The sequence below is a fragment of the Limnobaculum zhutongyuii genome, assembly GCF_004295645.1.
Classification (GTDB): domain Bacteria; phylum Pseudomonadota; class Gammaproteobacteria; order Enterobacterales; family Enterobacteriaceae; genus Limnobaculum; species Limnobaculum zhutongyuii.
The window spans coordinates 1384115-1497402 of record NZ_CP034752.1 but is presented as its reverse complement, the minus strand read 5'-3'; the positions used below and the strand labels follow the sequence as shown (position 1 = coordinate 1497402).

Below are 113288 nucleotides of genomic sequence, written 5' to 3'. Positions count from 1 at the left end.
GGGCGCTACGTTGAGTTACTTAATTATCTACAGGATTCAGACGATGGACGACATTGATCGCGCTAGTGAGCTGGAAACTCAGCAACGGGAACGCGCACTAATAGCACGTAATCAGCAGCCAAAAGGCATTGGCAGCCTAACATGCCTAGCTTGTGGTGACGCTATACCAGAAAAGCGCCGCCAGTTACTGCCAAGCACAACCCTCTGTGTTGACTGCCAGCAGATGGAAGAAAAAAGGATGAGACGATGAACTTCACTGATATGAATTTTAGCTTCAGTGCCATGCAATGGTTAGTCACAGCGGCCATCGGTATCTATTCATGGCTGATGAGTCGGCAATCTGCCAGCGGTAAGGAACTGTTAGAACTCCGAACCCGGATTATTGCCCTGGAAGAGCAGATCCGCCATACCCCGTCACAGAATCTGGTAAATGATTTACATGGGGATATGAAAGCCATCCGGGCAGAAATGCAAGGTATGCGTGAAACCATGCAACCGCTAGTAAAAGGGCTTGATCGCGTTAATGACTACCTGATGAGGAGCAAGCAATCATGAGTTATGCCGAGTTTTTAAGAGAAGACCAACGGTTAGTGATGTTGCGATTACTGGCAGAACTGCCCGCATACAGCGCTAACAGTTCAGTTTTATACAGCGCTTTAAGCCAGTATGGCCATTATCCCAGCCGTGATGCTATCAAAAGTGAATTGTACTGGCTTCAGGAACAAGGTCTGGTGTCATTGAATGATATTGGTACGGTTGTTGTAGCAACTCTCACACCAAGAGGTCTTGATGTCTCTTCAGGCCGTGCCATTGTGCCTGGCGTGAAGCGTCCGGGGGCTTAATCATGGGACGTAAATCCACCATCCACAAACTTGATCCTTCTGTTCGTAGTCATATTGAACAGTTGCTACGCGATGACCGACTAACGCTGGATGAAATGTTGGAGAATATCAGGGCTAAATACCCACAAACTGATGCACCAAGCCGTTCTAGTCTCTACCGCTACCGTGCTGGCTTTGAGGAAATGACTCAAAGCCTAAGGGAAATAGAGACCGCATCCCGCGTTCTGGTTGATGAACTGGGGGATGGTATTGGTGATAAAGCCGGTGCGCTATTAGCTCAGGCAGTAACAACTTTGGCCACCCGAGCAGCCTTCAATGCCCACGAGCGCGATGATATTTCAATTAAAGAAGTGGGTGAGCTATCTCGTGCAGCTAGAGCAGCCATGCAGGCCCGAACCATGAGCCTCAAAGAGCGTCAGGAAATTGAGAAAGTCACTCGAGATAAGCTCTTGCGTGAGCAAGAGTCAAACCTTCAAAAAGAAGCGAAAGCTCAAGGGCTGGATGAGAATGCCGTTCAATTCTGGCGTGAGAAAATCTTGGGGATCAAGTGATGAAGCCGCTAGCCTCAACCTTACGTGTTATTGAATGGGACGAATTACCGTCCCGTGCGCGTGATATTCCCAATAACTTTAACCCAACGGCTGAGGGTGTGCTGATGGCGCACCAGATTGAGGTTTTGAAGATTAAAACCTCTATTCTCGCCGTACCTAAAGGGAGACGTACCGGTATTACCTTTGCCTTTGGCTTTGAGGCGGTACTGACAGCGGCATCACAGAAAGCGATTGGGGGTATGGATGTCTTCTATATCGGTGATACCAAGGAAAAAGGCTTAGAGTTCATTGGGTACTGTGCCAAATTCTCCCGTGTTATTGCGGAACAGCAAAGTGCTTCAGTTTCCAGCATCGAAGAGTTCTTATTTGAAGATCAGGATGAGAACGGTAAAACCCGCCATATAACCGCTTACCGTATCCGCTATTCATCCGGTTATCAGGTTGTCGCACTCTCATCCCGCCCAGCGAATATCCGAGGTTTACAAGGGTTGGTTATTATTGATGAAGCGGCATTCCATCAAGATGTTCAAGGGGTACTGGATGCAGCTACTGCCCTGCTAATTTGGGGTGGGCGCATTATCGTTATCTCTTCCCACAAGGGTAAAAGTAATCCATTCAATCAGTTTGTTAATGATATTGAAAATGGTCTTTATGGGCCTGATGCCTCTGTATATCGGGTGACGTTTGATGATGCTGTGGCGAACGGACTCTTTGAGCGCGTTTGTTTCATGAAAGGTGAAGTCCCAACAGTCGAAAGCAAAAAAGCCTGGTATACCCGGATTCGTAACGCGTATGGCCCCCGTAAAGCGGCAATGCGTGAGGAACTTGATGCTATTCCGCGTGATGGTAATGGTGTGTGTATTCCGGGTGTCTGGATTGAAAACGCCATGCCACCCAGTCCCGATCGCGTGGTGCTACGTCTGGTTCTGGATGATGACTTTGCTAAAAAGCCCATGTTTGAGCGAACCGCTTTTGCTGAAGACTGGATCAAGCGTTATCTAGATCCGGTTATCGCTAGGTTAGATAAAAACTTACGTTATTCCTTTGGTGATGACTTTGCCCGGCATCGTGACTTTTCATCCATTTTACTGATGGCCACCTTGCCAAACCTTTACCGTGATGTGCCCCTAATTATCGAAATGCACAAGGTGCCCACTCGCCAGCAGGAGCAAATCCTCTGGCATTTACTCCGGGCTATTCAACGCTTCTCTGGTGCGATGGATGCTACCGGCCCCGGCCAGACATTGGCTGAATATACCGCTGACGAATTTGGTCATGACCGCATTGCTCAGGTCAGTTTAAGCCGCTCATGGTATGGCACGTGGATGCCTAAGATGATCCAGGGATTTGAGGACGGCATTATCACCTTACCCGCTGACGATAACGTCAAACAGGATATTCACTCCATAGAAGAGATTGACGGTATTCCTATGCTGTCGTCTGTTCGCAAAGAAGATTTGAAAGAACCAGAGCTCTATCGCCATGGTGACACGGCCATTGCACTGGTTTTAGCCTGGTATGCCTCCATTGAAATGAGTAAAGGCCCGGTCAAGGCCCATTCACGTGGTAAACGGGCAACCACACAACTGTTAAAAGGATACAAATAATGAGTCAGGGTATTTGGGTTAGTCCGAATGAGTTTGTCTCTTTCTCCGAGCTAAACAGACCATCCAAAGAGGCTGTAGCGACCCGTTCACGCGTTAATGGCTCATTAGGGATTAGTGGAAAATTACAAAATCCCGATCTTGTCCTGCGTAAAATGGGCAAAAGTATCGAGGTTTATCGTGATTTGACGGCTGATGCTCACGTAGGTGGTTGCGTTCGTCGCCGTAAGTCAGCCGTTCTTGCCCTTGAATACGGTTTTGACCGGGAACAGTCACAAACGCAGGTCGCAGACTTTGTTGAAAAGGTCTTTTCTAAGCTAAAAATGAGAACCGTCATCAGTGATGCATTAGATGCACCACTCTATGGCTACACTCCGCTTGAGGTGATGTGGTCTGATGTTGATGACAAGATTGTGCCGGTGGACGTAGTGGCCAAGCCTGCGGAGTGGTTTTTCTTTGATGATGAAAACCGTCTGCGTATGCGTACCAAAGAGGATAAAGACGGTATTTTATTACCTGAGCGTAAGTTTATCTTAGTTCGCCAAGATGCTACCTATGAGAACCCTTACGGCATTGCTGACCTGAGCCGTTGTTTCTGGCCAACCACATTTAAGCGTGGTGGATTCGAGTTCTGGCTCAAGTTTACCGAGAAGTACGGTAGCCCATTCCTGGTCGGTAAACACCCACGCAATACCCATAATACAGAGGTGGATGCGTTACTGGATAGCCTTGAAGCAATGGTTCAGGATGCCGTTGCCGCTATTCCTGACGACAGTTCTATTGAAATCCTAGAAGCCGCAGGTAAAGGCAGCAGCGCCGATATCTATGAACGCCTTATGATGTTCTGCCGTTCTGAAGTCAGTATTGCCCTGACAGGAACGAATCAGACAACGGAAGCCGATACCACCAATGCGAGTGCTCAGGCAGGACTAACAGTGACTGAAGATATCAGGGATGCTGATGCCGAACTGGTGACAGAAGCCATGAACACCTTAACCCGCTGGACCGTTGAGCTCAATTTCTCTGAGGAAGAAGAGCCTCCAGTCTGGTCTATGTGGTCGCCGGAAACGATTGATAAAACTCAAGCCGAACGCGATCAAATCCTTAAAACGGCTGGCGCTAATTTTACCAACGAATACTTCATTCGCGAATATAACTTAAAAGAAGGCGATCTAGGTGAACAGCTTCCACCATCAGCCGGTATGGGCTATCCCTCATTTGCTGAAAAACCGAAAAAGCCCAACGATACCGTGGCAGCTGTCGCAGACCAATTAAGCCGGGAGACTCAACCCATTATTGATGGCTGGATTGAGCGTATTCGCAGTTTTGCAGAGAAAGCCAAGAATATGGAAGAGCTTCAGGAACGGCTATTGGCTGAGTTTGATAATCTGTCTGAAGATGAGCTAGCCCAAGCGATGGCCAGCGCATTTACCGTGATTAACTTACAAGGTCGTGATGAGGTGAATAATGGCCGTTAAAGGTGTTTTCGGGCAAAAGTTTAACCAGCAGAGTGATTACTTCAAACAGAAGCTAGCTATCCCCAGTGAGCGCTGGGATGATATTTCCAGAGAACAGCATGACCATGGTTTTATTGTAGCCGGTGCGATGAAAGCTGATTTGGTTAATGACCTGAAGAAGGCGATGCAAAGTGTTATTGATGAAGGTAAGAGCATCCAGTGGTTCCGTCAGAACTTTGATCAGGTAGTAGAGAAACAAGGTTGGAAAGGCTGGACGGGTGAAGGCAGTAAAGCCGGTAAAGCCTGGCGCACCGAGGTTATCTATACTCAAAACCTGAAATCATCCCATGCAGCGGGTCGTTATGCTCAGCTTACCGACCCAGATGTTTTAGCAGAACGCCCTTACTGGCGTTATCTTCACCGTTCAGTGATTAACCCCAGAGAAGAGCACGCCAAATGGCATAATTTGGTGCTTCCTGCCGATGATCCCTTCTGGGATGAACATTATCCCCCGAACGGTTTCGGGTGTAACTGTATTGTCGAATCCTGTAGTGAGCGGGATTTGAAAAAACTGGGTAAAACCGGCCCGGATACAGCCCCAGCCCGAAAAACTCAGCTTTATACCGATACCAATACCGGTGAACAACGTCTGGTTCCTGAAGGTGTGATGCCCGGATTTGACTATACCCCCGGTAAGAGCGCCACCCAAAATGCCCTGGCAGCCAATAAGCAGAAACTCAATACTCTGGATTCAGCCATTGCCAGAAAGAACGTCGAAAAACTCATTAATTCTGATGTGTTTCTGTCATTTTACAATGGTCGTCTGAAGGGGGAATGGCCTGTGGCTGTGATGAACAGTAAGCAAATGGTCGAAATGGCGGTTAAGAGCCCGGTGCTGACCTTAAGCCGACAATCTATCATGAAGCTACGGACTCAATACCCTGATTTAAGTCCATCTGACTTTCGCCAGCTCCAAACCCAGCTAGATAACGCCCAGTGGCAGCAGAACAGTCAGGGTGAGAGGCAAACCGTTGTGAATATTTCAGGTAAATCGTGGAACGTTCGAGCGAAGCCAACCGCCTCCGGTACCTATATTGAAATGGATCAAGCATAGTTATGGCCAAAATTACCGTACAACTCGACAGTGCGCCGGTTAACCAACTACTGAGCCAGATTGAACAGGCGGGTTTAGACCTGACACCGGTATTTAAAAACATCGGTGAAATCCTGCTTAACAGTACCCGCCGCCGTTTTGAAGTGGGTATGGGGCCATTAGGTGAACAATGGGCCGCAAACAGTGACGTGACGCTGGCCAATAAGCGGGATACCAGGCCACTGATTGGTGATACTCGGAGCCTGTCTACTCAGATTAACTACCAGTCTGATGCTAATCACGTGCTGCTTGGTTCGCTAATGGAGTACGGCGGCACCCAACATTTTGGGGCGAAAAAAGGCCAATATGGTCAAACTCGGTATGGTGTACCTCTGCCCTGGGGGGATATTGAAGCACGGCCCTACATCGGTCTGTCGTCTGAAGATGAGGAAGATATTATTGATCTGCTGTCTAACCATTTAGCCAGAGCAGCGGGAACATCAGATTAATCGCCAATTTAAGGCGGGCTAAGCTGTTTTCACCTGTTTAACCAGCCTTTATCTGTCTTTGCTCGTTTACATCGCTAAAAGGCTATTATAAATCGATATAGGCCCACTTCAGCCGCCATTCTTATCTACCCTTTACGGATTCGTTAAATCTCTATCTCTCAGTCTCTTATTTAACCCCGATTAAAATCACCAAACCGGATAATTTGACATGGTAGCCATGACTAACAACAGCATGGTGAATATTAATGTCCAAACTTATCCATATCTTTAAGCCTGGTACCCATCAGCCGATGGAAGGCGAACCTATCTCTTTCACCCTGAAAGACTTTGAAGCCACCGTTCGCGCCTACAATATGGATCTGCATGAAGCACCGCTGGTTGTTGGCCACCCGAAACACAATAACCCTGCCTATGGTTGGGTAAAGCAAATGATTGCCACACCTGAAGGGCTCTTCATTGAACCCCATCAGGTTGATGAGGCATTTGCTGAACTCGTCCGTTCTGCCCGATTTAAAAAGATATCACCTTCCTTTTACGAACCGGATGAACCTAGTAATCCAGTACCTGGCGTTTATTACCTGCGCCACGTTGGTTTTCTGGGGCTATGCCACCTGCCGTAAAGGGGTTGAAGGCGATTGAATTTGCGGATGGTGGACAAGGTATTGTGTGTTTTAACGAAAATCTTAATGAGGATACCAATATGGCTGATGCAGCTAATCCAACCGATAAAAAAGGTTTGCTGGCGCGACTAGTCGCTTTTCTGACTAAAGAGCTGGGTGAAGAAAAGGCCGCTGAAATCATTACCGAAGAAGGTGCTGCCGCTATTCAGGATGCCGGTGCGGATGAAATTTTACCGGAAGTCGCCGCTCAGTTAGTGGCTGTGTCGGAAGAAAATCAGCGATTAAAAGCAGAAAACGAAGAGCTACTGGAACAAGCGGAAGAGCTGGAAATTGATGGTGAGAGTGCTGATTTTGCCGAAGTGATTCGTCGCAAGGTTAAGCCTAGCCACCGTGCAGCCGTTAGAGCCATGCTTAAAGCCGCATCTAAAAAGCGCGGTACCAGTAAGTTGGAATTTAGTGAAGGTGGTAAGAACAAACCGCTTACGCCAGCTCTTCAGGCGTTTATTCGTTCTTTACCTGATGTAGTGGATTTTAGCGAAGTGGCCCGGAAAAGCTCAGCGCCGAAAAACACCTCTGTTAACCCACTATTAGCTGATGCAGAACGCCGCGCCAGCCGTAATAAGTAGGAGCACCTTAAATTATGACTACCTATAACGAACCGAAAGTATTAAGTGATGTTCTGTTGGTTGAAGTGAAACCGGGTTGGACAAAAGACCGGGGCATGATTGTAGCGGATAAAAAATATGAGCTGGGAACCGTTCTGGCCAAAGTCTCCGGTAAATATTATGCCATTGATTTAGCGGGCACAGGTGCTGCAAAAAAAGCCGCTGCCGTATTGGCACAGCATATCGATACCACGACTGGTGAACGTCTTGGTGCAGTGATTGCACGTGGTGCCGTGGTGGCCATTGATGGTCTGGTGTGGCCTGAAGGTGTTACTGATGCACAAAAGACCACGGCATACACCGAGTTGGAAGCGCTGGGCATTATTGCCAGAGAGCAGCTTTAACCCCTGTTTAGCCACTTAAGGCATAAAGGAAAAAGAGAATGAATTTAGCAGATATGTTTACCGTTACTACGCTAACGGCAGCCATCAATAAAATCCCAGCCATCCCGACCCGTGCGGGTGAATTGGGTATTTTTGAAGAAGAAGGGATTGCCACCACGTCCGTTCTGATTGAAAGCCGTGATGGTCGTTTATTCCTGGTCAAGAATATTGGCCGTGATGAAGATCCAACGCAGGTTAAAAACAGTAAGGCCAAACGCCGTACTTTTGAAACTACCCACTTACCCGCTTCAGCTCAATTGTTACCGTCTGACTTGCAAAACTTTAATTCCTTTGGCGACAACGATGCAACTGACTATCAGGCACAAACCATCAACAATAAGCTGGAAACGATGAAAAACAGCCTGGAAGTCACCCGTGAATTCCAACGTGTTGGTGCCTTGTGTGGCCGTATTTTGGATTCTGATGGCTCCGTTATCTATGACCTGTATAAAGAGTTTGGCGTAACACAAAAAAGCATTGATGTACCTTTCAGCGTAGAAGATACCGATGTCCGTAAGCTTCTAACGGATGCTAAACGCCATAGTGAGTCAAAGCTGACCGGCGCACTGGTGACAGGTTATAAGGCGTTCTGTGGCAAGGACTGGTTTGATGCCTTTGTTGCTCACCCTAATGTACAAAAAGCCTATGCCAACTATCAGGAAGCGGCCGATCGCCTTGGTGGTGATATGCGTAAAGGCTTTACGTTCGGTGGTATCGAATTTGAAGAGTATAACGCCACGGTATCCAATCAAAACTTCCTTTCGGACAAGGTTGCGCGAGTCTTTCCTATCGCCAAAGGCGGTGTCTATAAGATGTACAACGCCCCGGCGAACTACAACGAGACGGTCAACACCATTGGTTTAGCGTTATATGCCAAAGCGGAAGAACGCAGCATGGGTAAAGGCTGGGATTTAGAAGCCCAGGCTAACCCGCTGGCCATTTGTACTTACCCTGAAGCCCTTGTTGAACTGAAGATGAGCTAAGGAAACGGCCATGCGCTACTGCACACTGAGTGATTTGGAACGGGCAGTTCCCAAACAAACGCTAATCTGGCTATCCCACGATGATCCAGCGTCGGAAAATTATGATGCAGCCGTTTTGGAGGATGCGATCAACTATGCAGAAGAGCTGGCAGACGGTTATTTAGTCTCTCGTTACCCTCTGCCATTGTCATCCGTTCCGACCATCATTCGTGATGCAGTAGTGTATCTGGCCCGTTACTGGCTTTATCAGCGCCGTCCTGAAGGGGCTATGCCGGAAGTGGTCAAAGATGGCAAAAAGGATGCCCTGGATACCTTAAGCCAGATCCAGAAAGGTGCCATCTCCCTGAATGTCAAAATAGACGATACCGTGGTTGAAACCAATGCGCCTAGCGTATTTAGAGTTTCGGCATCTAAACGCCTATGGGGAAAGAGCACGCTGGAGAAATGGCGATGAGTATCACGATTGACATCTTAGATGGCATTTTAAACCGATTGAAAGAGGTTCATGGCCGGGAGCTGGCGATCGAGTATTTTCCTGAGCAACCCGCTAACTATCGTCTTAATCATCCTGTTGGAGCAGTACTTATCAGTTATTCCCGCAGCAGCTTTGCGACCAATGAGGCGATAGACAGTACCTGGATGAATCGTGAGATGACCATTCCCCTCACGCTGATGTTTCGCCAGTTACACGGTAAAGCCGGCGTTATCGCTTATCTGGATAAACTGCGATTAACCCTAACCGGCTGGATACCCCCTCACTGTGATGTATCGCTTAAACCTGTCAGTGAGTCCTTTTTGGCTCAGAACGCTGGGGTGTGGCAATACGCTCTGGATTTTACGACCAAGACTAATCAGATACAGGCCGATATGGGCATTTCACCCCATTTGGCTTATGAGGATATTCCATGAAATTTACACCCTATGTGTATCACGGGCCGCAAAGTAGCGTCACTGTACGCTTTATTGACTCTAATGGTACAGAGCAAGAAAAGGACATCATGCTCTATCCGGGCCTTTCTGTAGAGTTACCCAGTGAGCATGAATATACCCAAACGTTAATAGCCCAAAAGCTGTTAACACCACTGGCACCTGTCGCTAAAACCGTCAAAGGTGAGGCGAAAACCAAGGAGCAAAAAGACGATGGCCGCTAACTTCTTACACGGCGTTGAAACCCTTGAAATTGAAAATGGGCCTCGCGCCATCCGTGTGGTTAAATCCGCTGTTATTGGGCTAATTGGTACAGCGCCTTGTGGGCCAGTTAATGATTTAACTCTGTGTTTGTCTGAAAGCGCCGGTGCTGAATTCGGCCCTCGGTTAAGCAATTTCTCTATCCCGTATGCCCTGAAAGCCATTTACGATCATGGTGCCGGTACCGTTTTTATCATTAACGTCCTTGACCCGGATAAACACCGTAATGAGGCCACTGGCCATTCAATAACCTTTGGTGTGAATAATCGGGCCTCTCTACCTCATGCCGCCATTATTTCTGCTGTCGTAAAAGCCGATAACGTCACTCATGTGGTAGATACGGATTACACCATCAATCTGGTCACTGGTGAGTTGATCCGAATGACCACTGGCAGTATTCCGGCAAAAGGCACCGTCATGGTTGACTATACCTATGCCGATCCAAGTAAAGTGACACCGGCTGAGATTATTGGTGCAGTTAATGCGGCTGGAAATCGCACCGGCTTAAATGCGCTGGAAGATGCCTATAACCGATATGGTTTCTTTGCCAAACTCATTATTGCACCGGGCTTTAGTACCTTAAACAGTGTCAGTACTGAGCTGATTGCCGCTGCTGATAAATATGGTGCTATGGCATTAATCGATGCACCGATTGGTACCACGCCTAATCAGGCTATCAGTGGTCGTGGCCCGATGGGTACTATCAACTTTGCGACCTCCAGCGATCGGGCTATTCTCTGTTACCCACATCTGAAGGTCTATGATTCAGCGACCAATAGTAACTTTTTAGAACCAATGTCACAGCGCCAAGCCGGGCTTATGGCCGCAAAAGACCTTGAGCGCGGCTACTGGTGGAGTCCATCCAATACGGAGTTTAAAGGTATTGTCGGTGCTGAACGTTCACTGTCTGCCCGTATTGATGACCCGAATAGTGAAGTCAATCTTCTGAATGAAAATGGCATCGTGACTGTCTTCAACAGTTTTGGTACCGGTTTACGTTCCTGGGGAAACCGCTCCGCAGCCTGGCCATCGACGACCCATATGAAGAACTTCATCTCCGTTCGTCGGGTTAAAGACATCATTGATGAGAGTATCCGCTATTCATCCCTACAGTTTGTGGATATGCCCATCACACAGGCCGTCATTGATGCCATCGTTGAATCGGTCAATCAGTTCTTTAGAAAGCTGATTGGTGATGGCGCACTATTGGGTGGCGAGTGCTGGTATGACGCAGAACGCAACCCTCAAACTCAATTAGAACTGGGAAATGTCCTGTTTCAGTACAAGATGACACCGCCACCACCCATGGAGCGCATCACGTATGAGTCAGAGATTACCGGTGAATATCTTGCAGCCCTGAAAGGAGGTAACTGATTATGGCGGGTTTTCAAGCGCACAGAATTAATAATGCGGCGGTTTATCTTGACGGTAACAGCTATCTGGCAAAAGCATCTGAAGTTGATTTAGGCAGTGTCAAAACGGTCATGTCCGACTTTAACGGCCTTGGACTTGTTGGTGTGATTGAACTGCCCGATGGTTTAGATAAGGTGGAGGGAAAGATAGTCTGGAACTCCCTTTATCAAGATGCCGTCAGTAAAATTGCTACGCCGTTTACAACAGTTTCTCTGCAATGCCGTAGCAATATTGACGTGCATACAAGCCAGGGGTGAGTTGATCAGTTGCCCCTCGTTACACTCATGACGGTAGCATTCAAAGAATACCAACTCGGTAGTTATAAACCCCGAGAGGCGACAACGTTTGAAACACCCTTTAGCGTGACATCAATCAGACAGCTCGTGAATGGGAAAGAGACTTTGATGTTAGATTACCTCACCAATATTTATCGGGTGGATGGTAAAGACCAACTTGCTAAATATCGAGCTAATATTGGCCAATAGTCAGTATTCACATTACTGCTCAAATACCCGGACATGTTCCGGGTGTTTTTTTAAACCCCGCTAAAATAACTGTCAATCAATAAGCTACAGAATCAGGGCTCAATAGTTTTTCCTTTTAGTTCTCTTCTGGAGCCTGAATATGAGCAAGAAAGCTGATTTTCTCACTGATACCAAAATCCCTTTATTACGTTCTCTTACCCTCGGTACCGGCGAAACCCTAAGTGAACTGGTTATGCGTGTACCTACCCGTGGTGACATGCGTAAAGCCCAGCGCCATAGCAAAGAACAGGCTGATTCGGAAACCTTTCTATTTGCTCTTTTGACTGGTCTGACGATGGAAGATATTGATGCACTAACGCTGGCTGATAGCGCTTAGGTATCAAAAACCTTTCGCAACTTATGTGGAGAATCTACCGACGAGTCCTGAAAACTTACAGTCTATCGATGAATGGCTGGTACTCGAATTTCGATTGTCACCGGCTGAGATAGATAACCTGAGTTTTGTTGACGAATACTGGCGGTGGTTTGAACTGGCTCAAGAGCGGAATAACCAGCGCATTGAAGCGATGAATCAATAATATAGAGGCGTTATGAGTAATACTATCTCTGTAGGTCTACGCCTGGGAGCGGTGCTTGATAACGCCTTTAGCTCTGTTTTTGGTAATGCCAATACTACCGTTAACCGGCTAGGCCGAACCACTGAAGCCTTATCCCAGCGCCAGCAGCGCCTAGGCCAGATTATGAGCCGGGCTCTGAGCCACCCCACCCGTAATATTCAAGCACTGCGTACCCAATATGAGCGCCTGGGCCAATCCCTTGACCGATTAAGAACCAAACAAACCAAGCTCAATGCCGCCATGGCCAAACAAAAGGCGTTAGCCGATCAGCGCCAGGCTATGGGCGGGGAAATGATAGGTACCGCCGCTGCGGCCTGGGGGAATGCCACCATGCTCAGGGAGAGCGTTGGCCGTAGTGCCGAACTTAAAGATAGCTTGAGGGATGCACGGATCAAAGGCAGCTTAAGCGCTGAAGATGAAGCCCAACTGGGTAAAGTCGTTCGAGATGCGGTAAAAGGCACGAACCAAGGCCATATGGAACTCTCGGTGGGTGTCGGCCAGTTGGTGGAAGGCGGCAGTAGCATGGAGGAGATCCAGGCTTATACCCCATTACTCGGAAAGGCCGTCACCGGGCTACGCGTCAGCATGGATCAAGGTGCCGAGTCGTTTCTGGCATTACGAGATATGGGCGTTGGCAGTGAAGAGCAAATGCGCCAGGCGCTTGATCAACTGATTTGGTCGGGTAAGCAAGGCGGTTATGGCATGGCTAATATGTTTAATGCCATTGGCCAGCTTGGTGATGAAATTAAGAAAAATAAGCTAGGCATGAATTCCTTGGGTGATATTGCCGCCACCTTACAAATTGGTGATGGCACGATGGGAGCCGAAAATGCCATGGCCGGTCTAAAAGGCTGGTTGACAGAAATGAACAGCGATAAACGAGCACAAGCGTTCTCAAGTGCCTACAAAACTATCGACCCCAACAAAGAGTTTGATTATCAGGCTTCGATGCAAAAAGCCGTGGCTGATGGATATAGCGAGTTTGAAGCCAGTATGCATATCGCTAGCGGCTTCTTAGAGAAAAGACTCGGCGAAGCGGGTATGGCTGAGATGAGCAAGTACAAGGGAAATGCGGAAAAACAAGCTGAGCTAATGGAGAAATTTGGCCTATCTGAAATTTTCAAGGATAACAATCAGGTCAATATGGTGCTGGGGTACCGGCAGAATAAAGAAGAGTATGACCGTATTCGCGATGGTGGAAAGTCTAGTGGTGAGTCAGCCGGTACATTACAACAAACCGCTGATTTACGTATGGACTCACCCATGGAGAAGTTTAAAGCCTTTGGTAACACCCTAAAAGAGCTCTCCATTACTGTGGGTGATGCATTGTTACCACCAGTCATCCAGTTGGTGGATACGCTGTTGCCAATTATTGGAAATTTATCCGAGTGGATAGCCGCAAACCCTAAGTTGGTTGCTGGTCTAGTTGGAGCCGCTACGGCTGTCGTGGCTCTTAAAGTGGCCACATTGGGTGCATCCTGGGGCATGAACTTTTTTGTCAAATCTCCGATGGCCATGTTGAACGTTGCGCTGGCTAATAGCAGTGCCAAGTTAGAGCTATTCCGGGCTCGTATGTTACTAGGGTCTGCCACCGGCACAAGATTCAGCAGTGTATTCCCTGGTATAGCGGCATCAGTGACCACACTCGGTAAAACCTTTGCCAGCGTTGGGCGAATGATGTTCTTAAGCCCTATAGGGTTGGTGATTGGGGCTATTGCCGTGGCCGCATTGCTGATTTACAAGTACTGGCAACCCATCAAAGCCTTTTTTAGCGGTGTATTTGAGGGTATTGCCGAAGCCGTTGAGCCTATCGGTGCCGCCTTTACTGAAGTCTTTGGCCCTGTCGGCGAGCTGTTTAAGCCGCTGGTTGAATGGGTATCCAAAGCCTGGGATTGGGTTACTAAGTTATTTGAGCCCGTCAACTCTACGGCTCAGGAACTGACGAACGCCAAGGACGCTGGGCGGTCATTTGGTCAGGTGTTAGGCCAAGCCATCAATATTGTTTTACTCCCCTTGAAGCTTATGTTCAAAGCAGTCGGTTTAGTCTCAGAAGGGATTAAAGCCGCGTTCGCCTGGTCACCGATGGAAACTATCAGAACGGTCTGGGGAAGTATCTCCGACTGGTTCAGTAATACTTGGGACACTATCACCGGTTCGGTCAGCAGTGGTATTCAGAGCGCTTCAGATAAAATCACCAGTTGGTCTCCACTGAGTATGTTCAAGGGCCTATTCAGCAGCGTCTTAAGCTGGTTTGGCGTTGAACTACCTGGTTCATTTGCCGATGCAGGGAAAGCGCTGCTAGATGGTTTAATCAGCGGTATTACCAGCAAGATGGCCGCTGTTAAAGATTCTATTACCAGTGTCGGTAGCTCTGTCAGTGGGTGGTTTAAAGAGCAGTTAGGTATTAATTCCCCCAGCAAAGTGTTCATTGGCTTTGGGGAAAACATTTCTGAAGGTGCTGCTATTGGTATCGACAATCAATCTGGGATGGTTGGTAAAGCGGCTCTCGATTTAGCTTCAGCCACGAACATCCCTCTGGCCAGCCCAACCTTATCAGCCCCCAACTTACTCAATAATAATGTACCAGGTATTCAGTCTCCGGGTGCCGATGCTATTCGCAGTCAACAGTTCGCCAGTTCATCATCAGGAATGAGCATCACGTTTGCCCCTCAGATTACCGTTCAGGGTAATAGTGATGTTAGGTCACAGGTTAACGATGCATTAAAGATGAGCTTCAGCGAGTTTGAGAGGCTGATGAAAGAGTATGAACATCGTACTAATCGCAGTGCTTATAAAGGAATTAACGGATGAAACGCTGGGCCATTTTAGGTGATTTTTCATTTGATATTCTGAGCAGCCCCCATGCCTATGGCCATCGTTCGTCGGTGACGTGGGCCGAACACGCCCTTATTCAAGGTAAGCCAAAACTGGAGTATGTCGGCGACGAACTGGATGAGATTACCTTTGAAGTTCTGTTCCATTCCCATCTGGTAAAGACCGAAACTCAGTTACGTTTACTCAGGGAAGCAAAAGAAAAACATGAACCCATGGCGCTGGTTATGGGGGATGGTGATTATAAAGTGCCGTATGTCATCGCCAACGTTGATACCAACGCCAACACCACCACTCCGGGTGGCCGTATTCGCTCTGCCACGGTCAGTCTGACATTAAGAGAATATACCGGTGAATTTACCCGTGCGGCACCGGGTGAAGGATTGCTGGGTTCTCTTCTGACCTATGTTGATGCTAAGACCGGAACTGACCTGAAGAATATGGCTCAGGAAGCGATCGGCTATGCCAAGACCGCCATGAATGTGATTAATGCGGGTATCGATGCTTATCACGAGATTAAAGAAAATCCACTATCAGTGCTAGGCGCGCTCTCCGAACTGTCATCAATTACCGGTGGCGCTATCGGGCCACTGGAACAGTTATCAGGTTTAGCGGATGTGTTCAGAGATGGCCAAGAGCTCGTCGATGCCGGTAAACAGGCATTGGATGATGTACGCCAGGCTGTAGATTATCTGAAAGATGACAGTTTATCGATTTGGGATCGTCTCGATAGTGCGGCAGATAGCATGGGTAATGCCTCAAGTTCATTGGAAAACGCCAGTTCCAACGCGCTGGCGCTGAGCGTCGGCGTGGCCACCCGGAGACTATTATCATGACCCAGCAATACCGGTTTCATATCACGACTGAGGGTGAACGTTGGGATCAACTCGCCTGGCGCTATTATGGCGATGCTTATCTTTATCCTCAAATCATTGCCGCTAATCGCCATGTGGCCATCACACCCACATTTAAGGCTGGAATAACCATTGCTATCCCGCTGTTGGAAAGCAAACCATCTTCAGTAGGAATGCCGCCATGGAAGTCATAAAAAATAACGTGCCGGTGTCTGATTTTCGGCTTTTATATGAAAAGAAAGACATCAGCAGTGAATTGGCTGCTTACCTGATATCGATTACTTATACCGATTTTCTTAGTGGTCAGGCTGATGAGTTGTCTATTGCGTTAGAAAATATTGACGGCCGTTGGTATGGCGAATGGTATCCCGGCCAGGGTGATGAACTGACCTTTGAGCTGGGGTGGTTGGGAGAGGAACGCCGCCAGATTGGCGTTTTCGAGATTAACGATATCGATTTTCAGTTCTCACCCAGCACGGTGACCATTACCGCTCAGGCGGTAGGTATCAAGAATTCAGTCAGAACGAAAACTGCCCGTGCCTATGAAAAAATGACGCTGGATAAAATCGCTAAACAAATAGCAGATCGTCAGGGTCTAACCTTAGTTGGCGCTATTGAACCTATCGCTTTAGACCGGTTGACGCAGCAAGAGTCTGATATTGAGTTTCTTAAAAAACTGGCTGATGAATATGACTATGCTTTCAAAATTGAAGGCAGTAAGCTAATTTTTCATGCCATTTCTGAGCTTTTACGCCTTTCCTCTGTGGCCACCTTCAAGTTAACAGATATTTCCGGTGGCCATATTCGTGACCAGATTAAACAGGTACCCAAAGCGGTGGAGGTTAAGTCACACGATCCCGCTAAGAACAAGACCGTTACTTATGATGTTAAGAACGGTGAAATGACGGCGAAAGACTCTAGCGTTAGCAAGTCAACAACCAGCGCCGACACCATCAAAACCTCAACCCGTTCGACTTCTCCTGAAGTGGCCACGGCTAAGGCTCAGGCAGAACTGGCAAAAGCTAACCGAGAGCGTACTGGCGGCAATATTGATTTAATGGGTAATCCTAATTATCTCAGTGGTAATTCAATCACACTGGAAGCCGGTGGTGAACTGAATGGTGACTACCTTATCCAATCTGCACAGCACCAATTAGACCGTTCCGGGGGATGGAATACCGCCCTGGATATCTGCCGCATCCGAGAGGCCGATATTGTCACTGTCAAAGCGGATAAATCTAAGTCCACATCATCTACATCCACACCTAAAAAGAAAGTCGTTATCTATGATGTGAAGAATGGACAAATGGGGAAAAAATGAATCTTGAATATGGCACTGTCTCCGCATGGAACGCTAAAACCTGTCGTATCCGGGTTGACCTTCATGAAAATGGGCTGACCTCTTATTGGTTACAAGTCCCACAGGGATACTCCAAAAAATCAAAGCGCCGTTGTCCTGTCGAACTGGGTACGCCGGTTGCTATCCTTCTTAAAGATGATGGTGTAGGTGGTGTATTACTTGGCGCTGTTTATTCTGAGGCGGAACCGCCACCTATCGAGGATGATGATACTGATTATATGGAATATAAGGATGGTACAAAATTTTCTTATTCCCCCTCAGAGCATAAGCTGGATCTCAGTATCTCAGAAGGCACTGTGAATATAACCGCTCCGGCAGGCGTAACGATTAACGCCGCTGCTGGTGTCACAATCAATGCCGCATCAGGTGTAGCCATTAATGCAGGAGCTGGCGGTACAACGGTTATTGGTGTTGTTAATGTGACGGGTGATGTTATCGCCGATGGTATCTCATTAAAAAACCATACTCATCCCGGCATTCAAACAGGTTCATCATCAACGGGCCAGCCGCAATAAGTCTTTTTAACCTTCATTAAAATCAGTATTCCCCCATCCAGCTATCATAGCCGTATGAAAATACTGAACTCCATCACATCAGCGCATTGGCAACCAGAACTGGGAATTCCCGGTTCTGTCGTTGAAGGCTTGTCGGATTTAAACCAGGCGATTCGGGTCATTCTATTAACACCTAAAGGGAGTGACCCACATCGGCCTGAGTTTGGTTCTGATATCAATAAGTACATCGACTGGCCAGCCAATCTCATCACACCTTACCTTGTCCGTGAGTCTGTGGAGGCTATTAAGCGCTGGGAGCCGAGAGTAACAGTTATTCAGGTTATTGTTGATATAGACAGTTCCAAGGTCACCTTACGCGTTAAATGGAAAGTGGCAGACGGTATAGAAGAAAGTGAGGTCGCTTATGAGCGAACTAGCACCACCTGAGTTTGTCAGCATTGACCCCAAAGCTATTGAGCTGGATTTGATTACCCGATATGAAGAGATATCAGGTAAAAAATTGTACCCGGCTCAGATTGAGCATCTGTTTATTAATCTACTGGCTTATGCCAAAACCCGTACATTAGCCAGAATTCAACACACTGGGGAACAAATGCTACCCCGCTTCAGTGAAGCCCCCATTATTGATTACCTGGCGGAGTTGGTTGGTGTTATCCGTTTGCCCGCACAACCAGCACGCTGTACGTTACGTTGGCAATTCGATGCAGCCATTACTCAGGATATTTTCATTCCTATGTTTACTGTCGTCGGTAATGAAGATGGTAGCGTTTCCTTCAGTACGGATTTGGATGTTGTTATTCCTGCTGGCTCATTGTCGGCGGATGTTAGCGCAACCTGCCAGGTTGTTGGCCAACAGGGTAATGGATATCTCCCCGGCAAAATCAACAAATCAGAACGTTTTCTGGATGCGGGTTTATTGGTCAGTAATATCAGTACTACCGCTGGCGGTGATGATGAGGAAACCACGCCGGCATTACGTGAGCGGATGATGTTGGCACCTGAAGGTTATACCAGCGCCGGGAGTTATGGCGCTTATAAGTTTCACGCCTTATCCGTTCACCAATCCATTATTGATGTGGTCGTTCTTGGCCCTGATTTGGATAACCGCATACCGCCAGGGCAAGTTTGGATATACCCATTAACCAAAGATGGGCTTCCAACAGTGGAGCTCATTCAGCTTATTGAAACCAAGCTCAGTTCTGAGAAAAAACGTCCTATCAATGACCGTGTTTTAGTCAAGGTGCCTGAGATAGTTGAATACGATATTAACGCTGAATTGACGTTGTACCGCTCCGCTGATGTCACCACAACAATCAGCCTTGCTGAAAAAGCGATAACAGCATGGGAAACGGCAAGAGCGCTGAGGCTTGGGATTGATATTGTTCCTCATCAGGTAAGCAAAACGCTTTCTGTTTCTGGCATATATGACATCACATTGAATAGCCCGACTAAACGTGTCGTTAAACCTTATGAATGGGCAGTCTGTACTGGCATTCAGGTTCTTCCCGTAGGTATCAGTGATGAATAGCAGCCATATATCGCCCCCATTAGCCGGTGATATTCGTTTTGCAGCTCTCAGTCAGATGGCTGAAGAGATATTTGATGAACTGGAGCTGGAAGTTGTTCTGGTTTACTTGATTGACCTTGTTAACTCTGCCGTTTTCCCTTTTTTAGCCGAACAGTTCAGCCTGTTAGGTGATGGATGGGAGTTAGTTGAATCTGACGATGCAAAACGTAGCCTGATTAAAGGTGCTATCGAGCTTCACCGCTATAAAGGCACCCCTTGGGCAGTTCGTGAGGTCATAAGACGGTTTGGGTTCGGTGAAGTTGAGCTGATAGAAAACATCTATGACTGGACGTTGGACGGCTCCGTTCTGCTCGATGGTTCTCATGTGCTGGGTGATGGTTCAGCTTGGGCCAGATACCGGATAATCCTAAAAGAGGCCATTACCAACGATCAGGCCGACAACTTACGCAAAGCTATTATCGCTTTTACACCTGCCCGAAGCTACTTAGAAAGTCTCGACTACCAGGAGGCGGCATTCCGTCTTGATGGTACCAAATACCTTGATGGCCAATATAACTTAGGGAGCATATCCAATGGCTGATTTACCAGAGCAAGAAGCATGGGAAGGAGTTAGACAGCTAGAAACGTCTGACCGGGCATTAGGTGGCCCCGGTGGAGTTATGAATGCACCGTTACGCAACCTGACTAACCGGACTGCTTATTTAAAAAAGGCGCTAGATGGTAAAACTGGGGCGGCCTCAACGACAACGGCGGGTATTGTTAAATTAAGCTCAGCAACGAACAGTGACTCAAGTACTGATGCAGCTACTGCCAGTGCCGTAAAGAAGGCATATGATTTAGCTGATAGTAAATTGAGTAGTATTCCTTTTGCGACAGTAAGTGAGGTACTTGACGGGGGAAGTACAGAGAAAGTTGTTAACCCCAAAACTCTACAGAGCAAAGGTAATTTTTATAGTAATGTAAGTCTGTTAACTACTAGCAAGATAACCACAGCACAATTTGGAGCTCGTTTTTGGGTGGACTATAGCTCACCATCAGCCTACACATTACCTGATATAAGTAATATCGTGGGTTGTGGTCAAACAATAACTATCTGGAATGTGAAAGATACCAATATCACCATTTCCGTTGGAAACTCATCCAACAGTATATCCATCCCTATGTCAACAGTAACAACTCTCACGTTAAAACCTACTGAGAGCGCGACCTTCATTGTTGAACAAGTTAAAGTGTGGCACGCAACCGGTGATGCCGTGTTAAGACTAGCTCCCAGTTGGTCTTTTAATCCTGCGTTTAATGGAGGTTGGCAAAAACTGCCGTCTGGGTTAATTATTCAATGGGGCGGTGTTAGTACAATCAGTGGCGATACTACAACTATGCTGCCCGTGACGTTTCCCACCGCATTTCTACATGCTGCTGTAACGATGGATTACACCCCCGCATCAGGTGCTGTTACATATATTGCGGCTTGCCCCGGCTCACGATCCACTATTGTTTCACGGACAGCATCACCCGGACTGGGTGGTCGATACATAGCGATAGGATACTAATAAGCGATAGGATACTAATATGACTATATTTTTTTCACCCGACCCAATTGGTTTCTATGATTCAGTGTTAAATACAGATATTCCCAATAACGCTGTTGAAGTCAGTGTAGAAAAACATGCGGAATTAATTAACGGGCAGGCTGACGGGAAAATTATTTCAATCGAAAATGGCCAGCCTGTCCTTATTGATAGACCAGCTCCATCAAAAGACGAGCTTATAGCTGAAGCTAATTTGAAGAAAACAACATTACTTTCAACAGCAACATTAATTATTAACCCATTATCAGATGCTATTGAGCTCGATATAGCCTCGACTGAAGAAGTGGCAACGTTGAAAGCTTGGAAGGTCTACCGAGTGTTATTAACTCGAATTGATACCAGTACAGCACCAGATATTGAATGGCCGATACAACCAGATGCATAATACTGTAATTCAATTGCACCATTGGAAAATGAAAGCGCGGCGATTTATCACAGTAAATACCTGTCATTTATCGCGCGCGGCTTCATAATCTGAATTAATAATCCTATTGATATTACTAGTAAATATATTATTACTGGCAATGTTATCAGCTATCGCTATCCTGTTTTTCTGTCACGCTGGTGCTGGCATACTGCATGTCCATTAGAAATAGTGAAGTCTTATGAAATTGAATAAAAAATTTTTAGTTATATTGAGTATCGCATTGCTGATTATTTTCTATTTTAGTCGATTGGCTCCGACGATTTATTTACATAATAATACTAATAAAGATTTATACATCTATTCGATGCAGCATACAGGCAGTATGGAGCCAACATTAGAAGAGTTACAACAATTAAAACGAATCAATGTTATTAGGCCAAATGAACAAATATCACTGCCTGTTTCAATCTCTTATTCTGAGGATTCTGAGTTATTTTCAAAATGGAAGATCGGTTCTCAATCAGGCAATGGTGGGAGTATCATTGCACTAATTAATGATTCAAAAGGGGTTTGCGCTCTTGAGGTCTTCATACAAGAGAATTCAATAGAGGTAATAGATAAAGAGGCTATTTACTGTGCTCAAAAAGTATTGATTTCTCAAAAAACGATCGGGGATCAAATCGTAGAATAGTTAAACCAATATCAAAATTGTCAGGACGATGATGAAAAGATTAAATGTAATTGCGAGCGTTTTGAAATTTCTTATCAATATGATAATAAATGTTTTTATTATAGGCTTCAGAGCACCTGTAATTCAGGTGCTCTAAAGTTATTCTATGCTTTTAGTCACTTCAGATGGCTCTTTCCTGATGGATTTATAATCCAACCAGCAGCCTATCAATATCCCCATCAGGCACAGCAGGCCACCAATATTTAGTAGTGCTTCTTTTATATAATAGAGAGAACTGAATTCAGTTGCGGACTCAAACAGCAATACCAGCCATGCCCCCAGCATAATTGCACCGGCGATAACGAATTGGATAGCCAACTGGTACTGACGGGAAAAATGTATTCTAGGCATAAAGCTATCTGTCTGTTGGGTATGTTCCAGAGTCTGACGGCATACCGCCAGCAACAGCAATCCGGGAACTGCCATTACAATGGTAAACAGATAGAATAGAGGCCAGTTGTAATGCTCAACGAACCAACCGGCAACCGGGCCAACATAAACCCGACCAACAGCGGACAACGCTGAGAGTAGGGCAAACTGAGTGGCAGAGAATGATTTATTACACAGGGTCATCAGCAGAGCAACAAAGGCTGCGGTACCCATTCCCCCACACAGATTCTCAAAGAAAATTGCGCTGCCCATGGTGATAATGTTTTTATCGGTCACCGCCAGAATCCAATAACCAAAATTGGATACCGCCTGCAAAATACCGAACAGCATCAGCGAACGAAACAGCGTTAATCTCTGCATCAGAATGCCGCCAATCAGCACGCCAATGATGGTGGCAAACAGGCCCAGCGTTTTATTGACCAGACCCACCTCACCGGCGTTAAAACCTACGCCGCGAATCAGGAACGTGGTACTCAGACTGCCGGCAAAGGCATCACCCATCTTATACAGCACGATCAGTAACAGAATCAGCCAGGCATTATTGCGACCAAAGAAATCTTTTAGCGGTTCAACTACCGCCTGCTCAATGGTTTTAGGAGTTGAGGTTATGGTTTCTGGCTCTTTTGCCCATAAGGTGGCGATAATGCCGATAACCATCAATAACGCCATCAACCAGTAAGTAGCACGCCATCCCAGATAATAATGGGCAATCCACAGTGCCAGACCACCGGAAACTAACATGGCTAAACGATAGCCTAATACTGAAATAGCCGCTCCGTTTCCCCGCTGTTCTGCCGGCAACACGTCGGTTTTGTAGGCATCAAACACAATGTCCTGAGAGGCGGAGAAAAAGGCAATCATTACCGCCAGCGCAGCCATTAACCATAAATCGTGCTGAGGATCCAGGCAGCCAATGGCAAAAATCAGAATAACCAGTGCAACCTGAGTTAGCAGCATCCAGCCACGGCGGCGACCAAGGAATGGCAGGCTGTAGCGGTCCATCAACGGTGACCAGAGAAACTTGAAAACGTAGGCCTGTCCAACTAAAGAGAAGAAACCAATGGTGGTTAAATCCAGACCAGCCACCGTCATCCAGGCCTGCAGAGTACCGGAGGTTAAGGCCAGAGGCAGACCCGATGCAAAACCAAGCAGTAGCAATACCGCGGTATTACGCTGAGTAAACGCTTTAAAATAATAATTAGTCATAGAATCAGAAACCCCTGCCGGTTTGAGCAGGGGTGAGTACTGGATTAACTGCGCGCATTTTGACGGATAAAGTCGCTGATGCTGGTATCCTGCGCCATTTCATTGATCATATCGGTTAACGCCTCATTAATAACATTCTCGATGTTTTTATTGCTGGCGGTAAAGGCACCCTTGGTGTTGTGGGTAGTGCGGAAGTTTTTAGTCTGCTGCTGGCCATTTTTTGCCTGGCTGACAATTGAGATATCTACTTTGGTGACGATGTTATAGCGTAAGTCACCTTCCTGCACGTCGGCGTACAGATTATTGATAATGATCTGTACATTAACGCTACCTTCCGGACCTACCATATAACCACGGGCGCGCAGCTGCTTCTCTAACGCTTCCTGCAGCAGAAAACGCATATCTCTTGAAGGCGTTAACGTTAACAGTTGACCTTCACGATTCACTTTAGCTAAAGCGCTATCCTGACGCTGGTCCGCACTGGTGATACTGATGGTTGCCCCCATCAGCGATGGATCTTGCTGAGGAAGGTTCATGGTTGGGTTGATATTTAATGTAGTATCCGGACGGGCACAGCCGGCCAGAATAAATAGCGCCATTAATGGAAACAGAATACGCTGTGGCAGAGTCATTTTTTTCACGGTAAACCTTTTAAATTCAATTTATTATCCATATACCGCTTCGATGATGGCATCATCAGCTAATACCTGAGCCTAATCAGAGGTCAGAGCGGCTTGTGAGTTGGTTTAGTCACCTGCATTGTTAATCATACTGCCGAGATAAACCGTGGTACAAATAAGACCGACGCTTATCATATCATTGCTCTGGTGATGGGGAAGAGGGGAAATGATAATATCCGACAGGTTAATGTGTTTTTATTGATTCTCGGAGTAAATAGGGTACTGAGGTGGGCCGATCGTTTGTCCAGATGTCAGTAAGCCATATGTTGACATATAGCGTCAAAATAAACGGATGAGTAATTATGTCTAAATGGATGAGTAAAATAGTGGTGAAAGGTTATCGATATTTAAACTGGCTACCATTCATCGTTGCGTTATGTGGCATCATCTTTTGCTTTTCTTTTGTTGGCATAATTCTTTCTTTGATTGCGGCAGTTGGTACATCGTTATTACTGCAAAAGTTCTATGCGCTGCCTGAAATAAAGGAAGCGTTATCACTTAACCATACGACCCGGCGTTTAGCCTCTGATTTCAATCCGGACATGAACAGTCAAAACAGAATCGTCGAGGATGACAGACAAGTATCCTGGGGTGAAATTGCTATGGGTGGGCCTGAGTATTTCACTTATTTGCTGCGTGATGGGGCATTAATTCAGGATATTTCTTCTGAGTGGATAGATTTGGCTGAGGGTCAGTATCGTATCGCAATGATGGACGCCCGCGAAAATCAACGTTGGGTCATTTATAGTGAATCGGATAAATGTTTATATTTTTTTGATGCGCCGGAATTAACTAAACGTTATTTGCAACTGGTTAATTCCCCTAAATCAATGCCTTTATTGCTTGAATCTTTAACGCTGGGTACAAAGGTTATGTTACGTGAATTCAGAGGAATATGGTTACTACCCGAATTAGTGCCTGCCTCAATTCCGGAAAAGCTAAGCTACCAATTAAACAGTGGCGCTATTTTAGAAGCCAGACTGGCGTTGCCAGCAAATTTACGTACCCTTTGTTCTCCCGAACGGGTATTGAACAGTTGTTGTTATGCACTCTATCTTGATGGTAACAACACAGGAAAGTATGTTTTAGATCTTGATAATGTGGTGGAAAGTGAAAGTGGTCATATTTATGCAATTGAAGGTATTAGTTTAAATCGTGATATGACAGTTAAAGATGGTCAGTGGTCTATTTTCAGCTCTGGCCAATGTAGAACCTTGTTGGGTTATGCTGTTCATCAAGGCCATCATGTTTCCAGGCAGGTATTTTTTATACAGATTACCCATATTGATGATGGTGGTGTGGCGACATGTTATTTGCGTAATTGGGAGCCGCTACAGCCTTATGATAACGGCTCCGACTTTGAGCTAACGGTAGACTGGCAAGTCAACCCTATTGTTGCAACGGTTGAGGAAAAGAGCATTATGCTGGTTTTTCCTGTTACCGGATAAAATCAGAGAAAGTACAGCGTATGACAGGCAAAATTGCTAATGATGTACTTTAATTGCACTGATGATAAAAAGGCAAAACTCAAAAACAGCTATAAATCAACAAGAGATAAGTTGGATGACCAGATGATACAAGAAGTTATTAAACAAAAATTAGCCGTATTGAAGCCGCTGTTTATTGAAGTGGTCAATGAAAGTTATCAACATAATGTGCCTGCGGGTTCAGAGAGCCATTTTAAAGTGGTGATTGTTTCTGATAGCTTTGCTGGTCAGCGTCTGTTGGCTCGTCACCGTATGATTTATCAGCTGTTAGAACAAGAGATGCAACAGCCGATTCATGCGCTGGCTTTACATACCTATACGCCTGACGAATGGCAAAAACAGCAGGATTCCGTGCCAGATTCACCCGAATGTCGTGGCGGTAGTCGTTTTTCATCGTGATGAATCAGGATGAAAATCGGGTCTGATATCCATAAAAATAGGGTAATAACCATCAGTTGGGTAAAGTTTCGGGAACTGAATCACGATTTATCTGGTACTAACTCCCTCTCTTTTCTCGACTCATCATCAATGCGCGGCTATAATGCTGCGTCTAATTTTCCGGACTTTATTCGGGATGCTTCCGACAATAAGGGATAGGGTACCGTAAGCGCGGCCGTCCCGGTCTTAAGAAACGTTTTCAAATTTGCCTGGTGCAAGATTGAAAATCGCTTCTGGAGTTGACCGAGCACTGTGATTTTTTGAGGTAACAAGATGCAAGTTTCCGTTGAAACAACTCAAGGCCTAGGGCGCCGTCTATCAATCGCTGTTGCGGCTGACGTGATTGAAGAAGCAGTAAAAAAAGAGCTGGTAGATATTGCCAAGAAAGTACGTATCGACGGCTTCCGTAAAGGAAAAGTACCAATGAACATTATCGCTCAGCGTTATGGTGCTTCTGCGCGCCAGGACGTGCTGGGTGAACTGATGCAGCGTCATTTCATTGATGCCATCATCAAAGAAAAAATCAATCCGGCTGGCGCACCGAAATATGTACCGGGCGAATACAAGCTGGGTGAAGACTTCAACTATGCAGTAGAGTTTGAAGTATATCCGGAAGTAGAACTGAAAGATTTAAACACCATCGAAGTTGAAAAACCAGTGGTTAACGTGGGCGACGCTGACGTTGAGACTATGCTGGATACTTTACGCAAGCAGCAAGCTACCTGGAAAGAGATTGACGACCAGGCTAAAGCTGAAGATCGCGTAACGGTTGATTTCACCGGTTCTATTGACGGTGAAGAGTTCGAAGGTGGTAAAGCATCTGATTTCGTTCTGGCCATGGGCCAGGGCCGTATGATCCCAGGCTTTGAAGAAGGCATCGTGGGTCATAAGAAAGGTGAAGAGTTTACTATCGACGTTAACTTCCCTGACGACTACCATGCAGAAAACCTGAAAGGTAAAGCGGCTAAGTTTGCTATCGTTCTGAAGAAAGTGGAAGAACGTGAACTGCCAGAATTTACCCCAGAGTTTATTTCTCGCTTTGGCGTTGCTGACGGTACGCTGGACGGCTTAAAAGCGGAAGTTCGTAAGAATATGGAACGTGAGCTGAAAGGCGCTATCCGTAACCGCGTTAAGACTCAGGTTATCGACGGTCTGATCAAAACTAATGAAGTTGATGTTCCTGCTTCACTGGTTGATGGTGAAATCGACGTACTGCGTCAACAGGCTGCACAACGTTTTGGTGGCAACCAACAGCAAGCAATGGAATTACCTCGCGAACTGTTCGAAGAGCAAGCTAAACGTCGCGTTGTCGTGGGTTTACTGTTAGGTGAAGTGATTCGTAAGAATGAACTGAAAGCTGACCAGACTCGCGTTAATGCACTGATTGAAGAAATGGCTTCTGCGTATGAAGATCCACAAGAAGTAATTGAGTTCTATAATAAGAACAGCGAACTGATGAACAACATGCGCAACGTTGCTATGGAAGAAGAAGCAGTAGAAACACTGCTGGCTAACGCTAAAGTAACTGAGAAAGCCATGTCATTCAGCGAGCTAATGAATCAGACTCCAGCTGCATGATAATGCTTTGAGAGCAGACAGAAAGTTGACTTAGTCGCTATTCTTCTGCAAATATGGCTCGGAGGCTCTGTTTCCGGGCCATTTTTCTATCAGGAGACCCCAATGTCCTACAGTGGCAAGTTAGATAATTTTTCATCAGATATGGAACAGCCTATGGCACCTCACATGGCGTTAGTACCAATGGTGGTTGAGCAGACTTCCCGGGGAGAGCGTTCTTACGATATTTTCTCTCGTCTGTTAAAGGAGCGTATTGTTTTCCTTAACGGTCAGATTGAAGACCATATGGCTAATCTGATTGTGGCTCAGTTACTGTTTCTGGAAGCTGAAAACCCGGAAAAAGATATTTTCATGTATATCAACTCACCGGGTGGCGTAATTACTTCTGGTATGTCTATTTATGACACCATGCAGTTTATTAAGCCGGATGTTAGCACCATGTGTTTAGGTCAGGCTTGTTCAATGGGTGCATTCCTGTTGACGGCTGGCGCAGCAGGCAAACGTTTATGTTTACCAAATGCTCGCGTGATGATTCACCAACCGTTAGGTGGCTACAGAGGGCAGGCTTCAGACATTCAGATTCACGCAGAAGAGATCCTGAAGATCAAAGCTAAAATGAATCAGCTGATGTCCCATCATAGCGGAAAGCCACTTGAAGATATCGAACGTGATACCGATCGTGACAGATTCCTGTCCGCTCAGGAAGCGTTAGAATACGGTTTGATCGATGAGATCGTTACCTCAAGGGTATAATCATTATCCCTGACATTGAGTCTATTTAGCGCCTACACTTATACAAACAGGTAGGCGGCAATAGCTGCCGAATACCGGCATGCGTCAGGGAAAGTGAAGCAGGATGCACCAAGAAAGTTTAAATTTATGAGGTTTACTGATGACAGATAAGGGCAAAGACGGTTCAGGAAAGCTGCTGTACTGCACCTTCTGTGGTAAAAGCCAGCACGAAGTTCGCAAGTTAATCGCTGGTCCGTCAGTGTATATCTGCGATGAATGTGTCGACTTATGTAACGATATTATTCGCGAAGAGATTAAAGAATTAATCCCACACAGAGAGCGCAATGCACTGCCTACACCACACGAAATTCGTCAGCATCTTGACGATTATGTGATTGGGCAAGAGCAGGCTAAAAAGGTTCTGGCAGTTGCGGTTTACAATCACTATAAGCGTTTACGCAATAGCGATAGCAGCCAGGAAGTTGAATTAGGTAAAAGTAATATTTTGCTGATTGGCCCAACGGGCAGCGGTAAAACATTACTGGCGGAAACGCTGGCACGTTTTCTGGATGTGCCATTCACCATGGCGGATGCAACCACATTAACGGAAGCGGGCTATGTGGGTGAAGATGTTGAAAACATCATTCAAAAGCTGCTGCAAAAATGTGATTACGATGTTGAGAAAGCTCAACGTGGTATCGTTTATATCGATGAAATCGATAAGATTTCCCGTAAATCAGACAACCCGTCTATTACCCGTGATGTTTCCGGTGAAGGCGTACAGCAAGCGCTGTTGAAACTGATTGAAGGTACCATTGCGGCTGTTCCTCCACAGGGTGGACGTAAGCATCCACAGCAAGAGTTCTTACAGGTAGATACCTCTAAGATTCTGTTTATCTGCGGCGGTGCATTTGCCGGGCTGGATAAAGTTATCGGCATGCGTATTGAAACCGGCACCGGTATTGGCTTTGGTGCAACGGTGAAAAAAGCGTCTGATAAAGCAACTGAAGGCGAACTGTTTAAACAGGTTGAACCGGGCGATTTGATCAAATACGGTTTGATTCCTGAGTTTATCGGTCGTCTGCCGGTAGTGGCTACGCTAGGTGAGCTGGATGAGCAAGCGCTGATTCAGATTCTGAAAGAGCCTAAAAATGCGTTAACCAAGCAGTATCAGGCGTTATTCCACCTTGAGAACGTTGAGCTGGAATTCCGTGATGAAGCGCTGGAAGCTATTGCTAAAAAAGCCATGTCACGCAAAACCGGTGCTCGTGGTCTGCGTTCAATTGTGGAAGCGGCATTGCTTAACACCATGTACGATATTCCTTCCATGGAAAACGTTGATAAAGTGGTGATTGATGCTTCGGTTATTGAAAATAATACCGATCCACTCCTGATCTACAGCCAGGCTGAAGCTCAGGCGTCAGGTGAGTAACCGATAAAACCACCGCCAGTGATCAATAAAATAAGATTGAAAATGGCGTTGTAAGCAGCAAAAAAAGCAGGGGGATAATATCCTCCTGTTTTTTTATCTTTATCTACCGTTGAATGTAATTGAATAGTCCCCATATACTCTTTCATGTACTACGTTAATAACGTATCCCCCCATTTCCGTTAATGTTTTCAGTTGGCGGAAAACGAACAAAGAGAGAGCTCTATGAATGCTGAGCGTTCCGAACGCATTGAAATCCCTGCGCTGCCCTTAAGAGACGTAGTGGTTTATCCACACATGGTTATTCCACTGTTTGTTGGAAGGGAGAAGTCTATTCGTTGCCTTGAGGCGGCGATGGATCAGGATAAAAAGGTTCTGATGGTCGCGCAGAAAGACGCCACCATGGATGATCCTGGTGTTAACGATCTGTTTTCGGTGGGAACCGTTGCCTCTATTTTACAAATGCTGAAACTGCCTGACGGTACAGTAAAAGTACTGGTCGAGGGATTACAGCGTGCTCGTATTACTATGCTGGCCGATAACGGTGAGCATTTCTCTGCACAGGCAGAATATATGCCGAGTGCCAGTATTGATGAGCAGGAGCAGGAAGTTCTTATCCGCACCGCTATCAATCAGTTTGATGGTTACATTAAGTTAAACAAAAAGATTCCACCGGAAGTACTGACTTCTCTGAACGGAATCGAAGATCCTGCTCGTCTGGCGGATACCATCGCTGCACATATGTCTCTGAAGCTGAGTGACAAGCAAACCGTGCTGGAAATGGTGGATGTTGGTGAACGTCTGGAATTCCTGATGGCGATGATGGAGTCTGAAATCGACCTGTTACAGGTTGAGAAACGTATCCGTAATCGCGTTAAAAAGCAGATGGAAAAAAGCCAGCGTGAGTACTATCTGAATGAGCAAATGAAAGCCATTCAGAAAGAGCTGGGCGAAATGGACGATGCGCCAGATGAGATAGAAACGCTTAAGCGCAAAATTGAAGCAGCGAAAATGCCAAAAGATGCGCGAGAGAAAACCGAAGCTGAATTGCAGAAGCTGAAGATGATGTCTCCGATGTCTGCTGAAGCCACGGTGGTACGCGGTTATATCGAGTGGATGCTTCAGGTTCCATGGAATTCCCGCAGCAAAGTGAAAAAAGATCTGAACAAAGCGCAAGAGATTCTGGATACCGATCACTACGGTCTTGATCGGGTGAAAGATCGTATCCTTGAGTATTTAGCGGTTCAGAGCCGGGTCAGCAAAATTAAAGGGCCAATCCTTTGCTTAGTTGGACCACCGGGCGTGGGTAAAACCTCACTGGGCCAGTCCATCGCCAATGCGACAGGGCGTAAATATGTGCGTATGGCACTGGGTGGCGTGCGTGATGAGGCTGAGATTCGTGGCCACCGTCGTACCTATATTGGTTCAATGCCGGGCAAACTGATTCAAAAAATGGCCAAGGTTGGGGTGAAAAACCCGCTGTTCCTGTTGGACGAGATCGACAAGATGTCTTCCGACATGCGCGGCGACCCGGCTTCAGCGCTGTTAGAGGTTCTGGATCCGGAGCAAAACGTGGCGTTTAACGATCACTATCTGGAAGTGGATTATGATCTGTCTGACGTTATGTTTGTTGCGACATCTAACTCCATGAACATTCCTGCGCCACTGTTGGACCGTATGGAAGTGATTCGTCTGTCGGGTTATACCGAAGATGAAAAGTTAAATATCGCTAAACAGCATCTGTTACCGAAACAGCTTGAGCGTAATGCGCTGAAGAAAGGTGAGTTAACGCTAGATGATTCAGCGATTGTTTCGATGATTCGCTATTACACCCGTGAGGCTGGCGTTCGTAGCTTAGAGCGTGAAATCTCTAAAGTTTGTCGTAAGGCAGTTAAAACCTTGCTGATGAATAAGAGCGTGAAACACATTACGGTGAATGCGGATAATCTGAAAGAGTTTCTGGGCGTTCAGCGTTTTGACTATGGTCGTGCGGATAATGAAAACCGCGTAGGTCAGGTAACCGGACTGGCATGGACCGAAGTAGGCGGTGACTTACTGACGATTGAAACTGCCTGCGTTCCGGGTAAAGGTAAGCTGACTTACACCGGTTCATTAGGTGAAGTTATGCAAGAGTCTATTCAGGCTGCGCTTACGGTAGTACGTGCTCGTGCCGAGAAACTGGGTATTAACGGTGATTTTTACGAAAAACGTGATATCCACGTTCACGTACCGGAAGGCGCTACACCAAAAGATGGCCCAAGCGCCGGTACCGCTATGTGTACTGCGTTGGTTTCTTGCTTAACCGGGAATCCGGTGCGTGCAGATGTTGCCATGACCGGTGAGATTACATTGCGCGGTCAGGTTCTGCCAATTGGTGGCCTGAAAGAGAAGTTACTGGCTGCTCACCGTGGTGGAATTAAGACTGTGCTGATCCCGGCAGAAAATAAACGCGATCTGGAAGATATTCCTGAAAACGTGATTGCCGATCTGGACATTCATCCGGTAGAACGCATCGAAGAAGTGCTGACGCTTGCGCTACAGAATCCACCGTTTGGCGCTGCGCCAGTGGCGGTAAAGAAGCCAGCGGCGACGGCAAAAGCATCAAAAAAGTGATGTAGAGCAAATATTCTTGATAAAACTAGGGCTGGCAAGGGATTTCTCTCTTGCCACTTTTTTTATGTACCGTTAAATTAGTGCGCAGGCTGACTTGCTATCGCTTGTTTTGCTTGATATAACAGCAGTGGCGTCGTATCCCTATCGATGATCAGGGACGACAATTTATCGTAAAGGGGATTTTATAGTGAACAAATCACAACTGATCGACCAAATTGCTGCGGGAGCAGATATTTCCAAGGCTGCAGCTGGCCGCTCATTAGACGCAATCATTGATGCAGTAACTGACGCGCTGAAAAATGGCGATCAAGTTTCTCTGGTTGGTTTTGGTTCATTTGTTGTTCGTGAGCGTGCTGCCCGTACTGGCCGTAACCCACAAACTGGCAAAGAAATCAAAATTGCAGCAGCAAAAGTTCCGGCATTCCGCGCAGGTAAAGCGCTGAAAGACGCCGTTAACTAAGATTTTTTGGGTTTTTGCCATGTAAGGTATTACCTTAAGGCAATGAACTGATAGAATAGAGGCGCATCAAATGATGCGCTTTTTTTACGCCTTTTTTTGAAGGTTAATATAAACTTATAGCCATCTGTCAGATAAGCAGCAATTCTGGCATTAAACATATAGACCCGTTGGTAAATCGTCAGATGGCGGTCAACCATATCTATGTTTCATGGTTTAGCCCTATTACAGCGGAGAGTTGTCACCCTATGATGGACAATCTACGCGCGGCCTCGAATAGTGTCGTGCTTAAAGTTATCCTTGCTTTGATTATGCTATCGTTTGTTTTAACCGGCGTGGGTAGTTACCTGGTTGGCGGTTCAAACTCTTACGTTGCCGAAGTAAACGGACAAGAAATTGATCGCGCCCGGTTTGAGCAGTCGGTCATGAATGAACGTGCTCGTTTACAACAACAGCTTGGCGAACAGTTCTCTCAACTGGCTGGCAATGAAGCATACGTGAAGCAAATGCGTCAGCAGGTGCTTAACCGCATGATTAACGATCTGTTACTTGACCAATACGCAGCCAAAATTGGTATGGCGATTGGTGACGATCAGGTTAAAGTTTCTATTCAGACATCTCCTGAATTTGCTACTGATGGTAAGTTTGATAACAGTAAGTATCGTGACTTATTAAATCGTTTCCAGATTGCCCCTGAACAATATGCAGAAATGACGCGTAAGCAATTGCTAAGTCAGCAACTGTTAGCGGCATTTGCCGGAACTAATTTCTCTCTGCCGGCTGAAACTGAATCTGTTGTGGCATTGATTCAACAACAGCGTGATATTCGTGTTGCCAGTATCGATATGAAAGCGCTGGAAGCCAAGCCTGAAGTTACCCCGACAGCGGAGCAAGTTAAAGCATTCTACGATCAGAATAAGAGTCGCTTTACTGCACCAGAAATGGCTCGGGTTAAATATATTGAAGTAGATGCGGCGAAACTGACAGACGATATCAAAGTCAGCGATCAGGAAGTTGCCGATTTCTATGCCAAGAACAAGCCGTTATATATTCAGGCACCGCGCTCCAGTTACAGCATTATCGTGCTGTCTAAAGAGAGTGATGCGAAAGATGTATTAGCACAGCTGAAAAATGGCGGTGATTTTGCCGCATTAGCCAAAGAGAAATCACTGGAAAAAGATTCCGGAGCTAAAGGCGGTGAATTAGGCTGGTTAGCAGCCGCTGCTGTGCCTGATGATATTGCTAAAGCAAAATTAACTGAAAAAGGCCAACTGTCGGATGTCATTCACTCTGATATGGGCTATCTGATTGTTCGTCTGAACGATATTCAGGCTGCAAAAGAGAAACCTCTGGAAGAAGTGAAAGCTGAAATTACTAAAAACCTGTTACAGGATAAGTCTTATAACAAGTTTGAAGATATTCAGACCAAGATAATGGATGGCGCAACCAGCAATAATTTGTCTCTGGATGCAGCAGAAAAAGCATCGGGTTTGAAAGCGGTAGAAAGCGGTTGGTTGTCTCGCGACAACATGCCGAAAGAGCTGGCTTATCCTGAAGTGGTTCAGGAGATATTCAGTGGCGATCTGTTTGGTGTGAAAGGTGCTCCGGGCCCTAACTCTGATTTGATCACGGTAGAAGGGGACCGCGCATTTGTTCTGCGTATTGTTGAACATCGTCCGGAAGCCGTACAGCCGTTTGAAGAAGTCTCTGCGGATATTACCGAGTTGCTGAAACGTCAGAACGTCATCAAAATGGCGCGTGAGCAAGCAGACCAACTGGTTGCCGCGCTGAAAACCGACAAAGGCGATGAAGCACTTCAGGCTGCCAAAGTTAAGTTTGGCGACAAGAAAGTGATTACCCGTATGTCTGATGATGCCCAACTGGCCGAGAGCGTATTTGCGCTACCGTTGCCGAAAGAGGGTAAACCATCCTACGGCGTATCCAGCGACAAGAATGACAACATTGTTTTAGTTGCACTGGATGCGGTTCACCCAGGTCAGATGGATGCGGCATCATTAAAAGCATTTAGTGCTCAAATGGCTAATCAGGATAGCAGTGTGGTACTGGATGCTCTGATCAGCAACCTGCGCCAACAGGCAAAAATCAAAATGGGTGATTTAGCCAACATACAGTAATCGGTGCGGCATGCATCGCATTTATATGTAACGTCTCATCATAATTAAAGGCCGCTTTCGCGGCCTTTTGCATATCTGAAAACCCCGGATTTAACTAGATCATCGGGTCGTGCAATCTGTTGTGGCTGTGACCATAAGGCGCAGTTTAATAACCAAAGGATATGCATATGAAAGAATCCGTTCTGACCTTACGCCACTGCCTGTTTCTCGGTGCATTGTTGCTACCATTTAGCGGTTCGGTCTTTGCCGATAAAGCACCAGTGAAAGAGAGCACTCCCCCCACATCGGTAGTAACCGCACCAATGCCGGAGGCGGTAACGCCCGGTAAAGGGAAGAAAGCATCAGAAAATACTCAGGTCAGTATTAATCAGGCAACGGCGGAGCAGTTGGCAGAAGTGATGTTAGGCATAGGGTTGAAAAAAGCGCAGAGTATTGTGAACTATCGGGAGCAGCATGGACCTTTTGCCAGCATTGAACAGCTTCAGGAAGTGCCCGGTATTGGTGCTGCAACCATTGAACGTAACTTAACGCGTCTGAAGCTCTGAGTTCTGATAAACGACGATGAAGTAACATAATGACACCACGCCAGAATGGCGTGGTGTTTATCAAAAAACTTAACTTAACGTCAGTTTGCCTTTCAGCTGTGCCATGACCTGCTGGCGATTATCCTGATAAGTTTTTAAGCCATTTGCACGTAAATGGCAGGCCGGGCATTCACCACAGCCATCCCCCTGAATACCGTTGTAGCAGGTCAGGGTTTGGTGGCGGATTAGCGCCAGTTTGCCGTAATAATCGGCCAATGCCCAGGTTTCAGCTTTATCCAGCCACATCAATGGCGTTTCAAATTTCACCGGAGAGTCCATGCCTAACGCAACCGCATGATTTAATGCTTTAACAAACTCATCACGACAGTCTGGGTAGCCGGAAAAATCAGTTTCGCATACGCCAGTTATCACGGTCTGCGCTTTGATTTGATAGGCATAAATGGCTGCAAGCGTCAGAAACAGGATATTTCTACCGGGGACAAAGGTATTAGGAACACCATCATCCACACTGGTAGGAACAGGAATATTGTCACGGGTTAAGCTACTGATAGCCAATTGATTTAATAAGCCTGTATCCAGCACTTTATGGGCGGTAGCGCCGAGCTGTTTGGCCAGCGTTCTGGCAACATCAATTTCAGCCTGATGACGTTGACCGTAATCGAAGGTGACGCAATGAACTTCGTCGTATTGTGTCAGTGCCTGAATCAGGCAGGTTGTAGAGTCCTGACCACCACTAAAAACAACCACTGCACGTTTCATAATCACTCCATCACTGTTTCTATCTGATATCCCTGCAATCGGGGAAATAGCATATACATTCAGGGTATTCTTCATTACATTGTTCTGGATTGTCTGACTGACAATATGGCAAATATAGTGATATCAGGGATACCCATAACCGGCAAAGCAGCTAATAATAGTGATTCCCAGGGGATGTTGCCATGTTTTATTATGGATAGCCTTCAATCCAAACCAACGATTTCTGCTCATGTGGAACAGATAAGAGAAAATAACGTGAAAATTTTGGCTGATGAAAATATGCCTTATGCTCGTGAACTTTTCGGGCAGTTGGGAGAGGTAAGTTTGGTTGCCGGACGGCAGTTAAACACGGAGCGCTTAGCGGATGCCGATGTGCTGATGGTGCGTTCCGTTACCAAAGTTAATGGTGAGCTGCTAAGTGGTTCTCAGATTCGCTTTGTGGGTACAGCAACAGCGGGTACTGACCATGTTGATGATATCTGGCTTAAACAACATGGCATTGGCTTCTCGGGGGCGCCGGGGTGCAATGCGATTGCGGTGGTTGAATACGTTTTCTCTTCCTTGTTAATGCTGGCTGAACGTGATGGTTTTCAACTCAGAGATAAAACCGTTGGTATTGTTGGCGTTGGTAACGTTGGCTCACGATTAAATAATCGTTTAAAAGCGTTAGGGATCCGAACGCTGTTATGCGATCCACCACGCGCTCGTAAAGAAAAAAACACGGATTTTTTACCGCTGGAAACGCTGGTGCAACAGGCGGATATTTTAACTTTCCACACCCCTTTGCATAAAGATGGTGAGGATAAAACCTTCCATATGGTGGATGAGTCAGTGCTGGCCGCCATGGCTCCCGGACGTATTTTGATTAATGCCAGCCGCGGTGCCGTGGTGGATAATATTGCTTTACTGCGAGCGCTGGAAAAAGGAAAGCAGTTGAGTACCATTCTTGACGTCTGGGAACCTGAACCTGATTTATTGCTGCCATTATTGGCACAAGTAGATATTGGTACTCCACACATAGCGGGTTATTCACTGGAAGGTAAGGCTCGCGGTACGACTCAAATTTATCATGCATTGAGTGAATATATGGGGCAGCCGAAAAGTATTGAGCTCTCTTCACTATTACCTCAGGCAGAATTCAACCATATCACTTTTAATGGTGAATTAGACGAACACAGGCTAAAACGATTAGTGCATCTGGTGTATGATGTGCGCCGTGATGATGCGCCACTGAGAAAAGTGGCAGGCCAGCGCGGTGAGTTTGACCGTTTACGTAAAGAGTATGTCGAACGCAGAGAGTGGTCCTCTCTGACCGTTGAGTGTGACAATGTTGATACTGCCACTCAGCTTCAGCAGCTTGGTTTTAGCGTCAGATATCGATAACACCTGATTTAAAATGATTTCATGACATGCGCTTTCTTCTCAAAGAGAAGACGGGGCGTGTTGTGATGTGCATACATGTAACGATTTGGAGAATTCAGCATGACTGATGGTTGGCAAGTTGCGGTACTTGGGGCGACAGGAGCAGTAGGTGAAGCCCTGCTTGAGCTGTTACAGGAACGCAATTTCCCCGTAGGAGAACTGTATCTTTTAGCCAGTGAACGTACAGCCGGTGAAACGCTGCGCTTTAATGGTAAAAGTATTGTGGTACAGAATGCAGCTGAATTTGACTGGTCACAGGCTCAATTGGCTTTCTTTGTTGCCGGTGCTGAAGCGGCGGTGCGCTATGCGGATGAGGCGGCAAACAGTGGATGCCTGGTGATTGATAACAGCGGCGTGTTTTCTCTTGAGCCAGAAGTGCCTTTAGTGGTGCCTGGGGTAAATAATCATGCGCTGGCGGAGTATCGTAATCGTAATATTGTTGCCGTAGCGGATAGTTTAACCAGTCAGTTACTGACGGCTATCAAACCGCTTTCTGAAGCTGCCGGGCTTTCCCGACTTCAGGTTACTACCATGCTATCAGCTTCTGCACACGGTAAAGCGGCAGTTGACGATCTGGCTGGTCAGAGTGCGCGTCTGCTAAACGGTTTGCCGGTAGAAGAGGGATTCTTTAACAAGCAGTTGGCGTTTAACCTGCTGCCGTTATTACCTGATTCAGAGGGAAGCGTCCGAGAAGAGCGTCGTATGGTGGATGAAACCCGTAAGGTATTGCAGGATGAGGGACTGGCGATTTCCATTTCTTGTATTCAATCTCCGGTATTCTACGGTAATGCGCAAGTGGTACATATGGAAGGATTACGTCCGGTATCCGCTGAAGAAGCTTACGATGAACTCTCTAATGCTGAAGATATTCAACTGAGCGAGAATGATGATTACCCGACGCAGGTTGGTGATGCGACAGGCAATCCACACTTGAGCGTTGGTTGTTTGCGTAACGACTATGGCATTCCTGAACAGATCCAGTTCTGGTCAGTGGCTGACAATATCCGTTTTGGCGGTGCATTGATGATGGTTAAAACGGCGGAGAGCCTGACTCAGGAGTATTTTTACTGATGTCAGAGGCGGGCAAAACCAAGGTTGCATTAGGCATAGAATATGATGGTAGTGCCTATTACGGTTGGCAGCGTCAACAGGAAGTTGCCAGCGTACAGGGGCATTTGGAACAGGCATTAACTCAAGTGGCTAACCAGCCAATATCCGTTTTTTGTGCTGGTCGTACCGATGCTGGCGTACATGCGACCGGGCAGGTTGTTCATTTTGAAACTGATGTCCAACGTCAGGATGTTGCCTGGACCATGGGAGTGAATGCCAACCTACCAAAGAATATTGCTGTACGTTGGGTTAAACGGGTTGATGAGGATTTTCATGCTCGTTTCAGTGCAACGGCGCGACGTTACCGCTATATTATTTATAACCATCGTTTTCGTCCCGCCATTTTAAGCAGTGGTGTTACCCATTTTCATTTACCGCTGGACGAAACGCGTATGCATCGTGCCGGTCAGTATCTGTTAGGGGAAAATGACTTTACTTCCTTTCGGGCAGTACAGTGCCAGTCACGGACTCCCTGGCGAAATGTAAATCATTTAAATGTTACACGACAGGGGGCTTATGTAGTGGTAGATATAAAGGCCAATGCGTTTGTGCATCATATGGTGAGAAATATTGTTGGCAGCCTGTTGGAAGTGGGTTGTGGCAATCAGGATGAACACTGGATAGCTGAATTACTGGCAGCCAAAGATCGTACGTTGGCCGCCGCAACGGCAAAAGCGGAAGGTCTGTATTTAGTGGCCGTGGATTACCCGGAACGCTTTGAATTACCCGACTTACCCTTAGGCCCGCTTTTTTTAGATAACAACCTTTGTGGATGATTAACACCTGCTATGGATTACATTACTTATTTAATTGATTTCATTCTCCATATCGATGTGCATTTAGCACAGATTTTTGAAAATTACGGTATGTGGGTGTATGGCATCCTGTTTTTGATTCTGTTTTGCGAGACCGGTTTAGTGGTAACACCGTTCTTGCCAGGGGATTCGCTGCTATTTGTCGCTGGTGCGCTATCGGCGTTGCCGGGAAATGATATTAATGTTCATGCCATGGTGGCATTGATGATTACCGCCGCTATTTTAGGTGATGCGGTAAACTACACCATTGGTAAACTGTTTGGTGAACAACTATTTAGAAACCCTGACTCTAAAATATTTCGCAGAAGCTATCTGGTGAAAACCCACGAGTTTTATGAGCGTCACGGTGGAAAAACCATTATCCTGGCTCGATTTGTTCCGATCGTCAGGACATTTGCGCCGTTCGTTGCCGGTATGGGGCATATGAGCTATCGTCATTTTGCCGCTTATAATATTATTGGTGCAGTGGTCTGGGTTGTGCTGTTCACCTATGCAGGATATATTTTTGGCGATTTAAAGATTGTGCAAGATAATTTAAAATTATTAATCGTAGCGATTATTATTATTTCCGTAATGCCGGGGGTGATCGAAGTTATTCGTCATCGCCGCGCGGCAGCAAAAAATAAAAACATCCAATAATTCATGTTGTTATGATTTTTGCTATACAGAATAAAGGGTTCCGATAAGTTTTTAGTCCACTCTATCGGAGCGTTATGGTTTAATGGGCGATTATTTGTGTCATATACCTGTGTCAGACAGTGACTGTCATTATCACGGGAAGATATCCGTCTGAATAACAGACCAGCACTATGCTCGGTTTAAACAGAAAGGTCATCAATGAGCTGGATTGAAAGAATTCTAAGTAAGAGCAGCGCTCCGACGCGCAAAGCTAGCATCCCTGAAGGGGTTTGGACCAAGTGTGACAGCTGTGGTCAGGTGCTTTACCGCGCTGAACTGGATCGTAATCTGGATGTTTGTCCTAAGTGCGATCACCATATGCGTATGGGTGCTCGGGTACGTTTGCATAGCTTCCTGGATAAAGGCAGCGAAGTTGAGCTCGGCAGTGAACTTGAACCTAAAGATCTGCTGAAATTTAAAGACTCTAAAAAGTATAAAGATCGTTTGTCCGCAGCTCAGAAAGAGACAGATGAAAAAGATGCGCTTATCGTAATGAAAGGCACCCTGTACGGGATGCCGGTTGTGGTTGCATCATTTGAATTCTCTTTTATGGGCGGTTCAATGGCATCAGTGGTTGGCGCCCGTTTTGTTCGCGGTGTTGAGCAGGCACTGGAAGATAATTGCCCACTGATCTGTTTCTCTGCCAGCGGCGGTGCCCGTATGCAGGAAGCACTGTTTTCTCTGATGCAGATGGCAAAAACCAGCGCAGCATTAGCAAAAATGCAAGAGCGCGGTTTACCTTATATTTCAGTATTAACTGACCCAACGATGGGCGGTGTTTCTGCCAGTCTGGCAATGCTGGGCGATATCAACGTAGCAGAGCCAAAAGCATTGATTGGTTTTGCCGGCCCGCGGGTTATTGAACAAACCGTACGTGAAAAGTTACCACCGGGCTTCCAGCGTAGTGAGTTCCTGATTGAGAAAGGGGCAATTGATATGATTGTCCGTCGTCCTGAAATGCGTCAGCGTTTAGCTGGCCTGCTGGCAAAAATGACCGGTAAGCCTCTGCCTCATGAAGGTGAAACTCAGGGCGAACCTTCAGAGCCCGCGCAAGACGCGGAAGAGTAACTCTGAACGGCGATTTACTAATGATATTGCACAATCCGGCCTTTTGGCCGGTTTGTGCAAAACAATACCGTAGCTAAGTGAACGGGAATCATGAAAGATCTGGAAATACCACAAGCCACGTCGCCTCTTGCCTCGTGGCTTTATTATCTCGAGCACTTGCATAGCAAGGCTATCGAATTAGGGCTGGAACGGGTTCGTTCTGTAGCCGAGCGTCTTGACCTGCTTAAGCCTGCCCCCTATGTGTTTACCGTTGCCGGAACTAACGGCAAAGGTACGACTTGCCGAATGTTGGAAATGATTTTGATGGCCGAAGGCTATCGCGTAGGCGTTTACAGTTCCCCCCATTTGATTCGTTATACTGAACGAGTACGAATTCAGGGACAGGAACTGACGGAAAATGACCACACTCAGGCTTTTTCCCTGATTGAACAGGGAAGGGGTGAAACTTCGCTGACCTATTTTGAGTTTGGCACGCTTTCAGCGTTTCAGCTGTTTAAGCAAGCCAAACTGGATGTGGTTATTCTGGAAGTTGGGCTGGGTGGTCGTCTTGATGCAACAAACATTGTTGATGCTGACGTGGCTGTTGTTACCAGTATTGCTCTGGACCATACTGACTGGTTGGGTTTCGATCGTGAAAGTATTGGTCGTGAAAAAGCCGGCATTTTCCGCTCAGAACATCCGGCTGTAGTTGGCGAACCTGAGATGCCACAAAGCATTGCTGATGTGGCTCATCAGCTTAATGCACCTCTCTACCGACGTGGTCATGAGTGGTCATTCAGTGTGAATCCTGCGGGAGATAGCTGGAGCTGGCAGGCGAATGGGGAACAACTCAGTTCGTTACCATTACCCAATATACCATTAGCGAATGCGGCTACTGCATTAGCGGCCCTGCATTACTCTTCGCTGAATCTGGGAGAGGATGCAATTCATCAGGCGCTACAGCAAGCGACACTGCCGGGCCGTTTCCAGACGATTGGTCAGTCACCGCTAAGAATTCTTGATGTGGCCCATAACCCTCATGCTGCAAGCTATTTAGCCGAGCGTTTGGCGGCATTGCCTGAGCGGGGTGGAAAGGTATACGCAGTCGTTGGCATGTTGTCGGATAAAGATATTGAAGGCACTCTGGCATTACTAAAACCTCAAGTGGATATATGGTATTGCGCTCCTCTGGAAGGGCCGCGTGGCGCAACAGCAGAACAGCTGGCGCAATATTTACCGCAACCACGTATCTTTTCTGATGTTAAGCAGGCCTGGAATCAGGCGCTGCAGGATGCTGGTAGTCAGGACACCATTATTGTCTGTGGTTCCTTCCACACGGTTGCACACGTGATGGAAGCGCTGGAGTCATGCACAGGAGAACAGGATGGCTAGTCAATTTCAGAACCGGCTGGTGGGGGCAGTGATTATTGTCGCCATTGGGGTCATTGTTATTCCCAGCCTGTTTGATGGTAAGAAAAAACATTATGAAGATGAGTTTGCTTCGATTCCTCTGGTACCTAAAGAGGGAGACGATCAAAACACAGAGATTCTGCCTTCGGTAAATCACAATTTACCTCCGGTGAATACCGGGGCTACCGCACCAGACACGACCAGTGGTTCTGAACCGGGTGTTATAACGCCGCCACCACAGGCGACAGATAATGGTGGGGCAACGTTACCTCCGGAAGTCGTACCACCGACTCAAAAGCCAGAAGTGAAACCCGAGCCGAAGCCTGAACCAAAACCAGAGCCTAAGCCGGAGCCAAAACCGACGGTGAAGCCAGCAGATCCTAAACCGGAAGCTAAACCAACGGTTAAACCGACGGAGCCAGCTAAACCAGTAGAAAAGCCACCGGTTGGTCAGGCCTATATCGTTCAGCTTGGCGCATTTAAAAATGCCGATAAGGTGAATGAGTTAGTTGCTACTTTGCGTTTATCTGGTTACCGAGTGTATACGATCCCGGCCACGCCGGTTCAGGGGCAGATTACCCGTTTAGTGGTGGGGCCCGATCCTTCAAAACAGAAGCTTGAAGCATCACTATCAGATTTACATCGACTGACGGGTCTTAGCGGACAAGTTAAAGCATATAGTACCGGACGATAACGTTTGCTTAAGTGGAAAAACGATACGCAAACGTTTTCTTTTTCTGTTAGAATGCGCTGCAAATCAGACGGCGTAGCATTTACATAGGCTGATTTTATGAAGTACCACATTATGAATACATGGATGTACATATGTTGAACTGGGTTGACTATGCCATTATCGGCATCATTGTTTTTTCAGTGCTGGTTAGCCTGATTCGGGGATTCGTTCGTGAAGCGTTGTCATTGGTAACCTGGGTAGCGGCATTTTTTGTAGCCAGCCAATTTTACCCTTACCTGACAGTCTATTTTACGCAGTTTCAGGATGAGTTGGTACGTAATGGAATTGCTATCGCCGCGCTATTTATTGCGACATTGATTGTGGGTGCTATTGTTAACTATGTAATAGGTTCCCTGGTTAAACATACCGGACTTTCCGGCACGGACCGCGTTTTGGGCATCTGTTTTGGTGCTTTAAGAGGCGTGCTAATTGTGGCGGCGTTACTGTTTTTCCTTGATTCATTTACATCGTTTTCTCAAAGTACAGACTGGGTACAGTCCCAGTTGATCCCGCAATTTAGTCATATTATCAAGTGGTTCTTTGACTACTTGCAAAGTTCGTCGAGTTTCTTGCCTCACGTTACGCAATAGACATTTTCGTCAGGGTGGACGTGGGGTGATACTGATGAGGAAAAGACAGCATGTGCGGTATTGTCGGTATTGTTGGTTTTACACCAGTCAACCAATCCATCTATGATGCGCTCACGGTGCTTCAGCACCGTGGGCAGGATGCAGCGGGTATTGTTACTATTGATGAAAATAACAATTTTCGCTTAAGAAAAGCCAACGGTCTGGTAAAAGACGTGTTTGAGATGCGGCATATGCATCGCCTGCAGGGGAATATGGGTATCGGACATGTTCGTTATCCCACCGCCGGTGGTTCCAGTGCTTCCGAAGCTCAACCGTTTTACGTTAACTCTCCTTATGGTATCTCTCTGGCGCACAATGGTAATTTGACCAATGCCCATGAATTGAAGCATAAGATGTTTGAAGTGGCGCGTCGCCACATTAACACCACCTCCGATTCTGAAGTGCTGTTGAATATTCTGGCCAGCGAGCTGGATAACTTCCGCCACTATCCGTTAACGCCTGAAGATATTTTTACTTCGGTTCGTAATACCCATAAATTAATCCGCGGCGCTTACGCCTGTGTGGCAATGATTATTGGTCACGGCATGCTGGCATTTCGCGATCCTAATGGCATTCGACCATTAGTGATTGGCAAACGTAAACTGACAGACGGCCGTATCGAGTATATGGTTGCTTCTGAGAGCGTGGCGTTAGATACCCTGGGCTTTGAGTTCCTGCGTGATGTAGAGCCGGGAGAGGCTATCTACGTGTCGGAACAGGGGCAAATGTTTACTCAACAGTGCGCCGATAATCCGCAAAGTCATCCTTGCCTGTTTGAATATGTTTATTTTGCCCGTCCGGACTCTTTTATCGACAAGATTTCCGTATACAGCGCTCGTGTTCGTATGGGTAAAAAGCTGGGTGAGAAAATTGCTCGTGAGTGGGACGATTTGGATATCGATGTCGTGATTCCTATTCCGGAAACCTCTTGTGATATCGCTCTGGAAATTGCCCGTATTCTTGATAAGCCTTACCGTCAGGGTTTTGTGAAAAATCGCTATGTGGGCCGGACATTTATTATGCCGGGTCAGCAGGCACGTAAACAGTCGGTTCGCCGTAAGCTTAACGCAAACCGCGCCGAGTTTCGTGATAAGAATGTGCTGTTGGTGGATGATTCCATTGTGCGCGGTACCACCTCAGAACAGATTGTGGAAATGGCCCGTGAAGCTGGCGCTAAAAAGGTCTATCTGGCGTCGGCAGCACCTGAAGTACGTTTCCCTAACGTTTATGGTATTGATATGCCAACTGCCAATGAGTTAATCGCTCACGGCCGGGAAGTGGCAGAAATTAATCAAATCATCGGTGCGGATGCGTTAATTTTCCAGAATCTGGACGATCTGGTTGAAGCTGTGCGTGAAGATAATCATGATATTGAGAAATTTGAGAGCTCAGTATTCGATGGTATATATGTCACACGGGATATCGACCAAAACTACCTCGATTATCTGGATACTCTGCGTAATGATGATGCTAAGGCTGACGTCGACCATCATAATGCCGAGAATCTGGAGATGTATAACGAAGGGTAGATTGGCAGCTATTAGTGATTGAACGTCGAAAATGCCGTGCTGATGTTTCAGTGCGGCATTTGAGGCTGCTGGCAAACCTAATAATCAGTATCTGTGAATATTCCGACCGTAAAAACGATATTGCTCAAATCACTTTCGTGCTCGGTCGGAAGACCATCTGTACTTAGCTGTAGAGCGTGTCGGGCCTAGATTCCCTAGGGGCGCTCCGGCAGCTAAAGCTGCTACGACCCCAACGGCAATCTCTCCCTCCGATTGGCTATGCTAAAAAACAAAACTAATATAAAACTGAATCATATGACTTTGTTATCAGTCTGAAATGCTGTGCTGATGTTTCAGTGCGGCATTTTTTATTCATCAGGGTTATTACCCAATAGGATTCTGATTGATAAAGTATCCTGATTACGGCAAAGTCCTGTCATTATTCAGCGAATGCGAAGAGTTTTCTTATGAAACGTTTGATTGTTGGTATTTCCGGCGCCAGTGGTGCAATCTATGGTGTCCGCCTGCTACAGGTTCTGCAAAGTTGTGCGGAAGTTGAAACCCATTTGATTGTCAGTAATGCTGCCCGTCAGACGTTGGCGATGGAAACGGATTATAGTTTGCGTGATGTTACCTCATTGGCCTCTGTGGTTCATGATGTGCGGGATATTGCCGCTTCGGTTTCTTCCGGTTCGTTTCGCTGTCACGGTATGGTGATTTTGCCATGTTCGATGAAAACCCTGTCGGCTATCGTAAATAGTTACACCGATGATTTATTAAGCCGGGCTGCGGATGTGACGCTAAAAGAGCGTAAACCGCTGGTATTGTGCGTGCGGGAAACGCCATTGCATCTTGGACATTTGCGTTTAATGACGCAGGCTGCGGAACTGGGTGCAGTGATTATGCCTCCGGCCCCGGCATTTTATCATCGGCCTCAAAGCGTGCAGGATATCGTTGATCAAACGGTAAACCGGGTGTTGGACCAGCTTGATATTCAGTTAGAACAGGATCTGTTTGAGCGTTGGCAGGGCAGTAAACCATAAGACAACCAATGACTTTTTCCAATATTGATGGTTATTTCAGAACGCTGAAATAACCATCAACCTTTTACTCATCATACAACCCGTTGTTACGTACTTCCGTATGGCTTTTATTTGGACGAATGCGGCGTACCGATTCACGAATGACCAGCGTGCCGTTTAGCAATAAGTTACCGACAGGAGCCTGTGGGCGAATCAGACGCTGTTGAAGAATATGTACTGCTTCTTCGCCCAGCTGATCGCGCGGAACGTGAACAGAGGTCAATGGAACATCATGGATGGCAGCAAGGTTGAAGCCATCAATACTCATCACCGAAATGTCATTAGGAACCCGCAATCCTGCTTTTTGCAGCGCACTAACGGCGCCTGCCGCCATAAAATCCCCTCCCACCAGTAACGCGCTGGGTAATTTATCCCGTGGCGTCACAGCAAGAAAATCACTGATTAGCTGTTCGCTTTCTTTGGCGCTAAAGCTTTGTGCGGTTATCAGATGCCGATCGTCATCAAAAGCAAGATTATGGGCTTCCCAGGCATCCCGAATTCCGGCAAGGCGCAACTCCATGGTATGACGTCGCAGGCACAGCAGATTAACCACCGATTTATGACCCAGTTCGAACAGGTAGCTTGCGGCATACTCACCAATAAGCTGATTGTCAGGGGAAACGCCTGGCAGGCGCATTTTGCGGTCGCGGCAGTTTATCAAAACGCATGGCTTAGCTAAGTCCACCGCCAAATCATGAATATGGGGATCGTCAATACCCAGCAGAATCACCGCTTCGGTATCAGGTTCATTCATTTTTGTCAGAAACAGGTTGGTATCGCTATCCAGCTCTTCCAGTGCGCAATAGCGTAACCGTACTTCATGGGCACTCAACGCTTTGCTGATGCCCTGAATTACACGGTAATAGAAAACATCCAGACGCTCATCAAAGGCCCTCTGAGGGGCAAATACCATCAGATTATTGAGTAATAAGCGTCCTGCAGCCATTCCTTGCAGTACACCATTCTGCTGCGCGCAAGCCAGAATCCGTTGTTTTGCCGCTTCACTGGTATTGGCTTTGCCTGCTAATACTCTTGAAACCGTACTGATAGACAACCCGGTTTGAGCAGCAATTTCGCTTATTTTTAGCTTTTTACTCATTCTGTGATCTATGCCCATTTTGTAAATGAAAAAATTTTCATCTGTTAGCGTTCGCCATTCTCAATGCTGTTTAACTAAATGTTTATTCGATTATTTCAGTCTGATGAAAATAATTGCAGCAAATCTGCTATTGGTTGATTTATAACTCATTTAGGCTCGATTTGTCGATTTGTCGATTTGTCGATTTGTCGATTTGTCGAATTGCTTTTAGCTTTTCTACGTAAAAAATTTAAATAAAAAATCATTAATCAGATGGTTAAAGAGAGTGACCGCCGGAGGGTTGTCATACCAGCGCTGATTATTATCTCGGCAAGGAGAAGATCAACATGAGTTCTGAAATAAATCAGGATGTGACCACAGTGAAGGCCACGCGAACTATCCGCAACCTGCGTTGGTGGGTATTGGTACTGTTTTTGATGGGAGTCACTGTTAACTACATTACCCGTAACTCACTTGGTATTTTGGCGCCGGAGTTAAAAAACAGTTTGGGTATTACCACTGAGCAATACTCATGGATTGTTGGTGCATTTCAGTTAGCTTACACGGTTTTCCAGCCAATATGCGGCTGGTTAATTGATGTGATAGGCCTGAAGTTGGGCTTCCTGGTATGTGCGATTGTCTGGTCAATTGTTTGTATGATGCATGCCGGAGCGGGAAGCTGGCTACAATTAGCTATTTTACGTTTTATGATGGGCGGTGCTGAAGCGGCAGCCACGCCAGCTAACGCCAAAACCATTGGAGAGTGGTTTCCTAAAAAGGAGCGTCCGGTTGCAGCCGGTTGGGCCGGGGTCGGCTTCTCTATTGGTGCAATGCTGGCTCCGCCTATTATCTATTTTGCACATGCCTCTTTTGGCTGGCAGGGTGCATTTATGTTTACCGGTATTCTGGCGATGGTGTGGGTTATTCTTTGGTGGTTGTTCTATCACAACCCTGAGCAACATCCGAATTTGAGTAAAGAAGAGCTGGCATTCATCAAACAAGATAACGAAGCGCCAGCGGTGAAATTACCGTTCTTTACTGCGTTGAAGACCGTGTCAAAAAACAAGCGTTTTTATGGTATTGCCATACCGGCATTTATGGCAGAACCAGCCTGGGCAGTACTAAGCTTTTGGGTTCCTCTGTATCTTGCTAATGAGCGGGGGTATGGACTTAAAACAGATTGCTATGTTTGCCTGGCTGCCATTTTTAGCGGCGGATCTGGGCAGTGTCGCCAGTGGTTATCTGACTAAGCTGTATGCTCGCTGGTTTGGCTGCTCACGTACCAACTCCGTAGTGGCCAGTTCTGTTACTGGTGCCTTTATGATGCTTTCTCTGGCTTTGGTGGCGGTAACGAAAGATCCCTACATCGCTATTGTATTGATCTCTATCGGTGGTTTTGGTCACCAAATCATTTCTTGTATGTTGAGTGCGCTGGTGGTGGACTCTTTTGATAAAGGCCAGATGGCAACGGTTAATGGTATGCGGGGTTCAGCCGCATGGATCGCCAGTTTTCTGTTCTCATTATTAATCGGTGTTACCGCCGATAAGATAGGCTTTAATCCACTGTTTATTGCGATGGGGTTCTTTGACCTGATTGGTGCAATATTCCTGGTGTCTTTTATTGCCGAGCGTCGCACTAAAAGCGCCTGAGATGAATAACCAATACCCATAAACTAAACACCAGACCCGAACACCTATAAGCGCCAGAACAGGCTTATAGGTGTTGGTTAACCTCTGGGGATGAACGATATTTATTCCTCGATGATTAATCCTTTGGAAACAAATTCTCAAACGCCTTTTCTAAGTCAGTAAACTCAAAACGATATCCCGCTTCTTCCAGCCGTTTTGGCAATGCATGTTGACCACCCAGTACCAATACTGCCGATTCCCCCATCAGTAAGCGAATAACAAATGCCGGAGTGCGGAAGAAATGCGGCCTGTCGATGGCTGAAGCCAGAAGGTCGGTAAATAGTTCATTATGTACCGGATAAGGAGAAACCATATTATATGGGCCTTCCAGCTTAGGAGTAGTCAGTAAAAACAGGATGGCATTCACCATATCGTTAATGTGAATCCAGGGCATATATTGCAGACCTGATCCTAATGGACCACCGAGACCTATTTTAAATATGGGTAACATTTTGGCCAGCGCTCCGCCTTCGGTTGATAACACTATACCAGTGCGCAGCAGACAAACCCGGGTGCGATCGCTTTTTGCCAACAGGGCTTCCTCTTCCCAACGCTGACAGAGAGTATGAGTAAATTCCGGATGAGGCATTTCGTCTTCGGTGACTACGCTTTGGCCCTGATCGCCGTAATAACCAACGGCAGAGCCGGAAATAAACACCGATGGAGGCGTATGACTATCGATAAATAGCTTGCTGAGATGGGCGGTTAATTGCCAGCGACTGTTGCACAGTCGTCTTTTCTGTACCGTTGTCCAGCGTTTATCTGCAATGGGTTCACCTGCCAGATTGATTACCGCATCGAAATCATCGAGATTTTTCAGACTATCCAGCCCATTGATATAGCGGGCACTATCGCCAAACAGCAATCTGGCTTTTTCAATGCTGCGGCTAACCACAGTAATGGTGTGGGACTGCAATAACAGGCTTTTGGTCAAATGACGACCGATAAGTCCGGTAGCACCTGTAATAAGTATATGCATGGGCGATCTCCTGAAGCAGTCGTAAGGAATAAAACCGTCTAGCATCTACTTATCATAGCGGATAGTTGACACAAAATATTATGATCGCTCACAACTTTGTGTTTTTACTCTCTTTTGCCTTTTAATTGCCATTCGGTATCTATCCTTTTAGCAATAACAACTGCCTGTCGTTTACTTATGCGTTGATACCAGTTATTGACGGCCGGGTAATTTTGTAAATCAATACGTTGCTTTTGATAAGCATCAACCAAAGGATAAAGGGCAATGTCTGCAATACTGTAGCTGTCTCCGGCAATATACATATTCTTGGTCAAATTTTGATTAAGCGACTGATAGACCGCAATGGTTTCATTTTGATACAGCTCGATGGTTGAGGGAATGATGCGTTTAGAGTGGTGGCTGAAATACTCCATATTTTCCAGCGTTGACATTAATTTGTTTTCTACCCAAAATAGCCATTGCAGCACATCATAGCGATGACGAAGTCCAAAAGAAGCCAGATGGCCGCTTTTTTCAGCCAGATACACCAGAATGGTGCTTGCTCCATATAACGTTAAAGGCGGTTCACCGGTATGCGGCTTGGGATCAATAATTATCGGACCTCTCTCTTCAGGGGATAAGGTCGTCAGCGTTTGCAGCGGATAATCGACATTGCTGAGCTTGAAAGGATGTATGCTGTAAGACAGCTCAAGCTCTTCAAGAAAGATAGCGATCTTTTTTCCATCAGGAATTGGGGTGTAATAAAATTTAATCATAGTTCCCTCCATGTCATAAATTTTACTGGCTTAATAATGTTATTGGTTTTTTCCCTGTAACCAATGGGTATATTATGCCGGGAGAAGCCTTTTTTATTCAGTAAAATGTGCGGTAATCTTAAGATAATATTTTTTAATGCAGTGCCAGTGGTCAAAATCCCACTTTGACTGATTTTATATTCAGGATATTCACTGATGAAATTGATGTTTGCATCTGATTTACATGGTTCTTTATCAGCAACTCAATTGGTATTAGAACGCTTTGAGCATTCCGGTGCTGACTGGTTAATTTTACTGGGTGATTTGTTATATCACGGCCCTCGTAACCCATTGCCGGATCGGTATAATCCTGCAGAAGTAGCGCTGTATCTTAACCGCTTTGCTGATAGAATCATGGCTGTGCGTGGGAATTGTGATAGTGAAGTAGACCAAATGCTATTACACTTTCCAATAGAGGCAACCTGGCAACAGGTATTACTTGAACAACGCCGGTTGTTTTTAACTCATGGGCACCATTATCATCCTGATAAACTCCCTGCGTTACGTACCGGGGATGTGTTTGTTTATGGTCATACGCACATACCTCAGGCTGAAAAGCGTGAGAATATTTACTTATTAAATCCGGGATCTGCCAGTCTGCCTAAAGGTGGATACCCGGCTAGTTTTGGTATGCTGAGCGATGGTGTGTTACAGGTGCTAAGCTTGCAACAACAAGAGCCCATCATTCAGGTATCTTTAGAGAAAAGGTTTTAACAGATGGAAGAACAAGAGCAGGCCGAACAGGTTGAGTGGGTCGATGTTGTTGATGAGAATAACAATGTGATGGCTCAGGTAACTCGCCAGCAAATGCGGCAGAAGAATTTACGCCATCGGGCAACCTATATTGTGGTTCATAACGGTATGGGAAAAATTTTAGTACAGCGCCGTACTGAGATTAAGGATTTCTACCCGGGTTGGCTTGATGCCACGGCAGGTGGTGTCGTTCAGCAAGGGGAAGACATGCTGACTTCAGCCCGCCGCGAAGCGGAAGAGGAACTGGGTATTGCCGATGTGCCATTTGCCGATCACGGTACCTTTTACTATGAATCGGATAACTGCATGGTCTGGGGAGCGCTGTTTAGCTGTATTACCCATGGCCCATTCGCCCTGCAGGAAGAAGAGATTGAGAGCGTACATTGGTTGACGCTGGAAGAGATCAATCAGCGAGCCGATGAGTTTACTCCGGATTCTGTCAAAGCGCTTAATCTATGGGTGACGCGTAATCCTGAGCAGCAAGAAATTGCGGAAAGCATCGAACATCAAGCCTGATATCAGACGATTTTCATTAGCATTAACCGATTTCAGCCAATAAAAATGCCGGGTATTAAGCCCGGCATTTTTTTCACCAATAAACGAAAGAATTAACCTTCGTTTTGCGCAGCCTGAATAGCTGTCAATGCAATGGTGTACACGATATCGTCTACTAATGCACCGCGAGACAGGTCGTTAACTGGCTTACGCATGCCCTGTAACATTGGACCGATAGAAACCAGGTCAGCTGAACGCTGAACTGCTTTATAAGTGGTGTTACCGGTGTTCAGGTCAGGGAAGATGAATACCGTAGCTTTACCCGCAACCGGTGAATTTGGTGCTTTAGATCTTGCTACGTCTTCCATAATGGCTGCGTCATATTGCAACGGACCGTCAATGACCAGATCAGGACGTTTTTCCTGTGCCAGACGCGTTGCTTCACGTACTTTATCAACATCGCTACCGGTACCGGAATTACCGGTAGAGTAGGAGATCATAGCAACGCGAGGATCAACGCCGAAGGCTGCGGCAGAGTCAGCAGACTGAATAGCGATTTCAGCCAGTTGTTCTGCGGTTGGGTCCGGGTTAATTGCACAGTCACCGTATACCAGAACTTGTTCAGGTAACAGCATGAAGAAGATGGAAGAAACCAGAGAACTGCCCGGTGCGGTTTTGATTAACTGCAGCGGTGGACGAATCGTGTTAGCCGTGGTGTGAACCGCGCCAGATACCAGACCGTCAACTTCGTTTTGCTCCAGCATCATGGTACCCAGTACCACGTTGTCCTGTAGTTGCTCACGCGCAACCACTTCGGTCATGCCTTTGCTCTTACGCAGCTCAACCAGACGTGGAACATAGTTTTCACGCACTTCAGCCGGGTCAACAATTTCTACGCCTTTACCCAGTTCAACACCCTGAGCTTCCGCAACACGTCTGACTTCTTCCGGATTTCCCAGCAGAATACATTGTGCAATACCACGGTCAGCACAGATAGCGGCTGCTTTGATAGTACGTGGTTCGTCACCTTCCGGCAGAACAACACGCTTGCCTGCTTTACGCGCCAGCTCAGTTAACTGATAGCGGAACGCTGGAGGAGACATGCGGCGCGAGCCTTCGCTGTTTGCCGTCAGGGTATCAATCCATTCGCTGTTGATATGGTTAGCAATATAGTTTTGTGCCTGTTCAATACGCTGATGGTCATCCGCCGGAGCTTCCAGGCTGAGGCTTTGTAGCGACAGCGAAGTTTGCCAGGTGTTGGTATCAACCATGAAGACCGGTAAACCAGTTTCAAACGCTTGCTCACACAGTTTGTGTACACGCTCATCAATGGCATAACCACCGGTTAGCAGTACTGCGCCGATTTCTACGCCATTCATCGCTGCCAGACAGGCAGAAACCAGAACATCCGGACGATCGGCAGAAGTCACTAACAGTGAGCCTGGACGGAAGTGCAGTAACATATTCGGAATGCTACGTGCGCAGAAAGTCACGTTCTTAATACGACGGGTACGAATGTCACCTTCGTTGATGATACGCGCTTTCAGGTGATGAGCCATATCGATCGCACGGGTAGCAATCAAGTCCAGATTCCACGGAATGCAGCCTAAAATTGGCAGTGAGGAATTGGTGAACAGCTGAGCGGTATCAACTACGCTGATTGCTGGTTTATTGGCTGAATCATCAAACATCTCTGACAGGTCAGGGCGAGTACGACCCTGCTCATCAACCGGAGCATTCAGCTTGTTGATGATAACACCGGTAATGTTCTCATTTTTGCTGCCGCCGAAGTTTGAACGGGCTAAATCAATGCGTTCTTTCAGTTGGGCAGGGGAGTCATTGCCTAATGACATTACAAAAACGATTTCTGCACCCAGCGTTTTAGCAATTTCATAGTTTAAGGCATTAACGAATTGATGGTGGGAAGTAGGAACTAACCCCTCAATCAGAACGACTTCTGCGTCCTTTGCGCACTCCTGGTAACGTTCAACAATCGTTTCCATCAGTACGTCTTGTTTATTGTTACTCAGCATGCTCTCAACCTGAGCCATGCTCAGTGGTTCAGCCGTTACGGCGTTAGAGTTAGCACGCAGAATAGTAGTAGTCTGGTCCGGCACATCAGCGCCTGAGCGGGACTGTGCAATTGGCTTAAGTACGCCTAAACGGACACCTTTGCGCTCCATAGCGCGAACGACACCAAGGCTGACGCTGGTCAACCCGACGCTGGTGCCGGTAGGAATTAACATAATTGTACGAGACACGACGAAACCTCTTTAGGTTATGCTTTGGCTAAAACAACACCGCCAGCCTGAGCTGACGGTGTTATTGTCGTTATTTACGCAGTAAGACGAGATGCGTCCTGAGCGATCACCAACTCTTCGTTGGTTGGAATGATCAGTGCGGCACGAGAGCCATCTTTTGCGATGTTGCCTGACTTACCAAAGCGGGCTGCCAGGTTGCGCTCGTGGTCGACTTCAAAGCCTAACAGAGCCAGTTTACCCAGTGCCAGTTCACGAACCATTGCAGCGTTTTCACCAATACCACCGGTGAAGATAACTGCATCTAAACGACCGTCCATCAGTGCAGTGTAAGCACCGATATATTTTGCTAAACGGTGACAGAATACATCCATCGCACGCTTGGCATCTTCTTTCTGTGCATAGTTATCTTCAACATAGCGGCAGTCGCTGGTAACTTCAGTCAGGCCTTGCAGACCAGACTCTTTGTTCAGCATCTTGTTGATTTGTTCCATGCTCATTCCCATTACATCATACAGATGGAAAATGATAGCAGGGTCGATATCACCGCTACGGGTACCCATAACCAGACCTTCCAGCGGGGTCAGACCCATAGAAGTATCTACACATTCACCGTTACGAATAGCTGCAACAGAACCGCCGTTACCTAAATGACAGGTAATCACGTTCAGCTCTTCTACTGGTTTGTTCAGCATTTTTGCAGCTTCACGGCTGACATAGTAGTGGCTGGTACCGTGGAAGCCATAACGACGAATACCGTGCTCTTTATACAGGCTGTACGGCAGAGCATACAGGTAAGATTCAGCAGGCATTGTTTGATGGAAAGCGGTATCAAAAACGGCCACGTTTTTATTTTTAAGAGATGGGAACGCTTTGAATGCTTCTTCGATGCCGATTAAGCCAGCCGGGTTATGCAGTGGTGCGAATGGAGACGCAGCCTGAATACCTTTCAGCACATCAGCATTGATCACAACTGACTGAGTAAACTGCTCGCCACCGTGAACAACACGGTGACCGATAGCGGTCAGGTTGTTTGACAGTTCTGGTTTTTTAGCCAGAATAGTATTAACGATGAATTTCAGAGCTTCGCTGTGTGCAGCACCTGCTCCAAGGGCTTCTTCGTGTTTGCTTCCGTCCATTTTCCATTTGATACGGGCTTCCGGAAGGTGGAAACACTCGGCTAAACCAGAAAGGTGTTCTTCGCCATTGGCAGCATTAATGATGGCGAATTTCAGAGAAGAACTACCGCAGTTAAGAACCAGAACCAGCTTACTCGACATGAGAAGTACCTATTTAATTTTGTGATTTGAAAAACGAAAATAGGGCAAGCGTAGCATTAACCGGTAAGGCCGAACCTCTATTACCCAGTTTGCTGCGTACCCGCGTTTTATTATTGTACACAATTGCCTGAAAACAGGTTATTGGTATTGTTTTATCCCTAACAAAAAAATTGGCCGTAAGGCCACGACCAGAATAATACCTGGCTAAGTAAAAATAAAACAGAAATGCAAATTAAATTGATATTTATTAAACTGCATCAAGTTTTTTGTGCATTTGTTTTAAAATTTACAGATTTTTTTGAATGTGCATTATAATCCGAATCGAAACATAATGCACATATCGATAGATCCGGAATCAAAGGCGGCAAATTAAATGCTACGTTCATCAGGTCCTATCCGTTGGATTCAGATATTTCAGCGTGGGCAGACTTACATGAAGACCTGGCCAAACGAAAAACGTTTGTCCGCGGTGTTCCCGGAAAACCGTATCACCACGGCAACACGCTTTGGTGTTCGCTTTATGCCGCCTGTTGCTATTTTTACGCTTGCCTGGCAAATCGCCATGAGTGGCCAACTGGGGCCAGCGGTCGCTACCGCTATTTTTGCCTGTAGTTTACCGATGCAAGGACTGTGGTGGTTAGGCCAGCGTTCTATTTCAATCTTACCGCCATCGCTGAAACAATGGTTTCTGCAACTGCGGGAGAAGCTGGCTGAAGCAGGGCAGGAGTTTGCGCCTTTAGAACAAGAGCCAACGTATCAACATTTGGCCGAACTGCTTAAGCATGCTTTTAATCAGTTGGATAAAACTTTTCTGGATGAGCTTTAGCTAAACAAGCGGGCTTCTGAGATTGCTCAGAAGCTACGCTATGGATCGATTTTCCCTCCTTTATTTATCACCCGTTCGGGTAAACAAAAAATTACACTGAATGGGTATCACTCTGTTGCGCAATATGCCATTCTCTATCCATTCGTGATGACGTTTATTCACATACAGAATTCTTTTTTGTTTTTGAATCTCAGGAGTTGTTATCGTGGAAATGACTAATGCCCAACGGCTAATCCTTTCAAACCAATATAAAATGATGACCATGCTGGACCCGGATAACGCGGAACGTTATCGTCGGTTACAGACTATTATTGAGCGTGGTTTTGGTTTGCAGATGAAGGAACTGGAGCGCGAGTTTGGTGAACTGTCAGAAGAGACCTGCCGCACTATTATTAATATTATGGAAATGCATCACGCGTTGAGAGTCTCGTTTGAGAATCTGCGTGAAAATCTGAAAGATAAAGCCGAAATCGATGAACGCCGTATCAATTTCCTTGGTTTTGATGCCGCAACTGAAGCCCGCTATCTCAGCTATGTTCGCTTCCTGGTGAATACAGAAGGGCGTTATACCCACTTTGATTCAGGAACTCATGGTTTTAACTCACAGACTAAAATGTGGGATAAATATCAGCGTATGCTGGCCATCTGGCAATCCTGCCCGCGTCAGTATCACTTATGCGCTATTGAGATTTCTCAAATCATTAATGCCTGATATTTTCTCTTCTTATACAGAGTGGCTGGTTAATACTGGCCACTAATTTTTTTGTTTTGTCAGTGAGAATATGAATTTGAATTGCAAAGGTTTTCTTTTCGATTTAGACGGTACGCTGGTCAGCTCTTTACCGGTGGTTGAACGTGCATGGTTGGGCGTTGCGGAACGTCTGAATGTCGCACCGCAGGAAATGCTCGATTTTATTCACGGTAAGCAGGCAATAACGTCACTGCGCCATTTTATGGCTGGCCAAAGTGAAGAGGCGATTAAAAAAGAGTTTGACCGACTGGAACAAATTGAAGCGACCGATACTGAAGGTGTAGAGGCGCTACCCGGAGCCATTGAGTTACTTAATCGCCTGAATGAACTGAAAGTACCTTGGGCGATCGTGACTTCAGGCACTATTCCTATTGCTCATGCTCGTAGTAAAGCTGCAGGAATACCTTTTCCCGAGGTGTTTGTTACCGCTGAACTGGTTGCCAGAGGTAAACCTGAGCCTGACGCCTATTTGCTCGGTGCAGAACGTTTAGGCTTGGCTCCGTCAGACTGTGTAGTGGTTGAAGATGCCGCAGCAGGGCTCGCTTCCGGATTAGCTGCTGGCTGTCAGGTTATTGCGGTAAACGCCCCGGCAAATACGCCTGAACTGTCCCGGGTCGATAAATCGCTAAAAACGCTGCAACAGTTACATGTCAGTTATGCAGATAACATCGCCAGAATTCAATTTGATTAATGAAATGAATGATTAGCGGCATAAAGATAAGAAAGCTCCATAATTTGGGGCTTTTTTATTAACATGTTGATGACATTTCTGGCTAATCTCCTTGTTTATGCTGAATGTTTCGGTTTTTAATTGATATAAGGTTGACGATGTGTTTTATTCTGTTTTAATCAGTTAAAGCGCATATTTTGTTCCTTTATTGAGGGAAAAATAGAGTAACTTTATAGGCAGGCTTAAAAAACATCTTAAAGCCAATGTTTTATCACGATTTGTATTCGATAATATCTTTGTATGGGGCAACAACGTTCAGATAACCAGTAAGGGAGCCGCAGTGATCGAGCGATTATTGACAACGATGGGTATGTTAGCCGATAGCCAGCTTTTCTGGGTGGTGTGCTTTTTATTTATCGCAATAATCCTGTTCATATCCAATAAAGTGCGGATGGACGTGGTTGCTCTGTTGTTAATTACCGTTTTTGTTACCAGCGGTATTCTGACCCTACCTGAAGCGATTTCTGGCTTCAGCGATCCCAACGTTATTCTGATTGCGCTACTGTTTGTGATTGGCGAAGGGCTGGTGCGTACAGGTATTGCCTATCAGGTAGGCGACTGGCTGGTTCGGGTTGCCGGCAGCAGTGAAACTAAGCTGTTAGTGTTGCTCATGTTGGCGGTAGCCGGATTGGGGTCAGTTATGAGCTCCACCGGTGTGGTGGCTATCTTTATTCCGGTAGTGATGAGCGTTTCATCGCGCATGGAGAGAGAGCCGGGTCGCCTGATGATGCCTCTGGCCTTTGCCGGATTAATCAGCGGTATGATGACGCTGGTAGCAACCCCACCAAACCTGGTGGTGAACAGTGAATTGCAGCGTTATGGTGTAGGTCAGTTTGATTTCTTTAGCGTAACGCCTATCGGTATTGTCATTCTGGCGATGGGGATTGGCTATATGCTGCTGGTGCGCCCCTGGTTGGTGAAACCGGTAAGTCAGGATAAGGCTAAATCCCGTACTCGCCGCACCATGCGCGATCTGATTCATGACTATAAGCTGAGCGGTCGTGCCCGACGTCTCTCTATTCGCCCCGGTTCCCCGTTAATTGGTCGTACGCTGGATGAACTGCATCTGCGCTCCCGCTACAGTGCTAACGTCGTGGGTATTGAGCGTTGGCGTAAATTCCGCCGGGTGATGATAGGTGCTTTTGCCGCCACTGAACTGCGAGTGCATGACATTCTGCTGGTGGATATGTTCGATCCGGAAGCGGACGTTCGCCACTTTTGTACCGAAGAGCAACTGGAACCGATGATTTTACGCGGGGAATATTTCTCTGAACAGGCGCGTGAAGTCGGTATGGCGGAAGTATCGCTGGTTCCTGAATCTGAATATATTGGTAAAACTCTGCGGCAAATGGGTTTTCGCACTCGTTATAATCTGAATGTCATTGGTATCCGACGTAACGGCAAACTGATTGAAGCCAGTCAGATTGATGAAGAACTTAAAGTCGGTGACATGATGCTGGTGATTGGTGACTGGCGTCAGATTCGTCAGTTACAGAGCAATACGCGTGATTTTCTGGTAATGAATTTGCCCGCGGAAGTGGATGAAGTCGCACCCGCTACCAGCCAGGCACCTCATGCACTTCTATGCCTGATTTTGATGATATTCCTGATGGTAACGGATATCGTGCCCAATGTGATTGCGGCACTGCTGGCCTGTTTATTAATGGGTAAATTCCGCTGTATAGATATGGAAAGCGCCTACAAATCTATTCACTGGCCAACGCTTATCCTGATTGTTGGCATGTTGCCTTTTGCCCATGCGTTACAAAAAACCGGTGGTATCGATCTGGTGGTAAAAGGATTGATGGATGCCGTTGGCGATATGGGGCCCAGAGTGGTACTGCTTAGCCTGTTTGTATTGTGCGCGGTAATTGGCCTGTTTATTTCCAATACCGCCACTGCGGTATTGATGGCGCCTATAGCTATCGGTGCTGCGAATCAGATGGGGGTTTCTGCTTTACCATTTGCCATGGTGGTCGCGATAGCCGCTTCAGCCGCCTTTATGACACCGGTATCTTCACCGGTAAACACCATGGTACTTGGGCCTGGTGGCTATAAGTTTAGCGATTTCCTGCGTATTGGCGTGCCGTTCACTTTACTGGTGATGGTGGTGAGCGTGGTCATTATTCCATTGCTGTTTCCGTTCTAAGACATAAATTGGACATATATCGTTCATAAAACTGACATTCAGCCTGAGTAACCTGCTCCTGAAAAATAAAAATCAGGAGAATGTTATGAAGGCAAGTTGGTTGATTCCTCTCACTTTTGCGTTAGTCCCTGTGGTTATTCCCGCTACGGCATCTGCCGTGAATATCTATCCTATCGATCGGGCAACGATGTTAACCGGCGGCAAGTTTGACTTTAAAGTTGAGTTTGATAAGCAGGTTGATCCGGCTCAGGTTAGCATCAAAATTAATGGCAAAGCATACCAACAGGTATGGAGCCAAAAAAGCGAGTTTATTAAAGATGAAGACGGTCTGAATGCCTCATCACTGGTAATAAAGAATGTTGATATTGCTACCCCGGGTGATTACAAAGTTGAAGTCTCGGCGGGTGATGAAAAAGGCACGGTAAGCTGGAATGTTTATCAAACGCCGGAAAAACGTCAGGCTAAAAACGTTATTCTGTTTATTGGTGATGGCCTGTCAGTTGCTCATCGAACCGCTGCCAGAGTGATGTCAAAAGGTATTACTGAAGGTAAAGCCAACGGTCGTCTGGCTATTGATGACTTAACCAATATGGCATTTATTGGAACATCAAGTACAGATTCTATTGCTGCTGACAGCGCTAATACCATGAGTGCCTACATGACCGGTCATAAATCGGGTGTGAATGCGCTGGGGGTTTACGTCAGTCGGGCTAAAGACTCGCTTAATCATCCAAAGCAAGAAACACTGGGTGAGTTGATTAAACGCACCAGCAATATGTCGGTGGGTATTGTCAGCGATGCCGAGCTGGAGGATGCCACGCCAGCGGCAGTGTTATCCCATACTCGTCGTCGTGCGGATAAAGCAGAAATTGTCAGCATGTTCTATGACGTTAAGCCGGATGTTCTGCTGGGGGGCGGTTCTGCCTATTTTCTGCCGGAAACGACTCCGGGTTCTAAACGTAAAGATAACCAAAACTACGTTGAACGCTTCCAACAGGCTGGCTATCAGCTGGTTACCAACGCAGAGGAGCTGAAAAAGCAGGGCTCCGGGGCGGATAAGCTACTCGGCCTGTTCCATACTGGTAACATGGATGATGTGCTGGACCGACGCTTCCTGAAAAATGATGTCACTAAGAAGTTTCCCGACCAGCCAGACCTGACTGAAATGACCCAAACTGCACTGGATGTACTGTCAAAAAATCAGGATGGCTTCTTCCTGATGGTTGAGTCAGCGCTAATTGATAAAGCCTCACATCCATTGGATTGGGAGCGTGCGGCATATAACACCATCATGTTGGATCAGTCAGTCGCTATCGCTAAGAAGTTTGCGGAAACCCATCCGGATACGCTGATTATTGTTACCGGCGACCATACTCACGGAATTTCAATTGTCGGAACCGTTGATGATGATAAACCGGGCAACGATATGCGCGAGAAGGTAGGTGTATATGAAACTGCAGGCTATCCAAATTATGAAGATAAAGACGGTGACGGCTATCCGGACAGGGTCGATGTCTCTAAGCGCTTAGCGGTATTCTTCAATAACTTCCCGGACCATTATGAAACCTTCAGACCTAAGCTGGATGCGCGTTTTGTGCCCGCAATTCAAAATGAGAAGGGAGAGTATATTGCCAACGCCATATACAAAGACATACCCGGAGCCGTATTAAGAACCGGTAATATCCCGCGTAACACTGATACCGGGGTGCACTCTGTAGATGACATGATTGTTCAGGCATCAGGCCCGGGTGCTGAGCGGATTCATGGCTATATGGATAACACTGAATTATTCCGCGTAATTGTTGATTCTCTGTCGTTAGGCCATGGTAAACAGGGGTGATAATGACAAGATGCTCTGTTCTTAATCGCCGGGGTTCTCCCGGCGGTTTTTCTGGCTGGCGCTATTGTCAATGGTTGCTGCTGTTACTGTTTGTGGCATTACCGCTAAAAGCCCAGCCGACTCTCACCTTCGAGCAATTTTATAGCAAAGTAAGCGTGTTGGGATTGGAGTTTTCCGATCGTGTAAAACAGCTATCAGGCCAACAGATAGAAATCACCGGCTTTATGGCTCCGCCTATCAAAGCTGAATCTCAGTTTTTTGTCTTAACCAAAATGCCAATGGCAATTTGTCCGTTTTGCTCCTCGGATGCCGACTGGCCGGAAGATATTCTAGTGGTTTATCTCACCAAGCGCCAAACCTTTGTACAAAACAACAGCATGATAAAAGTGACCGGTACGCTGGAATATGGAACCTGGCGCGATAAAGAGACGGGGTTTGTCAGCCTGCTGCGCCTGCGTGATGCACAATTTAGCGAACTTTAGTCAGGAGTTGGTATATGTCAGAACTGTTTATTAATCAGTTACAAGTCAAGTTTAACGGTAGCGCTCAGGCGGCGTTAAATATACCTCAACTGGTGGTATCTACCGGTGCTCATGTGGCGGTTACCGGCGCTTCCGGTAGTGGAAAAACCACCTTGGTTAATGCCATTAGCGGCCTTGAACGTAGCGGCAGCGGTAAAATTTTCTGGAACGGTAAAGATATTGGTCGTATGTCAGAGCGCCAACGGGATCGTTGGCGGGCAACGAATGTCGGTCTGGTGATGCAGGACTTTCATCTGTATCCCGGGTTGAGCGCTTTGGATAATGTTTTACTTCCGGCCCGTTTTCATTACTGGCGCTTGCCTTCATCATTGAAAACACGTGCCGCCGAGTTACTGGAGCAGGTGGGTATCCGGCAGCACCGGCAAGTAGTCGATACCTTATCTCGTGGTGAAAAACAGCGGGTGGCAATAGCCCGGGCGTTGCTGAGTAAACCAGAAATTGTCATTGCCGATGAGCCGACCGCCAGCCTGGATGCCAATAACGGACTGGAAGTTATCCGTTTGCTCACTCAATTTGCCAGGCTGTCAAAAGCGACCCTGATATGCATTACACATGATCCTCGTTTGAGTGATGAAATGCGCCGGCGAATTACGCTGGAGAATGGTCGTCCGGTTAAAGATATCACCACAGGAAGAACACTATGATTCCTTTTAAAATTATCTATGCCGATTTCAAACGCCTGTGGGGTGGAACATTGATTCTTACCCTGTTGATAGCCGCCGCTGTGGCTTTCAGTATGGTGGTCAATTTGCAAGAAAGAGCATTGCGGGAAGGAAGTGCCAGAGCGGCAGATCGTTTTGATTTAATCGTTGGTGCCGCAGGAAGTGAAACTCAACTGGTACTATCCAGCGTATTTTTACAGCCCTCGCTGTTACCGTTGTTACCTCATCACTATCTGGATGAACTGAAACAGAACCCATTAGTAGAGTCAGCATCGCCATTAGCCTTTGGTGACAGCTATAAAGGTATGCCCATTATCGGAACTGATGACGATCTGTTGCGTGACAGGGATATACAGTACGGTAATGACAGTCAGAACCATAAAAACTCAGTATTTGGTAGTGATTATGGCGCCGTTGTGGGGGCCGCAACCGGGCTTGTTGTGGGTGATAAAGTTACCCCTATTCATGGTCAGGTTGGCAGTGAAGGCGCTCACCAACATGAGGCAGTTAATTATATCGTTACCGGCGTATTGCCAACTTCTGGTGATGCCTGGGATAAAGCAATTCTGGTATCTATCACTGCCGTATGGGCAGTGCATGGTGCTGAAGAACATGAAAGTCATGCAGATGATGAAATACACCATCATGGAGGTGATGTTTCTGTGGTGGTAGTTAAGCCGAAAAGTATTGCAGGAGCCTATCAACTCAGATCGCAATATCGTACTGGCGAGAGCTTAGCCGTATTCCCCGGTGAAGTATTGACCCGTTTATACGGTACGTTGGGAGATGCCCGCCAGGTTCTTTCCCTGATGGCTATTGGAACTCAGATTTTGGTGTTAATTGCCATTTTAATGGTAATCGTAGTGCATCTTGAGCAGCGTCAACGGCAATTTGGCGCATTACGAGCCTTCGGTGCACCGCAACGCGGCATTGTGGCATTAATTTGGTGTGGGTTGATGTTAATGATGAGTATCGGGATTGTGCTTGGGGTAGGAATCGGTTATCTGGTGACGCTATGGATATCGCAGAGCATATCTTCATTGTATGGCATAAAACTGCCGGTCACTATTCAACCCGAAGATGGTCTGTTGATAGCGACGATATGGAGTGTTATCGGTGTGGTATTACTGCTGCCAGCGATATTGGTCTATCGGCATTCACCAGCACAGGCATTGAAGACGGTATAAACCAGTTCAGGCTTAACGGCAGGTCTTGATAATTTCTCCGTTCGATTGTTCAATTTTTTGACAATTCAGCCCATTCTCAACGGTCGGGGGTTCCTGAGTATGTAGCGCGCCGATTTTTTTTGCATAGATTTACGGAATATATTGCATAGCGAGAAGCAAATAAAAACAGCTATTTTGCATAATGCAAAATATTCCGACCATCTATAATAGTGACTATATAATTGGTTGTGTAGGCCAGTTGATTTTCGGTGCGAGTGATGTGTCAATTCTATTCAATAGTACGCTGTATTTACGCCATTCGTTATATAACCGAATTTCATTATCAGTGGCTATTCCAGTGTCCACTGCATATGAGAGCGGTTGAATAACTGAGTTAGACACAGATAATAGGTACTGTTTTTTTGATTCAGCCTCTGTAACTAGCTCATCCTTTGATAAGGCTGGAATATCAACCCAGACAGGCTGTCCATTTTTCCCCGGAGCTCTGACTTTTCCTGCCGGGGGATAAGACATAAAAAACTCCGCATAAATATTACTATCAATTTCAACACTATCAGCAGGCCACGATTTAGACTCTAAATACGCGTCCTTGAGTGCCTCGGGATAGGCGCTGTTTGTTTGCGCGCTATAGAAAAATTTCTCCATGACTAATACCCCCACACTAACCAGCTAGCCGAAATGCCTGGTGATAACGGTGAGACTGTTGCCCCTGCCGCCACTACTTTAGCAACACCCCAAACTTTCATACTGACGGTTGTTAAATCAGTATGCATAAAAAGTGCGCAAGACGGTGAAACTTCAGTCGTAGATTGAAAAACCACACCAACAACAGCCGTCGGAAACGCAACTGGAAAAGACACATTAACTGATGATCCACTACCAGCAATAGCTGGCGTTCCCCCCCACTGAAGGATCAATCCACTAGGAAGTTTTTGCCATCCAAAACCAGCACCTACCCCTTTTTGCTGGCTGCTCATATCGGGAATTTGTCCAATACCTGTTCCCACCTCTTTAATTGCGGCGGATTTCAACCCTAAATTACCCCGAGCTGTTTCAATTGCTGTAACTCCCGCATCTTTTATTTCTGATAAATTATTATTAGCTTGTAAAAACAATGCCTTTAACGCTAGTAATATTTGATTATTAACGTTATCATTGGGAAGGCTATCTGTAGCTGTTAATAATGCCTTTAATTCGGTCTGAATGTTTTGAACAGAGCCTTGGACGTCATTCATAAACGTGGCATTAACCACGGTTCCTAACGCACCAGTTAATGGGTTACCATCATGAAATAAACTGTCCGGTGTGTTAATTGGTGGCATGATATCTTTCATTTGATTACCTTAATTACCAATTAGTTATGTAAACTATTTTTTGAGCATACCGAACACCCCAATCACGAGTTGAGTGTGGTAATTGAAAAAATTCCCCTTCGGAAAATGAATATTCATCATATTCCCCATTGCTATAAAGAATTTGACAACCGGTAGCGCCGGTAGTAGGAATAAAAACATTTGCCTGTGTTCGCTTTTTAATTATTCCCGTTGTTTTAATCGGAGATGTAGCACTACCTATATTAATTTGCACATTCCACGCATCAAACACGCCAGATAAACCGGGTTGTGACGGAAGGTCAATAAAACGGTAATCACCTGATGTGTAATTAATTGAGCTAACGTAACGAATCCATTCTGTTGATAATGGAATATCTGTTGTATCAATGTCGTTTATCTGATTTCGTAGTTGATCAGATATCCCATTTTTATAGAAATAGCTGCATGATAAATGTCCCGTAACACCGCCACTTTCAATACCACACCTGGCAACAGTTGGGGATGGATCATTTGTATCACGAATGACCATAGTGACTCTGACATAATCATCAATACCAGCCGGAGTATCACCATGTATAACCTCTACTGTATATTTAGGGTCATATGCCGCACTGTTAAAGACCTGCCAGCCGCCAGAACCAACACCGTTACTCAACTCAATTAAGTTAATACTTTCTGGTTCTGGTTCATGCCGACCAATTAAGGTACCGTTCTGATACTCTACAGGCCACTCATTGGGCGCTGCATAATAAATTTTTCCATCTTGCCCATAACACGCATGTTCACTATCACATTGGTATATAACTCGAGGATCTAATCCGGGTGTTGTCAAATCGATGGGAGATAAATCATGGTACGCAAAAACACATAACGTTTCTGCTGGCTTTAAATCATTAAAGACAGTTTCAATTATATCATCACCAAATGTTAGTAAGCGTTCTCCGGCAGTTGATACACCGACCCTAAATTGATAAATAGGGGTCTTTGCATTCATTATATTTACGCGCCATACCCAGATAATATCCGCTGTATAGAGCATATCACCACAGCGATTGATTCCAGTTCTGAATGGCTGTAGTTCATCTATCGTGATGGTGTAACCCATCGTCGCGGCTAACTGGATGAAATAAGGAATAGATACGCCGCCAGTTTCAGCCATTTTTGCCAGAACGTTAGATAAACGTTCCTGATAGGTTGCTCCGGCACGAACAGGTACCGCGTACACGCGTTCCCAGTCTGCTATTAAGGAGCCGGATAAAAACGGCGTTACCGCATCAGCTACCTGCTGTGCGGACTGTTCAACAGCGTCCAGCACTGCCGACTGAGCATTAATCTCAACAGAGAGCCGTTCTCCGTTCGGCTCATAACTTACCGGCGGCAATAGTGTTTTTAACAGATTACTGGTCCTCATCGCCCATTAACCTCACGACGATATTTCCAGCCTGTATCCATTCCAGCGTCTCTGCATTCACGATAGCTTCAACGTTTCCGACCGGTTCGGTGATGTCCCGGTCAGTGACGCCAGCAACCAGTGATACCTGTGTTTCAACTTGAGACAGAATCAGAGGCTGTCCTGGTTCTATCCTGTCTGTGATGTCGCGTACCGCCTGTATAACATACGGTGTAGCCTCTGCCAGTGTCAGTCCGTCCAGACTAACTAACACAGTAAAATCGACTAGTTTAATGGAGGGGGCCAGTACCAGTGCATTTTTGGCCGTGACGTTGCGGACATCATCGATATGGGCTTGGGTGGTATTAATCAAGTCTTGTGACGGTAAGGCGTTCGATGACGTAATAGCGATATCAACCGTCCCCAGTCCGCGACGTAAGGGATAAACATACGCAGCGGTAACGCCATCCACTTCTAACGCCCAGCGTTTATAATCGTATTTATTGCCACCGGCCGGTGGCCGTCTGAGTAATTCAAGATAACGTGATAACAGACTGGCATCGGTTTCGACATCTGTGCCACCGGCTAGCGATTGCACATTAGCCGCAGAGTTAATGCCATAAGGGGGGCTCACTAATACGACACTACTGGGGGTTTCTACGTTAAATGCGGCCCCGGCTGTTGCGTCCTGAACTTTAACGGTTGCCGTACCATCATCACCAATAACCGCGTTCTCTGTCGTCGAACAGGCGATAGTTGCACCACGCATTTCTGCGCCAGCAGTCAGGGTACTACCCGGTGTACCCGTGATATCCGCTAATCCGGTTGCATATGTCGCGCTTTTACGCACAACGTTACGGGTTTTGGCGTGAAGTTCCAGGTTGTCAGAGTCGGCCGTATCCGGGAATATCTGACGGACAATATAACTCTGATTCTGATACAGGCCATCGGCAACACCGGCAACGGATGCAGCACGAACGCCATAATCTGAATCTGTTCCGGTATCCGCATCAGGTAGCTGGTTTTTAATATCACGCAGTTGCGCATCGCGGATTTGTTCAAACGTAGGTACATTAAACGGCATCAGACGACCCTCACCGAATGTTTAAACGTCTGTTTTTTCCCCCAGGCATCCACCACATCAATCAGCAATAACAGGAATCCGGAGCGGATGCGCTGGGCGGTCACTGTGATGGTTTTGGCTCGACCATCATTAAGTAAAGTTTGTAATGCCTGTTCGGCGTACTGACGCGCCAGCATATAAATACGGTTCACGTCCTTTTCCTGCGCCAGCTCATGTAATCTGGACCCTAAAAGCGGGTCGGCCCAGTAACTGCCGACAGGGGTTTTTAGTCGCAGATAAACCGGGTTCTCTAATGACTGGCTGCGTGTACCGGTGTAATCACCGGTTGATGCTGATATTAACTGGTCCATGATACTCAGTGTGGCAGGATGTCAATATAAAGAGGGGATGACAGGGTTCAGCGGCTACTTGATAGGTTCGCCGGTCGGGCTTCCGCCTTCACCATTAGGGTGCTGATGGCTGACAACTGACACGGTACCGGCTTTCACATCGCCATCGGTCAGATAATCCCCGCCATTTTGCTGAACGGTGCCGGTGAAGGTGGCAGTTGGGCCGCTACCACCGCTGCCGCTGATGGCCATGCCGCCGTTACCCGTAATTTTAGCCTGTGCAGTTACTTCCTGACTGGCCGTCACCATCGGAGTATTAAAATCGGCATTGGTTTCGGCATTCACTTCAAATGACTTGCAATTGATTCGGTAAACATCACAATCGGTTTCGATAATGCGTCCACGTTTTAATACTATCCGGGTCTCTTCATCGGTGTAAATAGCCACTTCACCACTGACTAATGATTTTAATCGGTATGTGCCGTGCTCGGTGGCCACGATGATGGAGTGTGATGTTACACCACCCAACGGAATCGCAATACCCATTGTTCCACTTGGCGGGTTAGACGTAAAACCATAATGTTGAAACAACTCACAGCTTGGAACATCTTCACCGGAAAGCCCTTTAACCTGACTTGTCTGAACTTTTGCACTACTGTTACTGGCCCCCAGTACGACTCGAAATGCCTGGCGAACGCCACTTAATGCCTGGTTAATTTTTTGGTTTACCTGATTCCACATTATCTTTTCTCCCAAACCGGAACAACAGCAATATCATCTTTACCTTTGCGTCCACCTTTGTGGCGGGTTTTCCTGCGTGGGTAGGCATCCGGAAGCCAGATACCATCCTCTTTAAAGCGCAAAGAGGTGCGCTGGCCATCCTGGCGACTCAAGCTGAACGTCCGTCCCATCAAAAAGTAAATACCATCAATACCGTGCGGCTCGCTTTTTATTCTGACCCGCTGACCGGGAACCCAAAGAACACCATCCGGTGTACGATGGCCCTTAACCTCAGCAACCAAATCCAGCCCGGACAATCTGGCGTCAGCCATTGCTTTTTTAGCCCGGTAATTAAGCTGTTCTGATGAATCGGCATCGCCCACGACAATGATTTGTGGACGGTAATACGGTATCGTCGGGTCACCGGCCACTGATTTAAAATCGTTCTGCCCGGTTTTACCGGCGGACTCATCATCCCAGATATCCACTGACTCACCGGTCGTACTGGTGACCGTTCGGGCATGGCCTTGCGCTAAAATGGTTAACTCGGAATAACACCCCCTGAATAGAGCTGCTTTCTTCCAGTGATAACAGGTTATTTCCTTCACCGTTCAGGTTCATCACTAATGTGGCCACCGGTGGCGCGTTATAATCCGGCCCCCCCACCACCAGAGTGCCGTCCGGTTCAAACCACGGCCACAGGCCACGACCGGCGGCGGCTTTCGCTAATGCATCCCAGGCGCGCTCTCCCGGATTAATGGATGCCTTATCATTACGCGATGAACTTTCTGCCTGGATGCGAATTTTTGTGATACCCAGCGGTCGGACTATCCTGGCAATGACTTCCTCCAGTGCTAACTGTGCGGCTGAAAATACCGGTGCGGCACAGTCAACCAGAATACCGGCATCGTCACGTCCGTTCAGTGCCAGCGAAAAGGCACCGCGCGATACCGTCCGGGTGACGGTATCGATACGGCCAGACAATACCGTATCATTGGCCACGCGGACAGAAACACGCGCACCACGGGCCACATTGTCAGGAAATACGCTATCCGGAAGCCCTAATGTCAGTTGCCAGGCATCCGCCGCTTTCAGAAAATCACTGTCGATACGGTAATTTGACCAGTCACTGTGAGCCTTGCCGCCAACCAATAGCGTTATTTTATCGTCACTCACCGCCGCTTCATTGGCCTGGCTGTTCTGACTATTATCGGGTGTAGGCATTAATAACATCTCCGGCATTCACCTTATTCGGGTTACGTAATTGGGGATTCAGACGCTGTAATTCGACGGCGCGGGAATGGTCGCCATACCATTGGTGCGCTAATAAACGCAGACAGCTATCGCTTATCACGGTTTTTTTAGTGAGTGGCGGACGTTTAGCAATAACCGTTAACCCTAAGTTTTGCAGGTCTAATGCTACATTCTTTAATTGAGCCACGACCGGCTGCCACAGCAGACCAATCGGCGTGGTGTCTGAGCTAATCGTTTCCTGCGCAGGTTCATATTGATGACGTATCCGGTCGATAGTGCTCTGCATACGCTCGCGAACACTGTCAACAATGGTTTCAATATCATCCGGAGATAATACCGCCGTCTGAATATCATCACTCAAAATGGCGGTTGCCGCGTTCGCCAGCTCGCCGACAGACTGAACGGCATAGAGTACGGTAACATCAACAACGTCATCCGGAGCCGATTGGGCGGGTACTGGGATGGTTGCCGGAACATCACCATTAATCAGGTCCGCCGGTAACGTCACCACCGCATCCATACTTTCCAGGATACTATTCCAGACAGGGATAACCGTGGTTGGTGTGGCAGTGATATCCGTAGGTGCAGCGGTATTCATGCCCGGACTAACCGGCCGTAAGGGTTGGTTAGCTATTGTAATTGACGTTGTGTTATTACGCAGAGCCGGGATACTACTTCCGGTTTTACTGGTGTCCATCTCTAGCAGGCGTTGGAACTCCCGGACGAACTGAGACGGATATTTAAGAAAACCCTCAAAATCATCAATACTGGTCAGGATGTCAGATTTAAAGATGAACAGCGTATTTAACAGGGTGTTAGCAATCGCCCGACCTCGTTTTAAAAGGCTTTTAACCATGTTAATCGGGGCCATTATGGCATCAAAAAAACTGGCCACCTGTTCGACTAATTCATCCAGACGATCGAAGATAGCCGCACCCAGTTGTTCCGGAAGCTGCTGATTAAATAATGTTGTACCGGTACGGTCCTCCAGGAACGTCAGATCCACAACACAACTATCAACATTATCCGCCACATGCTTAATTTCATATTCAATTGCCAGTGCGTGAGGAATAGAGCCGTAAACCGGATGGACTAACTCACCCGGCCCCGGCTCATCTAATGCGGTGGTAAAACGCTGCAATCTGGCATCATAATCATCGCCCCAAAAAAAGGCGGTGAACTTATAACGGCGCGGTTTTCGGCCTAAATCTTTCAGGTCACCACCATCAATAAAGGGATATTCATAGGTCGCATGGGCGCGGCCAATAGAATCAGTGACATCTAAAACCTCAAACCTTACCCCACGAAACGAAGCTCGCTGTAAATTCTCTGACCAGGCCATTAGTAATTTGCTCCCCCGGTAGTACGTGTACCGTCCTGCACGTTGTACTGATTAACGAGTTCAGCCACCATTTGACCATCTATCATTAGTTGCGTGGTCAGATTTAACGGTGCCGGTGGTGGTGCCTGGGTTGATGCAGCATTTGCCGATTTTTCGCCATTCAACGCGGCCACAATGGCATCGGATGAAACACTGGCGACATTGGGAGAAAGTGGAGAATCGTTATCCTGAAGGTACTGTTGAATCCATTGCTCGTTTTCAGCCGCGTAGCCACTGCCGATTTGGTACCAGGGTTGATACTTCTCACGTGCCGCATCAATCGTATTTTGACCATATTTGGCGCGGAGTTCAGCCCATTTTGCCTCACCACTTTTTAACTCGTCTTCTTCTTCATCGGTATTAAAGGTTGCCATTGAGGTGACCGCCAGTGCCAGACCACCCAGCTTCACAACACCACCTAAAACTGCGCCAGCTCCGGCCACATCCGACATATCACCAACGCTGTCGACAACGGATTCCGCACCGGCTCCTGCTGCCGCACCGGAAACCGCGCCACTAAGACCACCACCACCGGTTAAGAATTTCATCCCGGCAAAGGCGAGTGCAGCAGCCGTCATTGCCTGAATGGCTGTTGCCGCTCCGGCAGCGGCTGCGGCCAGTTCAGGATATTCCACACCCAGCTCAGTCAGGCGACTTGCCGCATTACCGAGAGCGTCTGATAGTGGCTTAATACTGTCCATTTGCGCGAAGTCAGCGACATTTTTTGCCTGTTCAACTTTGAAATCGGGAGTGTTAGCAATAAAATCGAAGTCTTTATCCCCGGCACGTTCGCCCGGTTTTAATGTCCGCTGCTCATTAATTTGTGTATCCAGTTCTTTTTTATAGTCCTGATTATATCGGTAGGCTAACAGGGCCATCAGCGCCTGACGATCAGCGACTATCTGACTGACACCCGCCCCCTCAAGAATGTCAGACATTGAATCCAGCGTAGCTTTTTTTTCATCGTTATTTTTGGTATTGGCTAAGCGCGCTTTTAGTTTTTGGAATTCTTTATCCTGGGAAACGGTCGTATCAATGATACGAGAGAAAGCCTCTATCGGGTCAATACCATGCTCACGGGCTTGCGCCAGAGTCTTAGGTAAATCAATACCTTTACCGTTAACCTTAACTTTTTTAGCCGCACGGGCAGCGTCGGCGCTGTTAATTTTAGCCAGCAGGTTAACAACATGAGGCCTGCCTCATCACTGGAACCGGCAGTGATACCGGACATTTCATTAAGCGCCAGAATCTTACCGAAGTCATCAATACCACTCATACCCGTAGCGCGGGCCGCTGCCATTTGAGGTGCCAAATGTTTGGCCATGTCTTTCAGTTCGAAGTTTCCTGCTTTACCAGCAGCTATAGCCATATTAATGGCGGTTGGAATTTCCTCATCAGATAATCCAAATGACTGTTTGGCTTTTACAGCCAATGTAGCTAAATCATTAGCTGATGCCTTGGAACCGGTGGCATTCTTCATAATATCGGGCAGCCACTTATTCGCGGTGTCATAGCCCACTGCGCCTGATGCCAGCATGGTATTCATTGCATCAGCAGCATCCTCTTTTGTTCCTCCTCCTGCGGTGACCGCCGCTCTAATCGATGCAGCTAACTTTTTACGCCCCGCGACACGGCCAGCCATATCCTCATTACTAAATGCCGTATTGGTCATATAGGAAAGAGAGCGTTCATAAGTCATCTGATTTGAGATTGGTTTGGCAATGACCGCTGCACCGGCAGCTAAACCGCCCGCTAAACTCATTGCGTTTCCACCCCAACGTTTAAGATTTCCCATCCGTTGAGCGGCACGGCCCACACCCTGCATTTCGCTTTTTAACTCACGGACGCGTTGTTTCATACTGCCGTATGCACGTTCCTGCTCGCGAGCAGACATCACACCACTTTTAGCCAGGCGATTATAACTGGCGATAGTTTGGGCGATTTCTCGTTGAATGGTTTGTTCGGAGCGGATACCAAGATTTTCGCGTGCTTTTGCAGCACGGCGAAACTCTTCAGCAGCAGTACGGGTAGAACGGACAGATTGTTCAGCAGTTTTCTTCTGGACATTACCCGCTTTCGCGGCCGCTTTTTCAGCGTCAGTGACCGCTTTCGTGGTGCCCTTAATGGCCGTGCTCAGTTGTTTTGATGCCTGGTCATCGGCCGTTAGCGTCATGGAGGCTTTAAAATCACCGGACATCTATTTATTCCTCTTCTTTTTAGGCCGCTTCTGACGCATTGATTTCAGTTTACGGACAGCGGTTTTATCCGCCGGTGGTTTCTTCCCGTTTAGTACACCCAGCACCGCGATAAAACCATCTAACTCAGTACGGGTCATATTCATGACCCGTTCCTCAGACAATCCGCAGCGACCTAATGCCAGAACCGCTATACGGAGTCCGGCGAGGCTGGATTCCCGCCGTTGCGCTTTACCTTAAGACGAGCAATCGCGGACTGAAACTCATCGTAATCGTCTTCCGTTAGCTCCTCCATGAACAAGGCCGGTGTGATATCTTCTTTCGGAATATCGCCCAGGCTAACGATAGCAGACGACAGAACCGCCTGACGGTAGAAGGTATTTGCCGTATAACCTTCAATCTGGCCATACGCCTCTTCGGTTTGTTCTAATGCACTACTGGTATCTCGCATCACCGGTAGACGGATTTCAAACTCATAATGAAGCGTATCATTATAAAGAATGCCGTTTTTCAGACGGCCACTCTCGGTTTTCTTGTTTTCGGTCATGACTCATACACCTTACGCATTGCCGACATTTTGATGTCGATCTTGGCTTCGTTATCGACGGTATACTTACGCCCGACTTCAGACGTGAAACAGTCCAGATAAGAGTACCGTTGACCACCGCTACCACTGAGTGGGGTGATAGTAATTTTCACACCTTCCAGATTTTCCCAGTCAATATCACCATCCAGCGGTACCACGGCGGAAATATCCAGATCATACGTTGCAATACCCCGCGAAAATCCCTTTGCCACGCCTTTACTGTTCATGGTTTTAACGATTTTCTTACCGGTATTAATCTGTTCGCCCAGGTCAGTTATCTCAACCTCCCGGCTATCGACGTCCATCACAATGGAGCCGATATACTCTTCAATAGCCATTTTTTATCTCCCTGGGTTACAGGTATAAATCGATGCGGGACGCAATAACATGCAGCCCGTTAACCACATCACTCGGAATAACGCAGTCGTAACGGCTGACATCCTGACCATTTTCCTGCACGATGAGGTAACCTTTATTGGCCTCCACATTTTCGATAATCTCTGCATCTTCTAATTTCAGCAGCACATCGTAGAGTTCAGACCAGACACGAGCACGCGTGCGGTTTGTCTTTTTACTGTTCGGGAACCGTAATCCCAGACGGGTATTACAGGATGTACGGACATAATCCAGCGTTCTGATAGTGGTAATATCCAGTAACGCCGGGTCTGCTATACCCGCAGGGTTAACGGTATAGGTACTGATGGCGCGAACAATCTGCACCGCGTTGCCCGGACCAACCTGAATGGGTGTCAGGCCGTTATACAGCACCATTTCTTGCTCGTTACGACTGATACGGTCTTCCAGCGCCACCACATCCATACCGACGATTTCAACGTTATCGAAGGGCTGAGCGGGGTCTTCTTCAGCGGCCAGAACGGCAGCGTAAGCCGATGCCAGGATGGCCGGTAGTTTTTCAGAACCGCGATACCAGGGCATACTGATACGGCCATCATCGACCGAACTGGCAAGGGTAATGCCGGTACCTGACGTACCTGTCCACCCGGCACAACCGACTGCACCACGCTGCTCCATCGCGCTACCGGTGGAAGTCAGATGGTCACTAAGCGCATTCAATGCCGTTTCGGTACTGAACGGACAGGCCAGAACGTGATGACCGGCAGCAAAAACGGCATCCAACGCCGGTTGAATATCCGGGTCCAGTTCGCCACCCGTCATTGCGGTCACTGTCAGCGTTAATCCGGTGGCGGTTGTGACGGCTCGCAGTTGAATATCATTACCCCATGCGCCTTTGGTTTTACACGTCAGGGTGATGGTATCGGTTGCCAGTGCGGCGGATACTAACAGGTCGGTCTTTTGCGTTAACGCGGTGACTAGGGCACTGCTAACCGTTGCTGCCGTTGATGCATTATCAATGCTGATATCCACGCGTTCGCCGGATACCCACACGCTCAGGGTACCGCTTTTCGTTGCCGTACCAGTGATTTTAAGGGTGCCGGTAGCGGCCTGGCCTGCGCCATCATTTGGCAAACCAATCACATCTAATTGCAGATAGGCATTTGCCTTGATGGCCGCTCGCGTCATGATGTGCGCCAGAGAACCGGCACCGAAGTATTTCTCTGCTTCAACGTCAGAGAATACCGGTACCGGCTTTAATGACGGGACACTACCTGAAACCAGCATGGGGGCGATAACTAACATTCGCTGAGGATTACCGGGCAGTGTATTCACCGCCGTTCGGGTATTGAACTCAGTGTATACACCCGGTTTACGAATGCTGTTTTTAATGGTATCGAAATCAATCTGGGTCATTTTGCTTTTCCTCGGTTTACCGTAGGCGTTGATTCCTCGTGAGTGGGTTCACCGGGCACTGGCTCGTTGACCGTCTTGGTAGACTCCGGCTGGCAGAGAACCAAATCACCATCTTTCACTGCCCGGCGGTAATATGCGGAACTCTCCACGGGTACCGGCTCGGTGGTGATGTACTTTTTAGGATTATGCTCCAGCGGGATTTTTAACCCGGCGCGAGCCTTAACCAGTAGCGTTGTCATCCTGCTCTCCTAATTTGATATTGCCTAACACGTCAGCACTGGTGTCTGTTCCTGGCTGATGATAGCGAGTACCAATGCTCGTTAAATCCGGGTCAGGGTCAGATAGACGACCGTGATAAGTATTAAATGGTGCATCCTGGTCGTTGGGGTCATCAGTACGTAATGGCCATTTACCATTTTCCAGCGCGTTCTCCATCCAGTAGGTGTCAAACTCACACGCATAAACGGAATAGCCCCGGTCACGGGTTGCGGTGTTAAACAAGGTTTTCACCCGACCAGGCATAAACTCCTTAACCGCAAGTCCCAAGTCCTGACCGATGAGGAGCCGACGAACAGACTGCACCAGAAGGTTACTGCCAACTTCGTTTTTATTGACTCCACCCTGACGGGTAGAGGCTTCGCTGCGGGGGTTATAATCACCCACCACCACGACAAACCGGCCATGTGTTTTATACTTCTGGTGCGATGTTCCCGACGGTTCAGTTTTTGTAATACCGCCAAACGTCACCCAGATAGCCGGGAAGACGCTGACGATACGGCCAACATCATCGTCCAGCTCACCGGCATAACTGGCGACTTCCCGGACCATCTTACCCAGACCCGCCTGTAGTCGGGCAACCAACGCTGTTTCAATATCCGTAATCAAAATGCGCCGCCCCCCGTAGAATCACGCCCAAACTGGCGAGAACCAGAGTAGATTTTCACCTGAGACGAACCCTGAATAACGGAACCCGTATCAGTACGTCCCAGGCTAATCTTGCCGCTGGCGACCTGAACCAGGAAACGGATGGCATCGTCGTATCGCAACTTAATCTCATCCGATAAAATCCGTTCCGCACTGGCAAGTTGATAACGGGCGATATCACAGCATCGCCCGACTAAAATGCGCGGTGCATCCGGCCAGGGCGTGGCGTAACGACCAACAAGATAACCATCAATTTCTGCACTGGCACGCGATAGCGCATTATCCATGACGCTCTGGTCAATCTCGCCGGTGTGACTGTGATCGGTGAGCGAAATACATTCGCGCTCACCGAACGTTGTCACCATGTCATCTCCGGTTGCGTAGCTCATTACTTCGCCTTAGCGCCCGGTTTGTCGGACTCTGGTGTTTTTAATGCTGTCAGTTCAGCATTAAGCCGTGCTATCTCAGCTTCAGCATCGGTGAGAGCTTTAGTACCGGCAACCAGTTGGGCTTGCAGGTCATTATTTTCACGCAATGCATCAGCCAGTTTTTGCGTCAGCTCATCGTTCTTAGACTGACCATCCAGAACGTCTTGATAAAGCGCCTGTACATTGGCATTCAGTTCAGCTAACTCATCGTTTTTGGCGTTGTTGGTTGGCTCGGTAATATGCACAATCAACATCGGCTCATTCTGAAGCCGTTCAAGTTCATCTTTGGTGAACCGATCTAACGGGTAGGAGGTTGTCGTCTCGCTGTGAGCAATACCACAGCGGCGGAATCCTTCACGTTTACTGGTAATTTGAATAACTTTTTCCATGACTGATTACGCCTCTGTTCCGGTTGAACCATACGCGAGCTGCCATAAGCCATAACCACCCGCCGCACGCGCTTCAACGCCAAACTTCAGCAATTTACGCATGAACACATCGTCCGAATTTTCGTCGGTCTGTTCTACGGATTGCGGCGCTTTACGCTCCTGGTAGATAAACGGCATCAGCGGTTTACTGGTATCCAGCAGGTACCAGGCGGTGTCTGATGTCAATCGCGGTTCGACAACCACTTCACAAGCACCTTTATAGATATTGGCTTTACCATCTTCTAAACGGTCGACCGTCATTAATGCTTTTGCCGTATCCTCAAGGGCCACAGGGACTAACAAAATATTAGGGCGAACGTTCAGCGCGCGGCCATCGTCATCCTTTACCTTTTGCATTTGGGTGCGAGCTGCACCAAATGATGCTTTTGCTGCGGCCAGGCTATCAATGGACAGCGCTTTCGTGCTGCGGTTGGAGAAGGTCCCGGCACCCATAGGATGGTCAGTATCAAAGAAATACTGGCCGTCGTAACACAGGCTGTTAAAGGCGGTATTCACCAAACCGAAAACGATATCATCAGGAAGCTGTGCCCCTGATTCACCGGCTGATTTGGCTTGTAGTGCATATTGGCCCGTCTGATCATCTTCGAGATCGTTACGGTCAACCTGGATGGTCGCCTCCCAGTCTTCGTTGACAACCGTGTATTTAAACGCGGCCAGCGCTTTAAGCACTTTATCGCCGACCCATTTGCGCATACCAGGGAAATTCGACAGCCAACTGTAATCATTCACCTTACCGCTGGACGGGACTTTCATGGCAATTTTTTGCCACTGGGTTGGTGCGCTCTTTAGCGCATTTTGAAACGTCGTTTTCAGATTCAAAAAGAAAACGGCGATATTTTTCTTGTTCACGATCATTTGATTGTTCCTTAAAAATTGAGCGGTTGACGCGAAGGTTTACGCAATCAGCACCCACACCCCATCGGGATTGACTTCAAAAACCTTACCGGCAACCGGGTGTCCGGTCGCGGTCGCCGTGGCAGTAACGCTATTGAGCAGATAACAGGACTTGCCGATTAATGCCCCGGTGACGGGTGCAGCACTGTCATTCGCCAGGAAAAACAATTTGCCACGCATGACCACTACAGCCCGCTCACCGGCCGTACCGGTACTGTTATCAACGGTTTCGTGTGCCATACCAATAGCGGTGGTATTAGCGTCGCCACCTTCGGTAGCAAATCCGGAGGACTTAACACACACGATATTACCGGCGTGAATGAGTGCTCCGGCATCAACAGGAACGGCGATAAGAACGCCGTCTTTAATCCAGGTATTTCTGTCGCCCATTGGTTATTCCCCCTGTAGCAACTTGGCGATTTCGGCCGGGTCATTACCGAACTGATTACAGATAGCCAGTTGCTCCGCATCCAGTTCGGTCATAATCAGGTTCTTTTTATCCACGTCCGGTTTAGTCTGGGTATCAGACTGTTGTCCGGTTAGTGCGGCAATCTTGGGCGCTTTATCTAAAAAGCTTTTCAGACTATCGACACTTTTGTTACCCAGGTCTTTTGCCCAGGCTTCCTGGACAGGCAGGAGACGGCCGTCAGACAAGGCGGCGGTAACCAGACCATCAACGATACTTTCGGTGGAGGTAATGGACACCGCCGCCAGTTTGGCTTGCAAGTCGTTAACAACTTCAATCGGCGCGTGCTTTTCCGGGTCGTAAGCTGTTGCAGTCAGCGCCACAATCTGCTCGTCTTTTTGCGTCAGCAGCGCTAACAGACCAACACTGGTCGCCGCCATACCCTGACCCGCAGAGACGGCATCAATAATTTTTTGCAGTTCCGCCACAATATCTTCGGCGGTTGCGGTTGCTGGTAAATTCAGCGTCCAGCGCAATGATTGCAGCAGGTTCGCCAGTAGTTCTTCATCCACGGTGATGTTCTCCGGTGAAGTTGATAAGGATGCCAGACGACTGGCTGCGGCTAACATCACCTCATCCATTCCATCCAGCGCGGGGGTGTTAGTTAAAGCCGCGTGCAACAGGCGCACGACTTCGCCTTTTTTGTTGTATAAAAAAGTGGGGGAGATAAAACGGTATTCACCGTTATCAATCATGGTGGCGGCTGTTTTTGTCCAGGTGACGTTAATGGCATACAAACCATCATCGCGCCATTCCAGCGCGTTATACCAACCGGCGGCCGGTGCAGGTTGTCCGTTAGTGACGGTACGTAATGTTTGATGTTCATAATCAATCACGAACGGGTTTGTTGATGAGGCCACCTGCTCAATCAGTACGGACGCCAGTTCAGCCGTTAACGTCCATTGACCACTTTCAACATTGTGGGGACGGCCGTCTACCGCTGCAAATTCACCCGCCGGAAAAAGCTGGATCTCATTCGCAGTAGCCTGATTAATTTTAAGGGTGAGTGCTGCAATACGTATTTTCATACCGCAAAAATAGCGATATTACACAGCAACGAGCGGGTGACAGGGTTCAGCGATAAGTGGAATATCAGGAGAAAATAAATAATGAATATGGGGTAATGATACAACCGCTGTTAAACCCCTTTTAAAAACGTTTAAAAGCGATTTAAACAAACGCAGTGCAACCATGATACAGAAAAAACGAAGAAACGCACCAGAGAGATTACAGCGCATTTTCACCTGCTCAGTCAACCAGCCCTCTAAAGTACCGCTGTGCCGTTTCTTTCATTTTATCTATATCACTATCAATCAACTGTAAAAATGGTCGTGCTGGCATACTGACCGTATACGCACCAACATGAGCGTTCTGCACAAAGTTAGACTGGCGTTTCGGGACAAACCGATTCCCGACTTCTCCCGACTTAGATTGTTTATAATACAGTGACGTGGTCCGGGCTTTCTGCCTAATATCGCCGCCCTGATTGTGAATCCTGGCGTACTTAACATTGGTACCCACAACAGAGCGGTCATTATCATGGATACCGCGAATACTGGCCGCCAGTCGCCCTGACTTTTGCAGTATCATTCCGCCTTCACGCTTTTTAGCATAAGCGGGAGACCATCCCAGCCAGGCCGGACGACCCTGTTGTTTAAAGTTTTCCTCTACCGCATCCAACATATCCCCGGTTAACTGACCCATCAGCTCACGGCGGTTACGGGTACCTTCCAGTAATTTAGCCAGGGATTTTTCATACAGGGAAACATCGATTTTTAAATGAAACATCGGGTTATTTCCCCGGCTCCGGACTGTTAACGCGGGTGAAATCCATCAGCAGATTATTGATGACGGTTGCAACATCCCACTGGTTTCCATTTTTCCGGTAAAACTTAACGTCGGTACCGGTGCTTATCACCTGGTCTGGTTCATCAATAACAGACTGAACCCAAATGTAATCGGCCCGTGTCATGTCCTGAGCAGCAAATTGCTGCATCTGTGGTGCTGCTACCGTAACAGTTTGCTGCTGCATACCGGTGACTTTCATTTGTTCCGGGGAGAGTACGCCGACGGGGTACTGCTGTTGTGGAGCCAGTGATGAAACGTTATTGAGTCCTCTGGCAAAATCCGGACCGGCTAACGAACGGGAAACATACTGGCGAGCGGGTTGGTAATCATACTTTTCTAAATTAGGTTGCCAGGCCACCTTACCAGGATTAAACCCAAAACCCGGATCGGGAACATACACCTTGTTACTGGTCAGTCGTAGCCCGGTTGACTGGATAGTGGTATTACCATAGGGTTGCTCGACCTCAACCAGGCGGTCATCACTGGACTGAACCGTTAGATTATACTGCGTTACATCTGCCTCTGAACGCGCTCTGACTCGGCCACGACAGCCGAAACCGCCAGGTGGGTAGAGAAAGTTCCAGACAGGATCATCATAACGCGCAGTAAACCCATGAACGGCTGTACATGAGGCGCGGGTACGATTATCCATGACCTCTACGCGTTCCCAGTATGGACGATTTGCAACATCCCCCATCTGCTGAACATAGCGACCCGCGTTATAGTTAGTGGCATTGTTGGTATCAAAAATGGTTTTCAAACGCCGAGGGGTAAGCTGCTTACCTTGCAGTTCTCCCGTCTCCGGGTCGGAGACCAGCCCTTTACCTATCCAGCCTTTTTGTTCCAGGGTAGGTAACAGGTTCTTTTTAAACTCTTCGTAGGTTTCACCGTTTTTTAACGACTCATTTAATGCTGTTTCAATATCCTCTAAAACATCCAGCTTCATGACACCAGCAACGGTGAACGCACGGGCATGTGCATCAGCTTCAACATCATGCCAGTTAAAACCAATGACATACCCCTTACTTTCAAAATACTGGATAGCCTCTTCGGGTTTTAACGTAAATGCATATCCCAGTTCAGCCGCATTAAGTGTTGGCATTGAGCCGCCCCCAGATATCAACAACAAAAAATGCCTGGCTGAGAACCTGACGTAATGTTGAATCATCCAGCGCCGGGTAGCTGGCCGCAATAATATTCATGGCTTCGTCAGCGCTTTTACCTGCACTTAACGCCTCAATCATAGGGGTGAGTAATTCGCTCATCGCCTGGTTAATCTGTTCAGCCGGTAATGGGGCGTTCTCCATCGTTATCATGGCGGGGTCGTCATTCTCTGATACCGGAGAGTTCAGCGCGGCCAGTTTTAAAATGGACTGATTCAGTGCGGTCGGGATAGGTGTCATGGTCACCCGTGGCTTTAATACCGGTTCGCCGTTTTTCGCCGCCGGGATACCGGTTTTTTTCCTCACCCATGAAACCGGAATATCGTCCATGCCAACATCATTAACCAATGTCGCCACGCTATCCGCAAAATCAGACAGGTCAATTTCTTCATGCGTATCAAATACCAGTCGAGGTAAACGGCGGTAACTGATATCACCATAACCATTTAATGCCGCCAGCATGGATATCAGGCTCTTAAACATGCCTTCTAACTGGCGAGCATCCGATGTCATCAGGTCATGGCGCACTTCGTTATGAACATTTCCTAATGCATTGGTGGAGCTTTTACCATCGGCCTGAGTCGTGAGTGTGCTACCCAATACCACTTTAGAAACCGTGCGTTCAGCCCAGTCAATCATCGCCTGGAATGGCTCACTCCCTCCGGATGCCGCGCTTTCAAACTTGATTTCATTTCCCTGCGGGAGTGCGGCTACCGCGTCATGGCCTAAACGAACCAGGGCATTTAATATCTTATCCCGGTCTTCATCACTGGTACCCTGAGCATAATACGCGATGCGAGCCGGTAGACCATAAATCTCCAGGAATTCAGCCAGGTCACGTAACGCAAAGTTTTTAAACAGGTATGGCCAGACTAATACCCGGAATAATCCGGAAGAGCCAATAAACCCGGAGCGAGCGTTATGACGATGAACCAGCCAGCCAAACGGCCATAACTCGCTACCACTCTGGCCGTTCTGGTAGGTACCATCATCCAGTACGATTTTATCCCCGTCCTCTGGTCGAGTATTGAACCAGTAATGAGGACGTAGCATGAGCGACTCAGGCACCCAGATTTTTTCCTGCATTTCCCAGGCGATTTCCTGACACGAAAATCCATAACCAATTGCGGTCATACCATTTAAAATAACGTCTTCCAGATTGGGTATGCCTTTAATCCATTCGCTGACGGCGGCCGCCAGATTCTTTTCTTCCGCTGTGGCGTTCTCCGGAGGCTCAATGGAATAATCTAACGTCAGCAGGACGTTTTTACGCTTCTCCATTTCCGCAAACAAATGGCCGTCACGCTCTTCCATATCGCCGAATAGACAGGCTTGCGCCGTTAAATTGCCTTGTTCCGCCTGTTGTAAAATACGCGGCAGCTTGCGGATATTTAATCCACGGGACGGATGATCGGGATAGACTCGCGAAATATCGGCGGTCTTCACCGTTTGTTGGGTTTTCAGCGTCTCTGATTTTAACGGACGCCCATACTGATCTACGATTTGTGGCATTGTTACCACGCTCCTCTGTCAAATCGTCCGGCATCGTTATCACGGCTACGGTTCGGTGTATGAATTTCAAATTTGGCGGCACGAGAAACGGCCAGAGACCACAGCATATGAAGCGCATCCGGACCGTCATCATGATCGGCTTTAGGAAAATGACGTAACTGGTCAATCAGCGTTTGCTGTGAAGGGTGTAATCGAATGAGACCGTTGGCCATATGAGGCTGCAATGATTCTATGCGCAACAATTTATCGGTACTGGGGATAACCGGGATTGCCGGAACCGGAATACCACGCTCGGCTGAACGCTGGACTAATACGGTTCTTAAAAATTCCTGAAACTGAACGGATTCAAATGACCAGGCCAGACAATGATATTGCCCCTGGTACCGGATAATATCTTCAATGATTTTATCCGGTAGACGGCGACGAATGTCTGCTTCAACAACATCCAGAATACCGGTGTAACGATTGAAACCACCCACAAGTAACGCGGAAGGGTCACGACTTGCACCGGCTTTACCCAGACTGGGGTCACAGGCACCATAAAATATCCACTCATTCAGACGATTAACCCAAAAATTAATACAGCCGGTAAATATGGCATCTTCACCACTTACCGGGTCGTTTTGATATTCTGAATCAAACGTAGAGTGACCATCCCGTGCCCGGATGAGCATCAGCGCCAATAGTGGTCGGGCATCCCAGGACACTACCGCACCTTCGAGCATTTCAACTTCATTATCCTGGTAATACTGCTCCGCTGCTTCCGGTTGCCGGTTACGGATCAACTCTTCCCAGGTATCCCAGAGTTTCATATTGACCGGCCAGCGAACTATCGCCTTGAATCTGGCTATCGTCCACAATGGATTATTCAGGGTACGAGAGAGGACAGAATCGTAGTGCAGAATGGTACCGATATAGACAATATCCGTTTTGCCTCCGGCTTCACCCAGTGGCATTACCGTCTTCGTTAACCAGTTTTGTAACTTATCTCGCTGGTCCGGATTACGAACTAATTCGTCATTCTCTATATCATCCAGGATAACCAGATCTGGTCGATATGGGCCGTGCCGTAATCCCCGGAGTTTCTTACCGCTACCGGCTACTGTCACCTTAATATTATTACGGGTGACAACGGTCCCCATTTGCCAGACTCGGCCCTGACCACAAATATCAGGATAATCCAGCTTTAACCGGGGGTTAAATTCCAGTTCTGCTTTGATGGCTTCCAGCATGGGGTAAGCCTGGTCAATAGAATCCATTATGATGACCGGGTAATGCTTGGACCCGATAATAATATTCCACAGCGTAAATAGCTGGCTGACCAGTGTCGATTTAGCTTCACCACGCGGTGCAGCTATCGCGTCGCTTTCGCCTTTAGCGCTTGCCACAATCTGGGGGAGACGTTTAAACAGATAGCGGTGTAATTCACTCTGCGAATCATGACGAATATAATGTGGGAAATAAGTCTGAACAAAGAAAGCAAAACCATTTTCCTTATCGATAACTCTGGCACGGCGTTCAACAGAGACCTCTGCATCAGTGTCAAAACCAATGCATTCAGCTTCGATAGTCTGACGCAGACTGGTGGCGTATTCGACCAGACCTTTTTTGAACTCCCTGATAGAGAACTTCTTGCTCATAACTTCAGACACCTACAAAATGAAACTCAAAATATCAGATACTGTTTTCATATCTAAAAAAGGATATTAAATTGGACGATAAACATTATTCATTACTCAATCTTCTGGTTGAAAAACAAACCGGTACTCTGTTAGATAACCACACCCAACGCCTCCCAATAAATGGTATGCAGGTACTGTCTTATTTATGGCCACTAAATCAATGCTTCAAAAACAGATTTCACCAAATAAAAACTGTTCGTTATCGTAAGCAGTTTGAAAGAGAAGCGGATACCGCTATTAAAAACTTTATTTTTCATGATTCTGACTGGTCAGAATATCCCCTGATTGTCTGGCGTATTCTTCTTGAGCGCCTGATTCAATCCCATATCCTCTGCATAGCGAATGAGAAGGCTAACAATACCGTTATGTATATGCCTACCGGGTTATCGCCATCAGCAAAGACAAAGTTTTCAGTTTTGTTTTTAATGTACAAAATGAAGCTCCCGTACCCAGTGAGTAATGAAACAACGTTTGATATTGATGCTGTTTTTCCGGAGACAACAGACAACCTTCATTAAATAACTTACGGTGCGTACGTTGATATATATTCATAAAAACAACCTGGTAAACCACCCTAAAAAAATGATTACTATCCCGGAGAATAGCTCCGGGCTTAATCTGCCTGAGTCTGATTAATGTCACCCAAAGGACTTCCCTATTTTTTCACCAAAAGGTTCTAACACTTCAGCAAAAGCCGAAAGATGTTGAGGGTAATTCTCTGAAATAAACGTACCCAACAGTTGAACAACTTCCAGGGCTGTTGCTAATCGGTCCGTCTCCGGTAATACACGGCGACTGGCTGCCGTAGCCTTACTGAATGCATCTGCAATACTGGTTAACAGTTCTACACTTTGTTCCGGAGGCAAGTCGGGATTGCTATTAATGCGTTCAATCACACTCTGGAACTTAATCACCAGACTGGTTAATACGGTCCGGGTAATATCTTCCAGTGTTCCACCGGCAATGGTGTGAGCTGTACGGAGCTTTTCCCAATCATCGCCCTTAGCCAACGCCTGAGCTTTCCAACGTCTAACCGTGTCAAAGGGTACGCCGCAGTCAGCCGACACTTGTTCAAGTGTTAGTTGATTAAAAATGTACTTGTGTCTTACGCTTTCCCTGATTTCCTGCGGCCATGCCATGTGTTCTATTCCTCACACTCAACCGGTAATACTACCGACCTGTCTGCGGCAGGGTCTTGCCGCTGTTTTTCAATTTGCCTGATTAATGCTCTCTCGCAATTTACCCGTGTAATAACGCCGTATAACACCACGTTTAACTCCAGCGATTCACCCCAGGTTAATGCACCCGGTTCACTTCCCGGTTGCGGTGGCAATATTGGTGCTGTCAGATTTGCAGGAAGTGGTGTGTATGGCGGCGCGGCCCCGTCCTGAGATATCCCACAACTGGCGAGCAGCATCACTATTAATATGCTCGCTGGCACATGGCTGAGTTTTAACTTTTTCTCGAATTTCAATTTTTACCCGCTCCGTTTTGATCTCGCCTGATAACGCTGATAATCCTGCCAGCGCTGAAAATTCCGCTTCCCGATTGAATTGTTTTGCCTGTGCTGTCTGTGCAGCCTTTGCCGCATCCCGTTCGCGTGTTACCTGCTGCACTTCATCCGCCAGTCGTTGTGACTGTCTGAAAAAGGTAAACGCCGCCAGCGCCAGTAAAACAAACGCGCCAATAAGCAATAAGTAGCGATACGACGACATCACGACTCCCGTGTTGAGTTCGCAGCGTTAAGCTGCGGTAATGGTCCGCCAACAGGCAACGGTTCATCCGTAGGCCATCGGTACTCTTCCACACGGTTACGTGAAAATGCCGCGATATTGACCGCATCGTTTTGATTACCGCCCAATAACAACAGATCGCCATTGCTATTCTGGCCTACAACAAACGCCACATGACCGCCTCCAGTGCGGCTAAGGACTGCAATAGCGCCTACAGCAGGTTGTTGCAGTTTAACGCCCCAGCTTAAATAGGATTTGGCCGATTCGAATCGGCTTGACTTAATACCAGAGTGTTCCAGTACGGCACCGACGAAAGCGGCGCACCAGGGCGTTTCATCATCTTTGATACCGCTACGCTTAATATCCCGCCAGAACTGGACGATTTCAGGCGCATGTTTAGTGCCTTTAATTTCACGTAACCCCAGAAATTGACGAGCCAGAGTTAACCAGCGCGGCTCAGTTTGCTTAGTCATTTCACACCTCTGCGACGTGTTTTAAATAGCTCTGAAATATTGCCTTTAGCTGAGTAAATAGCGATACACAGCACCAAATTCAGCACAGTCTCCGCCCAGTCGATATAGACATATTGTTTAAATACGATACGAACAATCACAACAAAGCAGGCAACGGCTAAAAAATAGGAAAGGTAAGCCCGTGTCGGATTATGTTTTTTATTACCACGGCGAAACGTCATTAAACGAATGATTATCAGCGCACAAATAACAACGTTAATGGCTAACAATGGGTTATCAAACATCACTCTTCTCCCTCATTATTGCTATCGCGTTTTTTAAACCAGAATCGGCTCCATATTGATTCGCCGTCTCGTGATGGCTTGCTAAATGACATTAGGACCCGAACGGCGGATGCGGACGTGATTGCTGCACCAAATGATTGAGGTATGGTCACATCGCGCAAAGGTACACTAAGAACAACAGTCAGTATTTTTGCCGCCACATCAGCACCAAATACACCGAGTGCGATTGAGACTAAAAATAGAATAATGCGTTGCCAAACGGGGAAGTCGATAGCGGTTGCCATGAATACCGCTGCGCCTGCAAATGAGGCGATAATGACGCTGGGGTCTAGTCCGGCTAAATATCCTGGAACGGCTACCCCTAATAATAAGCCTCCGCTTACTACAGCACTGGTTGGCTCAGCCATAAAAAAAACTCCATAGTTTCAGTATGGAGTTATCATGGGGGATTACTATTTAATGAAGCGGTGGAAGGGGTTCAGCGCTTTCTAATTTATCTTACAAGATTGGATATTGACTTAACCAAGAACAATGTTCAATAGGATTTAATTAACCAGTAGTAACCTAACATCAGTGCCCTTTATTGTTAATATCATTCAATTTAGACATTAATTGGATGCCAGCATGAACTTTTTCCCATACTTTTGCATTATCTGTTGGATGTATTTTACTACAATCAACAGATTCATTTCCCGCATCACCGAAGTCAGCGTTTTTATTCGTCAATAAAATTAACTTTCGCCACGCACAACCACTAATAGGGTCTTTGGGTATATAACCGTTAGCGCCTTCTTTACCCCAACCATTCATGTAAGAGTAAGCTAAATTCCTCTGACTAATATAATCTCCGGCAAGTGCTTTAGGTAGTAATGATAGTACACCAGGATATTCCTCAGCGCTGATTGCATGACTTGAAAATGAAGCAACAACAATAGTTGCAAGTATCAATTTTTTAATCATGGATTATTCACCTTAAAATAAATTCTGTTGATGATTACTGCTATCCGCATTGTGTTGATGTATCAACTTCCAGCCCTGACGGTCGCTAATATTAAACTCAGGGCAGAGTCGAGCCATTGCCTGGCGAGTTGATAACCCTTTATCCAGATTTTCAGCAATGGCCGCAACAAATCTAGCGTCTCGCAATTTCCGGAATGCTACATCACAACGAGGAATATAAAACTGATCGCCGCCCAGATAATCAATCAATTTTTTTAATTCATCATCATTGAGTACATCACGCAACATAGTATGGACACCACCGCTACGCTCTTTAGCCAGGCCCGTTTTCGCTGACAGCGTAACACCACCAAAACGGCTAATCAAACGTGCAGTGGCGGCATAACCAAGGATTAATACTAATGACTTCGCAGACTCAGGTAATAGCGACTCTAACCGTTCCAGTTCGTCACGATTGAATGATAGCTTCATGATGTTCTCCGGCCATGACGTTTAGCATCAATAATCAATGCCTGCATCAGTTTGGTTAATTCTGCTGTGGTCAGCCATTCAATAGCCTGCCGTTTAAACATATGAACGGCCATGCTCTCTGCATACTGCCAGGGGCGATCAGCCTCTGATAACAGGGCTTCAATCTTTCCCTGAATCGCCTTTCGGCTCATGGCCACATTAGGTGTACGACCATGTTTTTTTGATGATTTACGCGGGAACCATTGTCCGTGCATGTACTCTTTAATGTTCTCCAGCTCTTCCAGGGTACATTTTGTGGCACTGGTTTTACCTCCCGTTATACGGGCGATAACGGAGCGATAAGTCGAATCATCCCATTTTAGATAGGTCTGACCGGCTTTAACCCCGCTAATTAGTTTTTTAGTCATGATGCTCATTCCAGCTCCCCCTTAACTCTTGAATACCGCGACAGAGTTCAGATAATTCTCTGGCAAAAAAATCGAGGTCGCTTTCCATACCATTATCCAGCCCATCCCAGTCACAAGACATTTCAGTAAGTGACTTAACCATGCGGTCTAATCTTGTTAACTGGCGTTTGGATAGTTTCAAATGCTCGTAATAAGGATTATCTAGCAATTTCATATATCAGCCTCCAGTTTTGCTTTAGCCGTTCGTATACGTGCTTTACAGTTGGTTTCCTCGCGTTTTAATTTTTCCAGTCCTTCTCGGTGGGACTTAATCTCTAGCCTTAAACTGGTTAACTCCCAGGCTATAATGGCTTCTTTTTTTGCGACAGAATTAATCCAGTCGAATGGATCGACTACGGCCTTACAACGTCGGCACGTGACAGAACGCTGATGTTCATTAATTTCAATGCGTTCATGACGACAATAAACTTCACCTTTTTTAGCTTTAGAAACATTCAACATCTCTTTGATATCAGCGTTTTCATTAAAGCGTTTCGTAAAGGCTAGAACATTGTCAGAGTTGTCTGGATATTCGGTTTCGTTACTCATTCAACCTCCAGACGGGCGTGACCGGTCACATCCGTTAAATTTAGTGCGCGACAATCACGGGTAAACCAACAGACTGCCTCGCCTTTAAACGCAGCCTGACAGCCTTCAGGTAAAGTGTTGCCACAATGCTGACACTTACCCAAACGGGCTTCCTGACGCTCTAACCGCGCAAGTTCACACAAAAGTAATAAAGATATGCAATCGTTACGGGAATAAGGTTCCCGCCCAGGATTACGTCGAACACGTATAATTTCCAGTGCCTGGAATTCACGGTCACACAGCACAGTTTCAAGCCGATGCTCTCCGAACCGTTTGGCCTGGTTTGCCCTTTGGCGGCGTTTACGCTCCGCGTTCTGTTGTTTTTTCTTCAGATTAGTCATTGTTCCAATCCCACCATTATTAAGCGCAACGAATAGAAAACTGGGTAATATTGATGCTGTACAAAAACGCGGCAGCTCTGTCCAACGTTGTCCAGGTCTTGTAGTCTCCACGCCGTTCGCGCAGGTAATACGACACACCACAGTTGCGGTTGATTGCGAACAGGTGATATAGTCCGTTAAAGCGCTGGACCACAAATTCATCAATCCCGCCGCTTTCCACCAGTTGTCTAAATCCTGCCATTCCTACTAATTCATTTTTCATACAGCACCAATCCGATTACTTTGGTTCACCAAATGTATTCATTTGGTTAAGGTGTTCCGCACAATGCGAACAAATACCCGTACCTTTAAGGCGATTAACCTGCACCCAATAACAAGGCGAACCAGCTTCATCAATGCAGGCGCGCAGATCATCACACCCACAAACGGTACAGGTAGCAACGTCCAGTGGTGACAACTTCGATACGGTTACACCACCAATTCGGCCACGAACTTTAACGACAACTTTACCTTTCGCTGTTTTCCATGCCTCAGAATCAGTCACCACAATCTCACCGTCGGGAATTCCAGGATTGGGATAATAAGTAAACGGCGTTCCTATGGGATAAAGCAGGTTAAAACGCCTTTCCGGCATATCGCGTAGTAAACTCATGGATGGATCCCCCGTTTTGTCTTGTACAGTTCAACAGCCTTTTTCAGTTCCTGCTTAAGGCTGGCTTTATTGATGGCATAGCCACGAGAGTCATAGAAGCGAAGTTGTGATTTCTTCGGGTATGCCGGATACTCTATGGCGACGGATTTGTTGGTCATGGTATAAATCCGTTTTGCACCATCTTGCTGGTACTCACAGCCGGTTACGCTTAATAACATATTGAATTCTCCACTTTTGCCTCACGCGCAACCGCGTTAAAATGGCGGCTACTCTCTACGGCGGCTTTTAGCGCCACGTTTGATTCATACATAAAAAGCAGTTCTAAGCGTTTAGCCTTAATAAATTCCTGCTTTGCACCTTTGCTGTTATCCCATCCATCAAGCAGAAACATCACATCCGCCTCTTCAAGCATTGCTAACGTGATTTTCATGTACTGTTCATGAGCTAAACCATCGGGAAGAACGGCAGGATTAAGAACAACAAACCCTTGTTCCTCTAGCACTTCAGCCAATGAGTTAAAGGTTGTGCGATTAAAATCGGCTATTCCGGTCATTGGTCCGGAAATAAATACAACAGGCTTTTTATCGCTCATGCTGTGCCTCCGTTATTCAAATTTGACCAGCCACGATCAACTGCCGCCTGACAGTAATTCGCACGGCGGCGACAATAATCAGCATTGATATCTAATGCTGCTAAACCGGCTGCTTTCATCCACAGTTTGATGGCCTCAAAAAAATCATCGTTTTTCTCCAGCTCCGTCGCCTGAACCGCGATGTAGATAAAACGGCGTTCGATTGATTCAACCAATACCGGTACGGCATTTCGATAACTCGCAGGATCGCGGTGATACTTTTTAACTTTCTTCGGCGAACCAAGAGCCAACTGGTAGCTGCGACGCTTGCCTTTCCAGCCTTTGACGATTAATCCCTGCGCTACGTCATACTGTAAAAGCGATGCCACGCAATCCACCGGAATACCGGTATACTGAAATAACTCGTAACCAGTAGACTCGCCGAATATCCGTAACGACTGGCGTAAAGATTCTGTTTTAGATAAATTCTCAACCATTGGCAGGTACCTCTTCTAATCGACTATTCCAGCAGTTGATTGCAGAATTAAACGCTTGCTCATGAGCGCAGCGACATTCTTCCTTACTATTAAAACGGAAAGTATTAGGTTCAAAATTACCTGGAATAGATGCGCCACAACACTGGCATTCAACGCTGTAGTAAGGCGTCCATGAATTATCAACAGTTAATTCATCTGACGCGCAAAATGGACATGGCAACAGAGATGCATCGACACCATGTTGATACTCACCGTGTGCTGCAATATCTCCAGGTTCGTTACCATAAATAAATAATTTCATATAAAACCTCCTGTTTTAGGCGTAACGCCGCCCCGGCGGGTTTACGCCATATTTAAAGAGTTATTAATAAGTTTTTAAATTAACCCGCTGGAGTCAGCGTCTCTATTTTTACCCAATGTGGTTCACAGTTTATTTCGACTACTGTGGAATCCGTTAAATCTCTTGCAATATCAAGCGTTCGGACAGCACGACCACCACGCAAGATTTTATTAGGTTGATAAATAAAGCCCGAACCAACAGGATATTTCTTATTAAATTCCTGAGCGGCCATATCACACCGCTGCAATATCTAATGGGATCGCAATTAATTTGCCATCAGCTGCTTTTTCACGAAAATTAATATAAGTTTTTGACGTTGCTATCAGTAGAGAGTCCGCAATTGCATCCATAGCCTGTAACCAACGTTCATCATCAATCTTGATACGACGTAGCGACAGAATGCGGCCAGTGTTCAATTGACCTTCTTTATCAACGGCAAACGCATCTGTAACCAGAGCGCGTAGGTTAGCGTTCGCACCCTCTGACCATTCGTGCAAACACTCATCGATAATCTCTTTCGCAACCTGTAATTCCGGCCCAAACACTAAAGTGTCTTGAACTTTTATCTGAATTTGCTGAGAGCCATCATAAGAGGAAAACGTGACGTTCCCCTTAACCCCGCCCATCTGACGGTTATATTTCTCAGCCACTAAATCTAACCAGGCATAACAATCGGAGAAGGCTGATGTTTTGAAATCCATTAATTGCACCTGGATTTTTTTAGCAGCAGCAATCTGAGCACGGACAAATGCATCCATTTCTAAATCGTAGGCTGGTACTTGAGAGATAAGAACAAGGCGTTGCTTACGGTCCATCATATAGCCTTCAGGAATGGCAACGACCGGAATACTGGTTTTTTCTGACATAATAAACTCCTATTGAATGATTTTTGCGTCTATCAGTTGATATGTCCCACTCGATAACTGCTGAAAAAGATATTCACAGTGGGCTTGTGATTTGTTGATTAAGTTAAGTTCTAACTTGTTGATATCCTCCGTTCCGCCCTGGCGGTACTTCACCATGACTGCGCCTGTTTCTTCATCACAAATGACCTCGATTTCCAGGACTCCGGCCACGTTTCCTCCTCAATGTAACGACTCCGACCACACGACCTTACAGCCGTCCAGAATGAAAATACCCTGTTTGAAATGCCCACAGGGCCACAACCAAATGAGACAAACTGAGCGCGACCATCGCGTACCATTTGGTCACAGTACGAACAACGAGCTACTCGAATAACAGGAGAGCCACCATTCAGCATGACATTTTTGATGGTCACGCCGTTTTCGCTCAGTGATTCCATCACCAATTTCATACGAATGACCGCAGAAATTAACGCTTCATTACTTAAATAAACTTGCATAGCAACCTCTTAATTAATCAGCATTTCTGACATCTTACGTACTGCTTCAGTACTGACAGTTTCGCCGCTAATCAGACTATGACGGTGAACACCACGCAGTAGTTTGAATAACCGCCGTGCATTACCGCGAGAGGCGTTAAACAGTTCATCACTGACGGCAGGCTCTGCGGCATCGGGTAGGACGCTAACGGCGATATCGTTGATATCATTACGCGGCAGTACATCACCCAGAGGTAGTGCGAAGGCCACGCGACTGTAGAGCTGCTTATATTCACCTCGCTTTCCCTTCAGGTTGATAATCAGACGAGGCATCCCCGCCAGCACGACACCAATACCGGCTTTATCGTGAATACGGCGAATCATTTCCAGCGCCCGATAGGGCAGGTTTTCAGCTTCGTCAATCAACAGCAGACGACCGGAATCACGCAATGCGTTAACACAGGAATCACTCAGCTCATGAATGTTGCCACGGCGGTTTAGTCCTAATTTAGAGCACAGCTCTTCCAGCACTACGCGAGCGGTATAACCAGGGTCAGCCTCAATCAGCACTGCATCGCGGTTCTCGGCAGCGTACTGGCGCATAATCATGGTTTTTCCCATACCGGCATCACCATAGATAACGTTGATTTCACCGTCCAGGTGAGCCATACGAATCACCTCCAGCGCCCGGCGTGCGGTAACTGTTGGCACGAAACAAGCGCACAACTTCTGAGAACGTGATTTTTCAGTCTCACGATTCAGAAACTGGCGAAGGTCTTCCTCCAACGCGGCGATATTGCCCTGATATTTATCCTGCAAATATTGGTTAATCACGGCGGGTGATTTGCCAATCGCACGCGCTATTTGAGACTGAGACCAGCCCTTAGCGCTCATTAATTCAGATAATTCATTTTTAATCATGGTGTTACCCCGTTATTTATGATGCGTGCCGTTTTTTCTCAGATATTCATCACGATCGGTTTCTAAGAAAAAGAAAGGTTTTTCGACAGGTACCGGCTCAGGCGTACCCAGGAACTCACTAAAGGATTGGACTGGTTTAGATTCCAGAACTGGACGGCCTTCGGCCTCAATCTCGCGGCGGTGGTCGTCATTGAGTTTCAGGCGACGAATGCGGCGTTTTTCCATCGCGTCCTGCATTGCATTAACCGGAATTGCAGCCTGTTTGTTACCGTTCCAGATAGCATCACAGACATAGTCGCCATTCATACGGCGCACAATCACCCGGCTGGCATCGTGAATGTCATATGCTACTCGGACTTCCTCACCGTCCACATTAATTAGCGCCTCAGAAAAGTACTGGTTATTCATTAGTTCCAGCCAGCCGCGCTGAGCTACACGAACCTGTTCTGGTTTGAACATATCGCGTAACTCAACCTCGGTCAGATATTCGATATCATCCCCTCGGTTTCCAGCGCCAGTCGCCGCGCCTCGGCAGGTGTCAGGTGATGTCCGTCAATTTTGGGTAGTTCACTGTGCCGGTGTTGAGTGTTGTATTTTTCTACCTCCTCGGTAATCACATCTAGCAGTTGATTCCAGGATGGCAGTTTGGCGATAGCCTTTTTTTGTACCGCGTTCAGATCGCGTTTGTTTTCAATAGCACGAACCGCTGACTCAATGGTTCGGCCAGTAACGCGAACGCTCTCGCGGTCAGCGCCAAGGCCGTTATAAGTAGGAAATTTTTGCGCTATAGCGCGGGGTATGACACCGTTTAAGCGTTCGATAATGCCGCGCGATTGCGGATTACCTGGAATAGATGTCATGTGAGTAATACCGAGACGCGGAAAAATACCGGTTATGTCAGCATCTAACATTTTATTAGTTTCACCGCCGCCGTTATCCGAGTAGACAAACAGGGGCTTGCCATGACGTTCCATACCGTAACGGTAAGCATCGGCCACGGCGATAGCGCTTTCGGACAGTGCCAGGCTCCAACCAACGACGTAACGGCTACGACCATCAATAACCAGCGTTAGTTCAGGTGTAAACGGGTGACCGTGAATAGGATGCGCAACCTTCATATTCAATGATTTACCATCAGCTATCCAACAGCCGTTAACAGGCATGGTCGACCAATCACGTTTTTTATAGGTTTCCAGAGCCTTAGCGGCAGAACCAGTAAGACGGCCGCGAGCCTTTTCGCGCCGGGGTAGTTTGTTCATAGCCCTGCGAACGCTCATATAGGAGGGGCAAGCCTCAATCATTGCCGGTTGGTCGGCGTATATTTCCGCCCACTCATCACAAAATGAACTGTATGCAGCGGTAATGCTAGGTCCGTTTAGATTGCGCCAGTGAGCAAGAAACAGCGGAAACCAGCCAATATGCTCTGGTTTTACAGGTTTACGATGTCCGGGAGCTAAAAGTGCCAGGCGTTCTGCGCCGTCTGCCGCACGACAATAATCAACAACCCAGCCATTCAGCGACCTGGCACTGATACCAACGCGGGAACCTTTTTTAGCGTTCGCGGCATCGGCGTGAGACTGAAGCGCGGCAGGCAGGCTACTCGAAGAAATTTGCGTACACAGAAAATGAATAGCTTTAATCCGAGACATACCTGCAGACTCAAGACGTAACACCTCATTAACCAGAGCGCATCGAGCGTCAGCAATCGCCCGTTGCTTATTGTTTAATTGTGCGGTTTGCTGTTCCAGTAAAGCCGGACATTGGCGCATTAACGCCAAACTTTCGTTATGGCCAACTGCACATCTTGCTTTAATAACCGGTTTAACAGGGCTTTTAACATCAGCTAACACTGAATTATAGTGGCGAGCCAGAACGGCTTCACGGGTTTCGGCAGGCAGACAATCAATATGATATTCAAAGGCTTTGCCTCCCTTACGGCGACGACGCATTTCAGTATTATCAGCAACCACTTTATCCAAGCGGTTACGCACATTGTGTTCTCTACCGGGCATACCTGGTAAATCGACACATTCTTTTGCTGTCACCCAGAACATAGTCATATCACGCTACCCTATCCGAATAACGACTAGGCCAGATTATCGAGGGGGAAACACCGATACGATTCGCGATGATTTTTTCATAGCTCCGGCACTGGCGATAAAACACGTTACGCATTGAGCCAGCTTTAAGACCTAGTTCCTGTTCCAGTGAACTAAGGTCCACTCCGCACTGGTCGAGCGCAGCATGAATCGCCTTGCTAGACCAATCCCGGCCACTATCGACAAATAAATGCGTGAGGTCTTGTTTATGCGCTAACACTGTGTGATCCTCTATGGTTTTATATCGTTTTCGATAATCAAAAACGATTATCGATAACAATAAATATAGCGGCAGAAAAAACCGAAGTCAAATAAATGTGACGGTTTATTCTGCGGTTTTTTCCTGCCAATATTAATAAGGAGAAATCGTATATATGTCAGATGGTTATTACGAAAAAACCGCATTTAAGGAAGAAGAGGTAAAACGGTTTTTTCTCAATAGTGGAATAAACCTCTTTGGGAAGAGATTAAAACTCGCCATGAATAGCAATGGAATCAAGACCAATACAGCGATGGCAGTAAAGTGTGGAATGTCAGAAACTGTTATTAGAAATTACGTTAATGGCCGTACTTACCCTACGTTAGACCGATTGGCCATTTTAGCAATGGCCTGTAATTGTTCAGTAAACTGGCTGGCCTGCGGCGATGAAAAAGAAGTTAGGATAGATTATAAAACCGAAAAATCGAATATAAATGACGAATCAAATATAGATCCATTAGCATTTGCCTTTAATCGGCTTCATGACCAAGAAAAGGAACTTATTGTTGATTTTGTTCAAAGAGAAGGGTTAAACAGTCTTTTAAGGCTGATTTCAGAGCGTATGCAGATAGGGACACACTATAACCAATCCATAGAAACTTCAGATTCAAGTGTACCGTGGGTTAATGAGGAAATGCGAGGTCAATTAAAAGAAACACTCATAAGCATGGGGTTCGATAGAAAACGAATATCCACAATAAGTATGTTGTTTTCGTTGCCGGAGGCGCAAGCGAGAGAGATATTATCTCAGCACGCGACACATGAACGCGATGGTACGTCCCAGGATGCCATAAATGACAAACAAGATCATAATAAAAAGGCGGGCTAACGCGTAGCCTGTGGCTAAACATTTAACATTCATTTATTTTTGAGGTGGGAGCTACCACAAAGAAAGATAATAAAATAACCTTCTTTTCCCGTTTTTGCTCCTTTATGGTAATAATTTTTAAAAGGTGTTTAAAAGTCAGTTAATCTATGATTATACCTATGCAAAATATAGTGCAAAAAATCATATTTTTGACCATTCTTAAAAAAGTTATGCAAAATAGTTAAATTACCGCTATCCCTTATCACAAGCGCCCGGCGCGCCATCAGGACCACCATTCCACCTATGCAGAATTAATCACCTCCCCACAAGTAAGATAAAGAACACCGTCAATGGGTAGCAGCAAGGTATCCAGTACCAGTGAAAAGGGAAGATCGAGCAGGGCGACAGGACGACTAATATTATGTAGTAAATCTATGCAGAGCTGTTGATTAGATTGAGTAGCACATTGTTGCTCATCACTGGTAAATAGCCACTCGACATTAACACTGGTTCCGGGATAGAAGGGGGTACTGGGCCCTTTAGTGGCCCGAACTATTGTGCTCATACAACCGGATAGTTGAACGCTAATTAAGATAATAAAAACCAGTGCTAACCGTGATCTCATAACAGAAATATCCGTTTTGTATTATGTCGTTGCCTAAAAATAGCAAGCTGTCGATTGATTGAAACGCCTGGTTCAGATTTGGCAATAATTTAAAGTCGTTTAAAGACCACGGATGAGTTATAACTGACTATCTCCACTGATCTCATCTAACGACAAACTAAAACTCGGTACAAATACGTTAATGAAATATTCCATTTCCGGGCTGTGGCGAAGTTTTAGGGTCTTTTCCAGCCGCTGTTTCGCCAGCGTGAATTCATTATTTCCGGCGGATAGTTCTTCCAGGCTTTTCAGATAGGCACAAAGTGCATCAGCCTGTTTAACTACCAGTTTTTCATCTTCACTGTAGTAGTTGTCATCCAGAACAGAGCGAAAGTCTTGCTGTAACTCTTCGGGTAACATTTCAATCAGTTTAAGCTGCGCCACTTTCTCTATCTTCTTATATTCATGGGCGATTTGCGGATTGTAATATTTGATTGGGGTAGGCATATCACCGGTCAGTACTTCGCTGGCGTCATGATACATGGCTAACAGCGCTATTCTGTCAGGGTTCACATTGCCATTAAATTTTCGATTTTTGATTACCGCCAGAGCATGGGCAACAAATGCCACCTGTAGGCTATGCTCAGAGACGTTTTCAGTGCGGACATTACGCATCAGAGGCCAGCGGCTGATTAATTTCAGACGTGATAAATAGGCAAAAAAGTGGCTTTGGGTCTGGCTCATGATGGTGTACCTCTGTTGATGCAAAAACAAGGCTAGATTGTGGGGAGTTATCGCGTTGAGTGCAAGCTGGAGTTAGCCTGAAGAATGGAAATTATTGTACGCCACGCTAATTTTCGTCACTTATATATTAAGTTAGTTTCATCTCTTGAGTGTTAGATTCAAATTTTACGGCCTGCAAATGAACATTAAGGCTGAGTATTTATCAGAATAACTGAATAACATCAGATTGAATTATTTCTTCGATATTTTACAGGTGTGTCATCAACTATCTTTTTGAATTGCCGATGGAAGTAACTGACGCTTTGAAAACCACACTGCGATGCAATAGCAGATAAGGAAAGTGAGCTTGTTCTCAGCAGGAAGCTGGCCTTATTTATTCGCAGTTGCGATATGTAGTCACTAAATGACAATTCGGCAAAGATAGCTAAATCCCGTTTTACTGCGCTAATACTACAATGTGCATGATCGGCCACATGTTGGAGTGTTACTGCTGTGGTGAAGTTATTATCGAGATAATTTAATATTTTTTCCACCCGTTGGTTTTGATAGGGCAGGAGTGGATGTCTGTCAGAGATATACTCAACACCTTTATCTTCAATCAACAGTTCAAACAGTAATACAAGCAAACTCAGGCGTGTTAGTGGTGAACTACTGGCAACAATTTTTCTGAATAAAGACTCACTCCGCTTTGCGCACTCTTTAGAGAATTTAATGGCAGGTGATGCTCGTGAGAATAATTGACTAACTGCACGGTACTCTTCCATGCCGCTAAGTAATTGTCGGTTAAGCCAGGTCTGTGGGATCAGAATGACAAAAATCTCACAGACAGAATCCATCCGAAGACTTTTCCATGAGTGAGGTTGATTGGGGGCGATAAAAACAAGGTCAGGCGAACTAAAGTCAGAAGTATGGTTGCCAATATAGCGTTTCCCTTTGCTGTTTAGCGTCAGCGTTAGCTCATATTCTCGATGATGATGCCACTTGAACGGTATTTCATGCCCTTTCAAGTGTGTTGAAAACCACGAGGATGTTGTTTCATACCGGAATGTTTCACGCTTGAGCATGGGATACCCCACATGAGAATTTAAGCTATTAGTATAGCATTTTGAGCTAATAGTGAATTTTAAGATTATATTTTTCTGGAGAATGGACGCAACTACTCCTGACACAGAGCAATATAAAATGATTACTGATTACTTTCAGACAAGTCTTCCTCATATCAATAGCGTTTTAATGAACCAGAAAGATCAAACTGAGCGTGTGGCGGAACAGATGGTAAAAACCATTCGGGATGATGGCATTATCTATGCTTTTGGAACAGGTCACTCCCACATGATCCCGATGGAATTGTTTGGGCGAGCAGGAGGATTAGCCAATGTGTGTGCGATGCTTGATGAAACCATCTTAAACGGTGGTGGAGCAAGACGTTCGAGCAGGATGGAGCAGTTATCGGGGCTTGCCGAAATTATTTGGCAAAGTACGCCGCCAGGTCGTGGGGATATGCTTTTTATTGTCTCAAATTCAGGAAGGAATGCCGCGGTTGTTGAAATGGCGCTTAAAGCCAAAGAGGAAGGTATTTTTACTGTCGCCATCACTTCACTAGCGCAATCAAAGGCTAATGAGTCGCTGCATCATAGTGGAAAAAAACTTTATCAACTTGCTGATATTGTTCTGGATAATGGTGCACCTGATGGTGATGCACAAATGAAATTTGGCGATTATATAACCGGACCTTTATCGACGTTAACCGGTATTATTCTTATCAATTCGCTGGTTTGTGAAAGCGTACGGTTGTGTCAGGAACGTAACATTCCTGTGCCGCTTTTTCAGAGTCAGAATACAGAAAGAAAGACAAATAATAACGCGTTGTTTGAACGCTTCGAATCCCGAATTCCTCGTTTTTGAAACGAAAATAACGCGATCTGTCTGGAAAATGGCGCGGACAAATATGAATGGCGGTGGGGAACACCGCCATCAGAAGAATATTATTGCTGCTTATAGGTTTCTAGGAACTTAGCAAATTTACCGATAGCCATTTCCAGTTCATCCACCCGGGGAAGGGTTACGATGCGTACGTGGTCCGGATAAGGCCAGTTAAAGCCAGAGCCCTGAACTAACAGAACCTTTTGTTGTAGTAACAGGTCAAGAACCATCTGCTGGTCATTCTTAATATTGAAGCGTTTGGCATCAATTTTCGGGAACATATACAGCGCACCTTTTGGCTTCACGCAGGAGACACCCGGAATTTGATTAATCAACTCCCAGGCGCGGTCACGCTGTTCATACAGGCGTCCTCCCGGTTGAATAAACTCATTAATGCTTTGGTAGCCACCAATGGCGGTTTGAATGGCATGTTGCATCGGCACGTTAGCACACAGGCGCATTGAAGCCAGCATTTCCAAACCTTCAATATAGCCTTTTGCGTGCTCTTTCGGGCCGCTTAATACCATCCAACCCTGACGAAAACCGGCAACGCGATAGGTTTTAGACAGGCCGTTAAAGGTGATAGTTAACAGGTCTGGAGCCAGCGCTGCGATAGAGTGATGTTGTGCATCGTCATAAAGAATCTTGTCGTAGATTTCGTCAGCAAAAATGATCAGGTTATGTTCACGGGCAATTTGAACAATTTCCAGCAGCAGCTCTTTGCTGTAAACAGCACCGGTTGGGTTGTTCGGGTTGATGATCACAATACCGCGCGTGCGCGGAGTAATCTTTTTACGAATATCATTTAAGTCCGGGAACCAGTCTGATTCTTCATCACACATATAGTGCACGGCATGGCCACCGGACAGAGAGACGGCCGCCGTCCATAACGGGTAGTCCGGAGCAGGGATCAGCATTTCATCCCCCATATTCAACAGAGCCTGCATTGCCTGCACAATCAGTTCAGACACGCCGTTACCGATATAGATATCTTCTACGGTGATATCCCGAATTCCTTGTGCCTGATAGTGCTGCATAATAGCTTTACGAGCAGAGTAGAGGCCTTTGGAGTCGCAGTAACCCTGTGCTGTTGGCAGATTACGAATGACGTCCACCAGAATTTCGTCAGGTGCTTCAAAACCAAATGGTGCCGGATTACCAATATTCAGCTTAAGAACTTTATTGCCTTCTTCTTCCAGGCGCTTGGCTTCTTTCAGCACCGGGCCGCGAATATCGTAACAAACGTTATCCAGTTTTCGGGATTTCTCGATAACTTTGTTTGAACTTGGTTCTGTAGATGGCTTAATGATTTTTGGTGCAGTCAGGCTTTGTTCTGCGGCATCCAGCATGGCGTTAACCATAGGATCATCGCCTTTAGGCTCGGTCTGGTTTTCATCAGAAGCCACGATAATGCCAGTACTATCTGAGAGCAGACGCATAGTCGCGCCTGATGCAAAGGCGGGAGCGGCATCCAAAAGTTCTTTTTTTAAACGTAACGCCTGAGAGTTACCGCTTTTGAAGGATGTCAGATCGATCCATTCATTTGACCCTGTCATGCCACACCGCCTTAGTACTTTATTGATTGTATATTGTTGTGTATGTTTTCGTATATGGCAAATCCTACTATTGGATATACTTTATGGCAAGGGGGAGTTGATAAATTTCATTAAAAAAGTATTTGTAGGTGTTTTTTGGGGTGGTTGTGGTGGGTGTATATACATTTTTGGTGGCGGTGTTAATACATAGATGACTTCCGTGAATATTCCGGTCGTAAAATTTGAAGTGCTTATATTGATTTTGTGCTCGACCGGAAGACCATCTGTACTCGGCCTCAGAGTGTGTCGGGCCTGGATTCCCTAGGGGCGCTTCGTTGGCTTACGCCAAGTCGACCCCAACGGCAATCCCTCCCTCCAATGGGCTATCTTAAGATCTCAAACCGGTACTGACAGACTTATCCATCAATCTGATGCCGCATAAAGTCTGGTGGCAGATAATAAAAAAAGCAGCGTTCCCGCTGCTTTTTGGTGTTCATATACAACTGTAATCAGTTGACGGCTGTTTTCTTATTGCCGGGAATCAGGAATACAAGCAGCATCACAATCGCCGTTGGAAGTACCCATGCCATGCCCTGAGCTGCCAGCGGCATATACTCAGTTTGCGAATCCAGCAGCGATTTAATCCAACCCACGTTCTGCAGGCCCGCAATGCCGCGCATACCGTCCAGCAGGCTGAAAATTAGCGCGACAAACATCACAGTGCGGAAAGCATATTTAGGGTTTGGTAACCACGGGCGAATAAACGTCAGGGCAACTAGCGCGATAGTCAGTGGGTACAGGGCTAATAACACCGGTACAGACAGTGCGATTAACTGGCTCAGGCCCACGTTGGCAACCAGCGCACAGATAATACATAACACGATAACCCATTGGCGATAGCGCAATGGAGTCAGGGTAGAGAAGTAATCAGCACAGGCACTGACCAGACCCACAGCGGTAGTCAGACAGGCTAGCAATACTACACCGGAAAGAATCCATTGGCCCGGTTGGCCAAACAGTGCTTGTACATAGGCAGCCAGAACTACACCGCCGTTTTCAGCACCCGGTGCTACAGTTGACGATGTCGCCCCCAGCCAGAACAGTGAGATATATACAAAGGCTAAACCCGCCGCAGCGATCAGACCGGCAATCACCAGATATTTGTAGGTAGACTTCGGCTCCGTGACACCTTTACTGCGCAGTATATCTACCAGCAACATACCGAACATCAGGGCAGCGAAGGTATCCATGGTGTTGTAACCACCAATAAAGCCTTTGGTAAACGCGTTATCCTGATAGCTGGCGGCAGGGGTAGAAAGAGCACCCTGTGGCGCAACGATGACACCAATAGCCAGACAGATAAGCAGCAGGAACAGAGCTGGGGTTAAGATTTTTCCGATGTTATCAATCAGCTTGCCGCGGCTCCAGGAGAAGAACAGCGTTACCACGAAAAACAGGCTGGTGACGATAGCTTGCGTCTTGTCGAGAATAATATCAGCAGACAGTGTCAGTTGATTATCTTCCAGTGTACCAATCAGCGGTTTGATCGCCATCTCATAAGCCACCAGACCGGTACGAGGGGTAGCAAAAGCAGGGCCGATAATGATAAACAGCAATACGGCTGCAAGAGTACCGGTACCTTTTGGCAGATCGGTGGTCATGGACGGTAAACCACCGCCAACGCGCGCAACGGCAATAATTGATACCAGAGGCAGACCTACCGCAGTCAACAGAAAGCCAAACATGGCATACAGTACATTGGTGCCCGCTAACTGGCCTTCCAATGGTGGAAAGATGATGTTACCTGCGCCTAAAAAGAAAGCGAAGGTCATTAAGCCTAAGCCAATGGTATCGGCGCGGCTCAAACGTTGGTTCATGTGTTATTCCTTGTCTTAAATAACAACCAGTAACTTATTGATAATTTATATAAAATTAATGAATTTTAAAAAGCTAAGTCTGGTTTGAAAATAGATTAATATGTGGCAAGAAACGCTTATTTTGAATTTAAATTCAATTTTAATGAATAAAGCCAATTTATTCACTAAAACTGAGTCTGTTATCCAGCGGATTACCATTCAGGGGGATAGTCTATGATTGGCGGCCTTTACGCAATAGGAGTAGCATAAAATATGCAAAAATTTGGTGCTGAAACCAAATAATTGGATTTAATCGCTGGTTTATTGCTCATTGATGGATGTTTGGTCTAATTAATTCACTTATTTGTGGTTGTAAGGGCAGTCAAATTGCGTGTTAAAGAGGAAACTTAATGATTTAGCAAGTATTAACTGACTAAAAAGCAATCAAATGATGCATTAAATTAATCAATTCGAGGTAATAAATATGTGAAATATGATTCAATCAAAATAATTTGTTGGGTCATTTTATCTTTTTCACCAAAAGAGTATTTTTAGCTAACGCCAGTAGCTATATCAACTTTGCGCTTGGTATGGGAGTAGGATAAGGTAACTCAATCCTGATTGTTATTGGCGTCATTTAGCGATTATCAACTTACAGAGTGCGGCCCGTAGTTCTGTGGAGAAATGAAAGAGTTACACTATGGTACATCTGAAACGTCCTATTCCTAATCTTGAGCTTGATCTGTTACGAACTTTTGTTGCTGTAGCTGAAGGCAATAGTTTTGCCGCCGCAGCGGAGTCGGTACATCGTACACAATCTGCCGTTAGCCAGCAGATGCAACGTCTGGAGCAGTTGGTGGGTAAAGAGTTGTTTGGTCGCAGTGGACGCAATAAATCGCTAACTGAACACGGTGTGAAGATGCTGGGCTATGCCAGACGTATATTGCGTCTGAATGATGAAGCATGTCTGTCTTTAATGTATGACGATGTGGATGGCGTTCTGCGTATTGGTTCACCGGATGATACGGCAAATACTATTTTGCCCGAGCTGCTCTCCCGTTTCTCTAAAGCTTATCCACGGTTGGTGATTGAGATTGTGGTTAAACGCAGTCCATTTCTGATGGATATGCTGAAAAACGACGTAGTGGATATGGCTATTTCCACGGTAGAAAGCGTCGATTACCCCAGTCTGGTACTGCGAGTCTCTCCTTCTTTATGGTACTGCGCGACCAATTATGAACTCAATATTGATGAACCATTACCGCTAGTGGTTCTGGATGAACCCAGCACTTATCGTAATATGGCAATTAATCACCTGGAGCAGGCGGGTATTGCCTGGCGAATTGCCTATGTAGCCACCACGCTCTCGGGTGCCAGAGCGGCTGTCCGGGCAGGACTGGGAATTATGGCGCGCTCCATTGAGTTACTGGGTGATGATTTAAGGATTCTGGGTGAGGCCGATGGTCTGCCGCGGTTACCGGATATTAAATATAACCTGTATATGCGGAGTAATAGTCCGCAGAAGGCGGCGAAGGTGTTGTTTGAGTCGTTGAAGGGGATGATTATCATTCGGAGGAGATGACTGGCTAAGATATGAGTTAGTTTCGTTCACATATAGTTTTGCGTCAGTTTCGTCCACCAATAGTGCTGTGTTTGGATTGGCTATCGTGCAGGTGGCCGAGCAAAGGGCGCTGGGGCGAGCGCCCTCTGCACTCCCGCGCCTTCGCACCCGAATCCAGGTCGCCTGACGGCGACTTCCCTCCGCTTTCGTTCGGGTTTACGCACCGGCGCAGAGCCGCTCCCTACGTCGCTGCGCCTCGGCAAACATCCCTGTTTGGCGTGCTACCCTCTCTCAGTTGTCGGCTGAATTCCAGTGCTCTTTGTTAAAGGTCAAGGTCAAGGAAGGTCAAGGTCAGATCAAGATCAAAATCGAGGGCGTTGGAGAGATTAGGGGCGATAATTTTGTTGTTAGTTTATTTGATAAAAAAAGGCCCTTATCACGGTTAGAGTGAGATAAGGGCAAGGGGTATACAAGGAAATAATATTTTTTATTATTAGAATGACTTCACTGTGTCAGTGAGGAGTTTTGCCAGTTCGGTGACGGACTGATTTTCCAAATCGCTGACCAGTTTAATGACTTTTTCGCAGGCTTCCTGAGTCAAAATACCCGCTACGTTGTCGCGGAATTTGCGTTCTACGTCGCTGCGCTGCATCGGGTTATCCGGATTACCGTAGTTAATATCCAGACGTTTGCTGACCATGGTGCCGTCTTTCAGGGTTACATCAATGTAACCAGGGAAGTAGGTTGGGAAGGGGATCTCTCCCGGTTGGCAATAACGGTAAGAGACCTTTTTTGCCATCTCTAATACTTCCGGACGGGTTAACTGCTGCGGCTGGAATGATGAAAGATTCAGGCCATCATCGTAGATGCCGCTGGCGACCAGATATGGCAGGCTGAATTTTGCGGCATAAGGCGTTTGTGGAGCAAACTTGTTTTCTAATGGTTCGCAAATCAGTGCTGCAGCAATGGGGTCCACTACACAGTGAATACTTTCGATGTTATCCGGTGCGATACCATCCTGGCGTAACATACGGGCGCAATCTACAGTGGCGTGAGCAAAATGGCAGCATGGGTATGGTTTGATTGAGACATGCATCATCTCCCAACGCTGGCCTAATTCAGCATACACCTCTGCCGGTTTGGCATTTTCTTTGATACCGTGAGTGACATATAGCCCGTAACGGCCTTCAAAAATGGTCAGTGGCCCTGTCATACCGCTTTTGGCCATATAGGCTGATATCAGTCCGGAATGGGCAGACCAACCGGCATGGAAGCATTTTGCGGAAGAGCTGTTGGTCAGGTATTCCGCTACGCCGGAAGCCTGACTGCCGGTTAAACCAATAGCGTGGGCACAGGCTTCCGGATTCAGTTTGAGTAAATGTGCGGCGCTGCTTACTGCACCAAACACGCCGGCAATAGCGGTGGAGTGGAAACCGCGTTGGTGAAATGAGCCTTTGGACGCAATACCTACTCGGGCAGCCACCTCCCAGCCAATCACATAAGCAGCCAGCATGGTACGACTATCAAGATTCAGATCCTCTGCCAGCGCCATAACCAGCGGTGCCAGTACTGCACTACCATGAACAATAGAGTCGGTATGCGTATCATCAAAATCCAGTACGTGCGAGGCAATACCATTTGCCATTGCCGCATAGGCGGGAGAAAGCTTGTATGGACTTCCCCATATCCGGCATTCTCCCTGCGTGTGCGGCATTTCAACCAGACTGGTACGGCTGTTAATGCCGTTAGCCTGGACGGAACCCGCCAGCGCAACGCCAAAAGTATCTAATAAATGAAGTTTAGCCCGCTCAATAACCTGAGGGGGAATAGACTGAAAATTTTGTTGGGTAATAAACTGACTTAAATATTCACTGTGGGTCATGATTGTGTTTCCAGATTCTTTCAAGTGGTTCTCAGGGCTTATCTCACTAAGGCCGCTTACTGAGATTGGCTCTGTCAGGCTGAATCAGTGACAGAGGATTAATGATTCCCTCTGTCACTGATGAGGTCATTACTTCAGCCAGCCGCTGGCTTTAACTTCAGCGACTACGCGGTCAACTTGCTGTGGCGCGTTGCCAACATAGGTGGTTGGATCGAGAACTGCATCCAGTTCTTCTTTAGTTAATGCGGCTTTAATACGTGGATCGTCTGACAGCGCCTGACTGAAAGTACCGCCATCTTCTAAGCCGTGCATTGAGGCTTCATATACCAGTTCATGGGCCGTTTGCTTACCCAGTTTTTCTGACAGTTCAAACATCACGCGTTCTGCCAGCATAAATCCACCGAGGATATCCAGATTGCTGCGCATCTTCTCTTTCTTCACTTGCAGGCCGGAAAGCGTGAACTTCATGTTATCCATAATGACGGACAGCATCAGGCAGATTTCCGGTAACAGTTTCCACTCCATTTTCCAGATAGCACCATCACGTTCATGCTGATGCTTCATCAGATCTAACAGAATAGAGACGTTACCTTTCAGGGTATTGCTAACGCAGGAGGCGTTTTCAGTAATGGCCGGGTTACGTTTATGCGGCATGGTGGAAGAGCCTACCTGACCTTTGGCAAACGGTTCTGCCACTTCATCAAATTCGTTATGGGCCAGCAGCAGGATTTCATTGGCAATTTTGCCCAGTGTGGCGCTGATCATGCCCAGCACCATACCGTATTCGCAGAAGCGATCGCGGGCAGGCTGCCAGGATATTTCTGGCGTACCTAAGCCGAGGCGGGTTAGTACTCGCTGTTCCAGCTCATCGGCACCTTCGCCAAATGAGGCTTTAGTACCTACGGCACCCACTACACTACCGACAAACAGACGTGGTTCCAGCTGTACCAGACGCTCGTGATGGCGCATCATTTCTGCCAGCCAGATAGCGGTTTTATGACCAAAAGTAATAGGAATTGCCTGAAGGGCTAGTGTTCTGCCAGCCATTGGCGTATTACGGTGTTCTTCTGACAGTTTGAGTAAAGAGCGGCCGATCTCTTTCAGATCGCGCAGGAAGATTTTATGCGCCATTTTAAACTGCAATACCATACCGGTATCCATCACATCCTGAGTGGTGGGACCGAAGTGAACATATTCACCAAAGCCGTTAGCACAGGCATGCTCTAAACCACGAATAGTAGGTACCAGCGGATGCTTAGTTAAACGAACCTGCTCAAGGATGAAATCCATATCCAGACGTTCAAGTTTGGCGCAGGCGACGATCTCATCGGCCGCTTCCTGAGGAATAATTCCCATTTTTGCCTGTTCAATGGCCAGTGCTGCTTCATAATCCAGCCACATCTGCATACGCACATCGTCAGAAAAAACTTGACGCATCTCTTCGGTGGACCACAGGTTCTTCAGTAATACTGAATCAAAAACGCTGGTAGACATAATTTTATCTCCTAATTTAAATAGGGTTTTAGTAATGCGAAGGAATAGATAACACTCATTAGGTGTTATTATTTTTTTAAATATTCTGTAATTAATTTGTAAATTCAAATTATGGTCTGGTTTTAATCTTCCAATAACGAAAGAAGATAAACAAGGTGTTTTGGATTAATATTCCATTAGTAATATTAATCCATTGTTAAATAATTTTAATGTGTCGTTAAATGGTCTTTTTTCTGACTTATTTAAAAGTTTAATCAGATTTCTTAGTTGTGGTTTTATTTGTATCTATTTGTTTTTATTTGATTTAATTATCATATAAGTTTGTCTTCAATACTGTTTAGAATAATTAATGTATTAAAGTGAGATCGCGATCAATGTTTCAATTTATTTGGATTTTTTAGTTAATTTATCGGTGGTAGTTTCAATTAAGGCAACAAGGATATATCTGAATAATAATTGAGCTAAGATGATTTTCTTTTATATGTCGAATTAATTTATAGCCTGTTCAATTATATTTTTCATTAATCCATTATTTCTTATTTGCAATGAGGAATAAGGAAATATATCCGGAAATATTCTTTCTAAGGAGTAAATAATAATGACTCAAACGCGCAAAACTCGTCTTATTCATGGTGGCAGAGGACCAGCACGGGACATTGGTCCGGTAAATCCGCCGGTAATGCGGGCCAGCACCATTCTTTTTGATTCAATCACCACCTGGCGTGATGCCCGTAAACGCAGAGAAACCGAGCGTTTACTGAGCTACGGTGCCCGGGGTACTGAAACGGCTTTCGCATTAGAACAATTAATTACCGAACTGGAAGGTGGTCACCGCGCTCAGTTGTTCCCTACCGGGCTGGCCGCTATCGCCGTGACTATCATGGGTTATGCCCGGGCGGGAGGTCACGTACTGTTTGCTGATTCTGTCTATGAGCCAGTACGTAAAATCTGTAGCCACTTTTTAAAACCAAACAACATTAGTTATGACTTCTTTAAGGCCGACGGCAGTGATTTTGAAGCCAAACTGCGTCCGGAAACGCAATTGGTATTCGCTGAATCACCGGGTTCATTGCTGTATGAGATGTTGGATCTACCCGAAATCTGCCGTATTGCTCATGAGCGCAATATACCAGTAGCCGTAGATAACACCTGGGGTTCTGGCTGGTTATATAACCCGCTGGAATTGGGAGCCGACGTTTCGGTAATTGCTGCAACCAAGTATCTGTGCGGCCACTCCGACGTGATGATGGGTATTGTTGTCGCCAACGAACAGGCGTGGAATCAAATCGGCGAACTGCCGGAAGCACTGGGTCAGGTAAGCAGCCCGGATGATGCCTCTCTGGTGCTGCGGGGAATGAGAACACTGTCTACCCGTCTGGCGGTACATGGTCAAAACGCGATGACAGTAGCCAAGTGGTTACAGCAACGCCCTGAAGTGAAGAAAGTCTATTTTCCTGGGTTAGAAGACCACCCACGTCACGATCTCTATCAACGCGACTGTAAAGGATTAAATGGCCTGCTAACCATTGAGCTACACCCTCAATACACCTTAGCTCAGGCTGAAGCCTTTATTGATGCGCTGGATCTGTTTGGCATCGGTGCTTCATGGGGTGGCTATGAAAGTCTGGTGCTGCCGGCCAACGTTAAAGGGGCTCGCAGCGCAACGGACTGGAGCCAACACGGGCAATTCATTCGCTTCCATATCGGTCTGGAAGAGGTGAGTGATTTGCTGGCGGATTTAGAACAGGGAATTCAGGCGCTGAAAGTTTGATGTTATCCGGCGGGTGAGTCGTGGAGTCATCGCCTGCCGGACCTGACTGTTCAGACCAATTTAATGAGGAAAAATTATGCTTGGCGTTATTCTTGCCTTATTGGTGACGGTGCTGGTGATTTATATGCTGGCGAAGGGGTACAAGCCCCAACCGGTTCTGTTGCTGGGTGGTTTATTGTTGATGGGGTTAACGGTCGCTTTTGATATTGGGCCTTTACTACCGGAAAAAACCACCACCAACTTTGAGTTTTTTGACATCTTTAAAGTCTTTAGTGATTTATTAAGTTCAAGGCTTGCAGGTTTGGGTCTGACTCTGATGGCGATTGCGGGTTTCTCTCGCTATATGGATCACGTGGGTGCCAGTAAAGCACTGTTTGCAGTGTTTGAGCGTCCGTTAAAGTCTGTTCGTTCTCCTTATATACTGTTGGTGGTTTCCTTCCTGGTTACTCAGGTTCTGGTTATCTTTATTCCAAGCCATGCGGGATTGGGAATGCTGTTAATGGTGACCATGTATCCGATTCTGATTCGTACTGGCGTTAGCCCGCTGTCTGCACTGGCGGTCATTGGTACCTGTCAGTTTATCGACCACGGTCCGGGGTCAGGAAACGTTATCATGGCGGCTAAAACCGCAGGTCTCGATCCGGCG

128 protein-coding genes and 3 pseudogenes (2 of these 131 running past the window's edge) are annotated in these 113288 nt (G+C 46.7%); 66 read left to right on the top strand and 65 right to left on the bottom strand.

Annotated features, from left to right (window positions below):
* The 30 genes and pseudogenes from EKN56_RS20890 to EKN56_RS06260 all read left to right on the top strand — a co-directional run.
* Positions 1–57, top strand: the 3' portion of a protein-coding gene (locus tag EKN56_RS20890; protein WP_168189566.1) for a hypothetical protein. Its footprint begins 96 nt before the window's first position; the window shows 57 of its 153 coding nt (coding positions 97–153); its start codon lies beyond the left edge, outside the window; it ends in the stop codon at positions 55–57.
* A complete protein-coding gene (locus tag EKN56_RS06400) occupies positions 44–250 on the top strand; it encodes a TraR/DksA family transcriptional regulator (RefSeq protein ID WP_130590746.1) in 207 nt (68 codons plus the stop codon). Before EKN56_RS20890 ends, EKN56_RS06400 begins: the two co-directional genes overlap by 14 nt.
* A complete protein-coding gene (locus EKN56_RS06395) occupies positions 247–555 on the top strand; it encodes a DUF2730 domain-containing protein (RefSeq protein ID WP_130590747.1) in 309 nt (102 codons plus the stop codon). Before EKN56_RS06400 ends, EKN56_RS06395 begins: the two co-directional genes overlap by 4 nt.
* Entirely contained in the window at positions 552–842 is a 291-nt protein-coding gene (locus tag EKN56_RS06390; RefSeq protein ID WP_130590748.1) for a VpaChn25_0724 family phage protein, read from the top strand. The genes EKN56_RS06395 and EKN56_RS06390 overlap by 4 nt, the downstream gene beginning before the upstream one ends.
* Before the next feature lie 2 nt (positions 843–844).
* Entirely contained in the window at positions 845–1393 is a 549-nt protein-coding gene (locus EKN56_RS06385; RefSeq protein WP_130590749.1) for a phage protein Gp27 family protein, read from the top strand.
* A complete protein-coding gene (locus EKN56_RS06380) occupies positions 1393–3000 on the top strand; it encodes a hypothetical protein (protein WP_130590750.1) in 1608 nt (535 codons plus the stop codon). Before EKN56_RS06385 ends, EKN56_RS06380 begins: the two co-directional genes overlap by 1 nt.
* A complete protein-coding gene (locus EKN56_RS06375) occupies positions 3000–4475 on the top strand; it encodes a DUF935 domain-containing protein (protein WP_130590751.1) in 1476 nt (491 codons plus the stop codon). The genes EKN56_RS06380 and EKN56_RS06375 overlap by 1 nt, the downstream gene beginning before the upstream one ends.
* Positions 4465–5568 carry a phage head morphogenesis protein gene (locus EKN56_RS06370; protein ID WP_130590752.1) on the top strand — a complete coding sequence of 368 codons (1104 nt, stop codon included), beginning with the start codon at positions 4465–4467 and terminating at the stop codon, positions 5566–5568. The genes EKN56_RS06375 and EKN56_RS06370 overlap by 11 nt, the downstream gene beginning before the upstream one ends.
* A gap of 2 nt (positions 5569–5570) precedes the next feature.
* Positions 5571–6056, top strand: coding sequence for a phage virion morphogenesis protein (locus tag EKN56_RS06365; protein ID WP_130591017.1), 486 nt, complete (start codon positions 5571–5573; stop codon positions 6054–6056).
* A gap of 245 nt (positions 6057–6301) precedes the next feature.
* On the top strand, positions 6302–6676 hold the full coding sequence (locus EKN56_RS06360; RefSeq protein WP_130591016.1) for a hypothetical protein: 375 nt from the start codon (positions 6302–6304) through the stop codon (positions 6674–6676).
* The gene (locus EKN56_RS06355) at positions 6661–7302 is read left to right on the top strand and encodes a hypothetical protein (RefSeq protein WP_130591015.1); all 642 of its coding nucleotides are present in this window, start codon (positions 6661–6663) and stop codon (positions 7300–7302) included. The genes EKN56_RS06360 and EKN56_RS06355 overlap by 16 nt, the downstream gene beginning before the upstream one ends.
* A gap of 14 nt (positions 7303–7316) precedes the next feature.
* The gene (locus EKN56_RS06350; RefSeq protein WP_130590755.1) at positions 7317–7685 is read left to right on the top strand and encodes a head decoration protein; all 369 of its coding nucleotides are present in this window, start codon (positions 7317–7319) and stop codon (positions 7683–7685) included.
* A gap of 38 nt (positions 7686–7723) precedes the next feature.
* Positions 7724–8707: a major capsid protein gene (locus EKN56_RS06345; protein WP_130590756.1), complete on the top strand. Its 984-nt coding sequence runs from the start codon at positions 7724–7726 to the stop codon at positions 8705–8707.
* A 10-nt stretch (positions 8708–8717) separates the two neighbouring features.
* On the top strand, positions 8718–9161 hold the full coding sequence (locus EKN56_RS06340; RefSeq protein WP_130590757.1) for a gp436 family protein: 444 nt from the start codon (positions 8718–8720) through the stop codon (positions 9159–9161).
* A complete protein-coding gene (locus EKN56_RS06335; protein ID WP_210405334.1) occupies positions 9158–9616 on the top strand; it encodes a Gp37 family protein in 459 nt (152 codons plus the stop codon). The genes EKN56_RS06340 and EKN56_RS06335 overlap by 4 nt, the downstream gene beginning before the upstream one ends.
* Entirely contained in the window at positions 9613–9858 is a 246-nt protein-coding gene (locus tag EKN56_RS06330; RefSeq protein ID WP_210405335.1) for a hypothetical protein, read from the top strand. The genes EKN56_RS06335 and EKN56_RS06330 overlap by 4 nt, the downstream gene beginning before the upstream one ends.
* On the top strand, positions 9848–11269 hold the full coding sequence (locus tag EKN56_RS06325) for a phage tail sheath subtilisin-like domain-containing protein (RefSeq protein WP_130591014.1): 1422 nt from the start codon (positions 9848–9850) through the stop codon (positions 11267–11269). Before EKN56_RS06330 ends, EKN56_RS06325 begins: the two co-directional genes overlap by 11 nt.
* A gap of 2 nt (positions 11270–11271) precedes the next feature.
* Positions 11272–11793 (top strand): annotated as a pseudogene (locus EKN56_RS06320) (phage major tail tube protein).
* A 139-nt stretch (positions 11794–11932) separates the two neighbouring features.
* Entirely contained in the window at positions 11933–12169 is a 237-nt protein-coding gene (locus tag EKN56_RS06315; RefSeq protein ID WP_130590759.1) for a phage tail assembly protein, read from the top strand.
* Positions 12170–12383: 214 nt separating this feature from the next.
* Positions 12384–15221 (top strand): phage tail tape measure protein, encoded by a 2838-nt coding sequence (locus EKN56_RS06310; RefSeq protein ID WP_130590760.1) that lies wholly within the window; start codon positions 12384–12386, stop codon positions 15219–15221.
* A complete protein-coding gene (locus tag EKN56_RS06305) occupies positions 15218–16078 on the top strand; it encodes a phage tail protein (protein ID WP_130590761.1) in 861 nt (286 codons plus the stop codon). The genes EKN56_RS06310 and EKN56_RS06305 overlap by 4 nt, the downstream gene beginning before the upstream one ends.
* Positions 16075–16290 carry a tail protein X gene (locus tag EKN56_RS06300; protein ID WP_130590762.1) on the top strand — a complete coding sequence of 72 codons (216 nt, stop codon included), beginning with the start codon at positions 16075–16077 and terminating at the stop codon, positions 16288–16290. The genes EKN56_RS06305 and EKN56_RS06300 overlap by 4 nt, the downstream gene beginning before the upstream one ends.
* The gene (locus EKN56_RS06295) at positions 16278–17417 is read left to right on the top strand and encodes a phage late control D family protein (protein WP_130590763.1); all 1140 of its coding nucleotides are present in this window, start codon (positions 16278–16280) and stop codon (positions 17415–17417) included. The genes EKN56_RS06300 and EKN56_RS06295 overlap by 13 nt, the downstream gene beginning before the upstream one ends.
* Positions 17414–17971, top strand: a complete 558-nt coding sequence (locus EKN56_RS06290; protein WP_130590764.1) for a phage baseplate assembly protein V — start codon at positions 17414–17416, stop codon at positions 17969–17971. Before EKN56_RS06295 ends, EKN56_RS06290 begins: the two co-directional genes overlap by 4 nt.
* 54 nt (positions 17972–18025) lie before the next feature.
* The gene (locus EKN56_RS06285; protein ID WP_130590765.1) at positions 18026–18397 is read left to right on the top strand and encodes a GPW/gp25 family protein; all 372 of its coding nucleotides are present in this window, start codon (positions 18026–18028) and stop codon (positions 18395–18397) included.
* A complete protein-coding gene (locus EKN56_RS06280) occupies positions 18375–19499 on the top strand; it encodes a baseplate assembly protein (RefSeq protein WP_130590766.1) in 1125 nt (374 codons plus the stop codon). Before EKN56_RS06285 ends, EKN56_RS06280 begins: the two co-directional genes overlap by 23 nt.
* Positions 19492–20079, top strand: a complete 588-nt coding sequence (locus EKN56_RS06275) for a phage tail protein I (protein WP_130590767.1) — start codon at positions 19492–19494, stop codon at positions 20077–20079. The genes EKN56_RS06280 and EKN56_RS06275 overlap by 8 nt, the downstream gene beginning before the upstream one ends.
* The gene (locus EKN56_RS06270) at positions 20072–21049 is read left to right on the top strand and encodes a phage tail protein (protein WP_130590768.1); all 978 of its coding nucleotides are present in this window, start codon (positions 20072–20074) and stop codon (positions 21047–21049) included. Before EKN56_RS06275 ends, EKN56_RS06270 begins: the two co-directional genes overlap by 8 nt.
* A gap of 19 nt (positions 21050–21068) precedes the next feature.
* Positions 21069–21473: a tail fiber assembly protein gene (locus EKN56_RS06265; protein WP_130590769.1), complete on the top strand. Its 405-nt coding sequence runs from the start codon at positions 21069–21071 to the stop codon at positions 21471–21473.
* Between the two features lie 220 nt (positions 21474–21693).
* Positions 21694–22146 (top strand): hypothetical protein, encoded by a 453-nt coding sequence (locus EKN56_RS06260; RefSeq protein WP_130591013.1) that lies wholly within the window; start codon positions 21694–21696, stop codon positions 22144–22146.
* Positions 22147–22284: 138 nt separating this feature from the next.
* On the opposite strand, the gene ampG is transcribed toward EKN56_RS06260, so the two are convergent.
* A complete protein-coding gene (ampG, locus tag EKN56_RS06255) occupies positions 22285–23781 on the bottom strand; it encodes a muropeptide MFS transporter AmpG (RefSeq protein ID WP_130591012.1) in 1497 nt (498 codons plus the stop codon).
* 44 nt (positions 23782–23825) lie between these two features.
* Complete coding sequence (locus EKN56_RS06250) at positions 23826–24407, bottom strand: lipoprotein (RefSeq protein ID WP_130593619.1); 582 nt, start codon at positions 24405–24407, stop codon at positions 23826–23828.
* Between the two features lie 356 nt (positions 24408–24763).
* On the opposite strand from EKN56_RS06250, the gene EKN56_RS06245 reads away from it, so the two are divergent.
* From EKN56_RS06245 to clpX, 5 genes are all read left to right on the top strand, one after another.
* A complete protein-coding gene (locus tag EKN56_RS06245; protein WP_130591011.1) occupies positions 24764–25909 on the top strand; it encodes a hypothetical protein in 1146 nt (381 codons plus the stop codon).
* 123 nt (positions 25910–26032) lie between these two features.
* The gene (gene bolA, locus EKN56_RS06240; protein WP_130593618.1) at positions 26033–26347 is read left to right on the top strand and encodes a transcriptional regulator BolA; all 315 of its coding nucleotides are present in this window, start codon (positions 26033–26035) and stop codon (positions 26345–26347) included.
* 312 nt (positions 26348–26659) lie between these two features.
* The gene (tig, locus tag EKN56_RS06235) at positions 26660–27964 is read left to right on the top strand and encodes a trigger factor (RefSeq protein WP_130591010.1); all 1305 of its coding nucleotides are present in this window, start codon (positions 26660–26662) and stop codon (positions 27962–27964) included.
* Between the two features lie 102 nt (positions 27965–28066).
* Positions 28067–28714 (top strand): ATP-dependent Clp endopeptidase proteolytic subunit ClpP, encoded by a 648-nt coding sequence (gene clpP, locus EKN56_RS06230; RefSeq protein ID WP_130591009.1) that lies wholly within the window; start codon positions 28067–28069, stop codon positions 28712–28714.
* A 139-nt stretch (positions 28715–28853) separates the two neighbouring features.
* Positions 28854–30125 (top strand): ATP-dependent protease ATP-binding subunit ClpX, encoded by a 1272-nt coding sequence (clpX, locus tag EKN56_RS06225; RefSeq protein WP_130591008.1) that lies wholly within the window; start codon positions 28854–28856, stop codon positions 30123–30125.
* Here the strand turns inward: clpX and EKN56_RS20885 are convergent.
* The gene (locus EKN56_RS20885; RefSeq protein ID WP_168189617.1) at positions 30107–30259 is read right to left on the bottom strand and encodes a hypothetical protein; all 153 of its coding nucleotides are present in this window, start codon (positions 30257–30259) and stop codon (positions 30107–30109) included. The two genes, clpX and EKN56_RS20885, sit on opposite strands and share 19 nt — an antisense overlap.
* A gap of 88 nt (positions 30260–30347) precedes the next feature.
* On the opposite strand from EKN56_RS20885, the gene lon reads away from it, so the two are divergent.
* The 4 genes from lon (at position 30348) to EKN56_RS06205 (ending at position 35872) form a co-directional block, all read left to right on the top strand.
* Entirely contained in the window at positions 30348–32735 is a 2388-nt protein-coding gene (gene lon / locus EKN56_RS06220; RefSeq protein WP_168189616.1) for an endopeptidase La, read from the top strand.
* Positions 32736–32922: 187 nt separating this feature from the next.
* Positions 32923–33195, top strand: coding sequence for a nucleoid-associated protein HU-beta (hupB, locus tag EKN56_RS06215; protein ID WP_108901814.1), 273 nt, complete (start codon positions 32923–32925; stop codon positions 33193–33195).
* Between the two features lie 245 nt (positions 33196–33440).
* A complete protein-coding gene (gene ppiD / locus EKN56_RS06210) occupies positions 33441–35327 on the top strand; it encodes a peptidylprolyl isomerase (RefSeq protein WP_130591006.1) in 1887 nt (628 codons plus the stop codon).
* Between the two features lie 167 nt (positions 35328–35494).
* Positions 35495–35872, top strand: a complete 378-nt coding sequence (locus tag EKN56_RS06205) for a ComEA family DNA-binding protein (protein ID WP_246019982.1) — start codon at positions 35495–35497, stop codon at positions 35870–35872.
* Between the two features lie 69 nt (positions 35873–35941).
* On the opposite strand, the gene queC is transcribed toward EKN56_RS06205, so the two are convergent.
* Positions 35942–36631, bottom strand: a complete 690-nt coding sequence (gene queC, locus EKN56_RS06200; RefSeq protein WP_130591004.1) for a 7-cyano-7-deazaguanine synthase QueC — start codon at positions 36629–36631, stop codon at positions 35942–35944.
* A 255-nt stretch (positions 36632–36886) separates the two neighbouring features.
* Here queC and pdxB point away from each other — a divergent pair, with 255 nt between their 5' ends.
* From pdxB to EKN56_RS06150, 10 genes are all read left to right on the top strand, one after another.
* A complete protein-coding gene (pdxB, locus tag EKN56_RS06195) occupies positions 36887–38014 on the top strand; it encodes a 4-phosphoerythronate dehydrogenase PdxB (RefSeq protein WP_130593617.1) in 1128 nt (375 codons plus the stop codon).
* A 99-nt stretch (positions 38015–38113) separates the two neighbouring features.
* Positions 38114–39124 carry an aspartate-semialdehyde dehydrogenase gene (locus EKN56_RS06190; RefSeq protein WP_130591003.1) on the top strand — a complete coding sequence of 337 codons (1011 nt, stop codon included), beginning with the start codon at positions 38114–38116 and terminating at the stop codon, positions 39122–39124.
* Positions 39124–39939 (top strand): tRNA pseudouridine(38-40) synthase TruA, encoded by an 816-nt coding sequence (truA, locus tag EKN56_RS06185; protein WP_130591002.1) that lies wholly within the window; start codon positions 39124–39126, stop codon positions 39937–39939. Before EKN56_RS06190 ends, truA begins: the two co-directional genes overlap by 1 nt.
* 12 nt (positions 39940–39951) lie before the next feature.
* Positions 39952–40617, top strand: coding sequence for a DedA family protein (locus tag EKN56_RS06180; protein ID WP_130591001.1), 666 nt, complete (start codon positions 39952–39954; stop codon positions 40615–40617).
* A 198-nt stretch (positions 40618–40815) separates the two neighbouring features.
* Entirely contained in the window at positions 40816–41724 is a 909-nt protein-coding gene (gene accD / locus EKN56_RS06175) for an acetyl-CoA carboxylase, carboxyltransferase subunit beta (RefSeq protein WP_130591000.1), read from the top strand.
* A 90-nt stretch (positions 41725–41814) separates the two neighbouring features.
* A complete protein-coding gene (gene folC, locus EKN56_RS06170; RefSeq protein ID WP_130590999.1) occupies positions 41815–43095 on the top strand; it encodes a bifunctional tetrahydrofolate synthase/dihydrofolate synthase in 1281 nt (426 codons plus the stop codon).
* Complete coding sequence (gene dedD, locus EKN56_RS06165) at positions 43088–43807, top strand: cell division protein DedD (RefSeq protein ID WP_130590998.1); 720 nt, start codon at positions 43088–43090, stop codon at positions 43805–43807. Before folC ends, dedD begins: the two co-directional genes overlap by 8 nt.
* Before the next feature lie 134 nt (positions 43808–43941).
* Positions 43942–44436, top strand: coding sequence for a colicin V production protein (gene cvpA, locus EKN56_RS06160; RefSeq protein ID WP_130593616.1), 495 nt, complete (start codon positions 43942–43944; stop codon positions 44434–44436).
* 50 nt (positions 44437–44486) lie between these two features.
* Positions 44487–46004, top strand: coding sequence for an amidophosphoribosyltransferase (gene purF, locus EKN56_RS06155; RefSeq protein ID WP_130590997.1), 1518 nt, complete (start codon positions 44487–44489; stop codon positions 46002–46004).
* Positions 46005–46450: 446 nt separating this feature from the next.
* The gene (locus tag EKN56_RS06150; protein ID WP_130590996.1) at positions 46451–47026 is read left to right on the top strand and encodes a UbiX family flavin prenyltransferase; all 576 of its coding nucleotides are present in this window, start codon (positions 46451–46453) and stop codon (positions 47024–47026) included.
* 64 nt (positions 47027–47090) lie between these two features.
* Here EKN56_RS06150 and EKN56_RS06145 read toward each other — a convergent pair whose 3' ends face one another.
* Positions 47091–48164 carry a LacI family DNA-binding transcriptional regulator gene (locus EKN56_RS06145; protein ID WP_130590995.1) on the bottom strand — a complete coding sequence of 358 codons (1074 nt, stop codon included), beginning with the start codon at positions 48162–48164 and terminating at the stop codon, positions 47091–47093.
* A gap of 326 nt (positions 48165–48490) precedes the next feature.
* Here EKN56_RS06145 and EKN56_RS06140 point away from each other — a divergent pair.
* Positions 48491–49793 (top strand): annotated as a pseudogene (locus EKN56_RS06140) (MFS transporter).
* Between the two features lie 115 nt (positions 49794–49908).
* Here EKN56_RS06140 and EKN56_RS06135 read toward each other — a convergent pair.
* Together EKN56_RS06135 and EKN56_RS06130 are read right to left on the bottom strand one after the other, a co-directional pair.
* Positions 49909–50811, bottom strand: coding sequence for a TIGR01777 family oxidoreductase (locus tag EKN56_RS06135; protein ID WP_130590994.1), 903 nt, complete (start codon positions 50809–50811; stop codon positions 49909–49911).
* Positions 50812–50915: 104 nt separating this feature from the next.
* Positions 50916–51566: a glutathione binding-like protein gene (locus EKN56_RS06130; protein WP_168189615.1), complete on the bottom strand. Its 651-nt coding sequence runs from the start codon at positions 51564–51566 to the stop codon at positions 50916–50918.
* A 195-nt stretch (positions 51567–51761) separates the two neighbouring features.
* Here EKN56_RS06130 and yfcE point away from each other — a divergent pair, with 195 nt between their 5' ends.
* A complete protein-coding gene (gene yfcE / locus EKN56_RS06125; RefSeq protein WP_130590992.1) occupies positions 51762–52319 on the top strand; it encodes a phosphodiesterase in 558 nt (185 codons plus the stop codon).
* A 3-nt stretch (positions 52320–52322) separates the two neighbouring features.
* Positions 52323–52874 (top strand): NUDIX hydrolase YfcD, encoded by a 552-nt coding sequence (yfcD, locus tag EKN56_RS06120; protein ID WP_130590991.1) that lies wholly within the window; start codon positions 52323–52325, stop codon positions 52872–52874.
* A gap of 92 nt (positions 52875–52966) precedes the next feature.
* Here the strand turns inward: yfcD and pta are convergent, their stop codons facing one another.
* Both pta and ackA read right to left on the bottom strand, forming a co-directional pair.
* Positions 52967–55114, bottom strand: coding sequence for a phosphate acetyltransferase (pta, locus tag EKN56_RS06115; protein WP_130590990.1), 2148 nt, complete (start codon positions 55112–55114; stop codon positions 52967–52969).
* A gap of 74 nt (positions 55115–55188) precedes the next feature.
* Positions 55189–56391: an acetate kinase gene (gene ackA, locus EKN56_RS06110; RefSeq protein WP_130590989.1), complete on the bottom strand. Its 1203-nt coding sequence runs from the start codon at positions 56389–56391 to the stop codon at positions 55189–55191.
* Between the two features lie 373 nt (positions 56392–56764).
* Between ackA and yfbV the strand changes: the two genes are divergently transcribed.
* From yfbV to EKN56_RS06070, 8 genes are all read left to right on the top strand, one after another.
* A complete protein-coding gene (gene yfbV / locus EKN56_RS06105) occupies positions 56765–57217 on the top strand; it encodes a terminus macrodomain insulation protein YfbV (RefSeq protein WP_130590988.1) in 453 nt (150 codons plus the stop codon).
* Positions 57218–57422: 205 nt separating this feature from the next.
* A complete protein-coding gene (locus EKN56_RS06100) occupies positions 57423–57929 on the top strand; it encodes a YfbU family protein (protein ID WP_130590987.1) in 507 nt (168 codons plus the stop codon).
* A gap of 76 nt (positions 57930–58005) precedes the next feature.
* Positions 58006–58659, top strand: coding sequence for a sugar phosphatase (locus EKN56_RS06095; protein ID WP_130593615.1), 654 nt, complete (start codon positions 58006–58008; stop codon positions 58657–58659).
* Positions 58660–59008: 349 nt separating this feature from the next.
* Entirely contained in the window at positions 59009–60847 is a 1839-nt protein-coding gene (locus tag EKN56_RS06090; protein ID WP_130593614.1) for an SLC13 family permease, read from the top strand.
* A gap of 85 nt (positions 60848–60932) precedes the next feature.
* A complete protein-coding gene (locus EKN56_RS06085) occupies positions 60933–62687 on the top strand; it encodes an alkaline phosphatase (protein ID WP_130590986.1) in 1755 nt (584 codons plus the stop codon).
* A gap of 2 nt (positions 62688–62689) precedes the next feature.
* Complete coding sequence (locus tag EKN56_RS06080; RefSeq protein WP_210405337.1) at positions 62690–63169, top strand: hypothetical protein; 480 nt, start codon at positions 62690–62692, stop codon at positions 63167–63169.
* A 14-nt stretch (positions 63170–63183) separates the two neighbouring features.
* Entirely contained in the window at positions 63184–63873 is a 690-nt protein-coding gene (locus tag EKN56_RS06075) for an ABC transporter ATP-binding protein (protein WP_130590985.1), read from the top strand.
* Complete coding sequence (locus EKN56_RS06070; RefSeq protein WP_130590984.1) at positions 63870–65078, top strand: ABC transporter permease; 1209 nt, start codon at positions 63870–63872, stop codon at positions 65076–65078. The genes EKN56_RS06075 and EKN56_RS06070 overlap by 4 nt, the downstream gene beginning before the upstream one ends.
* 213 nt (positions 65079–65291) lie before the next feature.
* Here EKN56_RS06070 and EKN56_RS06065 read toward each other — a convergent pair whose 3' ends face one another.
* The 25 genes and pseudogenes from EKN56_RS06065 to terL form a co-directional block, all read right to left on the bottom strand.
* A complete protein-coding gene (locus EKN56_RS06065; RefSeq protein ID WP_130590983.1) occupies positions 65292–65723 on the bottom strand; it encodes a tail fiber assembly protein in 432 nt (143 codons plus the stop codon).
* Between the two features lie 2 nt (positions 65724–65725).
* Positions 65726–66412, bottom strand: coding sequence for a gp53-like domain-containing protein (locus tag EKN56_RS06060; protein ID WP_130590982.1), 687 nt, complete (start codon positions 66410–66412; stop codon positions 65726–65728).
* A 13-nt stretch (positions 66413–66425) separates the two neighbouring features.
* On the bottom strand, positions 66426–67823 hold the full coding sequence (locus tag EKN56_RS21555; protein WP_130590981.1) for a YmfQ family protein: 1398 nt from the start codon (positions 67821–67823) through the stop codon (positions 66426–66428).
* Entirely contained in the window at positions 67810–68886 is a 1077-nt protein-coding gene (locus EKN56_RS06050; RefSeq protein ID WP_130590980.1) for a baseplate J/gp47 family protein, read from the bottom strand. Before EKN56_RS06050 ends, EKN56_RS21555 begins: the two co-directional genes overlap by 14 nt.
* On the bottom strand, positions 68886–69236 hold the full coding sequence (locus tag EKN56_RS06045) for a phage GP46 family protein (RefSeq protein WP_130590979.1): 351 nt from the start codon (positions 69234–69236) through the stop codon (positions 68886–68888). Before EKN56_RS06045 ends, EKN56_RS06050 begins: the two co-directional genes overlap by 1 nt.
* Before the next feature lie 54 nt (positions 69237–69290).
* Positions 69291–69956 (bottom strand): phage baseplate assembly protein V, encoded by a 666-nt coding sequence (locus EKN56_RS06040; protein WP_130590978.1) that lies wholly within the window; start codon positions 69954–69956, stop codon positions 69291–69293.
* Positions 69956–71159, bottom strand: a pseudogene (locus tag EKN56_RS06035) (phage baseplate assembly protein). The gene EKN56_RS06040 and the pseudogene EKN56_RS06035 overlap by 1 nt, the downstream one beginning before the upstream one ends.
* Positions 71143–72531 carry a DNA circularization protein gene (locus EKN56_RS06030; RefSeq protein ID WP_130590977.1) on the bottom strand — a complete coding sequence of 463 codons (1389 nt, stop codon included), beginning with the start codon at positions 72529–72531 and terminating at the stop codon, positions 71143–71145. The pseudogene EKN56_RS06035 and the gene EKN56_RS06030 overlap by 17 nt, the downstream one beginning before the upstream one ends.
* A complete protein-coding gene (locus EKN56_RS21140) occupies positions 72531–73508 on the bottom strand; it encodes a hypothetical protein (protein WP_246019980.1) in 978 nt (325 codons plus the stop codon). The genes EKN56_RS06030 and EKN56_RS21140 overlap by 1 nt, the downstream gene beginning before the upstream one ends.
* Positions 73509–73624: 116 nt before the next feature.
* Positions 73625–74767, bottom strand: a complete 1143-nt coding sequence (locus tag EKN56_RS21135) for a phage tail tape measure protein (RefSeq protein WP_246019978.1) — start codon at positions 74765–74767, stop codon at positions 73625–73627.
* Positions 74768–74911, bottom strand: a complete 144-nt coding sequence (locus EKN56_RS20880) for a hypothetical protein (RefSeq protein ID WP_168189614.1) — start codon at positions 74909–74911, stop codon at positions 74768–74770. It abuts the gene before it with no gap.
* Between the two features lie 44 nt (positions 74912–74955).
* Complete coding sequence (locus EKN56_RS06020; RefSeq protein ID WP_130590976.1) at positions 74956–75312, bottom strand: hypothetical protein; 357 nt, start codon at positions 75310–75312, stop codon at positions 74956–74958.
* Entirely contained in the window at positions 75309–75689 is a 381-nt protein-coding gene (locus tag EKN56_RS06015) for a phage tail protein (RefSeq protein WP_130590975.1), read from the bottom strand. Before EKN56_RS06015 ends, EKN56_RS06020 begins: the two co-directional genes overlap by 4 nt.
* A gap of 16 nt (positions 75690–75705) precedes the next feature.
* Entirely contained in the window at positions 75706–77121 is a 1416-nt protein-coding gene (locus EKN56_RS06010; RefSeq protein WP_130590974.1) for a phage tail sheath C-terminal domain-containing protein, read from the bottom strand.
* The gene (locus EKN56_RS21015; RefSeq protein ID WP_130590973.1) at positions 77118–77360 is read right to left on the bottom strand and encodes a DUF2635 domain-containing protein; all 243 of its coding nucleotides are present in this window, start codon (positions 77358–77360) and stop codon (positions 77118–77120) included. Before EKN56_RS21015 ends, EKN56_RS06010 begins: the two co-directional genes overlap by 4 nt.
* Entirely contained in the window at positions 77341–78006 is a 666-nt protein-coding gene (locus EKN56_RS06000) for a DUF1834 family protein (protein WP_130590972.1), read from the bottom strand. The genes EKN56_RS21015 and EKN56_RS06000 overlap by 20 nt, the downstream gene beginning before the upstream one ends.
* Positions 78003–78434: a gp436 family protein gene (locus EKN56_RS05995; RefSeq protein ID WP_130590971.1), complete on the bottom strand. Its 432-nt coding sequence runs from the start codon at positions 78432–78434 to the stop codon at positions 78003–78005. The genes EKN56_RS06000 and EKN56_RS05995 overlap by 4 nt, the downstream gene beginning before the upstream one ends.
* Entirely contained in the window at positions 78434–78862 is a 429-nt protein-coding gene (locus tag EKN56_RS05990; RefSeq protein ID WP_168189613.1) for an HI1506-related protein, read from the bottom strand. Before EKN56_RS05990 ends, EKN56_RS05995 begins: the two co-directional genes overlap by 1 nt.
* 6 nt (positions 78863–78868) lie before the next feature.
* A complete protein-coding gene (locus EKN56_RS05985; protein WP_130590970.1) occupies positions 78869–79777 on the bottom strand; it encodes a Mu-like prophage major head subunit gpT family protein in 909 nt (302 codons plus the stop codon).
* Positions 79778–79816: 39 nt separating this feature from the next.
* Positions 79817–80206, bottom strand: coding sequence for a hypothetical protein (locus tag EKN56_RS05980; RefSeq protein ID WP_130590969.1), 390 nt, complete (start codon positions 80204–80206; stop codon positions 79817–79819).
* Between the two features lie 3 nt (positions 80207–80209).
* Positions 80210–81310 (bottom strand): phage protease, encoded by a 1101-nt coding sequence (locus EKN56_RS05975; protein ID WP_130590968.1) that lies wholly within the window; start codon positions 81308–81310, stop codon positions 80210–80212.
* 220 nt (positions 81311–81530) lie between these two features.
* Complete coding sequence (locus EKN56_RS05970) at positions 81531–82070, bottom strand: phage virion morphogenesis protein (RefSeq protein WP_130590967.1); 540 nt, start codon at positions 82068–82070, stop codon at positions 81531–81533.
* Positions 82071–82074: 4 nt separating this feature from the next.
* Positions 82075–83232, bottom strand: a complete 1158-nt coding sequence (locus tag EKN56_RS05965; protein ID WP_130590966.1) for a phage head morphogenesis protein — start codon at positions 83230–83232, stop codon at positions 82075–82077.
* Positions 83219–84805 carry a DUF935 domain-containing protein gene (locus tag EKN56_RS05960; protein WP_130590965.1) on the bottom strand — a complete coding sequence of 529 codons (1587 nt, stop codon included), beginning with the start codon at positions 84803–84805 and terminating at the stop codon, positions 83219–83221. Before EKN56_RS05960 ends, EKN56_RS05965 begins: the two co-directional genes overlap by 14 nt.
* A gap of 2 nt (positions 84806–84807) precedes the next feature.
* Complete coding sequence (gene terL / locus EKN56_RS05955; protein WP_130590964.1) at positions 84808–86445, bottom strand: phage terminase large subunit; 1638 nt, start codon at positions 86443–86445, stop codon at positions 84808–84810.
* A gap of 71 nt (positions 86446–86516) precedes the next feature.
* Here terL and EKN56_RS05950 point away from each other — a divergent pair, with 71 nt between their 5' ends.
* The gene (locus EKN56_RS05950; protein WP_130590963.1) at positions 86517–87005 is read left to right on the top strand and encodes a hypothetical protein; all 489 of its coding nucleotides are present in this window, start codon (positions 86517–86519) and stop codon (positions 87003–87005) included.
* A gap of 120 nt (positions 87006–87125) precedes the next feature.
* On the opposite strand, the gene EKN56_RS05945 is transcribed toward EKN56_RS05950, so the two are convergent.
* The 24 genes from EKN56_RS05945 to EKN56_RS21450 all read right to left on the bottom strand — a co-directional run bounded on the left by EKN56_RS05945 (position 87126) and on the right by EKN56_RS21450 (position 98425).
* On the bottom strand, positions 87126–87626 hold the full coding sequence (locus EKN56_RS05945) for a DUF1804 family protein (protein ID WP_130590962.1): 501 nt from the start codon (positions 87624–87626) through the stop codon (positions 87126–87128).
* A gap of 171 nt (positions 87627–87797) precedes the next feature.
* Positions 87798–88202 carry a hypothetical protein gene (locus tag EKN56_RS20870; RefSeq protein WP_142665279.1) on the bottom strand — a complete coding sequence of 135 codons (405 nt, stop codon included), beginning with the start codon at positions 88200–88202 and terminating at the stop codon, positions 87798–87800.
* Positions 88202–88693, bottom strand: coding sequence for an NlpC/P60 family protein (locus EKN56_RS05935; protein ID WP_130590961.1), 492 nt, complete (start codon positions 88691–88693; stop codon positions 88202–88204). The genes EKN56_RS20870 and EKN56_RS05935 overlap by 1 nt, the downstream gene beginning before the upstream one ends.
* Positions 88690–88977 carry a phage holin family protein gene (locus EKN56_RS05930; RefSeq protein ID WP_130590960.1) on the bottom strand — a complete coding sequence of 96 codons (288 nt, stop codon included), beginning with the start codon at positions 88975–88977 and terminating at the stop codon, positions 88690–88692. Before EKN56_RS05930 ends, EKN56_RS05935 begins: the two co-directional genes overlap by 4 nt.
* The gene (locus EKN56_RS05925; protein WP_130590959.1) at positions 88977–89384 is read right to left on the bottom strand and encodes a putative holin; all 408 of its coding nucleotides are present in this window, start codon (positions 89382–89384) and stop codon (positions 88977–88979) included. Before EKN56_RS05925 ends, EKN56_RS05930 begins: the two co-directional genes overlap by 1 nt.
* A 163-nt stretch (positions 89385–89547) precedes the next feature.
* The gene (locus tag EKN56_RS05920) at positions 89548–89937 is read right to left on the bottom strand and encodes a hypothetical protein (RefSeq protein ID WP_246019976.1); all 390 of its coding nucleotides are present in this window, start codon (positions 89935–89937) and stop codon (positions 89548–89550) included.
* A gap of 12 nt (positions 89938–89949) precedes the next feature.
* Positions 89950–90408 carry a Mor transcription activator family protein gene (locus EKN56_RS05915; protein WP_130590958.1) on the bottom strand — a complete coding sequence of 153 codons (459 nt, stop codon included), beginning with the start codon at positions 90406–90408 and terminating at the stop codon, positions 89950–89952.
* Positions 90405–90815: a regulatory protein GemA gene (locus tag EKN56_RS05910; RefSeq protein WP_185955865.1), complete on the bottom strand. Its 411-nt coding sequence runs from the start codon at positions 90813–90815 to the stop codon at positions 90405–90407. The genes EKN56_RS05915 and EKN56_RS05910 overlap by 4 nt, the downstream gene beginning before the upstream one ends.
* Positions 90808–91029, bottom strand: coding sequence for a hypothetical protein (locus EKN56_RS05905; protein ID WP_130590956.1), 222 nt, complete (start codon positions 91027–91029; stop codon positions 90808–90810). The genes EKN56_RS05910 and EKN56_RS05905 overlap by 8 nt, the downstream gene beginning before the upstream one ends.
* A complete protein-coding gene (locus EKN56_RS05900; protein ID WP_130590955.1) occupies positions 91026–91403 on the bottom strand; it encodes a hypothetical protein in 378 nt (125 codons plus the stop codon). Before EKN56_RS05900 ends, EKN56_RS05905 begins: the two co-directional genes overlap by 4 nt.
* Positions 91400–91783: a hypothetical protein gene (locus EKN56_RS05895; RefSeq protein WP_130590954.1), complete on the bottom strand. Its 384-nt coding sequence runs from the start codon at positions 91781–91783 to the stop codon at positions 91400–91402. The genes EKN56_RS05900 and EKN56_RS05895 overlap by 4 nt, the downstream gene beginning before the upstream one ends.
* A 19-nt stretch (positions 91784–91802) precedes the next feature.
* Positions 91803–92045 carry a hypothetical protein gene (locus EKN56_RS05890; RefSeq protein ID WP_130590953.1) on the bottom strand — a complete coding sequence of 81 codons (243 nt, stop codon included), beginning with the start codon at positions 92043–92045 and terminating at the stop codon, positions 91803–91805.
* 15 nt (positions 92046–92060) lie between these two features.
* Complete coding sequence (locus tag EKN56_RS21010; RefSeq protein ID WP_185955866.1) at positions 92061–92435, bottom strand: hypothetical protein; 375 nt, start codon at positions 92433–92435, stop codon at positions 92061–92063.
* Positions 92432–92653, bottom strand: a complete 222-nt coding sequence (locus EKN56_RS05880; RefSeq protein ID WP_130590952.1) for a hypothetical protein — start codon at positions 92651–92653, stop codon at positions 92432–92434. Before EKN56_RS05880 ends, EKN56_RS21010 begins: the two co-directional genes overlap by 4 nt.
* Positions 92644–93027, bottom strand: a complete 384-nt coding sequence (locus EKN56_RS05875; RefSeq protein WP_130590951.1) for a DUF4406 domain-containing protein — start codon at positions 93025–93027, stop codon at positions 92644–92646. Before EKN56_RS05875 ends, EKN56_RS05880 begins: the two co-directional genes overlap by 10 nt.
* Positions 93024–93503 carry an ANR family transcriptional regulator gene (locus tag EKN56_RS05870; protein ID WP_130590950.1) on the bottom strand — a complete coding sequence of 160 codons (480 nt, stop codon included), beginning with the start codon at positions 93501–93503 and terminating at the stop codon, positions 93024–93026. Before EKN56_RS05870 ends, EKN56_RS05875 begins: the two co-directional genes overlap by 4 nt.
* Positions 93496–93804 (bottom strand): Lar family restriction alleviation protein, encoded by a 309-nt coding sequence (locus tag EKN56_RS05865; protein WP_130590949.1) that lies wholly within the window; start codon positions 93802–93804, stop codon positions 93496–93498. The genes EKN56_RS05870 and EKN56_RS05865 overlap by 8 nt, the downstream gene beginning before the upstream one ends.
* Before the next feature lie 79 nt (positions 93805–93883).
* Positions 93884–94075: a hypothetical protein gene (locus EKN56_RS05860; RefSeq protein WP_130590948.1), complete on the bottom strand. Its 192-nt coding sequence runs from the start codon at positions 94073–94075 to the stop codon at positions 93884–93886.
* 1 nt (position 94076) lies between these two features.
* The gene (locus tag EKN56_RS05855; RefSeq protein ID WP_228723150.1) at positions 94077–94709 is read right to left on the bottom strand and encodes a DUF3164 family protein; all 633 of its coding nucleotides are present in this window, start codon (positions 94707–94709) and stop codon (positions 94077–94079) included.
* 9 nt (positions 94710–94718) lie between these two features.
* On the bottom strand, positions 94719–94919 hold the full coding sequence (locus EKN56_RS05850) for a hypothetical protein (RefSeq protein WP_130590947.1): 201 nt from the start codon (positions 94917–94919) through the stop codon (positions 94719–94721).
* A gap of 296 nt (positions 94920–95215) precedes the next feature.
* Entirely contained in the window at positions 95216–96106 is an 891-nt protein-coding gene (locus EKN56_RS05845) for an AAA family ATPase (RefSeq protein WP_228723149.1), read from the bottom strand.
* A 12-nt stretch (positions 96107–96118) separates the two neighbouring features.
* On the bottom strand, positions 96119–96565 hold the full coding sequence (locus EKN56_RS21550; protein WP_322091102.1) for a Mu transposase C-terminal domain-containing protein: 447 nt from the start codon (positions 96563–96565) through the stop codon (positions 96119–96121).
* Positions 96566–96585: 20 nt separating this feature from the next.
* A complete protein-coding gene (locus EKN56_RS05840) occupies positions 96586–98166 on the bottom strand; it encodes a DNA-binding protein (RefSeq protein ID WP_322091101.1) in 1581 nt (526 codons plus the stop codon).
* Position 98167: 1 nt separating this feature from the next.
* Positions 98168–98425, bottom strand: coding sequence for a helix-turn-helix domain-containing protein (locus EKN56_RS21450; RefSeq protein ID WP_130590946.1), 258 nt, complete (start codon positions 98423–98425; stop codon positions 98168–98170).
* 154 nt (positions 98426–98579) lie between these two features.
* On the opposite strand from EKN56_RS21450, the gene EKN56_RS05830 reads away from it, so the two are divergent.
* Complete coding sequence (locus EKN56_RS05830; RefSeq protein ID WP_130590945.1) at positions 98580–99293, top strand: helix-turn-helix domain-containing protein; 714 nt, start codon at positions 98580–98582, stop codon at positions 99291–99293.
* A gap of 280 nt (positions 99294–99573) precedes the next feature.
* Here the strand turns inward: EKN56_RS05830 and EKN56_RS05825 are convergent, their stop codons facing one another.
* From EKN56_RS05825 to EKN56_RS05815, 3 genes are all read right to left on the bottom strand, one after another.
* On the bottom strand, positions 99574–99897 hold the full coding sequence (locus tag EKN56_RS05825) for a YceK/YidQ family lipoprotein (RefSeq protein WP_130590944.1): 324 nt from the start codon (positions 99895–99897) through the stop codon (positions 99574–99576).
* Between the two features lie 117 nt (positions 99898–100014).
* Positions 100015–100620, bottom strand: coding sequence for a 5'-deoxynucleotidase (gene yfbR / locus EKN56_RS05820; protein ID WP_130590943.1), 606 nt, complete (start codon positions 100618–100620; stop codon positions 100015–100017).
* A 221-nt stretch (positions 100621–100841) separates the two neighbouring features.
* Positions 100842–101684 (bottom strand): AraC family transcriptional regulator, encoded by an 843-nt coding sequence (locus EKN56_RS05815; RefSeq protein ID WP_130590942.1) that lies wholly within the window; start codon positions 101682–101684, stop codon positions 100842–100844.
* Positions 101685–101766: 82 nt separating this feature from the next.
* Between EKN56_RS05815 and EKN56_RS05810 the strand changes: the two genes are divergently transcribed.
* Positions 101767–102525: a sugar isomerase domain-containing protein gene (locus tag EKN56_RS05810; RefSeq protein ID WP_130590941.1), complete on the top strand. Its 759-nt coding sequence runs from the start codon at positions 101767–101769 to the stop codon at positions 102523–102525.
* An 80-nt stretch (positions 102526–102605) separates the two neighbouring features.
* On the opposite strand, the gene EKN56_RS05805 is transcribed toward EKN56_RS05810, so the two are convergent.
* Positions 102606–104099: a pyridoxal phosphate-dependent aminotransferase gene (locus EKN56_RS05805; protein ID WP_246019974.1), complete on the bottom strand. Its 1494-nt coding sequence runs from the start codon at positions 104097–104099 to the stop codon at positions 102606–102608.
* Positions 104100–104587: 488 nt separating this feature from the next.
* Positions 104588–105955, bottom strand: coding sequence for a branched-chain amino acid transport system II carrier protein (gene brnQ / locus EKN56_RS05800; RefSeq protein WP_130590940.1), 1368 nt, complete (start codon positions 105953–105955; stop codon positions 104588–104590).
* A gap of 679 nt (positions 105956–106634) precedes the next feature.
* Here brnQ and EKN56_RS05795 point away from each other — a divergent pair.
* A complete protein-coding gene (locus EKN56_RS05795; RefSeq protein WP_130590939.1) occupies positions 106635–107516 on the top strand; it encodes a LysR family transcriptional regulator in 882 nt (293 codons plus the stop codon).
* Between the two features lie 472 nt (positions 107517–107988).
* Here the strand turns inward: EKN56_RS05795 and EKN56_RS05790 are convergent, their stop codons facing one another.
* Both EKN56_RS05790 and purB read right to left on the bottom strand, forming a co-directional pair.
* Positions 107989–109377 (bottom strand): MmgE/PrpD family protein, encoded by a 1389-nt coding sequence (locus EKN56_RS05790; protein ID WP_130590938.1) that lies wholly within the window; start codon positions 109375–109377, stop codon positions 107989–107991.
* A gap of 129 nt (positions 109378–109506) precedes the next feature.
* The gene (gene purB, locus EKN56_RS05785) at positions 109507–110871 is read right to left on the bottom strand and encodes an adenylosuccinate lyase (RefSeq protein WP_130590937.1); all 1365 of its coding nucleotides are present in this window, start codon (positions 110869–110871) and stop codon (positions 109507–109509) included.
* 598 nt (positions 110872–111469) lie between these two features.
* Here purB and metC point away from each other — a divergent pair.
* Positions 111470–112642, top strand: coding sequence for a cystathionine beta-lyase (gene metC, locus EKN56_RS05780; RefSeq protein ID WP_130590936.1), 1173 nt, complete (start codon positions 111470–111472; stop codon positions 112640–112642).
* A 76-nt stretch (positions 112643–112718) separates the two neighbouring features.
* Positions 112719–113288: the start of a C4-dicarboxylate transporter DcuC gene (gene dcuC / locus EKN56_RS05775; RefSeq protein WP_130590935.1), read on the top strand. 798 nt of this gene lie beyond the right edge of the window; 570 of the gene's 1368 nt are visible here — the first part of the coding sequence; it begins with the start codon at positions 112719–112721; its stop codon lies beyond the right edge, outside the window.

Coding starts and splice junctions, on each gene's coding strand:
- EKN56_RS06400 (WP_130590746.1), top strand. CDS start 44: ATGGACGACATTGATCGCGCTAGTGAGCTGGAAACTCAGCAACGGGAA.
- EKN56_RS06395 (WP_130590747.1), top strand. CDS start 247: ATGAACTTCACTGATATGAATTTTAGCTTCAGTGCCATGCAATGGTTA.
- EKN56_RS06390 (WP_130590748.1), top strand. CDS start 552: ATGAGTTATGCCGAGTTTTTAAGAGAAGACCAACGGTTAGTGATGTTG.
- EKN56_RS06385 (WP_130590749.1), top strand. CDS start 845: ATGGGACGTAAATCCACCATCCACAAACTTGATCCTTCTGTTCGTAGT.
- EKN56_RS06380 (WP_130590750.1), top strand. CDS start 1,393: ATGAAGCCGCTAGCCTCAACCTTACGTGTTATTGAATGGGACGAATTA.
- EKN56_RS06375 (WP_130590751.1), top strand. CDS start 3,000: ATGAGTCAGGGTATTTGGGTTAGTCCGAATGAGTTTGTCTCTTTCTCC.
- EKN56_RS06370 (WP_130590752.1), top strand. CDS start 4,465: ATGGCCGTTAAAGGTGTTTTCGGGCAAAAGTTTAACCAGCAGAGTGAT.
- EKN56_RS06365 (WP_130591017.1), top strand. CDS start 5,571: ATGGCCAAAATTACCGTACAACTCGACAGTGCGCCGGTTAACCAACTA.
- EKN56_RS06360 (WP_130591016.1), top strand. CDS start 6,302: ATGTCCAAACTTATCCATATCTTTAAGCCTGGTACCCATCAGCCGATG.
- EKN56_RS06355 (WP_130591015.1), top strand. CDS start 6,661: ATGCCACCTGCCGTAAAGGGGTTGAAGGCGATTGAATTTGCGGATGGT.
- EKN56_RS06350 (WP_130590755.1), top strand. CDS start 7,317: ATGACTACCTATAACGAACCGAAAGTATTAAGTGATGTTCTGTTGGTT.
- EKN56_RS06345 (WP_130590756.1), top strand. CDS start 7,724: ATGAATTTAGCAGATATGTTTACCGTTACTACGCTAACGGCAGCCATC.
- EKN56_RS06340 (WP_130590757.1), top strand. CDS start 8,718: ATGCGCTACTGCACACTGAGTGATTTGGAACGGGCAGTTCCCAAACAA.
- EKN56_RS06335 (WP_210405334.1), top strand. CDS start 9,158: ATGAGTATCACGATTGACATCTTAGATGGCATTTTAAACCGATTGAAA.
- EKN56_RS06330 (WP_210405335.1), top strand. CDS start 9,613: ATGAAATTTACACCCTATGTGTATCACGGGCCGCAAAGTAGCGTCACT.
- EKN56_RS06325 (WP_130591014.1), top strand. CDS start 9,848: ATGGCCGCTAACTTCTTACACGGCGTTGAAACCCTTGAAATTGAAAAT.
- EKN56_RS06315 (WP_130590759.1), top strand. CDS start 11,933: ATGAGCAAGAAAGCTGATTTTCTCACTGATACCAAAATCCCTTTATTA.
- EKN56_RS06310 (WP_130590760.1), top strand. CDS start 12,384: ATGAGTAATACTATCTCTGTAGGTCTACGCCTGGGAGCGGTGCTTGAT.
- EKN56_RS06305 (WP_130590761.1), top strand. CDS start 15,218: ATGAAACGCTGGGCCATTTTAGGTGATTTTTCATTTGATATTCTGAGC.
- EKN56_RS06300 (WP_130590762.1), top strand. CDS start 16,075: ATGACCCAGCAATACCGGTTTCATATCACGACTGAGGGTGAACGTTGG.
- EKN56_RS06295 (WP_130590763.1), top strand. CDS start 16,278: ATGGAAGTCATAAAAAATAACGTGCCGGTGTCTGATTTTCGGCTTTTA.
- EKN56_RS06290 (WP_130590764.1), top strand. CDS start 17,414: ATGAATCTTGAATATGGCACTGTCTCCGCATGGAACGCTAAAACCTGT.
- EKN56_RS06285 (WP_130590765.1), top strand. CDS start 18,026: ATGAAAATACTGAACTCCATCACATCAGCGCATTGGCAACCAGAACTG.
- EKN56_RS06280 (WP_130590766.1), top strand. CDS start 18,375: ATGAGCGAACTAGCACCACCTGAGTTTGTCAGCATTGACCCCAAAGCT.
- EKN56_RS06275 (WP_130590767.1), top strand. CDS start 19,492: ATGAATAGCAGCCATATATCGCCCCCATTAGCCGGTGATATTCGTTTT.
- EKN56_RS06270 (WP_130590768.1), top strand. CDS start 20,072: ATGGCTGATTTACCAGAGCAAGAAGCATGGGAAGGAGTTAGACAGCTA.
- EKN56_RS06265 (WP_130590769.1), top strand. CDS start 21,069: ATGACTATATTTTTTTCACCCGACCCAATTGGTTTCTATGATTCAGTG.
- EKN56_RS06260 (WP_130591013.1), top strand. CDS start 21,694: ATGAAATTGAATAAAAAATTTTTAGTTATATTGAGTATCGCATTGCTG.
- ampG (WP_130591012.1), bottom strand. CDS start 23,781: ATGACTAATTATTATTTTAAAGCGTTTACTCAGCGTAATACCGCGGTA.
- EKN56_RS06245 (WP_130591011.1), top strand. CDS start 24,764: ATGTCTAAATGGATGAGTAAAATAGTGGTGAAAGGTTATCGATATTTA.
- bolA (WP_130593618.1), top strand. CDS start 26,033: ATGATACAAGAAGTTATTAAACAAAAATTAGCCGTATTGAAGCCGCTG.
- tig (WP_130591010.1), top strand. CDS start 26,660: ATGCAAGTTTCCGTTGAAACAACTCAAGGCCTAGGGCGCCGTCTATCA.
- clpP (WP_130591009.1), top strand. CDS start 28,067: ATGTCCTACAGTGGCAAGTTAGATAATTTTTCATCAGATATGGAACAG.
- clpX (WP_130591008.1), top strand. CDS start 28,854: ATGACAGATAAGGGCAAAGACGGTTCAGGAAAGCTGCTGTACTGCACC.
- EKN56_RS20885 (WP_168189617.1), bottom strand. CDS start 30,259: ATGGGGACTATTCAATTACATTCAACGGTAGATAAAGATAAAAAAACA.
- lon (WP_168189616.1), top strand. CDS start 30,348: ATGAATGCTGAGCGTTCCGAACGCATTGAAATCCCTGCGCTGCCCTTA.
- ppiD (WP_130591006.1), top strand. CDS start 33,441: ATGATGGACAATCTACGCGCGGCCTCGAATAGTGTCGTGCTTAAAGTT.
- EKN56_RS06205 (WP_246019982.1), top strand. CDS start 35,495: ATGAAAGAATCCGTTCTGACCTTACGCCACTGCCTGTTTCTCGGTGCA.
- queC (WP_130591004.1), bottom strand. CDS start 36,631: ATGAAACGTGCAGTGGTTGTTTTTAGTGGTGGTCAGGACTCTACAACC.
- EKN56_RS06190 (WP_130591003.1), top strand. CDS start 38,114: ATGACTGATGGTTGGCAAGTTGCGGTACTTGGGGCGACAGGAGCAGTA.
- truA (WP_130591002.1), top strand. CDS start 39,124: ATGTCAGAGGCGGGCAAAACCAAGGTTGCATTAGGCATAGAATATGAT.
- EKN56_RS06180 (WP_130591001.1), top strand. CDS start 39,952: ATGGATTACATTACTTATTTAATTGATTTCATTCTCCATATCGATGTG.
- accD (WP_130591000.1), top strand. CDS start 40,816: ATGAGCTGGATTGAAAGAATTCTAAGTAAGAGCAGCGCTCCGACGCGC.
- folC (WP_130590999.1), top strand. CDS start 41,815: ATGAAAGATCTGGAAATACCACAAGCCACGTCGCCTCTTGCCTCGTGG.
- dedD (WP_130590998.1), top strand. CDS start 43,088: ATGGCTAGTCAATTTCAGAACCGGCTGGTGGGGGCAGTGATTATTGTC.
- purF (WP_130590997.1), top strand. CDS start 44,487: ATGTGCGGTATTGTCGGTATTGTTGGTTTTACACCAGTCAACCAATCC.
- EKN56_RS06150 (WP_130590996.1), top strand. CDS start 46,451: ATGAAACGTTTGATTGTTGGTATTTCCGGCGCCAGTGGTGCAATCTAT.
- EKN56_RS06145 (WP_130590995.1), bottom strand. CDS start 48,164: ATGAGTAAAAAGCTAAAAATAAGCGAAATTGCTGCTCAAACCGGGTTG.
- EKN56_RS06135 (WP_130590994.1), bottom strand. CDS start 50,811: ATGCATATACTTATTACAGGTGCTACCGGACTTATCGGTCGTCATTTG.
- EKN56_RS06130 (WP_168189615.1), bottom strand. CDS start 51,566: ATGATTAAATTTTATTACACCCCAATTCCTGATGGAAAAAAGATCGCT.
- yfcE (WP_130590992.1), top strand. CDS start 51,762: ATGAAATTGATGTTTGCATCTGATTTACATGGTTCTTTATCAGCAACT.
- yfcD (WP_130590991.1), top strand. CDS start 52,323: ATGGAAGAACAAGAGCAGGCCGAACAGGTTGAGTGGGTCGATGTTGTT.
- ackA (WP_130590989.1), bottom strand. CDS start 56,391: ATGTCGAGTAAGCTGGTTCTGGTTCTTAACTGCGGTAGTTCTTCTCTG.
- yfbV (WP_130590988.1), top strand. CDS start 56,765: ATGCTACGTTCATCAGGTCCTATCCGTTGGATTCAGATATTTCAGCGT.
- EKN56_RS06090 (WP_130593614.1), top strand. CDS start 59,009: ATGTTAGCCGATAGCCAGCTTTTCTGGGTGGTGTGCTTTTTATTTATC.
- EKN56_RS06085 (WP_130590986.1), top strand. CDS start 60,933: ATGAAGGCAAGTTGGTTGATTCCTCTCACTTTTGCGTTAGTCCCTGTG.
- EKN56_RS06080 (WP_210405337.1), top strand. CDS start 62,690: ATGACAAGATGCTCTGTTCTTAATCGCCGGGGTTCTCCCGGCGGTTTT.
- EKN56_RS06075 (WP_130590985.1), top strand. CDS start 63,184: ATGTCAGAACTGTTTATTAATCAGTTACAAGTCAAGTTTAACGGTAGC.
- EKN56_RS06070 (WP_130590984.1), top strand. CDS start 63,870: ATGATTCCTTTTAAAATTATCTATGCCGATTTCAAACGCCTGTGGGGT.
- EKN56_RS06065 (WP_130590983.1), bottom strand. CDS start 65,723: ATGGAGAAATTTTTCTATAGCGCGCAAACAAACAGCGCCTATCCCGAG.
- EKN56_RS06060 (WP_130590982.1), bottom strand. CDS start 66,412: ATGAAAGATATCATGCCACCAATTAACACACCGGACAGTTTATTTCAT.
- EKN56_RS21555 (WP_130590981.1), bottom strand. CDS start 67,823: ATGAGGACCAGTAATCTGTTAAAAACACTATTGCCGCCGGTAAGTTAT.
- EKN56_RS06050 (WP_130590980.1), bottom strand. CDS start 68,886: ATGCCGTTTAATGTACCTACGTTTGAACAAATCCGCGATGCGCAACTG.
- EKN56_RS06045 (WP_130590979.1), bottom strand. CDS start 69,236: ATGGACCAGTTAATATCAGCATCAACCGGTGATTACACCGGTACACGC.
- EKN56_RS06040 (WP_130590978.1), bottom strand. CDS start 69,956: ATGTGGAATCAGGTAAACCAAAAAATTAACCAGGCATTAAGTGGCGTT.
- EKN56_RS06030 (WP_130590977.1), bottom strand. CDS start 72,531: ATGGCCTGGTCAGAGAATTTACAGCGAGCTTCGTTTCGTGGGGTAAGG.
- EKN56_RS21140 (WP_246019980.1), bottom strand. CDS start 73,508: ATGTCTGACATTCTTGAGGGGGCGGGTGTCAGTCAGATAGTCGCTGAT.
- EKN56_RS21135 (WP_246019978.1), bottom strand. CDS start 74,767: ATGTCCGGTGATTTTAAAGCCTCCATGACGCTAACGGCCGATGACCAG.
- EKN56_RS20880 (WP_168189614.1), bottom strand. CDS start 74,911: ATGAATATGACCCGTACTGAGTTAGATGGTTTTATCGCGGTGCTGGGT.
- EKN56_RS06020 (WP_130590976.1), bottom strand. CDS start 75,312: ATGACCGAAAACAAGAAAACCGAGAGTGGCCGTCTGAAAAACGGCATT.
- EKN56_RS06015 (WP_130590975.1), bottom strand. CDS start 75,689: ATGGCTATTGAAGAGTATATCGGCTCCATTGTGATGGACGTCGATAGC.
- EKN56_RS06010 (WP_130590974.1), bottom strand. CDS start 77,121: ATGACCCAGATTGATTTCGATACCATTAAAAACAGCATTCGTAAACCG.
- EKN56_RS21015 (WP_130590973.1), bottom strand. CDS start 77,360: ATGACAACGCTACTGGTTAAGGCTCGCGCCGGGTTAAAAATCCCGCTG.
- EKN56_RS05995 (WP_130590971.1), bottom strand. CDS start 78,434: ATGAGCTACGCAACCGGAGATGACATGGTGACAACGTTCGGTGAGCGC.
- EKN56_RS05990 (WP_168189613.1), bottom strand. CDS start 78,862: ATGGAAAAAGTTATTCAAATTACCAGTAAACGTGAAGGATTCCGCCGC.
- EKN56_RS05985 (WP_130590970.1), bottom strand. CDS start 79,777: ATGATCGTGAACAAGAAAAATATCGCCGTTTTCTTTTTGAATCTGAAA.
- EKN56_RS05980 (WP_130590969.1), bottom strand. CDS start 80,206: ATGGGCGACAGAAATACCTGGATTAAAGACGGCGTTCTTATCGCCGTT.
- EKN56_RS05975 (WP_130590968.1), bottom strand. CDS start 81,310: ATGAAAATACGTATTGCAGCACTCACCCTTAAAATTAATCAGGCTACT.
- EKN56_RS05970 (WP_130590967.1), bottom strand. CDS start 82,070: ATGTTTCATTTAAAAATCGATGTTTCCCTGTATGAAAAATCCCTGGCT.
- EKN56_RS05965 (WP_130590966.1), bottom strand. CDS start 83,232: ATGCCAACACTTAATGCGGCTGAACTGGGATATGCATTTACGTTAAAA.
- EKN56_RS05960 (WP_130590965.1), bottom strand. CDS start 84,805: ATGCCACAAATCGTAGATCAGTATGGGCGTCCGTTAAAATCAGAGACG.
- terL (WP_130590964.1), bottom strand. CDS start 86,445: ATGAGCAAGAAGTTCTCTATCAGGGAGTTCAAAAAAGGTCTGGTCGAA.
- EKN56_RS05945 (WP_130590962.1), bottom strand. CDS start 87,626: ATGGCATGGCCGCAGGAAATCAGGGAAAGCGTAAGACACAAGTACATT.
- EKN56_RS20870 (WP_142665279.1), bottom strand. CDS start 88,202: ATGTCGTCGTATCGCTACTTATTGCTTATTGGCGCGTTTGTTTTACTG.
- EKN56_RS05935 (WP_130590961.1), bottom strand. CDS start 88,693: ATGACTAAGCAAACTGAGCCGCGCTGGTTAACTCTGGCTCGTCAATTT.
- EKN56_RS05930 (WP_130590960.1), bottom strand. CDS start 88,977: ATGTTTGATAACCCATTGTTAGCCATTAACGTTGTTATTTGTGCGCTG.
- EKN56_RS05925 (WP_130590959.1), bottom strand. CDS start 89,384: ATGGCTGAGCCAACCAGTGCTGTAGTAAGCGGAGGCTTATTATTAGGG.
- EKN56_RS05920 (WP_246019976.1), bottom strand. CDS start 89,937: ATGATTAAAAAATTGATACTTGCAACTATTGTTGTTGCTTCATTTTCA.
- EKN56_RS05915 (WP_130590958.1), bottom strand. CDS start 90,408: ATGAAGCTATCATTCAATCGTGACGAACTGGAACGGTTAGAGTCGCTA.
- EKN56_RS05910 (WP_185955865.1), bottom strand. CDS start 90,815: ATGACTAAAAAACTAATTAGCGGGGTTAAAGCCGGTCAGACCTATCTA.
- EKN56_RS05905 (WP_130590956.1), bottom strand. CDS start 91,029: ATGAAATTGCTAGATAATCCTTATTACGAGCATTTGAAACTATCCAAA.
- EKN56_RS05900 (WP_130590955.1), bottom strand. CDS start 91,403: ATGAGTAACGAAACCGAATATCCAGACAACTCTGACAATGTTCTAGCC.
- EKN56_RS05895 (WP_130590954.1), bottom strand. CDS start 91,783: ATGACTAATCTGAAGAAAAAACAACAGAACGCGGAGCGTAAACGCCGC.
- EKN56_RS05890 (WP_130590953.1), bottom strand. CDS start 92,045: ATGAAAAATGAATTAGTAGGAATGGCAGGATTTAGACAACTGGTGGAA.
- EKN56_RS21010 (WP_185955866.1), bottom strand. CDS start 92,435: ATGAGTTTACTACGCGATATGCCGGAAAGGCGTTTTAACCTGCTTTAT.
- EKN56_RS05880 (WP_130590952.1), bottom strand. CDS start 92,653: ATGTTATTAAGCGTAACCGGCTGTGAGTACCAGCAAGATGGTGCAAAA.
- EKN56_RS05875 (WP_130590951.1), bottom strand. CDS start 93,027: ATGAGCGATAAAAAGCCTGTTGTATTTATTTCCGGACCAATGACCGGA.
- EKN56_RS05870 (WP_130590950.1), bottom strand. CDS start 93,503: ATGGTTGAGAATTTATCTAAAACAGAATCTTTACGCCAGTCGTTACGG.
- EKN56_RS05865 (WP_130590949.1), bottom strand. CDS start 93,804: ATGAAATTATTTATTTATGGTAACGAACCTGGAGATATTGCAGCACAC.
- EKN56_RS05860 (WP_130590948.1), bottom strand. CDS start 94,075: ATGGCCGCTCAGGAATTTAATAAGAAATATCCTGTTGGTTCGGGCTTT.
- EKN56_RS05855 (WP_228723150.1), bottom strand. CDS start 94,709: ATGTCAGAAAAAACCAGTATTCCGGTCGTTGCCATTCCTGAAGGCTAT.
- EKN56_RS05845 (WP_228723149.1), bottom strand. CDS start 96,106: ATGATTAAAAATGAATTATCTGAATTAATGAGCGCTAAGGGCTGGTCT.
- EKN56_RS21550 (WP_322091102.1), bottom strand. CDS start 96,565: ATGTTCAAACCAGAACAGGTTCGTGTAGCTCAGCGCGGCTGGCTGGAA.
- EKN56_RS05840 (WP_322091101.1), bottom strand. CDS start 98,166: ATGACTATGTTCTGGGTGACAGCAAAAGAATGTGTCGATTTACCAGGT.
- EKN56_RS05830 (WP_130590945.1), top strand. CDS start 98,580: ATGTCAGATGGTTATTACGAAAAAACCGCATTTAAGGAAGAAGAGGTA.
- EKN56_RS05825 (WP_130590944.1), bottom strand. CDS start 99,897: ATGAGATCACGGTTAGCACTGGTTTTTATTATCTTAATTAGCGTTCAA.
- yfbR (WP_130590943.1), bottom strand. CDS start 100,620: ATGAGCCAGACCCAAAGCCACTTTTTTGCCTATTTATCACGTCTGAAA.
- EKN56_RS05815 (WP_130590942.1), bottom strand. CDS start 101,684: ATGCTCAAGCGTGAAACATTCCGGTATGAAACAACATCCTCGTGGTTT.
- EKN56_RS05810 (WP_130590941.1), top strand. CDS start 101,767: ATGGACGCAACTACTCCTGACACAGAGCAATATAAAATGATTACTGAT.
- EKN56_RS05805 (WP_246019974.1), bottom strand. CDS start 104,099: ATGACAGGGTCAAATGAATGGATCGATCTGACATCCTTCAAAAGCGGT.
- brnQ (WP_130590940.1), bottom strand. CDS start 105,955: ATGAACCAACGTTTGAGCCGCGCCGATACCATTGGCTTAGGCTTAATG.
- EKN56_RS05795 (WP_130590939.1), top strand. CDS start 106,635: ATGGTACATCTGAAACGTCCTATTCCTAATCTTGAGCTTGATCTGTTA.
- EKN56_RS05790 (WP_130590938.1), bottom strand. CDS start 109,377: ATGACCCACAGTGAATATTTAAGTCAGTTTATTACCCAACAAAATTTT.
- purB (WP_130590937.1), bottom strand. CDS start 110,871: ATGTCTACCAGCGTTTTTGATTCAGTATTACTGAAGAACCTGTGGTCC.
- metC (WP_130590936.1), top strand. CDS start 111,470: ATGACTCAAACGCGCAAAACTCGTCTTATTCATGGTGGCAGAGGACCA.